The sequence below is a fragment of the Pseudomonas sp. FW507-12TSA genome, assembly GCF_058781435.1.
Map to the genome: position 1 here is coordinate 1 of NZ_JBYSWT010000027.1, position 110,130 is coordinate 110,130.

Sequence of the window (110,130 nt, forward strand, 5' to 3'; positions counted from 1 at the left end):
CTCCGGCCTACGATATCCAGCAGGCCTGTGGTACCGGGCTTGAGGCAGCGCTGCTGGTGGCCAACAAGATTGCCCTGGGGCAGATCGAGGTGGGCATCGCCGGGGGGGCCGATACTACCTCCGATGCGCCCATCGGCATCAACGAGGGCTTGCGTCGCACCCTGCTCGCGGCCAATCGCGCCAAGGGTACCGGCAACAAGCTGCGCAGCCTGCTCAAGGTGCGCCCGGGGATGTTCTTCAAGCCGTTGCTACCGCGTAATGGCGAGCCGCGCACCGGCCTGTCCATGGGCGAGCACTGCGAAGAAATGGCCAAGCGCTGGCAGATCAAGCGCCTGGCCCAGGACGAACTGACCCTGGCCAGCCACCAGCGGTTGAGTGCGGCCTACCAGCGGGGTTTTTTCGACGACCTGCTGACGCCGTATCGCGGGTTGGCGCGGGACAACAACCTGCGCGCCGATGCCAGCCTGGAGAAGCTCGCCGGCCTGGGCCCGGCCTACGATCGCAACAACGGCACCCTGACCGCGGGCAACTCGACGCCCCTGACCGATGGCGCCTCGGTGGTGCTGCTGGCCAGCGAAGAATGGGCCGCAGCCAATAATCTGCCGGTGCTGGCCTACCTGCGTACCGGGGAGACCGCGGCGGTGAACTTCGTCGATGGCACCGAGGGCCTGCTGATGGCTCCGGCGTACGCGGTGCCGCGCATGCTGGCCCGGGAGGGGCTGGGGCTTGGCGACTTCGACTTCTATGAGATCCACGAAGCCTTCGCTGCCCAGGTGCTGTGTACCCTCAAGGCCTGGGAAGATGCCGACTATTGTCGGGACAAGCTCGGGCTCGAAGGACCACTGGGCAGCATCGAGCGGGCCAAACTCAACGTCAACGGCGGTTCCCTGGGGTGCGGGCATCCTTTTGCCGCCACCGGCGGGCGTCTGCTGGCATCCCTGGCCAAGGCCATCCACGAGCGCGGTGGAGGCCGCGGACTGATTTCCGTCTGTGCGGCAGGCGGGTTGGGTGTCACCGCCATCGTCGAAAAATAAAATAACAAGGAGACTGCCAATGAGCGTCGTAAGCCTGCAGCCCGTGGAGCGTATCTGGCTCAACGCCTATATGCCGGGTGTACCCAGCGATATCGAAGCCGACATCGACCGCTACCAGTCGCTGCGCGAGGTGTTTCTCGAACACGTGGACAAGTATCGACAACGGGTGGCCTATGTCAGCATTGGCACCGAGATGGGCTATGACCTGTGGGAGAAGCGGGTGTTCGCCTTCGCCGCCTGGCTGCAGTCCAAGGGCGTGAAGAAGGGCGACCGGGTAGCGTTGATGATGCCCAACAGCCTGCAGTACCCGATCTGCCTGTTCGGCACCCTGCTGGTGGGAGCGGTGGTGGTCAACGTCAACCCGCTGTACACCGCCCACGAACTGCGCCACCTGCTCAAGGACAGCGGCGCCGAGACGGTGGTGATCTTCGAGAACTTCGCCCACACCCTGGAGCAGGCCATGCCCGGGAGCAAGCTGAAGAACATCGTGGTGGCCTCCATCGGCGACCTGGTAGGCACCTTCAAGGGCGCGGCACTGAACTTCGTCCTGCGCCACGTGCAGAAGCAGGTTCCCAAGTTCAACCTGCCAGGCTCGATTCGCTTCCCGGCGATGATGAAGCTGGCGGCGGTGCTGGAGCATCGGCCGGTGGACCTTGCGCAGGACGATATCGCCTTCTTGCAGTACACCGGCGGTACCACGGGCGATGCCAAGGGTGCCATGCTCACCCACCGCAACATCCTGGCCAACCTGATGCAGGCCAAGGCCTGGGTCGGCGACCAACTGGACGAAAACCAGCAGGAAACCAACGTCACCTTGCTGCCGCTGTACCACGTGCTGTCGCTGACGGTGAACTGCCTGATGTTCATGTGCCTGGGCGGGCGCAACATCCTGATCGCCAACCCGCGGGATGTGAAGCGGGTGCAGATGATCCTGCGCAAGGAGAAATTCAGCGGCATCGTCGGGGTCAACACCCTGTTCAATGGCCTGCTGGAGAACGAGGAGTTCCGTGGGCGCGACTTCTCCGACCTGAAGCTGACGATCGCCGGAGGCATGGCCACCCATACCGCCGTGGCCCAACGCTGGAAGGAAGTCACCGGGGTGCCGATCGTCGAAGGTTATGGCCTGACCGAATGCTCGCCGGTGGTGAGCATCAGTCCGATCGACATTTCCCGCATGCGTGAAAGCGACTTCAGCGGCACCATCGGGGTGCCGTTGCCCTCCACCTGGGTGCGCTTCATACGCGAGGACGGCCAGTTGGCGGACATCGGCGAAGAGGGCGAGCTGCAGGTACGTGGCCCGCAGGTGATGAAGGGCTACTGGCAGCGGCCCGAGGAAACCGCCAAGGTCCTGGATCGCCATGGCTGGCTCTCCACCGGTGATATCGGGGTGATGAACGAACGCGGCTTCATCCGCCTGGTGGACCGCAAGAAGGACATGATCCTGGTGTCCGGCTTCAACGTGTACCCCAACGAGATCGAGGATGTGGTGGCCTTGCATCCGGGGGTGGCGGAGGTGGCGGCCATTGGCGTCGAGGATGGAGTGACAGGGGAGAAGGTTAAGATCTTCGTGGTGCGCAAGGACCCGAACCTGACCCAGGAGCAATTGCTCGCCCACTGTCGCGAGTACCTCACTGGCTACAAGGTGCCGCGCTACGTCGAGTTCCGTACCGAAGAGCTACCCAAGACCACCGTCGGCAAGGTCCTGCGCCGGGCCCTGCGCTGAACCTGAGCAAACCGGGCGCTCCTGCCGGGGGCATAGGATCCCCTGCAGGAGCCAAGCTCGCTCGCGATGGTCGTTAGCGGTAGCGCGTATTGGCTGGATAAACGCAGCGCACTGAACGCCATTGCGGGCAAGCCTCGCGCCTGATTTCCTTGACCGATCGGCATTGCCCTGCGGGGCGTTTTTTTACCTTCGCTGTTTCCACAAGGCTGGCAAGCCATGTCATCCCTGGGTGTTCACTGGCCCTCGGGCAGGCGTACCTGGCCCGCTTGCAGGCCGAACACTTCCACGCCCTCGGCTGTGGATTGACCTGTGGTCACCGGTACTCGCCGTGCCGGCTGGTCGGCTGCGGGGCGGTACTCCACGCTCATGCCTTCGGCGCTGCGCTGGATCGCCGCGGGGGGCACCACGATCGCCTGGTCGTTGCTGTAGGTGATGATGGTCAGCCGGGCACTCATGCCCAGGCGCACCCGTTGCAGTTGCTCCGGGGCCAGCTGGGGAATCGACAGGGTCACCGGGAACTGGGCGCTGGACCCGGGCGAATCGTTGGGGATGGCCAGGCTGCTGACGATATCCACCACGCCTTCCAGGCGTTCACCATCGAAGCCATCGCCGAGGATCTCCACGCGCTGGCCCTGGTGCAGCTGGTTGATATCCAGTTCCGAAACCTTGCTGACGATCTTCAGCTGTTCGATGTTGGCCAGGCCGAACAATACCTGGCCCTGGCCCAGGTGCGCGCCAGCCTGTACCGGTCCTGTGCTGGTGGTTGCCGGATTGCTGCCTGAGCTGCCGCCGGGAGGTGGAACGACTATTCCGGCGAAGGGCGCGACCACTTCCTTGGCCTCCAGGAGCTTGCGCAGGCTTTCATACTTGACCGTGGCATTGGTCAACTCCATCTCGGCAATCTGCCGGTATTCACCCGATCCCTGGTTGAGCGCCTGCTGCAACTCACCCTGGGCGGCCGTCAGGTCCATGCGCTGGATCTGTGCCTGCTGTTCCTGGTCGTTCAGTTCATTGCGCGGGATGATGCCGCGCTTGAACAGGTCCTGGCTTTCACGCAGCTTGCGCTCGCTGTTGGCCAGGGACATCTGCGAATTACGCAGGGTTCGTCGTGCCCGGGCGACCGTGCTGCCGTTGTTCCAGTCCCGCAGTTCCTGGACCGTACGACGAGCCTTGAGCTGTACGGCAAGCGCGTCGCGCAGTTGGATTTCCACCAGCGCCGGGTCCATCTGCAACAGCACCTGCCCAGCCTCGACGCGCTGGCCCTGTTCTACCAGGTTGGCTTGGACATTCCCTTCGAAAGGCGCCGTCAGGACGATGGTCTTCTGCGGCTCGATCTTGCCCACCAGGCCGATCTGGTGGGTGAGCTGGGCACCTTGGATCGCGATCCAGCGGCCAGTGCCAGTTTGGTCGGCTGCCGGTGATCGGTAATCGATCAGGATCGCTGCGCCGATGGCGATGCCCACGGCCAGCGCGAGCGCCTGTAGGGCGTGGCGACGACGCTTGCCAGCCTGTGGCTTGTCAGAAGTCATTGAGCGCAATCTCCCAGCTTTCCAATGTCATGCCCAGGGTCAGGTCCAGTTGCGTTTGCGCGTTGAGGTAGGCGATCAGTGCGTTTAGCCGGGCATTCTCGGCATTGCGCAGGTCGCTCTCGAAGCTCAGTACCTGGAAGTTGCTGGAACGACCGGCGCTGAGCTTTTCCCGTTCGATTTCCAGCTTGCGTTTCGACAGCTCGCTGGCTCGCTGGGCAATCTCGTATTGGCGCCAGCGGGTGCCCAGGTCGCGCACCACGTTGTCGACGTCGCGCTCGAGTACCTGGCGCGCATCGGCCAGGAGGATCTCCTGGTTCTCCACATTGACCTGTGCCCGGACTTCGGCCTGGCGCGTACTCAGGTCGCCGATGGGAATACTGATCTCGACACCGGTGTAGCCATTCCAATTGCGTTCCGAGCCATTGCGAGTGTCGGTGTCGAACCGGTTGCGAGTCTGGTTGGCTCCCGCAACCAGGTTGACGTCCCAGCGTGCCTGGTCCTTGGCCATCACCAGACCCAATTCGGCCTGCTGGCTGCCCAACAGGGTGGCAAGGTATTCGGGTTGCTGGGCCTGGGCCAGGCGCAAGGCTTCACGTTGGTCGATGCTGATCTTCGATGCCTGCAAGGCTTCGCTGGCGCGAATCCGCGATGACAGGTCCAGAGCCAGCAGGCGCAGCAAGGACAGACGGTTGAGATCCACCTGGTTGCGTGCTTCCTCGACTCCCAGCTCCTGGCTGGCGATATCGGCTTCGGTCTGCACGATCTCGAATTCGGCCATGCGCCCGGCCGTGATCAATGCCCGGTTGACTTCCAGCAGGGTGGTTGCACGTTTCAGGGCATCCTGGGCAATAGCCAGTTGTTCCTGGGAACGCAGCAGCTCCCGGTAGGTGGTGATGATCGTGCTGATGGTCTGGGCGACCGTCGCCTTGAGGTTCAGGCGGTTGCCTTGCTCGGTGAGCCGTGCCAGTCGCAACGGGGCAGTGGTCACGTCCCACCCGGCGCCCCGCAGCAGCGGCTGGACTATCGACAGGTCCAGGCCGTCACTGCGATAGCGCCCCGCATTGTCGGCCCTGCTCAGGTCCTGGGTCCAGGCCATGCTCAGCCTGGTGCCATATTCGCTGAGCAGGCTGGTGGTGGGGGTCACCCTGGCCCTTTGTTCCGCGTCGCTGGAGCTTCTGGAACTACGGTAGGAACCGGTGATCAGCAGCTTGGGGTTGAAGGTGTCCTCGGCTACCCGCAAGTCGAACTTCTGTGCCACACGTTGCAGATAGGTGCTGCGGATGCTGCGGTTGTTACGCAATCCCAGGTAGACGGCATCTCCCAGGGTCAGGTCGGTCAGTTGCTGGCTGAGCAGTGCACTGCGTTCGTAACTGCTGCGCATGGTGGGCACCGAAGGTGGCGCGACCAGCTCCCTGGCTTGGCCCCAGGGACTCGTCAGGCACAGGCACAGGTAGGCCAGGGTCCAGAGACGCCAATCATTCATCGCGCAGCGCCTCCACCGGTTGCAGCTTGGAGGCCGAGACCGCCGGATACAAGCCGAAGAACAGGCCCACCAGAAGAGTGCTGCCAATACCCAGCGGTAGCGAGGCGGCAGCCAGGGAAAAATGCCAGCCGGACATCTTGGCGTAGATGAAGGCCGATGTGACCCCGAGCACCGCCCCGGACAGCGCACCGACTGCGGTCAGGGTCACGGCTTCCAACAGGAACAGGTTACGGATGTCTCGCTGGCGTGCGCCCAGTGCCATGCGGATACCGATCTCCCGGCGCCGCTCGGAGACATTCATCAGCATCACGTTCATCACCCCGACGCCGCCTCCCACCAGGGAAATGCCACCCAGGGCCATCAGCAGGTAACCGAAGGTCCGGCTTTGTCGGGTCATGCCATCGATGATCTGTTGCGGCACCTGCACCTCCACGTCTCTACCGCGCAATATGGTCTTCAACGCCTGGGTCATGGCCGCCGCCACTTGCTCCATGTCCTGGCCTGGTGCGGCGCGGGTCACCACGTTGCTGATCTGCGGCGAAGTGAAGATGCGTCGCATGCCGGACAGGGGAAGGAACACCGAGTCGTTGGCCTGGACCGGCACCAGTACCGCGTTGGGCTGGCTCTGGAGAATGCCGATGACCAGGAACAAGTAGTCGTTGATTCGTATCCGCTCACCCGGCCTCAGCGGCTGTCCCGGGGTGCCCAGGATCTGGGCGATCTGGTGGCCTACCACCGCATAGGTCTCGCCCTGATCGAAATCGGACAGGAAGCGCCCTTCGCGCAGGTGCAAGCGCATGGCTGCAGCCAGCCCGGTGGTGGCTCCGACCAGGCTTGCATTGGCGGTGCGGCCATTGAACACCACCGGTCCGCTGAGCAGGGCGATGGGGGCGACTTCGAGCAGGCTGGGAACTGCTTGCTTCAGCGCTTGGGCATCGAGAGCCTCCGGCATCGGCGTGCGTGTGTCGCCATTGCCGGGAAAGCGTGCCACCAGGGTGTCGGTGCCCATGTCCTGGAAAATCGCCGCGGCGTCCTCTGCCGCGTTATGGCCGATGTTGATCAGGGCCACCACCGAAGAGCTGCCGATGACGATGCCCAGCAAGGCCAGGACCGAGCGCTTGCCCAGGGTCCGCAGGCTGACGAAGGCTTCGTGCAGCAGTTGGCTGGCGCTTTGCTCGAGCATCAGGCTCATGCCGGGCAGACCTCTTGCACCACGCCGTTGTTGACCCGGATCTGCCGCTCCAGCCGCTGGGCGATGCCAGGGTCGTGGGTGACGATGATCAGGGTCACCTGGCGCTCGCGGTTCAGCGACAGCAGCAGGTCCATGATGTCCCGGGCCGTGTGGCTGTCGAGGTTGCCGGTGGGCTCGTCGGCCAGGATCACCGAGGGTTCGCCCACCAGCGCCCGGGCGATGGCCACCCGTTGCCGCTGGCCGCCGGACAGGTCCGCCGGGCGGTGATCGGCACGCTGGCCGAGCCCGACCTGGTCGAGTACGTGCATGGCCCGCTCCAGGGATTCGCGCCGGGCCACGCCCCGGTAGCTCAGGGGCAGGGCGACGTTGTCCAGGGCGCTGAGGCGCGGCAGCAGGTTGAAGCTCTGGAACACGAAGCCGATCTGGCGGTTGCGGATCGCCGCCAGCTGGTCGGGGCTGGCGCGAAAGATATCGTGGCCGGCGAAGCGGTAGTCACCGCTGTCGGGCAGATCCAGCAGGCCGAGGATATTCAGCAGGGTGCTCTTGCCGGAGCCCGAGGCGCCGAGGATGGCGCAGCTTTCGCCGGCATTGATGGACAGGGAAACATTCTTGAGGATATGCAGAGGTTGTTCTGCCAGCCGATAGCTCTTGCCTATGCCTTGCAGGGAGATCAAACCTTGTTCGATTATCGTCTCTGTCATTGCTTACTGCGCCGGCTGGCTCGGCGGCCTGTTCGAAAAAAACCACGCCTTGAAGGGCATGGAGGTTTTTTTCGAGACAGCGCCAAGCTCTGGTTTTATTTATTATTTTAAAAAACTTGTTTGAATAGTAACTGCGTTCATTCCCATGCGCCAGCCGTCTAGGGCGGGTAATCGAGAGCTTTTTTTGACAGGTTCGGGGTAGGAACCCACTGGTCACAAAACGGCCTATGGGCGCTTTGAGAGTCCCTAAGGCCCTTGCTTTTAGGGAATCTCGCGGGTATAAAAAATCAAATTTTTTTTTAAAACACTGTTCGAACGGTCAGTTTTTCATCCAGTAAAGGTTAGCCCTCCATGGTCGCCAAGAAACTCAGTGCCCCCAATGTCACCAAGACCCGACTGCTGGAAGCGACCGAGGCATTATTCATCAAGTACGGCTACGACGCCGTGCTGCTGCGCCAGATTACCGAACGGGCCAAGGTCAACCTGGCGGCGGTGAACTATCACTTCGGCGACAAGGACTCGCTGATGAAAGCCCTGCTCATGCAGCGCCTGGGCCCACTCAACGACCAACGCCTGGAACTCTTGGCCAAGTGCGAGGAGCAGGCCGATGGCCCCCTGGACTGCGAAACCCTGCTGGGGGTGTTGTTCGCCCCGGCCATGGGCATGGAGCGCAGTGATGAAAGCGGCGGGGTGGAAGGACGTTCGTTCATCCGCTTCCTTGGCCGGGTGTACAGCGATACCTCGCCCTTCATCCAGGAATACCTCAAGGAACACTACCAGCCGGTGTTCGAGCGCTTTTTCAAGGCGTTCGCCCTGGCTCTGCCGGATCTGCCGCGCAACGAGCTGGGGGTGCGCTTGCAGTTCGCCCTCAAGGCAATTTCCGGGGTAATGGCCGGTACCGAGCTGCGCTTGCTGATGCAGGCCATGAGCCTGGGGCGTCCGGCTACCGACGCCGAGGTCATGGCCAAGCTGATCAGCCTGGTGTCGGCGGCCATTCGGGCGCCGATGCAGGACCCGGATTCCGAGCAGGCGCTGGGCAAGGTCCTGGCTACCCAGCGCTCGATCCGCCAGCAAAGCCAGTCCATGGCCGGGCTGGCCACCAGCTGATTTTCCCCAGCCCAACGAGCCTGCTTTGCGACTCGTAGCTGCTAGCTGGCGAGGCTGCGACCGACTGCTCAGCAGTCGCAGTTCGCGGATCAACCTGAGCCGATGCCCGCTGCGCAGCCTGCGGCTGCGACTACACGAAACGCCAGCCCCCACTCATTCACCTCGCTGGGCAGGTGCGCTACCTGCATCATTCGGCCGGTGGATGATGCTCAGTACCTGGCGGGACATCTGCTAGGTTTTCCTGGCACTCGCCAGGAGCCCTCGCCATGACTTCATTCCAGCAGCACATTCTGGCCGTCAACGGCATCGAACTCAGCGTCCGCGTGGCCGGCCCGCAGCAGGGCCGACCGGTCTGGTTGCTGCATGGGTTTCCCGAATGCTGGCATTCCTGGCGCCACCAGGTGGCGGCATTGGTGGCGGCAGGGTTCCAGGTCTTCGTCCCGGAAATGCGTGGCTACGGCCGCAGCTCGGCTCCCCAGGCGCTAGAAGACTATGACCTGCTGACCCTGTGCGCCGACATCCAGCAGGCCATGGACGCCTTCGATCATGGCCGGGTGTGCATGGTCGGCCACGATTGGGGCGCTCCGGTGGCTTGGCACCTGGCGCTGCTGGAACCGCAGCGGGTGGCGGCGCTGGTGACGATGTCGGTGCCTTTTGCCGGAAGGCCCAAGCGTCCGGCTACGGACATCATGCGCCAGGTGCACGGCGCGCATTTCAACTACATCCTGTATTTCCAGGAACCGGGGCTGGCCGAAGCTGAGCTGGATGCCGACATCGATGCCAGCCTGCGCTTGTTCATGGGCAACATCGACGCGTTGCTGCAACCCAAGCCGGCCGAGGCCCGCTTGTTCGACGGCGTGACTATCCCCGAGGGCTTGCCCGCCTGGTGTTCCGAAGAGGATTTCCAGGCTTATCGGCAAACCTTCGCCGGCCGCGGTTTCCGTGGGGCGTTGAACTGGTACCGCAACTTCGAGCGCAACTGGCAGCGCAGCGAGTTCCTCGCTCAAGCCCGAATCGTCCAGCCTACCTTGTTCCTGCTGGGCGACAGCGACCCGGTCGGGGTCCTGGAAGCCCATACCCTCAAGCGCATGCCCGACCGGGTCGTCGACCTCGAGCAACATCTGCTGCAAGACTGCGGGCACTGGCTGCAAAGCGAATGTCCCGAACAGGTCAACCGCTTGTTGCTGGACTTCCTGCAGCGACGCTTTGCCTGAGGCGTCCGGATATCAGCCCAGCACCTCGCGCAGCCGATGCCAGAACATGCCCAGTGCCAGCAGCGGCGCGCGCAGGGCCCGGCCGCCAGGGAAGGTCATGTGCGGCACTGCGCTGAACACATCCAGGCCTTGGCTGTGTCCGGCATGGATCGCCTCGGCCAGCAGGCGCGCCGTCCAGTGGGTGACGTTCAGCCCATGGCCCGAGTAACCCTGCGCGTAGTACACATTCGGATACTGGCGCAGGCGCCCGACCTGGGGAAAGCGGTTGGCGGTGATACCGATCTTGCCGCCCCATTGGAAGTCGATACCGATGTCCCGCAGTTGCGGGAACACCTTGAGCATCTTCGGCCGCATGTAGCCGGCGATATCCACCGGGTCGCGGCCTGAGTAATGGCAAGCGCCGCCGAACAGCAGGCGGCGATCGGCAGTGAGGCGGTAGTAGTCCAGGCCTACTTTCTGGTCGCACAGCGCCAGGTTGTCCGGGATCAGTTGCCTGGCCAGGGCCTCGGGCAGCGGTTCGGTGGCGATGATGTAGCTGCCAGCGGGCAGGACCTTGCCGCTCAGGCGTGGCTCCAGGTCTTCCAGGTGAGCGTTGCAGGCCAGCACCAGGCGTCCGGCGCGCACCGTGCCCGCAGCGCAGCGCAGCGTCACGCTATCCCTGTGGCGCAGCTCCAGCACCGGGCTCTGCTCGAAGATCCGCACCCCCAGGCTGTTGGCCAATCGGGCTTCGCCGATTACCAGCTTGAGTGGGTGCAAGTGTCCGGAGCCCATGTCCACCAGCCCGCCGGCATAGACTCGGGACGCCACCACCTGTTGCATGTCTTGCGCGGCCACCAGGCGAGTCGGGTGACGGTAGCCCAGGCCCACCAAGTGCTCTTGTTCAGCCTGGAACGCGGCGTACTGGGCCTTGGTGTTGGCCAGCTCGCAGAAGCCCCAGCGCAGGTCGCAGTCGATGCCGTGTTCGGCGATGCGCCGGCCCACCAGTTCCACCGAGTCGATGCCGGCACGCTCCAGGTATTTGAGTCCTTCCTGGCCGACGTAACGGGCAAAGCCGCCGATTTCATGGCCGATGCCACGGATCAGTTGCCCGCCGTTGCGCCCGCTGGCGCCCCAGCCGATGCGCCGGGCCTCCAGCAGGATCACCGAGAGCCCGCGTTGGGCCAGCTCGATGGCGGTGTTGACGCCGGTGAAACCGCCGCCGATCACGCAGACATCGGCGTGCAGGTCGCCTTCCAGGGATGGGTAGCCGGGGAGGGCGCCGACCGAGGCGGCGTAGTAGGAGGGGGCGTGCCCGTTGGCGCCGCCCAGGGAGAATGGCTGGTTCATTTGTTGGACTTCACTTTGCTCCACGAACGAGTCATGACGCGCATGATCGCCGGGGAAGGGGTACTGGCGATGTACAGCTTGTCCAGTACCTCCTTGGGTGGATAGACCTCGGGATCGTTCACCAGCTGGGCGTCCATGTACTGCTGGGAGGCCGGCGTGGGGTTGGCGTAGCCGACCTGGGCACTGACCTTGGCGATCACCTGCGGGTCCAGCAGGTAGTTGATGAAGGCATGGGCCTGCTTGGTATTGGTGGCGTCCGCGGGGATGGCCATCAGGTCGAACCACAGGTTGCTGCCTTCCTTGGGAATGGCATAGGCGATGTTCACTCCATTCTTGGCTTCCCTGGCCCGGTTGGCGGCCTGGAAGGCATCGCCGGAGTAGGCGAACGCCACGCAGATATTGCCGTTGGCCAGGTCCGAGACGTACTTGGAGGAGTGGAAGTAGGTGATGTAGGGGCGCAGGCTCAACAGCTTGGCCTCGGCCTTCTGGTAGTCGGCCGCCGATTGGCTGTTGGGGTCCAGGCCCAGGTAGTTGAGCATCGCCGGCATGACCTCATCGGGCGAGTCCATCAGCGAGACCCCGCATTGCGCCAGCTTCTTCAGGTTCTGCGGTTCGAACAACACCGCCCAGGAGTCGATATGGTCGATGCCCAGTACCTGCTTGACCTTGTCGACGTTGTAGCCGATGCCATTGGTACCCCACAGGTAGGGTACCGAGTACTGGTTGCCGGGATCGTTCTGCTGCAACAGGGTCATCAGCTTCGGGTCCAGGTTCTTCCAGTTGGGCAGTTGCGCCCGGTCCAGCTTGAGGAAGGCCCCGGCCTTCACCTGGCGGGTGAGGAAGTGGTTGGAAGGCACCACCACGTCGTAGCCGGTACGTCCGGCCAGCAGCTTGCCCTCCAGGGTCTCGTTGGAGTCGAACACGTCGTAGATCACCTTGATCCCGGTCTGGGCCTGGAAGTCGGCCAGGGTCGTCTTGCCTATGTAGTCGCTCCAGTTGTACACGCTGACACTGGGCTCGGCCTGGGCGGCGGTGCTGCACAAGGTCGCCAGGGCGACCGGGATCACTGCTTTGAATAGACGCATGTTCGACACCTCTGTGGGATGTTTTTGTTGTGCGAAAGATCGCCGGGGTCAGACGCTGAGCAGCAGGAACTCGCGTTCCCAGGAGCTGATCACCCGCTTGAAGTTCTCGTTCTCGGCGCGCTTGACCGCGACATAGCCACGCACGAACTTGCGCCCCAGGTACTGCTCGATGACCGGGCACTCCTCCATGTGCGCCAGGGCGTCCTCGATGGTGATCGGCAGGCGCAGGTTGCGTCGCTCGTAGGCGCGGCCTTCTACCGCGGCGCTGGGGGCGATGCCCTCGACCATGCCCAGGTAGCCGCACAGCAGGCTCGCGGCGATCGCCAGGTAGGGGTTGGCATCGGCGCCGGGCAAGCGGTTCTCCACCCGCGTGGCATCCGGGCTGGAGGTCGGTATCCGCAGGCCGGCGGTGCGGTTTTCCACGCCCCATTCGACGTTCACCGGGGCCGAGGTATCCGGCAGGAAGCGGCGGAACGAGTTGGCGTTGGGGGCGAACATCGGCAGCACCTTGGGGATGTACTTCTGCAAACCGCCGATGTGCTGCAGGAACAGCTCGCTCATGCTGCCGTCGTCGTTGGTGAACACCGGCTTGCCGGTGGCGATGTCCACCACGCTCTGGTGCAGGTGCATGGCGCTGCCGGGCTCATCGGTGATCGGCTTGGCCATGAAGGTGGCGGTGACGTTGTGCTTGAGCGCGGCCTCGCGCATGGTGCGCTTGAACACGGTGATCTGGTCCGCCAGGTCCAGGGCGTCGCCATGGCGGAAGTTGATCTCCATCTGCGCGGGGCCGTCTTCGTGGATCAACGTATCCAGGTCCAGGCCCTGGGCTTCGCACCAGTCGTAGACATCCTCGAACAACGGGTCGAATTCGTTGGCGGCATCGATGGAGAACGACTGCCGGCCGCTCTCGGCACGCCCCGAACGCCCCAGGGGGGCTTGCAGCGGCAGGTCCGGGTCTTCGCAGCGCTGGGTCAGGTAGAACTCCATTTCCGGAGCCACGATCGGCTGCCAGCCCTTGTCGGTGTACAACTGCAGGACTTTCTTCAGCACGTTGCGTGGCGACAGCTCGATGGGGTTGCCGAACTTGTCGAAGGTGTCGTGGATGACGATGGCGGTGGGTTCCAGGGCCCAGGGCACCAGGAAGATCGACGAGGGATCGGGGCGGCAGAGCATGTCGATGTCCGCCGGATCCAGCAGCTCGTAGTACAGGTCGTCGTCGACGAAATCCCCGGTGACCGTTTGCAGCAGGACACTTTCCGGCAGGCGCATGCCTCGCTCATGCAGGAACTTGTTGGTGGGGGCGATCTTGCCGCGGGCGATCCCGGTCAGGTCGCTGACCACGCACTCTACTTCGGTGATCTTGTGCTCTTTCAGCCATGAGGAAAGCTGATCGAAAGGGGCGTTCATAAAGACCTCGATGATTGTTTTCATCTGCACCCAGGTGAGCGGGAGTATCCCGGCAAGGCTTCCCCTGCGGCGCATTGGCGACTATCTTGGGCAAGCCTCGTGGTTCCATCTATCCACTTTAAACAGAAGCAAAACGCACCAAAAGAGTGCGTAAGGTCTTCCCATGACGACGTCCAATCCGCTTCAGGTCCAGGCTTTCAAGAGCTTCGATGTGCTCGACCAGGTCCGGGCCACGCCAGGTTGGGTCCAGCAGTACCGGCAGATGTCCCCCGGGCATTTCAATGGCCTGGTGCGCTACCTGGACCTGCAGGGCGTGGAAATCTACGAAGAGCGCATGAATACCCGGGTCGAACAGAACTTCAACGCCCCCGAAGGGGCCCTGGCGTTCTGTTTCGATCGCAGCGACAACGCGCTGTACGTGCTCAATGGCGAAAGCCGCAACATCTGGATCACCCCCGAGAACTACCAGGAGGTGGCGGTGGTGTTCGGCCCCGAGTTCGTCCAGGGCCAGGCCTTGGGAGTCGAGCGCCTCGATGGTTTGTTCATGGCGCCCTTGACCTGCCAGCAGAACCCGTTGTTCTGTCGCTGGCTCAGCGCGACCCTGACCCGGCTGTCACAGACCCTCGATCCACCGAGTCGCGAGGCCCTGGCCCAGCAGTTGCTGGACGATTGCCTGTACATCCTCGACAACGCCTGCGTGCGTCTGGACCCCGGTGGTTTGCAACGGCGCACGGAGGAACGGGCGATCATGCAGCGGGTTGCGCAATGGGCCGCCGATGTCCCCGAGGAAACCCTCAACCTGCTGGAGCTGGCCCAGGTTGCCGGGGTGTCCCTGCGCCAGTTGCAGAGCGCCTTCAAGGGCTTTACCGGCATGGCTCCCAGCCAATGGCTGCGCTTGCGCCGGCTCAACAGCGCCCATCGCGAATTGCTCAGCCGCGGCCCGGCGGACACCACGGTGGCCGAGGTGGCGATGCACTGGTCGTTCTGGCACCTGGGGCGTTTTTCCAGCAGCTATCGGGCCTTGTTCGGGGAGTTGCCGAGCCAGACCCTGAGGCGCGCGCCCGGGGCCACCATCTTCAACCCACGGGATGGCGCAAGCGCGATTAGCGGAATGTTCCGCAGAGCGCATTACCCTGGTAGCCGTGCATCAGGGGGCCGAGGAACATGAAGGGGCCGCAGGCATGGAAGTCCGAACTGATCTTGCGGCTCGAGCGCAGCAGGGGTACCTCAGTGCCGTTGATGTCGTTGCCGTAGGCGATGGCATTGCTGTAGGACTCGCACACCGGCAGCTTGAGCGGGATCGGCAGGATCACCACCAAGAGTGTGGCGCCACACCATTGTCGTTCGGGCGAGCTCTTCTGCGTGCGCGTGATGACGGGCGTCATGGCATTTTCGATCAGTCGTCGGTGGGCAGCAGTCTTCGATACCTGTTCCTCAGGCATGTCCACCCAGGCGCCTACGCAGCCATGGAGTGCGAACGTCGTCAGGGCCAATAGCGCGCCCCTGATGAAAGGAGCAAACGAGCGGGGTGTGGGATGAAACCGGAGACTGGCTGGCAGTGGGGGCTGCAAATCGTCGTGAACTGCGCAATTGAGTGGAACGTGCATCCTGCACCTGTCGTTGGAATGGGGACTTGCGTGGGGCGACGCATTAGAAACGCCGGCTCGACAGTCGTCAACCGATTCCAGAGGCGCCCGACGCGGCAAGGCGTCGGGTAGATCGCGGGTGCATTCGCTGCTTGGCTACTTGACGCAGATCACCTGGTGCCTGGGCAGGATGGCGGTCAGTGGGCCGGTAATCCGGAACACGGCATTGGGGGTGCCGGCGGCGGCCCAGACTTCATCGAAGTTCAGCAGGTCTTCATCGACCAACAGCTTGAGTTCCTGCCGATGCCCGAGCGGTGGCACGCCCCCGATGGCGAAGCCGGTCACCTGCTTGACGAAATCGGCGTCGGCCTTGGTGATCTTGTCGCCGAGCAAACGGGAAATGGCTTGCTCATTGACTCGGTTGGGACCGCTGGCGAGGACCAGCACAGGCGTGTCGAGCGTGCCCCGAAACACCAGGGATTTGACGATCTGGGCTTTTTCGCAGCCCAGGGCGTTGGCCGCGTCGTCGGCGGTGCGGGTCGAGTCCGGGAGTTCTTGTACCGTCAGGTCGAGTCCACGCTGGTGGAGCAGGTCCTGGAACTGTTGGGCTCGTTTACTGATGCTCATGGGAATTTCTCCTGGGATGGGAAGGCGGAGAATAGCTGGCGCCAGCGCCACGGCCTGGGGTCGTATGAACCGCTGGGCTGGGCACTCAGCCCGGTGGCAGCAAGCGCAACGGGTCCACCGGCACGCCGTTGGCGCGGATCTCGAAGTACAGCTGGGCGCGATCGGTGTCCTGGGAGCCGGCCTCGGCGATCTTCTGGCCCTTGATCACCATCTGGCCTTCCTTGACCACCAGCTTGCTGTTGTAGGCATAGGTGCTGGTGTAGGACGGGCCGTGCTGGAGGATCATCAGGTTGCCGTAGCCACGCATGTAGCCGGCGAACGCGACCTTGCCGCCCAGGCTGGCGTGGATCGGCTGGCCCTGGGTGGTGGCGATGCGGATGCCCTGGTTGAGCTTGCCGGTGGGCGAGAAACGTCCGATCAGCACTCCACGCAGTGGCCAGGTCCAGCCCTTGAGGGTGACCTTGGGCATCGGCGGCGGGGGCGGCGGGGCCTTGCTCCGGCTGCTGGAGGTTCGTGTCTTGCTGCTGGCCACCCGGGTCGTCCTGGGCGTGCTGCCGCCAACCTTCAGCACCTGGCCGACTTCCACGGTATAGGGCGCCTTCAGGCCGTTGAGTCGCGCCACTTCCTTCCAGTTCGTGCCGTTGCGGCTGGCGATGGAATACAGGGTATCGCCGCGCTTGACCCGGTACTCCCCGGCCTTCAGAGGCCCGGAGCTGGGTGAGTTGGAGCTGCAGGCCGAGAGGGTCAGCAGCAGGGCAATGAATATGAATCTTGCGAACACACGCTATCCATTCTGTCTTGATGGGCCTGGGCCCGGAACGCACGGCCAGCGCTGAATCCAATCGCTGGGCGACGAAGCCGGCAACTATACCTGTTTGCCGAACGCTCGGCGCGTAGTAGACCACCGCAACAGGCATCGAACTCCCGCCGTCGGAAAAAAAGCCGCCATGGCCATAGTGGCCTGACTCCTGCTCCCGCCAGATAGCCCTGGTTCGCCGATTCCGTTGTGACGCCCCGGGTCAATCAAACTGAACCCCGGCTAAAGGTTCCTTCCTAAGCAAGTACAGACCGGGAGGAAATCCATGCACATCGAATACATCTGGATCGCGTTGGCCGTCATCGTCTTGCTGATCGAGTTCTGGGCCATCAAGAGCCTGCTGCGTAGCGGGGCCAGCTCCGAAAACAAGGGGGCATGGCTAGTGGTGATCATCTTCGTCCCGCTGCTGGGGTTCTTGCTCTGGTTATGCGTGGGCCCAAGGCAAGCGCATGGTTAGCATCCCGGGGCGGGCAGAGACTGAGGCGCGCTGGTCGGCACAGCCGGGGCGGCTTGCGGTGCCGGAAAAGGTAGAGCGCGACGGATATCGCCCATGGCAGCTGTGGCAGCTGTGGCATCTGGAGCTTTCTGGGGGTTGCCGATAGCGCTGTAGCCGGGGATGCCATCGGCAGATGTGGCCCCTGATCGGAGCCGCGAGCGCGACGGCATTGCGCCGCGCTCGCCCAGCTGTCAGTGCGGCGCGCGGGGGATGGTCTTGAGCAGGTCCTCGGGGCTGATATGGCCAACTACCGAGTCTGCGGCGCTGCCGGGCAGCGGCAAGTCGAGGATATGGCCCTTGATCTTGCCCACCACGTGCATTTCGCAAGGCTTGCAGTCGAACTTCAGGGTCAGCACCTCGTCACCGTGCACCAGCTGCATCGGTGCCACCTTGGTGCGCACCCCCGTCACGCCCTTGGCCTGCTTGGGGCACAGGTTGAAGGAGAAGCGCAGGCAATGCTTGGTGATCATCACCGGCACTTCGCCGTGTTCCTCGTGGGCCTCGAAGGCCGCGTCGATCAACTGCACCCCGTGGCGGTGGTAGAAGTCACGGGCCTTCTGGTTGTAGACGTTGGCCAGGAACGACAGGTGTGATTCGGGGTAGACCGGTGGCGGGTTGCTCTCGGCTTTGCGCGAGCCCCGGGGGTGGGCGGCGATACGCGCGGCGTCCAGGGCCTCGATGGCTTCCCGGCGCAAGGCCTTGAGCTGGGAGTTGGGGATGAAGTAGGCCTGGGGCGCATCCAGCTTGATGTCGGTGGCGTGGTAGCAGGTGGTGCCCAGCTGGCCCAGCAGGTCGCGCAATTGCTCCAGGGCCTGCTCCGGCTTGTTGGCTACGCCGAAGGGACCGTCCAGGGCGACGCTGATACCGATGCCTTCTTCACTGGTGGCACTCAGTTCCAGGCGCTCTTCGCGCAGGCGAGCCTGCCAGGCCAGGCCGATGCGACGTTCGGCGGAGGTGCGGGTCAGGGCCTGTTGCCAGTTGTGGTCCAGGTTGCGGCTCAGCGGATGGTTGGGACGCAGGCGGTGCAGGCCCTCGGGCATCTCGTTGGGCTCGACGCGATAGCGATAGCGTTTTTCACCGTCTTCCTCGAACTCGCCACGGGCTTCGGCGATGTTGGCGCGGAAACCCACCACTTCGCGCTTGACCAGCAGGTTGAGGCCGTCACCGTTGGACAGCGGCTCGAAGGTCACCACTTGCAGGTCACGCTTGCCGACCTTTTCCACCACGCCCACCGGCAGGCCGGTGAACGTCGGTGAGTCGAACGCACCGATGTCGATCTTGCGCTCGCTGACGAAATAGTCGGTACTGCCACGGTGGAAGGTCTTGTCCGGATCGGGAACGAAGAAGTGTGCGGTGCGGCCGCTGGAAGCGCGGGCCAGGTCCGGACGGTCCTCCAGCACATCGTCCAGGCGCTGGCGGTAGTAGGCGGTGATGTTCTTCACATAGCCCACATCCTTGTAGCGTCCCTCGATCTTGAACGAGCGTACCCCGGCCTCGACCAGGGCGCGGATGTTGGCGCTCTGGTTGTTGTCCTTCATCGACAGCAAGTGCTTCTCGTAGGCAATCACCCCGCCGTGCTCGTCCTTCAGGGTGTAGGGCAGGCGGCAGGCCTGGGAGCAGTCGCCACGGTTGGCGCTGCGGCCAGTCTGGGCGTGGGAGATGTTGCACTGGCCGGAGAAGGCCACGCACAGGGCGCCGTGGATGAAGAATTCGATGGCCGCGTCGGTCTCGGCGGCGATGGCGCTGATTTCCTTGAGGTTCAGCTCGCGGGCCAGTACCAGCTGGGAGAAACCGGCCTGGTCGAGGAATTTGGCCCGGGCCAGGGTGCGGATATCGGTCTGGGTGCTGGCATGCAGTTCGATGGGCGGGATGTCCAGCTCCATCACCCCCAGGTCCTGGACGATCAGCGCGTCGACACCAGCGTCGTACAACTGGTGGATCAGCTTGCGCGCCGGTTCCAGTTCGTTGTCATGGAGGATGGTGTTGAGGGTGGTGAACACCCGGGCGTGATAGCGGCGGGCGAACTCCACCAGCTGGGCGATCTCGCTCACCTCGTTGCTGGCGTTGTGGCGGGCGCCGAAACTCGGGCCACCGATGTAGACCGCGTCGGCGCCATGCAGGATGGCTTCGCGGGCGATACCGACATCGCGGGCAGGGCTGAGCAGTTCGAGGTGGTGTTTGGGCAAGGACATGTTTTTCTAATCAGGCTTATCAGGGGCAAGGCGCGCATTGTAGCGGCGAAACGCTTGCCCGGCACCCGTGTACTGCCCGGTGGCGGCTGCGCACTGGGCGCAGCCGCTTGGCGTCAGGCCTTGGCGGCCATCGCGGTGACTTCCACACGCATGCCGGGAACCGCCAGCGCAGCCACGCCGACGGCGGCACGTACCGGCCAGGGCTTGGCGAAGAAACGCTGGTAGACCTCGTTGAAGGCTGGGCGGTCAGCCATGTCGGTGAGGTAGATGGTCAGGTGCAGGACCCGGTCCATGGAGCTGCCGGCGCGTTCCAGGGCCACTTTCAGCGCTTGCAGGGTGCACTCGCTTTGCCGGGTGATGTCGCCCAGCTCCAGGCTGCCGTCGGCATGGGTCGGGATCTGGGTGGAGACCAGCAGGCCGCCGAAGCCGGCAACGTCGGAAGAAATGGAGTCGGCGTCCGGGTCGGGCAGGAAGGAGATATCGTGGTTGGCCATGGGCTTTTCTTGTCCTTGGGAAAACGGGCCTCGCATGATGCCATCAATGGCGGCATTTACCAGTCGAGGCGTACGCGGTGAGGGGCTCAGAAGAGCAGCTCGAGCATCCCCGCCAGCTGGCGCTGCTCGGGGCTGCGGGAGCGGCCGCAGGCCTTCAGGCTGTCCTGCAGGCACTGGACGAAGCACAGCGCGGCGGTGTCCAGCGGCTGGTCGCGCAGGTGGATCACGCTGACTTGCGCTTCTTCCAGCGGTTCGACCAGGTCCAGGGCCTGGGCCCGGCCCCGCAGGGGGGCGCACAGCAGCATGGGCTCCGGTGAATACCCAAGCATGCCGGCATCCACGATCAGGCTGCTGAGCATGGCACTGGACTGGGCGCCGACGATACGCCCGGCGGCGATGCTCCAGCCGTGGCGCTCGAACAACTGCTGGACCAGCGGGGCAGGGCCGGAGGGGCCGAAATTCATCACCCAGTCGTCCTCCAGCAGCTCGCCCAGGGAGCGCGCCGTGCCGCGCGGATGCCCACAGGAAGCCAGGACCTGCATGCGGTAGCGAACCAGGGGCTGGTGGACGAATTCCTGGGCCGGCAGGGTGCTGGCCGGGCCCAGGGCGAGGTGCATCAAGCCGCTGCGCAGCAATGGCAGGCTCACTGCCTGCAGGCCTTCATAGATCTCCAGCTGGACTGAGGGCAGCGCCAGGCGGAATGCCCGCAGCGTCGGCGCGAGCAGGGTCTGGCCCAGCCAGGGGGTGACGCCTACGCACAGCCGCGCCGGGGTTGCGCCGCGCAACTGCGCCAGTTCGTGCTGGGCCCGCTGCAACTGGCTGGCGATCTGGCTGGCGTGAGGGAGCAGCACCTTGCCTGCCGGCGTCAGCCTGGCGCCCCCGGTATGGCGCACCAGCAAGGCCAGGCCTTGTTCCTCCTCCAGTTCGCGCAAGGCTCGGGTCACCGCGGCCTGGGACAACCCCAGGATACGCGCGGCGGCGCGAATCCCACCGCCTTCGGCAACGGCCAGCAAGGCTTGCAGTTGATGTAGCTTCACGGCGCTTTCCCCTGAATACCAAAGGTTGTCACGACAACGTATTTGCGGCTTATGCCGGGCTTTTTCCGGCGCTAGGTTAGCCACTGGGCCAAGACCGGTCCAATCGCCGTTGCAGGCTTTCCTTGTCACTCAGGACATTCCCCATGCATGAAAGCTGGATAACCCCCGGCATCGCCGAAATCACCCCGGCCATGATCGAGCTGCGCCGGGCGATCCATGCCCAGCCGGAGTTGGGCCATGAAGAATCCCTCACCCGCGAGCGCGTGGCCCAGTGCCTGCAAGAGTGGGGCTACCAGATCCACCCGGCCATGGCCGGCACCGCGTTGGTGGCCACCCTGCGCAATGGCCAGGGCCCGCGCCTGGGGTTGCGTGCCGAACTCGATGCGCTGCCGATCCAGGAGCAGGGCGAGCGCCCCTGGCGCAGCCGCATCCCGGGCAAGATGCACGCCTGCGGCCATGACGGGCACATCGCGATGCTCCTGGCGGCGGCCTGGGAGCTGGCTCGCAAACCTGCCTGGCGCGGGACTCTGCAGTTGTTCTTCCAGCCCGCCGAGGAGGGCCATGGCGGCTCCGGGGCCAGGCACATGCTCGAAGAGCAGGTATTCGAGCGATTTCCCTGCGACGCCATCTTCGCCCTGCACAATTCGCCGGGCATGCCCCTGGGCAAGTTCGGGGTGCTGGCCGGGCCATGCATGGCCAGTACCGATAACATCGTGATCCTGATCCACGGCGCCGGCGGCCACGGCGCGATGCCCGACAAGACCCAGGACCCGGTGGTGGTCGGCGCCTCGCTGGTCATGGCCCTGCAGAGCCTGGTCTCGCGCAACGCGCCGCCCAGCGAGACCGCCATCGTCACCGTCGGGGCCTTCCTGGCTGGCGACGCGGCCAATGTCATACCGCAACGCGCGGAACTGCGCTTGAGCGTCCGGGCCCTGCAGCCTGAGGTCCGGCAGATGCTCAGGCAGCGGATCAAGAGCCTGGCCGAGCTGCATGCCAGCAGTTTCGGCGCCAGGGCCGAGGTGATCTTCGGCGAGGGCTACCCCGTGCTGGTCAACGATCCGGGCGCCAGTGCACTGGCCGCCCAGGTGATCCGCGACTGGCTGGGTGAGGAGGGGCTGGTGCCGGACATGCGGCCGATCTGCGCCAGCGACGATTTCGCCTTCTGGCTGGAGCGCGTGCCCGGCTGCTATCTGCTGATCGGCAACGGCGATGGCGCCGGCGGTTGCGAGGTACACCACCCCGGATACGACTTCAACGATCAGGCCTTGCCCTTGGGGGCCAGTTTCTGGGTGCGCCTGGCCCAGCGTTTCCTGACCTGAACCGAACACCCTGAGAGGAACCATCGATGACAACAACAAAAACAACCATCAACTCCATCACCGATACCTGCCATGCCCCACCCTTGGTGAAGAACCCTCGAGCGATTGCCGCCATCTGCCTGGGCAACGCCCTGGAGTTCTACGACTTCCTGGTCTACAGCATGCTGGCGACCCTGATGGCGCGGCTGTTCTTTCCCTTCGGTGATGATTCGCTGATTCCATTGATGCTGTCGCTGGCCGTGTTCGGCACCGGCTTCGTCATGCGCCCGCTGGGTGGCCTGGTCATCGGCCTGTATGCCGACCACGCCGGACGCAAGGCGGCATTGCGCCTGACGCTGTGGTTGATGGCCACGGGCTCGCTGTTGTTCACCGTGGCACCGACCTATGCCCAGGCTGGCCTGCTCGGACCGGCGCTGATCATCATCGCGCGGCTGATCCAGGGGTTCGCCGTGGGCGGGCAGATCGGCAGCTCCACCACCCTGCTGATGGAGTATGCGGACAAGCATTCACGGGGCTACTACTGCAGTTGGCAAACCTTCAGCCAGAGCCTGGGCATCGTCTTTGGCGGTGTACTGGTGATGACCCTGAGCAACCTGCTGAGCGCCGAGGCCATGGACAGCTGGGGCTGGAGGCTGGTGTTCGCCATCGGCATCCTGGCCATTCCGGTAAGCGAATACATCCGCCACCGGTTGCCGGAGCCCCCGGTACACCGGCACCAGGGGCGCCACGGCGATACCGCCGCCCATTCCCTCAGGCTGCTGTTGGGCCACCCCCGGCAACTGGCGGCGGGAGTGCTGCTGGTGATCGGCGCCACGGTGCCGATCTACACCATTCAGTTCTACCTGGCGAACCACGCCATCAGCGTGTTGCACATGCCCCTGGGGATCGCCACCTGGGCTGCCATCTTCGCTTGCCTGCCACCCTTGCTGTTGTCGGCCCATGCCGGGCGCTTGAGCGATCGCATTGGCCGGCGCAAGTCGATCTTCTGGCCTCTGCCGATCCTGCTGCTGGCGATCTACCCGGCGTTCCTGCTGATCAACCAGCACCCGCATATCGGTGTGCTGCTGGCGCTGGTGACGCTGCTCAGCATCCCGTTGACCTACACCATAGTGCCCAACATGGCGCTGCTGCCGGAGCTGTTCCCGGCGCGCATACGGGCCAGCGGCATGTCCATCTGCTATTGCCTCGGTGTGGCGGTATTCGGCGGCTTTACCCAGCTGTTCGCCACTGGCCTGGTGAGCCTTACGGGTAGCCCCAATGCTCCGGCCTGGTACATGTTCGCGGCGATCATGCTGTGCCTGGCGGGGCTGAAGCTGGCGCCTGAAACGGCAGGCAAGGAGCTGGACTGAGCGGCGAGGTGGTAGTCAGGGGCAGGGTCGCTGGATATTTTTATGATTCATGTGAGTCAATATTGACTCATTGGCGCCATGAAAGTATCTTCGCTCCAGTCCGGAACCGCTCCGGGCGTTTTATCGGCAATCCGTGTGCGCAGGGAAGGCGCTGACACCGTCCCTGGGGCTCCAGCAGCACGCAGTGCCATGGCCGCGTCGCTCTGCCAGGGGCCATGGTACGGATGGATTTGCCGGTCCAGCTCCTTTGGTTGGCCGCAACCAGCCAGTTTTGCCCCGTTGGCCCCAGGGCCGCGGGGCTTTTTTATGCTCCGGCAAGGCACCGGAGCAAGAGGCGAGGGCTCAGGCAGGCTTGGTGGCGATGGCGCCGTGGAGGAACATCTGCTCCACCACATTGGCCGAGTTGGCGCTGGCCGCGCGGCCACGGCGCTCGGCATCGACGATGCCGAAGATCAGGGTCAGGAACAGCTCGGTGAACACCTGGGCGGTGATGTCGATACGGAACACTCCCAACTGCTGGCCTCGCAGGAAGAACGCATCCAGGGCATCGGTGTAGAACTGCCAGCGCTCGTCCTCGCCATCGTTGAGCATGGTGTCGGGACGGTATTGGAACAACAGGAACACCAGCATCTCGCGGTGGGCCAGGTGTTCGCTGACCAACGTGCGCAGGGCGGCCACGGGTTCGTCATGTTGCAGGTCGGTACCGTCGATGATGCGTTTGAGCACGCCTTGCCCATGGTCTTCCATCATCTGCAACAGCTTGTCGCGCGTGCCGCAGAAGCGGTGCAGGGTGGCCTTGCTCACTCCGGCGAGTTCCGCCAGCTCCTTGAGGGTCGCCCGCGGACGGTCGACGATGGCCTGGGCCAGCGCCTTGATGAGTCGTTCGTCTTGAGAGGTCAAGAGCATCAGTGGGCCTCTAGTCAGTTTTCAATTGCACGCATTGTGCAGAAATAGTCGTTGGCTTCAACGTAAATGACCGCTTCGGCCAGGAAAATGATCGTTCCAGCGGGCTTTTGCCGCTGATCGCCTGGGGCTCAGCCCGGATTGCTGGCCCGGAACAGCTGTTGCAAGCCTTGCAGGGTGCTGTCGACGAAGCGCTCGTCGCTGGTGCCCTCGGGGAAGTCCAGCACTGCGTGGATCACCAGGGACGCCAGGCCGTGGGTGTAGGACCAGCCGGCGAGGGCGGCTCGGCGCACCTCGGCGCTCTGCACATCCTGCTCCAGCAGGCCGGCGATGATCCGCCGCAGTTCACCGAAGGCCTGCTCGCGGGCGCTGCCCAGTTCCGGTGGCATGTCGCCGCCGGCGAACTCCGGGCCGAACATCAGCTGGTACAACGCGGGATTGCCCCGGGCGAAGCTGAAATAGCTCAGGCAGGCGCTGCGCAATCGTTGCACGCCGCCGCTGTCGCGGTCCTTGAGTACCAGCACCGCCGCCAGCTCGCGAAACCCCTGGGCCGCCAGGCTGCCGATCAACTGCGTGCGGTTGGCGAAGTGGTGATAGGCGGCGGTGGAGCTGACGCCGACCCGCTCGGACACCGCCCGCAACGACAGCCGGGTCGGGCCTACTTCCTCGAGCAGCGTCCGGGCGGCGTCCAGCAACTGCGGCGCCAGGTTGCCCACGTGGTAGGAGTCGCGCGAGCGCGGGGAATTCTTGGTCATGCACGGCTCGAAAAGGTCGGACAGAAGGGCTGGAGCGCGGCGAATCTTAGCATGATGAAGAATCTTGACACTGTTAAGATTGCGCCGTAGCCTGCGTGCCACCACTGCCATCGGGTGCATGGATCATGATCGAGAGCCTGTCCAGGATCGTCCTGGGGCCGCTGCTGCTGGCCCAGGGGCTGTATGTGCGTCGGTTCACCCCCAGGCTGCCCGAGCCCCAGGGGCCGCGAGCCGGCAGCTGTGGCCAAGGCCCATCCCTGCGCCTGCTGGTCGTCGGTGATTCGGCCGCCGCCGGCGTCGGCGTGAGCCACCAGGACGATGCCCTGGCCGGCCAGCTGGCGACCTGCCTGGCCCGTGACTTCAGCCTGTCCTGGCAACTGCTGGCCGAGGCTGGCCTCGATACCCGGCAATTGTTGCGCAGGATCGAAGACAGCCCCGGGCAAGGCTTCGATGCGGTACTGGTGTGTGTAGGAGTCAACGACGTCACCAGCGCGATTACCGCCGAGGCTTGGCTGGCGTGCCTGGCGACGCTGGTACAGCGCCTGCGGCAACGATTCCGGGTACATCAGGTTTTGCTCTCACGCCTGCCACCGATGCATGCCTTCATCGCCTTGCCGCAGCCTTTGCGCTGGTACCTGGGAAGCAGGGCGCGGCACTTCAATCGCCTGCTGGAACAGTGGAGCCGGGATCAGCCCCAGCTGACGCTGCTGGGCGACTCTCTACCACTGGATGCCAGCCTGCTGGCCGCTGATGGTTTTCATCCCGGAGCACCGGCCTACCGGATCTGGGCCGAGCAGTCCGCGACCTTGCTGCGCCAACGTTTTGCCGCGCCGGTTGGCGCCTGAAACGCCCTCGCTCCCGGACCGACCGGGCCGAGGGTTCTTGAGACGTACCCTTGAAGCTGGATAGGAGAACCCGATGTCCGCATTGAAACTGCATCCCCAGGCCGACGCTTCCTTGAAACGCTGGCACGCGATGGTCGAGCGCGAGGATCTCGGCGACCTGCCCGAGTTGCTCGACGCCAATGTGCTGTTCCGTTCGCCCATGGCCCACACCGCCTATCCCGGGGCTCCCGTGGTGGCGAGCATCTTGCGCACGGTGCTGCAAGTCTTCGAGGATTTTGCCTACCACCGGCAACTGGCCACGGCCGACGGCTTGAGCGTGGTGCTGGAGTTCAGCGCACGGGTCGGCGACCGGCAGCTCAAGGGGATCGACATGATCCGCTTCGATGAGCACGGCAAGATCGTCGAGTTCGAGGTGATGGTTCGGCCCATGAGCGGGTTGCAGGCATTGGGCGAAGAGATGGGCCGGCGCCTGGGGGCCTACCTGGCCGCCAGCAAGTCCGGGGCCTAGGACTTTCGCATCCGGGGGCGGCGTGCCATCGGCCGCCGCCGAGTGCTGTCTGGCCGGGCAGGGGTTTCAGGCTGGTGGCTGGCTCAGCCAGGACGCCACCACTCGCCGGTCGAGTTCTTCCCAGTCAGCCATGCCCAGGACCCGGGTGGTGTTCAAGCCGCGCAGGTAGCCACGCAACTGGTAGGCAACGGCGCGTCGCTCTTGCGAGTCGGTCGCGCTATCGCCCAGGGCGGTTTCATAGTCGATGAGATAGTCGGCCACTCGCTCACGGAATTCCGGCAAGACGGCATCACGAATCAGGTCAAAAGTTCGCACGGGGATTTCCTTTTCTATTTGTATTCGGGCTGTCAGGCAGTCTGCACGTGGCGTAACTATCGGTTCAAGTAATAGTGACAATCAAGAAACACCTATTCTGCTGCGCCCGCCAATCAGGGAAAATCGCCACCGTCACAGACGCCGCCCCCTGGCGTCTGGAGTCCATTGATGAACGCAGCGGCGGCGCCGTGACGCCGAACCGCTGTGCACCGAACCAGACTTTTCCAGGATTTCACCGATGCGTGTTGCACCCGTTGTTGCCTTGACCCTAGGTTCCCTGCTGCTGAGCGCCTGCGCCACGGCCCCGAACGACCCGACCCTGGTCATGCAGACGAACAAGACTCCCGCCGAATACGCTGATTGCGTAGTGCCCAAATTACGTGAGCAGGCGCTGGCCCCCACGGTTTCCCAGACCCAGCGCAGCTACCGGATCGTAGTGCCCAGCAAAGTGGCGGCCAACAACGTGCTGGAGGCGTACAAGGCGCCCAATGGCGGCAAGGTGTTCCTGTACGAGCGCCATTTGCTGGCGTCGAGCTTTGCGCCCTCGAACTTTTCCCGGGCCGCCCAGGATTGCCTGTAACCGGCTGAAATGAGTCGCCCTGGTGTGCCCGGGGCGGATTCAACCCGCCGTTTCGAGCAGGTGTTCGATCCGGGCCAGTTCCCAAGTGCTGAGCAGGCTGACCGGATCGGTACCGAAGCGTTGCCGGGTGTCGAGTTGCCATTGCAACCCTCCGGGGGCCTGGCAGCTCTGGCAGTGCAGCAAACGGCCAGCGTCCAGTTCCAGCATCAGGCGCCAACCCTCGATATCCACCCTGAGGGGATCAGTCTTGCATGGTCGATCCAGCACCTGTAGCCGATGGGTGCCCAGGGCGGCTTCGCGCAGGCGTTGGCAAACCGTGCGGGCGTCGAGGGCAGGGGGCTGGTTCATGGTGTTTGCTTGTCATCCGTGGTTGGCGGTTGTTTTTCGTGGCGGCGCAACAACCGCCGGGCCCCGAGCTTGAGTTGTCCCCAGTATTCCTTGCCGAGGATGGCCATGACCACCAGGGTCAGCAGTTCGCCGAACAGCGCCAGGGAGGGAATGACCAGGGCCTTATGGGGTATCTCGAGGAACGGCAAGATAGGCAGCGCGATCCAGTAAAGCAACACCAGCGCCAGCAGCGACAAGCCAATTTTTTTCCGCAACCCCGTGGTTTTTTCTTTCATGTCCAACCTCTTGTTGCCAGGTTACGGCGAACCTGCGCCGCCCCTCGCACCGATTCGTCTTAGCGGGCAGCACGCCCGAGTGGAGAGAAGAAGCCAGCCGCTTCACCGGCGAATCTTCGTGCCAGGGCCTGGGCATGGGCGGCGCGTTGGTAGCTGTCGAGGATGTCCGCGAACCCGGCATCGTCGGCCAGTAGCAACAAGGCTTGTTGTTGCCCGCTGCGGCCATCGACGGCTTCGAACTCCACGGACAGTCCACCGTTCTTCACCGGGCCCAGCAGCAGGGTGGTCATGGCATTGATGACCGGCGAGGCTTCAGCGACGCGGGTGATGCGGGTCCTGACTATCAGGGTGTCGGCGCCAGGGTTGCGCGGTGTAAGCATGAAGCTGCGGCTCAACTCGGCTTCCAGGGATTGACGCAGGGTGCGTTCGACTTCCAGCGCTACCTCGGGAGCGACCTGCCGGGCGACTGCCGCCGTTACTTGCAGCGGTGCCACCAGGACCTGGGCATAGTGCCCGCCGCGAGCCGCCTGGGGAGTGATCCCCATGCCGTGCTCACCGATCTTGTGCAGCCCCTGGTAGCTCCTGGCCTGGCCCGAGCGCGTGACCTGGGGAGTAGTGCAAGCGCTGAGCAGGAGGACGGCGATCGCGATCAGTAGCCAATGACGGTTCTTGAGCTGGCTTGGTGAAAAATAAACGGAGTACTTCGTCTCGTTATTGGGCAAAAAAAAGCCCATCGGCGAGGGGCGTTTTTCGTTGATGCCCTGGCCGCCCCGGGCACGGGCGGTGGACAGGCGCGAGAGAGGGTTCTGCATAGTGTGGCGATCCTGGGTTTCATTGAGATTGAGGAGTAAGCAGGTAGGTCCGGACGAAATCGCCCAGGGCTGTTGCGGCCTGGTTGGCGTCGATGGCCAGGCCCAGGCTCAGCTCCAGCCACAGGCCGCTGAACAGGGAAAACACCAGGCCCGCCGCACCCAGGGGCGACAGTTCGGGGCGAATCCAGCCTTCACGCTGTCCGGTGGCCAGGAGCTCGCCCAGCTCGATGCGCATCCGCTGGTCCATTTCGATCATCCGGCCGTGCTGGTTGCCACGGGTCACTTCCAGCCAGCTGTCCAGGCTGAGATCCAGTTCTCCTGAATGCAGTTCGGCCAGCAGTTCCTCGGCGCTGATCCTGGCCAGCGCATGCAGGCCTTCCTTGCTGAGCAGTTGCCGGATCTGGTTGGTGTAGCGCTCGATCTCGATCTCGACGATCGCATCGATGATCTCGCGCTTGTCGCGGAAATAGCGGAACACCGCGCCGGCACTCATGCCCGCCCGTTGGCAGATGTCCTCGGTGCGGGCGCCATGGAAGCCCTTTTCCTTGAAGACACGGGCGGCCGCCAACAGGATCTGTTCGCGGCGCTGTTCATGCAGTTGTTCGTTGCGGGTACGGGCCATGGGAAGTTGCTTAATAATCGGACTGAATAGTCGCATTATGTTGGCAGCCCATTCGCTCCGTCAATGATCGGTGATCGGCCATGTCAGGCCCTGAGTTCGCGCTCCTCCCACCAATCCCAGGCCTTGAGCGCCCGGCGTGCGACCTTGCCGCCCCAGAACGCCAGGGTATCGCCGGGCATGGCGATCGACTTGCGGTTGACGATCCAGAAGTCCGTCAGCTCGGTCTTGTACCCATTGAGCAGGTCGGCAATGGTGCGGCCGTTGAGGTGGGTCAGGGCCACGCCATGGCCGAAGCAGCCACCGGAATAGATGATGCGCTCGTCACCGATGAAGCTGATCTGCGGCACCATGTCCAGGTTCACCGATACCGGTCCGCCCCAGCGGTAGTCGATCCTGGTGTTCGCCAACTGCGGGTAGATCCACTTCAGGTGCGCCTCGCAGTGCTGCCAGGTGCTGGGCGAGGGCGCGTCCTGCATGGCCGGGCTGCGCTGGGCGATCACGTCGCCACCGCCCATGACGATCCGGCCGTCGAGGGTGGGCCTGAAGTAATGCAGCATCTGCCGGTTATCGCCGAAGGCCTGGCGTTGCTGCCAGCCGATGCTGTCCCAGATGGCCGGGCTCAAGGGCTCGGTAACGACCTGGTAGGTCCAGAGGGGAAACTGGCGCTCCTTGAGTTGCTCGGGCCCGGGGACCTGGCGCGAATAGGCGTTGGTCGCCAGCACCACCTTGTCGGCGCGGATCCGCCCGCCGGGAGTCTGCAGGATCACCGCGCCTGCCGCAGGCTGGATCGCGCTGACCGGGGTCAGCTCATGGATCCTCACCCCGGCCGCCTCGGCCAGGGCCTTGAGTCCGCGGACCTGTTTGCACGGGTCCAGGTAGCCGGTATCGGATTCGTAGATGGCATCGTTGAAGCGCGGCGAATCGAAATCTTCCCGGACCTGGGCCGCTTCCCGCCATTGCATGTCGCTGTCCAGGCCCAGGTCCTGGAACAACTGGTAGGTCTTGCGCATGCGCTGCGACTGCTTCGGCGAGTAGCTGATGCGTACCAGCCCCGTGTGGCGATAGTCGCTACCCAGGGCATGGGTCTCGATCAGCTCGCGGGTGTGAGCCACCGCCAGCTTCAGGTAGTGGTGGGCATCGATCATCTTTTGCTTGCCCCAGCGCAGCAGCACCAGTTCCGGCTCCAGGCCGAACAGCTTGGTGCTGAAGCCGGCATTGCGACCGCTGGCCCCGAAGCCGATGACCGCCGCTTCGACCACCACCACCCGGGCGTTGGGGTTGTCCTGCTTGAACTGCCAGGCGCTGTTGAGCCCGGTGAAGCCGCCGCCGACCACCGCGACATCGACATTCAGGTCCTCGTCCAGCGCAGGGTTGGCCTGATAGTCGCCATAGGCGTGCTGCCAGAAGGATTGGGGGCTTCGCAGTGGGTCTTGGATCAAGGTCATATTGTTGTTCTCTTGGCCGGGGGATGCCGCCTGCCACGCACCAGGAGCAGGCAGGGGGCGAGCCTTGAGGGTAACCAGCCGGTGTTCCGGCGAATTGTCCGGCGGTGCCAGTCTGGCCGGCCGATCGCGTCAGCGTTGGCGCGCCGGTGGCAGGGGACTCACCCCTGGGGCAGGCAGGAAGCGCGGTACTGCTGCGGCGACAAGCCGGTCCAGCGGCGGAAGGCGCGGGTGAAGGAGCTGGATTCGGCATAACCCACCAGCAGCGAGATCTCGGTCACCGAATAGTCCGAGCCCCGCATGTAGGCCATGGCCATGTCTCGGCGCACGTCCTCGGTCAGCGAAGAAAACTCGATGTCCTGATCCTTCAGGCGGCGTTGCAGCGTGCGCCGGTTGAGCCCCAGTCGCTGGCTGACGTCATCCAGTGACAGGGCGCCGCTGCTCATGCCGGTCGCGATCAGGTGCGAGACCTGGAGCAGGATCTCGTCGCCGATACTGCGGTTCCGGCGTTCCTGCTCCAGGTAGGGCACCAGGGCCTGGTACAGGCGCTCGTTGCCGTGGGCCACCGGCAGGCGCATGGCATCGGCGGCGAAATGGATGCGGTTCGATGGCTGGCGAAAATGCACCGGGCACTGGAATACCCGCTTGTGCACCGAGATATCCGCCGGCTTGCCATGCTCGAAGTCCACCCGCAGTGGCTTGATCGCGCTGCCTGTGATCAGCTCGAACTGGCGCAGGATGGAGGCGATGGCGAACTCCGAGTCCTGTCGGCGATAGAGAATGGCCGGGGCATTGACCAGGTACTCGACACTGGCCGAGCGGGCATTGCACTGCACGTTGATGGTCGACTCCTGGGAGAACACCACGATGAAGCGCTGCAGCGTGCGCAATGCCATCTCGACGCTGGTGGCGCAATGCAGCGCATGGCCCAGGGCGCCGAAGTCATTGGCCTCGGTCCGGCCGCCCAGCTCCAGGCCGATATTGGGGTTGTCCTTGCTGGCCGCCTCCCACAGGGCGATGTATTGCTCTCCCGGAATCTCCACGTCGGCCTGTTGCAACAGCAGGTCATCGATGCCGAGCGCTTCCAGGTGCGGGGCGAACAGTGGACTGAAGCGCCGGAAGAAATCCTCGGACAGCACCGTGCGCACCGACCAGGCCTGGGTGGGGGGACGAAACATGGGTCGGTCGGGGGAAGTCTTTGCCTTGTGGATCGCCGTCATGCCGCACCTCTTGTCCTAGTGCGGCAACTGCACAGGGATCTGCCCTTCAAGTCAAGGCTTGCCCGTCTTTGTGCGGGCACCAGCCGGCCGTGGCAGGTGGCTGGCGCGGGATGACAAGCGAGCTGTCATCGCCGGGCAAGTCGTCTCTTGCTGGTCGTGGATAGACTTCGGCCAAAACAGATCGGCCTCCATAGGGCCGACGCCAAGGAACCCCCTCCTTATGCTGATGCGTTCATTTCGATACTGGCTCTGTGGCCTGTCGCTCACCATCGCCAGCGGCGCGGCCCTGGCCGGATTCGTCCCCGAGCAGGCGGGGGTCGAAGTCCTGGATGACCATCGTGGCCAACACTGGTTCTGGATCTGGGGCAGCAATGCACCGAGCATGGTCGATGGCCGCGCCTACCTGTTCGATGACAACGGCCGCAACCTGGGCCTGCTGAGCACCGGGACCTGGTCCAACGGCCTGGTGATGTCGCAACAGCGCGACGAGCTGTATGCCACCGAGATCTATTTCAGCCGCGGCGTGCGCGGCACTCGTTCGGATGTGGTCAGCGTCTACGACGCCCGGACCCTGAGCCCCAAGCACGAGATCCCGATCCCGGCCAAGCGCATGAGCGCCTTGATCTCCACCGGGCTCAGCGTGCTTTCCGACGATGAACGCTTCCTGCTGGTGCTCAACTTCACTCCGGCCCAGTCGATCTCCATCGTCGACCTGCAGCAGCGGCGTTTCGTCGAGGAAGTGCCGATCCCCGGCTGTGCCTCCATCTACCCGGCCGGCCCCCGTGATTTCTATGCGATTTGCGGCAATGGCGGTTTCTTCCACTTGCGTCTCGACGAGCAGGGCCATGTGGCCTCCCAGGAGCGCACTGCGCCGCTGTTCGATCCGCTACAGGACCTGCTGCTGACCACCGGCATGCGCCGGGGGGACGAGTGGTTCTTCGTCTCCCAGAAAAACCGCGCCTACAGCCTGCGCATGAATGCCCAGGGGGTTGCACTACAGCAGCAATGGTCGCTGGTCAGCGACGCCGAGCGTGCCGATGGCTGGGGAATCGCCGGCAACCATGGCACCGCCTTGCACGCCGATAGTGGCCGGCTGTTCGTGCTGATGCACAAGGACCAGCCGGAGAACTACCAGAAGCCCGGTACCGAGGTGTGGGTCTACGACATCCGCAGCCAGCAGCGCCTGGCTCGGATCGAACTCAAGGAGCAGAGCACCGCCATCGGCGTCAGCCAGGGCCAGCACCCGCGACTGTACAGCCTGGATTGGCTGGTGCCGATGCCGAAGCTGTTCACGCTCTGGGTCTATCTCACCGGGGGCGACGCGGGGCTGGCCCCGCTGTTGCGCCAGGGCATCAATCTCTACGACGCCGACACTGGCCAGCACTTGCGCAGCATCGGTGATATCCCGCTGGGCTTCATGAACGTGGTGATGCCATGGTGACCTTCAGCTGGCTGCACGACCCGTTGATCCACCTGTTCAGCGCCCTGGGCCTGGCCCTGTTGCTGGGCCTGGGCGGCCTGGGCAAATTGCGCGATCGACAAGGTTTCGCCCTGGTGCTGGAGGGTTATGGCCAGGCCTGGGGCCAGTGGCTGCCTGCGGTGCTGCGCGGGGTCCTGCTGCTGTTGCTACCGGCGCTGGAGCTGCTGGCGGCCGTGGGCCTGTTGTGCAGTCCCTGGCTGGGCTGGAGCGCCATCCCCGCGGCGCTCCTGCTGGGCGGCTATGCCCTGGTGCTCGCCGCCAGCCTGGGACGGGTCGAAGACTGCGGCTGCCACCTGGGCGCTCGCCGCCAGCCGCCGGCCGCGGCCCTGGTCTGGCGCAACCTGTTGCTGGTGCTGATGGCCTTCAACCTGCTGCTGCCCATGACCGATCGTCCGCTGCAGGGGTTCGACGCTCTGACCCTGGGCCTGGCGCTCATGGCCGGGGTGGCGATCTACCAACTGGCGCACGTACTGATTTCCAACCACGCCTTGCTCAAGGAGTTGTGATGAACATGATCCAGGCGCTGCTGATATCCACGGTGTTTTCCTGGCTGATGACCCTGGCCCTGATCGTTGCGGTCTGGGCCCTGGCCCGCCAGGTCGGAGTGCTGCACGAACGCATCAGGCCGGTGGGCGCGTTGTCCCTGGGCAAGGCGATCCAGGCCGGCGAGCAGGCACCAGGCTTCAATCTGCCCAGTCTCACCGGCGGTTCGGTGAGCCTGGGTGGCGCCAGCCTGATGGGACAATCGACCTTGTTGTTCTTCCTGTCGGAGAGCTGCCCGGTGTGCAAGACCTTGCTGCCGGTGCTCAAGTCCCTGGCCCAGCATGAGCGGGCACAGTTGCGCATCGTACTGGCCAGTGACGGCGAGCCGCAGGCTCACCGGTCGTTCATCGAGGCCCAGCAACTGTGGGCATTTCCCTACCTGTTGTCCCGGGAAGTGGGCCTGGCCTACCAGATCAGCAAGTTGCCCTATGGCGTGCTGATCGATGCCCAGGGCACCGTGGCCGCCCACGGCCTGATCAATTCCCGCGAACACCTGGAAAGCCTGCTGGAAGCCCAGGCGCTGGGGCATTCCTCGATCCAGTCCTTGCAGGCCACGCAGCAAGCGCCTGGCGACTCACTCTACAAGCAGGTGCACTGAGCATGGCGATCAGATGGTTCGACGAAGCTGCCGAGATGTTCTCCCGGCGGGTCGCCCGCGGCAGTTCGCGGCGGGGTTTTCTCGGCGGCCTGGGGACCCTGATGATAGGCGTCGGTGCCACCACCCTGTTGCCGGTACTGCGCACCGGTGCCTTCGCGAAGGACGGTACGGCCCTGGTGGAGAGCGGTGATCCGAACAGTTGCGACTACTGGCGCTATTGCGCCATCGACGGTTTCCTCTGCGGTTGCTGCGGGGGGACGGCCAACAGTTGCCCACCCGGTACCGTGCGTTCGGACATCACCTGGATCGGCACCTGCCGCAACCCCGCCGACGGCCGCGACTATGTGATTTCCTACAACGACTGCTGCGGCAAGAGCAATTGCGGGCGTTGCGTGTGCCAGCGTGACCAGGGCGATACGCCGCTGTATCGGCCGCAGAGTTCCAACGACCTGAACTGGTGCTCTGGCAGCCATGCGGACATGCCGTACCACTGTTCGCTGTCGGTGGTGATCGGGGTGAAGGAGTCGTGAGCGTGGCGCGCTTCGCGCTGCTGGTCCTTGTCGCGTGGGCGACCGATGCACCGGTGGCCAGCGCCACCGAGCCTGCCCAGGTGGACTACATGCTCAACTGCCAGGGCTGCCACCTGCCGGGCGGGGAAGGCAACCCCCAGCGCCAGGTGCCGGCGTTCCCGGGGCAGTTGGGCAAGTTCCTGGGCGTTGCCGGCGGTCGCGAATACCTGGTCCAGGTGCCCGGTTCGGCGCTTTCGGGACTCTCCGACCAGGCCCTGGCCGGCGTGCTCAACTGGATGCTGGTGCGCTTTGGCGCCGAGCAACTACCCAGCGATTTCAAACCTTATACCGAGGCCGAAGTGCATTCCTGGCGCCAGGGCGTGCCGGCCAACGTCGAGCAGGTCCGCAACCGGCTGCTGCAGCGGATCGCCCGGCAAGAACTACAACAGGGAACCTGAACCGATGAACAAACCGCTCTATGTCGGGCTGCTCCTGCTGGCCGCGACCGGTAGTGCCATGGCCGCTGCGCCGCCTCCCGAGGCCCAGGCCTGTGTCGCCTGCCATGGCGACCGGGGGCAGGGCAATCCGCTGCTGGGCGCACCGCGCCTGGCCGGCCAGCAAGCCGACTACCTGTTGAGCCAGTTGCAGGACTTCAAGGCCGGACGCCGCGGCTACGATGCGCGCGACAGCCATGGCCTGCAGATGCGGGCCATGGCGGCGAGCCTGGATGATGCCGTGTTGCCCAGCCTGGCTCGCTACTACTCCGTCCTGGAGGCTGGCTTGACCGAGACGTCCGGTACGGCAAACACCCCCCAGGGAAGGGATCTGTACCAGGGGACCTGCGCTGGTTGCCATGGTCCGCAAGGCCAGGGTTTCGCCCATCTCAAGACGCCCAGGCTCAACCTCCTCGATGGTGCCTACCTGCAGCGCCAGCTCGAGCATTACGCCCAGGGCATCCGGGGCAGTGAAGAACATGCCGGTACGCTGGGTATCTGGATGCGCGGAATTTCCCTGCAAATTCGCCAGGACAGCGAGCGCCAGGCCCTGGCTGACTACATCACCGGGCTGGGAGCCGCGCCCGCCAGGGCGCCCGGGCCTTGAGCGGCATGCGGTGCATGGCTTCCATGCACCTGTGGCCAAGCCGGACAGCATGGGGAGCCCTGCGTCCGCTCGCAGGATCGGGCACGGCTTTCGTGGCATCGATGTAACCCTCGCAAAGGTCCGAATGGCATCGTGCACATGCCGAAAGCCAACGCAGGCCAGCTCAAACCAGTGGTCAGGCTTTCCGATTGTGCAAGTTGCGTCGTGCGCAACTTATTTTTCATTCCCTCTTTCGATTTCGACCCTCGCCTGTCTCTCGCGGCAACGTTGCATCTACTGATGCCGGCGCAGGGCCAGGCGCGCTCCGAAATCACTCAAAGGAGACGGTTGTGCCTGACCTAAAGCGATATTGGACTTCATTCGGGCCAGGGACTTCCCTGGTTGTCATCGCCTCGATCGCAGCGGCGCTGACGGCGTGCAGTGACGACAGCGGCCAAGCGGGTGTCCCTGCGGCGGCCCAGGTCAGCGCGGCCCAGGTGGTGATCAAGCCGGTGCGCCAGTGGGACGAGTTCAGCGGGCGCATTGCCGCCACCGATGCGGTCGAGGTCCGGGCGCGGGTCAGCGGCTATATAGAGCGCATCGCATTCAAGGAAGGCGACGAGGTCAAGCCCGGCGACTTGCTGTATCGGATCGATCCACGGCCGTACAAGGCCTCCTATGACAGCGCCCAGGCGCAACTTGCCCGGGCGCGAGCGACGGCAGAGCTTGCCCGGGTGCAAGAGCAGCGGGCGCAAGTGCTGGTTGCGGTCAATGCGATTTCCCGCGAGCTGTTCGATACTCGCCGCGCCGCCGCGACCCAGGGCGCCGCCGATGTACGCGCGGCAGAAGCGGCACTGGCCAGTGCCCAGCTCAACCTGGAGTTCACCGAGGTCCGTTCGCCCATTGCCGGGCAAGTCGGCCGGGCCATGCTGACGGTCGGCAATCTGGTCCAGGCCGACCAGAGCGTGTTGACCAGCGTGATCTCCCAGGACCCGCTCTACCTCTACTTCCAGCCGGACGAGCAGAGCTTCCTGCGCTACATGGCACTGGCCCGCGCCGGCCAGCGGAGCAGCTCGGCCAATCCGGTGCGCATCGGCCTGGCCAGCGACAGCGGTTTTCCCCACGTCGGGGTGGTTGATTTCGTCAATAACCAGGTCGACCCCGCCACTGGCACCATCACGTTGCGCGCGGTGGTGGCCAATCCCCAGCGCTTGTTGATCCCAGGCTTGTATGCCCGGGTGCAGCTCCAGGGTAGCGGTGAGTTCAGCGCCATGCTGGTCGATGACAAGGCCATCCTCACCGACCAGGATCGCAAGTACGTCTACGTGGTTGGGGCGAAGAACGAGGCGCTGCGCAAGGACGTCAAGCTTGGCGGTTTCGCGGATGGCCTGCGCATCGTGCAGGCCGGCCTTGCGCCCGAGGACAGGGTCATAGTCGCCGGTTTGCAGAAGATCCTGTTCCCCGGCGCGCCGGTGGACGCCAGCACGGTGGCCATGGGTGCAGCCACTTCGATCACGGCGAAGTGAGGAGGGCTGCCAATGAACTTCTCGAGATTCTTCATCGAACGCCCGATCTTCGCCGCAGTGCTATCCGTGGTCATTTCCCTGGTGGGCCTGATCGCCATTCCGTTGTTGCCAATCAGTGAATACCCCGAGGTGGTACCGCCGACGGTGGTCGTCACCGCTACCTATCCCGGTGCCAACCCCAAGGTGATCGCCGAGACTGTCGCGGCCCCGCTGGAAGAGCAGATCAATGGCGTCGAGCACATGATGTACATGAAGTCGGTGGCCGGCTCCGATGGCGTCTTGATGATGACGATCACCTTCGAGCCTGGCACCGATCCCGACAAGGCCCAGGTGGACGTACAGAACCGCGTGGCCCAGGCCCAGTCGCGCCTGCCTGCGGCAGTGGTGGCGCTTGGGTTGACCACGCAGAAGCAGTCGCCGAGTTTCGCCTTGATGATCACCCCGGTCTCCCCGGACGGACGTTACGACGGCCTGTACCTGCGCAATTACGCCAATATCAAGATCAAGGACCAGCTTTCCCGTATCTCGGGGGTCGGCCAGGTGCGTTTCTTCGGTAGCGGAGACTACGCGATGCGTGTCTGGCTCGATCCGGGCAAGGTCGCCTCGCGCGGCCTGACCGCGGGCGATGTGGTGCGTGCGCTAGAGGACCAGAACCTGCAGGTTTCGGCCGGCCAGCTGGGTGCCGAGCCGATCAAGGGCGGCAGCGATTTCCTGATCGCGATCAACGCCCAGGGTCGCCTGCGCACGACCGCCGAGTTCGGCGATATCGTGCTCAAGACCGGTCCGAACGGGGAAGTGGTGCGCCTGGCCGATGTCGCGCGTATCGAGCTTGGGGCCAGCGACTACACGCTGCGCACCCGGCTCGATGGCCAGGAGGCCCCGATCATCGGCGTGTTCCAGGCGCCGGGCGCCAACTTGCTGGATGTGCGTCGGGACGTGATCGCCAAGATGGAGGAACTGAAGAAAAGTTTTCCGCCCGGCATGGACTACCGATCGGACTACGATGCGACGATTTTCGTGCGCGAAGCCATAGACGCGGTGGTCAAGACATTGGCCGAGGCGATCGTGCTGGTGGTGCTGGTGGTGATCCTGTTCCTGCAGACCTGGCGTGCCTCGATCATTCCGTTGATAGCCGTGCCGGTGTCGGTGATCGGCACGTTCGCGGTCTTGCATGTGCTGGGTTTTTCGATCAACACCCTGACTTTGTTCGGCCTGGTACTGGCGATCGGCATCGTGGTGGACGATGCCATCGTGGTGGTCGAGAACGTCGAACGCAACATCGGCGAGGGCCTCACGCCACTGGCCGCCGCGCACCAGGCGATGAAGGAGGTGTCCGGGCCGATAGTCGCGATCGCCCTGGTGCTGTGCGCGGTATTCGTGCCCATGGCTTTCCTCAGCGGAGTCACCGGTACCTTCTACAAGCAATTCGCGGTGACCATCGCCATTTCCACGGTGATCTCGGCGATCAACTCGCTGACGCTGTCGCCTGCGCTCGCGGCCATGCTCCTGCGTGGCCATGATGCGCCCAAGGATGGGCTTTCCCGAGGGATCGACCGTGCCTTGGCCTGGTTGTTCGTGCCGTTCAACCGGTTTTTCGACGCCAGCTCCAACCGCTACCAGGGCGCGGTGTCCCGCATCCTCAAGCGGCGTGGCGCAGCGTTCGTGATCTATGGAGCGCTGCTGGCGGCTACGGGGCTGTTGTTCGATAACGTGCCCCGGGGCTTCATCCCCACCCAGGACAAGCTGTTCCTGGTAGGAGTGGTGAAGCTCCCCGAGGGTAGCTCCATCAGCCGCTCGGATGCGGTTGTCAATGAACTGGGCAAGAGCACCCTGGCCATCGAGGGCGTCGCCCATGTGCTGACGTTCGCCGGCTTCAACCCGATCCAGCAGAACAACACCCCGAACTATGCGGTGGCTTATGTGATTCTCAAGCCGTTCAACGAGCGCCAACGCAGCGCCAAGCAGATCATGGCCGAGATCCAGGCCAGGATGAATGAAATACAGGAAGGCATGGCGTTCGTGATGAACCCGCCGCCGATCCTCGGCCTGGGTACCGGGGCCGGTTATTCGATGTTCGTCCAGGATCGCGCCGGTGCCGGTTATGGCGCCTTGCAGCAAGCCACCGGCGTGTTGCAGGCTGCGTTGATGAAGGAGACGGGCATGGGCTTTCCGTTCTCGGGCTACCAGTCCAACGTGCCGCAACTGGATGTCGAGGTCGATCGCATCAAGGCCAAGGCCCAGGGCGTGGCACTGGCGGATCTGTTCCAGACGTTGCAGGTGTATCTGGGCTCCGCCTATGTCAACGATTTCAACCTGCTTGGCCGTACCTGGCGGGTGTATGCCCAGGCCGAAGGCGATTTTCGCAAGCGTGTCGAGGACATCGGCAACCTGCAGACGCGCAACGAACGGGGGGAGATGGTACCGATCGCCTCGATGATCAGGATCAGCCAGACCTACGGTCCCGATCCGGTGCTGCGCTACAACGGCTATCCGGCGGCGGACTTCTCGGGTGAAGCCGATCCGGCACTGCTGTCCTCGGCGCAGGCGATGGACAAGATATCCGCAGTCGCCAGGGAGGCCTTACCCAACGGCTTCGAGTTCGAATGGAGCGACATGAGCTTCCAGGAGTCCACCCAGGGCAAGGCTGCGCTGGTGGTGTTCCCGGTGGCCATCCTCCTGGCGTTCCTGGTACTCGCGGCGTTGTATGAATCCTGGACCCTGCCGCTGGCGGTGATCCTGATCGTGCCGATGTGCGTGCTCTCGGCATTGTTCGGGGTGAAGCTGTTCGGCGGCGACAACAATACCTTCGTGCAGGTGGGGCTGGTGGTGCTGATGGGACTGGCCTGCAAGAACGCGATCCTGATCGTCGAGTTCGCCCGGGAGCTGGAGTTCCAGGGGCAGGGGATAGTCGAGGCCGCGCTGCAGGCGTGCCGCCTGCGCTTGCGGCCGATCGTGATGACTTCGATCGCCTTCATCGCCGGGACCATTCCGCTGGTGTTCTCCCATGGTGCCGGTGCGGAGGTGCGTTCAATCACCGGGGTGACGGTGCTTGCCGGGATGATCGGGGTGACACTGTTCGGCCTGTTCCTGACGCCGGTGTTCTATGTCGGCCTGCGCAAGCTGTCCGGGCGCAAACTGGTCCAGCATGGCCAGAGCAGCATGGGTCAAGCGCGGGAGGCCAGCGGTCACGGTCTGTAGCTTGCAGCGAGAGCCGGTTGCCGAGGCTTACGTGCAGCCGGCCCTGCAGCTACCTAACGCCCGGACCGTCACTCGACTACGCTGCTGTATCGCTCAAGTGCCAGTTACTCCTCGCAGTCGCGCAGGTGCTGCAACGGCGAGACACCGTAGAACCGGCTGTATTCGCGGGTGAATTGCGAGCGGCTCTGGTAGCCGACGGCGAACCCCGCATTGCCGATGTTATGGCGTTCGATCTGGATCAGCCGGCGTGCTTCGTGAAGGCGAAACTGCTTTTGGTACTGCATGGGAGTTAGGCCGGTGATGGCCTTGAAATGATGGTGCAGGGAGGATTCGCTCATCCCCACTTGGCCGGCCAGTTCCGGTATGCGCAAGGGTTGCATGTAGTGCTTGCGCAGCCAGTCGATCGCCCGGGTGATGCCATTGGTCGAGCTGTCCACCACCGCCAGTTGCAGCAGCCTACAGCCATAAGGGCTGGATAACAGGCGATAGATGATCTCTTGCTCGACCAAGGGTGCCAGGGACTGGATATCGCCAGGAGCGTCCAGAAGGCGCAGCAGGCGTAGCGTCGCGTCGAGCAACTCGGGGGTCAGCCGATCGACTACCACGCTGCATGCATCATGAGTGCTGGCCGGATGAGGTGGGATGTCCATCCGGGCGAGCACTTCATGCAGGCGTTCTGGGGTGATCGCCATGCCGAACCCGAGGCAGGGCTGGTCTGCGCTGGCCTCGACGATATGGAAGGCCACGGGAACGCTGAATGACACGAACAGGTAGTCGCCCTGGACGAAGTGCCGGACGGTGCCCCCCAACTGGATGCTCATGCGGCCTTGCACCACCATGCCGAAGAATGGGGATTGTGGGCAGCGGATTGCGGTCTGGCGGGTGCTATGGCGCGCCACTTCCAGGCTGGGGTTGGCCGTGGAGCTGGCTCCTTCGGCTAAGGCATGGCGAGCGACGAGCTGGGTAACTTCTTCAAGCGCGCTAGTGTTCATGGCAGATCACTGATCGGTTGAGATGACCTGTGGATCTTATCCGCAGATAGATCCGTTCCTGCGCTCGTTTACAGGATCAGGCACAACTCTCGGAGGATTGGGCGATCTGTTCCGGGATCGGCTCAAGGACAGGGCAGCCCTGCCTCAAGCCAGATCGTATCCCCGGCGCGCAGCGGGCTTTCGCCCAGGCCTGGCGTCATGCCAGGTCAGTGGCGGTATCGCTGGCCTTGCGTCGTCCGCCCAACCACACCAGCAGCAGCCCCGACGCCGCCAGCAGGCCGCCGGCCACCGGGACCGCGGCGTAGCCCAGGCCCTGGCTGATGACGGCGCCACCGAGCGCGGCGCCCACCGCGTTGCCCAGGTTGAAGGCGCCGACGTTGATCGACGAGGCCAGGCCGGGCGCTTCGGCCGCGGCGATCATCACCCGCATCTGCAGCGGTGGCACCACGGCGAAGGTGAACATGCCCCATACCAGCAGCGCCAGGGCGGCGGTGACGTGGTTGCCCAGTACCAGTGGCATAGACACCATGATCAAGGCCAGCACGCCGAGGAAGATCCGTGCCGAGCCATCCAGCGACCAATCGGCCAGGCGCCCGCCGAGGCTGTTGCCCAAGGTGAAGCCGACCCCGATCAACACCAGGCCCAGAGTGACGAAGCTATTCGAGGCGCCGGTCAGTTGCGCCAGCACCGGGGCCACGTAGGTGTAGAGGGTGAACATGGCGCCAGCGCCCAGCACCGTGGTAGCCATGGCCAGCAGCACGTTGGGCCGGGCGATCACCGCCAGTTCGCGGCGGACATGGGGCACGCTGCCACGCTCGCCCTTGGGCAGGGCGTACCAGAGTGCGGCGATGGCCAGCAGGCCAAGCACTGCGGTACCGGCGAAGGCCATGCGCCAGCCGACCTGCTGGCCAAGCCAGGTGGCCGCCGGCACGCCGCCGATGTTGGCGATGGTCAGGCCCATGAACATGGTGGCCACGGCACTGGCTTGCTTGTCCTTGGGCACTACGCTGGCCGCCACCACGGCACCGAGGCCGAAGAAGGCGCCATGGTTGAGGCTGGTGACCAGCCGCGAGGCCAGCAGGGTGTAGTAGTCCGGCGCCAGGGCCGAGAGCAGGTTGCCGAGGGTGAAGATGCCCATCAGCATCATCAACGCCGCGCGCTTGCCGAAGCGGCTGAACAACAGGGTCATGATCGGTGCGCCGATCATCACGCCGATGGCGTAGGCGGTGATCAGCATGCCGGCGCTGGGAATGCTCGCGCCGACGCCTTCGGCGATCACCGGCAATAGGCCCATGGGAGTGAATTCGGTAGTACCGATGCCGAAGGCCCCGATGGCCAGGGCGAAGAGAACGCGTCCGGGTTTCATTGTGGGCACTCCTGGTTGGCGAGGGCGGTCAAGGGGCCCTGCATGCGATAGAAGCTCAGGTCGCTGGCGGTGAAGAAGGCCTGGGAATGGCCACGGGCGAAGTCGTCGACATGCACCACGGTGGCGCCGTCGGCTTCTTGCCAGGAGATCACGTAGACGCCGTCGGCGATTTGTCGCCATTGGCACGCGGCTTCGCCGCTGGCACCGGCATAGGGCCCGGAGACGATGGCGTAGCGAATGCTCAGGCCATCGCTTGCGTAGATGTTATGGGCCACCAGGCCGTCGTAGGCGACCTGGAAGCTGCGGCCCGCGAAGGCCGGTACCTGGGGGGAACTGCTCATGAAATGGCCTCCGGTTGTGGGTGTGATGCAGTCGCAGCAGTGGCATGAAATTGTGGCAGTACGTACTCGGCGATCTCGCGCAGGGTTTCGTCCAGTGGTCGTATGTTGCGTCGCAGATGCAGGCCGACATGGTCGACACCGGCTGCGCGCAGGGCAATGAGCTCGGCGATCAGCGCGTTGCGGCCACCACGCAAGCCGAAGCGCCAGCGGCGCATGGGTTCGTCGGCACGCTCGGTAAGGTCCAGGTGGATGAAGCTGCTGTAGGGCTTGTTGCCCGCCACCGAGCGCCAGTCGGCAACGCGCCGCTGGTGGTCGTCGGGGGGGCCCGGGTAGGCCAGACAGCCATCCATGTGGTTGCCGATCCAGGCCGGGCTTTGCTGGGCCAGGCCTGCCACCAGCAAGGGCAGGGGCGAGGTACTGGCTGGCAGCACGGCCATGCCCTCGGGCAGGTGGCCGTTGGCGCCGTCCTTGAGCAGGGCGACCTGCTCGCGGAAGTTATGGCCGCGCCCCTCGAAATCCCGCCCGAACAGTGGGTACTCCACCGGCCGGTCACCGCTGGCCACGCCCAGCAGCAGGCGATTGCCGCTCAGGCGTTGCAGGCTGTTGGCTGACTTCAGGGTCAGCAACGGCTCGCGGATCGGCAAGACCACGGCAGCGGTACCCAGCAGGATATCGCGGGTGATCCCGGCCAGGTAGCCGAGGTAGGAGAACACCTCGAACACCTGGGCAGCATCGCCGAACGCCGGATCGTACAGCGGCACGTCGCGGATCCACAGGGCGCGAAAGCCCAGGCGGTCGGCCAGTTGCGCCAGGTAGGCATGCTGCTTGAGGTCAGGTTCGCCGGGCAGGCGGCCAGCTTGGCGCCGGGCCTGGTCGCCGGCCGGGGTCCAGTCATGGTCCAGCGGTGCTTCCAGGCCGATGCTGAAACCACCGGCGGTCAGGCGTTCGAGGGGCGTGGTCATGGCATCAGTCCCAGATTGGCGCCAGGCCGTCAGGGCTGACTTCGCGGCCGTTGCGTTCAAGGGTGGCGATACGCGCCATGTCTTGCTCGTCCAGGCGCAGGCTGCGGGCGAGCAGGTTGCTGGCCAGGTTCTCCGGCTTGGTGGACGACGGGATCACCGCATAGCCCAGTTGCATGGCCCAGGCCAGGGCAACTTGGGCCACGGTGGCCTTGTGCTTGGCGGCGATCTCGGCCAGCACCGGGTCCTTGAGCACCTTGCCGTAGGCCAGGGTCATGTACGAGGTGATGCTGATCCCTTGTTCCTTGAGGAATGCGGTGAGCTTGCTGCCTTGCAGGTAGGGGCTGAGCTCGATCTGGTTGGTGGCGATCTGTTCTTTGCCGACCACGGCGATGGCTTGCTTGGTCAGCTCGATGTTGAAGTTGGAGACACCGATCTGGCGGGTCATGCCCAGCTTCTTGGCTTCCAGCAAGGCTTCCATGTATTCGGCCAGCTCGACGCCGTTGCCCGGGGCCGGCCAATGGATCAGCAGCAGGTCGACATAGTCGGTGCGCAGCTTGGCCAGGCTGTCGCGCAGGCTGGCAACCAGCTTGTCGGCGGCGTAGTTGTCGACCCAGATCTTGGTGGTGATGAACAGTTCGTCGCGGGCCACGCCGCTTTCGGCGATCGCCTGGCCGACGTCGGCTTCGTTACCGTAGATCTGCGCGGTGTCGATCGCGCGATAGCCCAGGGCCAGCGCCGACTTGACCGAGTCGATGACAGCCTGGCCGGTCAGGCGGAAAGTACCGAGGCCAAAGGATGGAATACTCATGGATCTGCTCCTGGTGATTGTTGCGCATAGGCGCGGCCGTTGCCGGTCGGGCCTGGCGGCCCGGAGCGCAGGACCGCTTGGGAATGGACGTAGTATGTCCACCGGGCGCTGGCGGATTAAGCCATCGGTTGACCAAACACCTTTGACTTGAAGTCACGAATCGAACCCAGGGCTGCGCGCCTTGGGCATGGATTCCAGGGTAGAGGGGGGAGCGGGGAAGCTCATCGTCGCAGGCTTTACCGGAGCTGGCCGGGGGCGGCGGCTGTATGATCGGGACAAACAATAATCAGGGGTCCAGGCCGATGATCGGATTCACCTTTCGCCAGCTCGAGTATTTTGTCGCCGCCGCGGAGCAGGGCAGTGTCAGCGCCGCGGCCCGGGCCATGCATATTTCCCAGCCATCGGTATCCCTGGCCATCGCCCAGCTGGAAACGGTGCTCGGCCAGAAGCTGTTCCACCGCCAGGTCAGCCGTGGCCTGGAATTGACCCCGGCGGGCCGCAAGCTCCTGGAACAGGCACGGGACATCCTGGGCCGGGCAGGGGCCATGGTCGGCGTCGAGGATCACCAGGCCGGGCTACGCGGCAACCTGAGCCTGGTGTGCTTCCAGGACCTGGGGCCGTACTTCGCTCCGCGCCTCTTGGCCGGTTTTCGCCAGCTGCACCCGCAGGTCTCGATCACCCTGTTCGAGAGCGACCTGGCGGGGGTCAACCGGCGCTTGCTGGAGGGCCAGGCCGAGCTGGCCCTGACCTACGGCGTGGGCCTGAGTCCGAACATCGAGGCACAGGTACTGGAGCGGCTGACGCCCTATGCGCTGTTGCCGGTGGATCACCCCCTGGCGGCCCGGGAGCAGGTCTCGCTGGTGGACCTGGCCGCCGAGTGCCTGATCCTCGAGGACATCGCCCGTACCCGCGAGTACTTCCTGTCGTTGTTCTGGGCCCAGGACCTGCAACCGGCCTCGCTGCAACTGACCCAGACCTTCGAGATGCAGCGCGGCCTGGTGGCCCATGGGTATGGCGTGGCGCTGTCCTGCACACGGCCGGTGGGCGATCGCAGCTATGACGGCCAGCCGCTGGCCTGTCGGCCGTTGCTGGAGGCCGTCAGTCCGCAGCCGGTGGTGCTGGCTCAGTCCAGCGCCATGCGTCCGTCGCCGGTGGCCCAGGCCTTCCAGGAGTGGGCCAGCCAGCAGTTTGCCTGCTAGGGCACGGGGGCGGCCGGGACCGGCTTGCTCACGGCGCCCGGCTGCTTGCCTGCCCGGGCGATGCACAGCCAGTAGCCGATGGACAGCAGCGCCAGCCAGCCCAGCCCGACGAACAGCGAGGTGCGGGTATCGGGAAACCAGGCCAGGACGCCGAAGATGAACAGCATGAAGGCGATGCCCAGGGCCGGCCCGACCGGCCAGAGCGGCACCGGGAAGGCCAGGGTGGCGACCTGCTCGGGCGTCATGCGCCGGCGCATCATGACCTGGGACAGCAGGATCATCAGCCACACCCAGACGATGGAGAAGGTCACCACCGCCACCAGGATCAGGAACAGGTTCTGCGGTGCCAGGTAATTGAGCAGCACACCGGCCAGCAGCGCCAGCGACATCACCGCCACCGTCATCCAGGGCACGCCGAAGCGCGACAGGCTGGCGAAGCTCGCCGGCGCCTGGCCATTCTCGGCCATGCCGTACATCATGCGCCCGGCGGCGAAGATATCGCTGTTGATGGCCGAGATCGCCGCCGAGATCACCACGATGTTCAGCAAGGCCGCCGCCGACTCGATGCCCAGGGCGCTGAAGATCTGCACGAACGGGCTGCCTTCGCTACCCACCTTGGACCATGGGTAGATCGCCATGAGCACGAACAGGGTCAGCACGTAGAACAGCAGGATCCGCAGTGGCACCGAGTTGATCGCCTTGGGTATCGCCCGTTGCGGTTCCCTGGCCTCGCCGGCGGTGACGCCGATCATCTCGACGCCGCCAAAGGCGAACATCACCACGGTGAACGAAGCGACCAGCCCGCCGATGCCATTGGCGAAGAACCCGCCATGGTTCCACAGGTTGCTGATGCCGGACTGGACCTGGGCCGCCCCGCCGGGCTGGATGCCCAGCAGCAGGATCGCCAGCCCGCCGAAGATCATCGCGACGATCGCCGTGACCTTGAGCAGCGACAGCCAGAACTCCATTTCCCCGAAGACCTTGACGCTGCACAGGTTCAGCGCGCCGATGACGCACACGATGCCCAGGACCCAGATCCAACGGGGCGTGTCGGGAAACCAGAAGCCCATGTAGATACCGAAGGCCGTGACATCGGCCAGGCACACCACGAGCATTGAAAAGGCATAGCTCCAACCGGTGAGAAAACCGGGGAAGCGTCCCAGGTATTGGCTGGTGTAGTGGCCGAATGACCCCGACACCGGATTGTGCACGGCCATTTCGCCCAGGGCGCGCATCATGATGTAGATGGCCGCGCCACCGATCAGGTAGGCCAACAGGACCGAAGGGCCGGCCAATTGGATCGCTGCGGCGGAGCCGTAGAACAACCCGGTGCCGATGGCCGAACCCAGGGCCATGAAGCGAATATGACGGGTATTCAGGCCCCGCCGCATGGAAGGCTGTTTATCGTTCATCTCAAGTAACTCCTGATTGTTCTTATTATTCGGGCGTCAACTGCCGATGATGAAACGCAAGGGGCCGGTGTTCCTGTTCCGGCAATGGATGAGGGGGAGGCAGGCTGGGGTATTAACTGGGCAAACGCCGGGCCTGGCAACCGGTTGGTTATATAAAGTTCCTATATTGATGAATAAGTAATCTGTCGTTTACGGAAAAAGTTCAGGGCCTCGATACTGGATCAAAACAACAAGAGGCTGACTTGATGAATCCGCAGATCGAAGAGTTTCAACGCAATGGCGCCATTGTGCTGCGTGGGGTCTTTGGCGACTGGATCGAGCGCTTGCGCGAAGGTTTCGAGCAGAACCTGGCCGAACCCAGTGCCTTCGCTATCGAGAACGTCGGCAACGGCGAAGGCGGGCGCTTCTTCGAGGACTACTGCAACTGGCAGCGTATCCCCGCCTTCCAGGACTTCGTGCTGAACTCGCCGGCGGCGGCCATCGCCGGGCAGTTGATGGAGTCGCAACAAGTGCAGGTCTTCCATGACCACATACTGGTCAAGGAGCCCGGTACCTCCAAGCCCACGCCCTGGCACCAGGACCTGCCTTACTACTGCGTCGATGGTTTGCAGACCGCCAGCTACTGGATTCCCCTGGACCCGGTGACCCGCAGCAACACCCTGAGCGTGGTCCTGGGCTCCCATCGCTGGCCCAAGCCGGTACGGCCCAAGAGCTGGGCCAGCAACCAGGACTTCTACGGCGCCACCGACGACCACACCGGCGAGAGCCTGTTCATGGACATGCCGGACGTGGACAACGGCCAGTACCAGATACTCTCCCCGGAGCTGCAACCAGGGGACGCCATCGTCTTCGACTTCCGCACCGTGCATGGCGCCGCCGGCAATAACGGGAGCGGCCGTCGACGGGCGTTCTCCACCCGGTTCATGGGCGATGACGTGCGTTACATCCAGCGCCCGGGACGCACCTCGCCGCCATTTCCCGGCATCGACCTGAACGATGGCGATCCCATGCGTGAAGACTGGTTCCCGGTGGTCTGGCGGCGGGCTTGAGCAGCGACTGGCGGAACGTCCGACAGGGCGTTTCGCCACTATTGTGAGCCGCCCCTCGAATCATAATCACAATGTTGGCTAACTACTTTGAATGTGTTGGGAATATCTTTTCTAGATGATTTTAGTTATTTGTCTGGTTAACTTTTGGTAAGGGTAAATATAAGTTAAGTTTTCAGCGGAGAGTGACGATAATTCATCTATTCATTTCTTTACATGACTTTGTCCGTGGTCTAGAACCTATTGGCCCGTTCGCATCAACCGGAAAACCAATTTTCAGGAGAATGGAATGGCTAGTGCCTATGGTTCTGCGCGAAAAAATATCGAGGAGCAACTTACTAGTGTTGATCAGGCATTGTGCTTCGATCACGATTGTCAACAGCTACAGCACTATTATGAGAAGTGGTCCGCTGATTACGATAAAGATGTTCTTCAACAAAGTTACTGTGGACCGACGACCATCGTCAGGTTGTTCGAGTTGCTGATAGCTGCCTCGGAGCACCTGGCATGCCAGGACTACTCATCGTTGCATGTCATGGACGCCTGTTGCGGCACCGGCCTGGTCGGTGCCGAGCTGGCGCGCCAGGGCTTCGGTCATGTGGATGGCTGCGACCTGTCGCCGGCCATGGTCAGGGAGGCGCAAAAGACCGCTGCTTATGAAGCACTGCACGCCGGGATCGACTTGACCATCGCCAATGCGAGCTTGTTTCCCGATCACCTATATGACGCGACCTTGTGTTGCGGAGCCTTCATCGAAGGTCATCTGCCGGCCCGGGCCCTGGATGAGCTGATTCGTATCACCGCCCCCCATGGCCTGGTGATCTTCAGTACCCGGCGTACCTTCTACGAGAAGGAAGGGTTCGCCGACTTGCTGGACCAGTGGGTCGCCAATGGCGAGTTGCGGCCTGCGGGGGCGATCATGGATGCATCCTATCTCGACGGTGTCGCCGCTCACTACCTGGCGTATTCGGTATGTCCGCACTAGCCGCGCGGCGGCTGGACAACATCGTCTCCCTGGCCCGCTTGCAAGATCCCCGTGGCGCCTCCGAGGAAGTCGCTCGGTTGCGTGCCAGTTGCGTGGAGCACGGTTTCTTCTACTTGCAGGACCATGGGGTGCCGGCGAGCCTGGTGCACGATGCGATGGGGGCCGCGCAAGGCTTCTTCGCCTTGCCCCAGGCCGTCAAATGCCGCTTCGGCCAGGATCACCAGCAGGTTCACCCCAAGACCAGCAGGGGCTATGTCGGGGCCTACGGCGAAACCCTGCATGCCCCGAGCGGGCCGGATTGCAAGCAGCACTTTGACCTGGGCATCGAGGCTGCGCCTGGCGACTTGCCGTTCACCGGGCCCAACGTGTTGCCGTCGGAGGCCCAGGCCCCCGGATTCGCCCGTCATATGTTGGCTCTGCAGGAATGGGTCATGGGCAGGATCTTCCCTGGCGTACTGCAGGCCATGGCCCAGGCGCTGGGCCAGGCACCGGGATTCTTCACCCCGCATTTCGCCAGGCCGACCCTGATCCAGCGGGCGCTGTATTACCCGGCAGGTGCCGGTGGCGCCGGCATGCATACCGACAACGGCATCTTCACTGTGCTGTTCCAGGACCCCCGGGACCAGGGATCGCTGCGGGCCTGGTCCCGGGGGCGCTGGCTGGACGTGCCCTACCGCGAGGGGGCGTTGGTGATGAATCTGGGCGACATGCTGATGAAGTGGAGCAATGGCCACTTCGTCAGTACACCCCATCAGGTAGTGCATCGAGCCGCCCACCCCAGGCTGTCGATCGCCTTCTTCATCTATCCGGATATCGAAGCCAGGTTCGTCCCCTTGCACGGCACGGGAACGATCGCCTGTCGCGACGTCATGCTCGAAAACTTCGCATCCATCTGGCAACGGGGCGAGGGTGCCGGTCGCGCCCGCGACCTGCACTGAGCCTCGTCGCCAAGGTATTGGAGAATACCCATGCATGAGCACACAGGTCCCAGGACCATAGGTTTCATCGGCACCGGCAACATGGGCGGGCCATTGATCGAGCGATTGCTGGATGCTGGCCATCAGGTCCAGGTCCATGATGTGGATCCGCAGCGGGCGCAAGCGTCGGTGGCCCGGGGCGCCACTTGGCGCGGGACCCCGGCCAGCTGCGCCGCCGGCTGCGAGATAGTGGTGACCTGCTTGCCATTGCCACACCACGTCCTGGAGAACTTGACTGGGCCCGATGGTGCGCTGCAAGGCATGTCGCCGGGCAGCGTGTGGATCGACACCTCCACCACCGACTACCACAACACCCTGCAGCTTGCCGGCCTGGCTCGGGCCAAGGGGGTCTACAGCCTGGAAGCCCCAGTCAGCAACCTGTCGCACATGGGCGTGGATTTCGCCAATGTGTGCTTCTACATCGGTGGCGATAAGCCCGGCTATCGCATCAGCCGCGATGTGCTGGAGACCATGGGGCGCAAGTCGTTCTATGTCGGCCGGATCGGCAACGGCCAGTCAGTCAAGCTGCTGACCAACCTGTTGTTCTACGCCGCTACGGTGGCCTGGACCGAATTGCTGGCTATCGCCCGCCATGCGCAACTGCCATTGCACTGGCTGTGGGACTTCGTCAAGACGTCCCGCGGTAACTGTTTCGTCAGCAACCAGCTGACGCCCTTCATCCTCGATTCCAGCTACGACCGTTCCTGCACCTTGGAGATCACCGTCAAGGACATGGGGTTAACGGTGGCCCTGGCCGACGAGCTTGGGGTGACGATGCCGCTGGGGCGGATCGTGGCGCAACGCTATCAGCAGGCCGGCGAGCGTTATCCGTCCCATGACAATCATGTCAAGGTGGCGGCCCTGTGCGAGGAGGAAAACCATCTGTCCCTGGGCATAGAGAACTTCCAGGCACCGTCGCCCTATGGCGCCAACCCGGATTATCGACATCCGCGCGGGTTGGTCAGTGATCATCTGGGGCGGGTCGTGCCGTCGCTTCCGGATGCCTTCCGCTGCGCCATCGCCGAGGTCGGCGCCGACCAGCAGGCCCTGGCCAATGCCCTGGTGGAGTACCTGGCTTGCGTCAATCGGGTGATCCTCGATGAAGCCATCGAGCTGGGCACGGCCATGGGGCTGGAGGCTTCGCTGTTGGCCCAGGTGGTGAACTGGAGTTGCGGGCCCAGCTGGGTCGCCGAGCACCTGTCGAGCTACCGACCTTGTCGGGACAGTGTCGCGCTGGTCGAGCAGCAGCGGACGGCCTTGCGGCTGTTCGTGCTGGAGCAGATCGCCCGCCAGGGCATTTTCGCCAGCCAGTGGGCTGGCACGCCGGCTACGCCGCAGCGAGTCTGGGGAGGAGCGCAGGGATGAAGATTTCCGCCATCGAGGTCCATGGTTTTGCTGTTCCGCTCCGTGAGCCTTACAGCCTGAATGGAGGCCAGCTGCGTTACTCGGAGCTGGACAGTACGGTGGTGCTGGTGCGTACCGATGGGGGACTGGTGGGGGTTGGTGAGAGTTGCCCGTGGGGCGCGACCTACCTGCCGGGTTTCGGCAAGGGGGTGAGAGCCGGGCTGGCTGAACTGGCTCCTCAGTTGATCGGCTGCAATCCATTGCACCTGGATGTGCTGAACCATTCGATGGACCTGTTGTTGCCCGGCCACCCCTACGTCAAGGCGGCCCTGGACATCGCTTGCTGGGACATACTCGGCAAGTTCGCCGGGTTGCCGGTGCATGCCTTGCTCGGCGGGCGCTTCCAGGATGCCATCGGCTTGCAGAGCAGCATTCCCATCGCCACTCCTCAAGAGATGCAGGTCCAGCTGGAGCGAGCCCGGCACGAGGGCTACCGGACTCACTCATGCAAGGTCGGCAGCGGCGTGGAAGAGGACATCGCGCGGATCGACTGCCTATTGCAGCAGCGCCAGGTCGGGGAGGTCATCACCTTCGACGTGAACCGGGCCTGGACGGTGGCCGAGGCTGCGGCGGTGATGAATTCGCTTGCCGATCCGACGGTCTGCTTCGAACAACCCTGCCAGACCACTCGCCAATGCCAGCATCTGCGCACCTTGACTCGCAACCCGATCATCCTCGACGAAAGCATCGTGACCCTGGACGACCTGGTATTCGCCCAGCAGAACCATGTATGCCAGGTCATTGGCTTGAAGATCGGTCGGGTCGGTGGGCTGACCAAAGCCCGGCGCATGCGTGACTTCTGCGTGGAGCAGGGCATCCGGATGAACATCGAGGACACCGGCGGAACACAGGTGTCCGACAGCGCCATGCTGCACCTGGCGACCGCCACGCCGCGGCGCCTACACCGGGCTAGCTGGAATTGCTGTCGCCATCATGATCTGCAGTTGGCCCGTGGTGGCTTCAGCATCCATGAAGGCCGGGCCCGAGTCGATGATCGTCCGGGCCTGGGTCTGCAATTGAACGACGAACTCTTCACCACGCCCGTAGCCGTCTATGGCTAGTGGTGCGTGTTCACAGCACCGATCCGTAGGAGGTCCCATGTTCGACACCAACAGTGCGATGAAGGCGATTTCCGGTTTCCACAGGGACCCGTTTGCCTCGTACACCTTGCCCAGCCGTTTCTATACCGAGCAGCAATGCTTCGACCAGGAGTTGCAGAAGATCTTCGGCAAAACCTGGCAGTACGTTTGCCACGTCTCGCGCCTGGCCAACCCGGGCGACTTCATGGTGCGTGATATCGGCCGGCAAAGTGCGCTAGTGCTCCGGGACCAGGAAGGCCGGCTGCAGGGATTCCACAATGTCTGTCAGCACCGGGCGCACCGGCTTTGCGAAGGGCGAGGAAAGCTCCCCGGGGTCATCACTTGCCCCTATCACGCCTGGGTCTACGACACCGGAGGGCAGTTGCTCAGCGCCCGCAAGAGCGAGCATGTGAAAGACTTCGCCGTGCAGGATGTGCACCTGGCTCCGGTACGCACCGAAATCTTCTGCGGCTTCGTATTCGTCAACTTCGACCCCGACGCCGTGCCCATGGGCGATTTGCTGCAGGGGATGGAGGCATCTGTGCGGGCATTTGCCAACGAGCCGGAGAAGCTGGTCCAGGCTTACTCCCGGGAATACCCGCTGGCGGCGAACTGGAAGGTCTCGGTGGAAAACTATTCCGAGTGCTACCACTGTCCTTCCTGCCATCGCTCGCTATCGACCCAGACCCTGGACCTCAAGAGCTACCGTTTGGATATCCACGAGCACTACCACAGCCATGTCAGCCAGGACAGCGGTGCGCAGCAGGGCTACACCATGAACGAAGACGCCCCCAATACCCATCAGTTCGGCGCCTGGTACCTGTGGCCAAACTTCTGCCTGGAGGTCTACCCCGGCGGCTACATGAACGTGCTGCATCACCTGCCGGTCGCCGTGGACAGGACCGTGCAGGTGGTCGAATGGTTCTGCAACCAAGCACGCCCCAGCGCGCAGGAGCAGGAGATCATCGATTTCGTGGCGGTGATCAGGGAGGAAGACGTACCGCTGTGTGCCAGTGTCCAGCAGGGGTTGAACAGCGATGGCTACCAGCAGGGCCGACTGGTGATCGACCCTGGTTTCGGTGCCAACAGCGAGCATGCCGTGCATGACATCCAGAAACGCACCCTGCAAGCCTTGGGCCTGCTCTAGGGCTGGTGCAAGATGTCAGGGTTCTTGCGCCACGGCCCGACGCAGCGGGCGTTCCTCATCCTGGAAAGAGTGGCGCAACCACTCCAGCAGGCAACGGGTGTGTGGGCGCAGCGGGCTCTTTTGCCACTTGTAGACCGCCAGCGCCTCCTCGATCTTGATCGACTGTTGGAACGGGCGGATCAGCTCGCCGTTGTCGATCATTTTCTCTGTGGTGCGGCGCCAGCCCAGGGCGAAGCCGAAGCCTTCGACACAGGCCTGCATCATCACCGGGTAGCTGTCGAAGAACTTGCCCCGGGTCTCGTCCAGAAGCGCGAGTCGGTAGCGGGCCAGCCACTGGGCCCAGGTCATCCAGTCCTGGGGAACCACCCAATGATGCAACAGTGGCAGTTCGGCCAAGTGCTCCAGGGTCCGGGACGCGGCAGGCAACTGCTGCCAGTAGCTCGGGCTGCAGACCGGAAAGATCTCGTCGCTGATGGTGAACAGCCGGGAATGGCCGCCCGAGGGGCGCCCGGTGGACTGGATGGCGATATCGAACTTCTCGGTGACCTCAGTGATGGGGGCGGTGGAGGCATTCAGACGAGTGTCGATCTCGGGGAATCGCTGGTGGAACAGTGGCAGCTTGGGTGTCAGCCAGTAGAAGGCCTCGCAAAGCTGGACCGTCAGCGCGACTTCACGGGCGTCCCGTTTCTTGCGCAGTTCCTCGGTCTTGGTGGCCAGCCCCAGCAGGGAGGATCTGACTACATCGCGAAATTCCCTGCCTGTCGCGGTCAGGAATACCGCGCGATTTCTGCGGGTGAACAGGGTGACGTCCAGGTATTCCTCCAGGGCACGGATCTGCTTGCTGATGGCTGCCTGCGTTAGGTTCAGCTCTTGCGAGGCCTTGGAGAAGCTCTGCAGGCGCGCGGCCGCCTCGAAGGGCACAAGGCTGGAGAGGGGCGGGAGCGAGCGTTTGAAATTGTCCATAACTTTGGTTCCTCCTGCTTAACCACAAGTCGCTTTAACCGCGCTCGATGCGTGAGCAGAATCTGTCGGCACATCCAGAAGGGAGACAGCATGAGCGCAAGCATGAACGTTTCGTCCGTGGAGAACCGTCAAAGCATCATCATAGTGGTCGGTTCGGTTTTCTTGTTGTCCGTTTCGGATGCAATCATCAAGGCCGCAAGCGCGCAGATTTCGTTATGGCAGCTCAATGTCATCCGCTCCTTGCTGGCGGTGGTGATGCTGGCCGCGCTGGTACTGCTACGCAACGGCAAGGACAGTCTATGGCCGCAGTCCCCAGGCTGGGCGACACTCAGGGGGCTGCTGCTGGCCCTGATGTGGATCGCTTTTTATGCCGCCTTGCCGTTCATTACCCTGACCATGGCGGCGCTGGCCATCTATACGACACCGCTGTTCATCACATTGTTCTCCTCCATCTATCTGAAAGAGCGGATTACTCCGCGCAAGTGGTTCTCCATCGTCCTGGGGTTCGCCGGGGTGCTGGTCACTCTCAATCCTACGGCGGACGACTTCAGCCCCTACGCCTTGCTGCCGATCCTCGCGGCCATTCTCTACGCCTTGGCAGCGGTGGTGACCAGGGGCAAGTGCGCGGACGAAGACGCCATGGTGCTGGCCATGGTGATGAACCTGGTGCTGTTGGCCAGCGGCTTGCTCGGCAGCCTTTTGATCGTCATGGCCGGGCCCCTGGAGCCGCAGCAGGGTCAATTGCGTTTCCTCTTGGGCGACTGGTCGTACATGCAGTTGGCCGACTGGACGTTGATGGTCTTGCTCGCGGTGCTGATGGTGCTGGTCAGCACCGGTATCGCCAGGGCCTACCAGATCGGCGAGCCCAGCATCATCGGCGCGTTCGACTACACCTACCTGGTCTTCGCCATTCTCTGGGGAGTCCTGGTGTTCGAAGAGTCCTTGAATGCCCGGACCGTCACCGGGCTTGTCATGATCCTGATGTCCGGATTCATCCTGCTGAAAAAAACCGCCTAGCTCGCGGCAGTCGCATCCGGTCCTCCGCCTGGAGTCATCCATGCACAAAACCGATCGAGACACACGTAACGTGCTGCTCTGGGCCATTTCCCGGAGCAGGTCCACCGCCTTCGAGCGTTCGGTGATGCAGCACCCGGATATCGAGGTGTTCCATGAACTGCTTTCCGAACCCTTCTTGCGTGGGCATTTTCCGGACAAGTATCGCCTGATCGAACAGGCCCGCGAGCAAGACCGACGCCCGCCCGGAATCAGCGATTACCAGCAGGCGCTGGATGTGCTGGCCGGGGCCCCGGGAGTGGGTCGCAAGGTCCGTTTCTCCAAGGAAATCGCCTATTTCTTCGACTTCCAGCGGATCGATGCCGATTGGCTCGGCGCGTTCCGCCATGTGTTCCTGGTCCGTGAGCCGGAGCAGGTCATGCGCTCGCTGTATCGGGTCAGCAGCGCTGGCGGCACCACTTACTTCGATGCCGATGAGTCGGGTTTTGACGAGCTGGCGGCGATCCATGCGCTGGTAGTGCAATGCTGTGCCAAGGAGCACTTGCTGTACCTGGACAGCGAAGTCGACCTGATGGGCGACCCACAGGGCACCATGGAGCGATTCTGTGCCTTTGCCGGGGTGCAGTTCCTGCCAGCCATGCTTGAATGGCAGCCCGAGCAGGTCGCCCAATGGCAGTTCTTCAAGGGGTGGCACAACGACGCGGAGCGTTCCTGCGGTTTCAACCGGGTGGAGCACCCGGACAGCAGCTTTCCGCCGATTGTGGAACACACCGCCTGGGCCAAGTCCGGTATCTATCGATTCTTCCAGTTGGCGGCCAATTGCCAGCGCGATTCCTGGGGGCAATGGCTCAAGTGCCTGGACGAGCCTGGACAGGCCGAGCTGCGGCTGGTCCTGGTGGGCGCCGGCCAGGCTGCGCGCACCAAGGCGCTGGAGCTCGTGGCGGGCCTGGCGCCCGGGGTCGGCCTATGGTGGGCAGAGCTGGATGGGATCGATCCCGACAGCGTCGTGCCAGGGCGGGAACTGGCCAGCGTGCTGGATCTGCCCACGGTGTTGGTGTGCCCCGACAATGAATCTCTGGAACGCCTGCGGCGCATGCCCGGGTTACCCCGGGAGAGCCTCTTGTGCCTGGTGGTTCCCCGCGCATGTGGCGGGCTGGAAGGCGTGCCGTCGATCTCCTGGCCTGAACCGGACGCCGCCGATCCAGGCCGGCCAGGCCGGGACCTGCTGCGGCAGATCAGACAGGTCGCCGATACTGCACAAGCCCAGAGCCAGCGACTGCAACTGGCGTTGAACCTCAAGCGCGGCACCGGAGCCCCCAGTCATTGCTGGTCCGAACATATGTCGCAGCTATTGCAGCGGACCCCGGACCGTGTCGTGGCCCGCTGCGGCGAGCGAGCGCTGAGTGCCCGCCAGTTGCACGCCCAGGGTGTGCAACTGGCCATGGCGGTGCAGCGTGCCGCCCATGGCGAGGCGGGATGGGTGGCCATCCACCTGGACAAGGACCTGCGTACCCTGGTGGCGATGACTGCCTGCAGTCTGCTGGGCTGGCCGTACCTCGACGTGCCGGGCTGGTATTCCCCGGCGGCCCTGGAGCAAGTGGCGAATACCGTCCGGCCACGCATCGCGATAGTCGACCACCCGGGCATAGGCAAGCTGCTCGCGCCCGAGGGCGAGGCGGTGCTGTACGCGACGCTGGCCGAGCAGGCGCCGCTGCGCCAGGTAATCCTGCCCGACCCCGTTGCCACGGATATCGCCTACGGCCTGTTGACGTCCGGAACCACCGGCACTGCCAAGGTAGTCCTCATCGAGGAGCGCGGGCGGCTGGCCTCGTTGGGACTGTGGCAAAGACACCTGGGGCCGGCGGACCGGGTCGGCCTGAATGCCTGGCTCACCGGATATGTGTTCCTGCCGGTCTTCGCCGGTGCCCAGGTTTGCATCATTCCCGACGCGGTGGTCTTGGACCCGGTCGCACTGCGGCGCTATGTCAGCGAGCAAGAGCTGACTCAACTGATGATCACCCCCAGCCTGATTGCCGGGTTGCTGGAGGACCGGCCGGCCTTCACCGCTGCCTTCGCCGGCGTCACGGTGCTCTGGTCCAGTGGCGAAGCGCTGTCGCCGGTGCTTCGTCGGCGCTTGCTGGAGTGTCTCCCGGATTGTCTTGTGCTGGACCTGTACGGCTCCAACGAGGCCGGCGACGTGGCCCTGTGCGACGACGCGGGCCAACTGCACCTGGTCGAGGGCAGCCAGGCAATGGTCCTCGATGGTTGCCAACGCTGCACGCCGCTTGGTGGCCAGGGTGAGTTGTACGTCGCGACCCGGGGCCTGTGCCCTGGCTACCTGGGCGATGATCGGACAACCCGGGAGGCACTGGTGGAAAACCCGCTGGCCGGGCATTCGCCGTTGTTGGCGCGCCGATTGCTGCGCACCGGCGATATCGTCAGGTTGGGCCGGGCAGGGGAGCTGTACTTGCAAGGACGCTCTGCCTCCTTCATCAAGGTCCGTGGTTTCAAGGTGCCCGCCCAGCACGTCGAGCAGGTATTGCGCGAACATCCGCGAGTAGTCAATGCATGGGTAACCACCCGTGGCGCAGCCGAGCACACGCAGTTGATCGCCCTGGTGGTCACGCAGGGGCCGGAAGCCTTGCCCACGGCCGCCGAGTTACGTGGCTGGGCGAGCGCACGCCTGGCTGCCTTCGCCGTACCCGTGGCGTTCTTCGCCGTGCCTTCGTTGCCAGCGTCCGCCAGCCAGAAGCGCCTGGGTAGCCTGACTGCGGCGACCATTGCCGGGCTGTTGGCGTTGGACGGTGAGGGCCCGTCCCTGGACCCCTTGCAGCAACAGGTGGCGACGATCTGGAGGCAATGCCTGGACCTGGATGGGGTCCAGCTGTCGCCCGCCAGTGATTTCATGGACCTGGGTGGCAGCCTGCGGCTGCTTGAGCTGGCCAGTAGGCTGGGCAGCGAACTGAAGGTACGGATCGGGATTGCCGATATCGTCGCCGACGCGACCTTGCAAGGCATCAGCCAAGCCCTGGCCGCTCGACTCCAGGGACGAGCGCCGCGTCCTGCGGAGTTCGACCTCCAGGCAAAGGTCCGGCATTACCAGCGGCAATGGGACGCTACCGGCCTGGAGCAGTATCCACGCCAGGCGATGGCTCCTGCGCGCCGGATATTGCTCACCGGCGCCACTGGTTATCTCGGTGGGCAGGTACTGCAAGCGTTGCGTGCAAGTCCCGGGGTGCAGGAGATCCTCTGCCTGGTACGGCCAAGCGCCGGCCACCTGGTCCGGCAGGTGTTCGCGCCCGGAGTGCCTGGGCCGGCGCTGCGCATGGTGGTCGGCGACCTGCGGGTCGATGGGTTGGGGCTGGCCGAAGCCGATCGCCAGGCCCTTGGACCGCTGGACTGCATCATGCATTGCGCGGCGCAGGTCAATTGGCTCAAGAGCTACGAAAGCCTGGCTCCGACCAATGTCGAGGGCACCTTGCGCCTGTTGCAGTTGGGAGCCAGCCGTGGTGCCAGGATGGTCCTGGCCTCGACCCTGGCCGAGCCAGTGGCGACGACTGGTTATAACCGCTCCAAGCGGGTTGCCGAGGAATTGGCCCTGGCCTTTTGCGAGAGCCGCGGCCTGCCCCTGGACATCCTGCGTTGCGGCGATATATCGGCCCCCGTCGAGGCTACCCGCGGCCAGCCGATCAATGATGACGATTACGTAGGCTTGCTACTGCGCAGTTGCCTGTTGCTCCAGGCCTGGCCCGAGGTCGAGCAGTGGACGTTGAACCTGACGCCCGTGGACTACGTGGCGCGGGTGTTCAGCGCCATTGCCCTGGCCCCAGGCATGACCGGTAGTGGCTTGCGCCATCTCTACCACCCGGCGGGCAACCTTCCCTGGAACACCCTGTGCCGCTGGGCCGGTGCCGCGTTGGACGAGGAGTTTCGGCCCGTGGACCTGGCGACCTGGAATGAGCGCCTGCAAAGCCGCGCCATGGGCAATGCCGTGTTGCAGCGCACCGCGGCGATCCTGCCGATGATCATCAGCGACTTCTCCAGCTTCGACCAGCCGCCGGCGCTGGTGCTCGACGAGGTTGCCTGTCCGCCGCTCGACGCCGGCTGGGTCCAGCGCTATATCGGCGCACTGTACGACTCGTTACGGGAGTGAAACCATGAAACGTACTGTCAGCACCTGGGCCGCCTACCGCCCGGGCGACTCCTTGAAGTCCTTCGATTACCAGGCCGACGAGCCGGGTCCGTTGCAGGTGGAGATCCGCATCACCCACTGCGGTGTGTGCACCAGCGACCTGCACCTGATCGAGGGCAACTGGGGAGAGGCTTCACAGTATCCCCAGGTCTGTGGCCACGAGGTGGTGGGGCAGGTGGCGCGCCTGGGCTGCGGGGTTAGCGGACTCGCCCTCGGCCAGCGGGTGGGAGTGGGATGGTACAAAGGCGCCTGTTTGGCCTGCGAGTGGTGTCGCAAGGGTGAGGAGCAGCATTGCCCTTCGGTGGTGGCCACTTGTGCCAATGGTCAGCATGGCGGATTCGCCGACTACCTGACGTGCGACAGTCGCTTCGTCTTTCCCATCCCGCAGCAGCTTCCTTCTGAAGTGGCGGCACCCTTGCTTTGCGCCGGTCAGACCGTCTATACCGCCTTGCTGCGCGGAGTGCACCCGGGGATGCGTGTCGGGGTGCTGGGCATCGGCGGCCTGGGGCACCTGGCGATTCAATTCGCCAGCCAGTTCGGCTGTTCGGTCACAGCGCTTTCCAGCTCCGCCCACAAGCGTGCCGATGCCCTGGCCATGGGCGCCACGCGCTTCGTCGGCAGTGATCGCCAGAGCTTGCTGGCGAACGCCAACAGCCTGGACTTTCTCCTGGTCACTGCCTCCAACGACCAGGACTGGGCCAGCGCCCTGGAGATGTTGCGACCCAGGGGCACCTTGTGTTTTGCCGGCATGCCCAACCCGGTGACACTCGACATCAGCAGCATGACCTACAAGACATTGGCGGTGACCACCGCCAATGTCGGTGGCCGCCAGGAAATGCTCGACATGCTGGCATTCGCCGAACAGCACCGGATCTGGCCCCAGGTCCGCCTGTTCCCGGCCCAGCGGATCAACGACGCCCTGGAGGCCATGCGCAGCAACGACGTGCGCTATCGCGCGGTGATCGAGTTCGCCAGGGACCACTAGGGCCGGGCATCGGCAAGACCTTCCGGAACGGGGTATTGCCCCTGCGGTCGAATCTTTCAGATGCGCAGGGCAGGTTGTCCTGCGGATGTTCCCGTCACTGCCTTGCAGGAGGTCGTCATGGCCCGAGCGATCTGGAAGGGCGCCATCAGCTTCGGGCTGGTGCATATCCCGGTATCCCTCAATAGCTTCGTCGCCAGCCGTGGGCTGGATTTCGACTGGCTCGACAAACGCAGCCTGGAGCCGGTGGGCTATCGGCGGATCAACAAGATCAGCGGCGAGGAGCTGGAGCCGCAGCAGATCGTCAAGGGTATCGAGTACGAGAAGGGCCGCTACGTGGTGCTCGGCGAGGACGAGATCCGCCAGGCCCGGCCCGAGGCGACCCAGACCATCGATATCTTTTCCTTCATCGCCGCCGCGGAGATTCCCCTGCAGCAATTCGACACGCCCTATTACCTGAGTCCCGACCGGCGCGGCGGCAAGGTCTATGCCTTGCTGCGCGAAACCCTGAAGGCCACGGACAAGGTCGCCCTGGCCCGTGTGGTTCTGCATACCCGGCAACACCTGGCCCTGGTGCGGGCGCTGGAGGATGCACTGGTGTTGATCACCCTGCGTTGGCCCGATGAAGTACGCAGTCTTGCGGGGCTGGAGCTGGACAGCAGCGTGATCCGGCCCAAGCTCGACAAGCGCGAGCTGCAGATGGCCAAGCGGCTGGTGGAGGACTTGAGCGGCCATTGGGAGCCTGGGCTGTATCACGATGATTTCCAGGACAGCATCATGGCGCTGGTGGAAGAGAAAGCCAGCAAGGGCCGGATCGCCACGGTGCCCACGGGGCAGGCGGCGCAAGACCGGAGCGCCGATATCCTCGACCTTACCGAACTGCTCAAGCGCAGCCTTGGTGGTGGCAAGGCCAAGCCGGACAGGCCGGCCAAGCGCACCCGACGGCGGGCCTCCTAGTCTAGGCAGCCCTGGTCATGCGGCAGACAACCGTCGGTAGGCCAGGCTGGCAAGCGCCTTGAACTTCTCCCAAGGCTCCGTCTCCACCGTTACAGGGCCCAGGCCTTGTCGGCCGCCGGGCACGCCACACGTGGAGCAGCGCCATGGCTAGACCGCTAACGGAATACCGCAACAAACGTGACTTCCAGTCCACCCCCGAACCTGCGGGCCGGCGGTCGCGTGCCAGGCCGGCGCAGGCCCTGCAGTTCTGCGTGCAGAAACACGACGCGAGCCACCTGCACTACGACTTTCGCCTGGAACTGGATGGCACCCTGAAAAGCTGGGCCATTCCCAAGGGACCTTCGCTGGACCCCGGGGTGCGCCGCCTGGCCGTGCATGTCGAGGACCATCCCCTGGACTACGCCAGCTTCGAAGGGCATATCCCCGAAGGCCACTATGGCGCGGGCGACGTGATTGTCTGGGACCGCGGCAGCTGGTTTCCCGAGGGCGACCCCCACGAGGGTTATGCCCGGGGCAAGCTGCGCTTTCGCTTGCAGGGCGAGAAGCTCGGAGGCTGGTGGAATCTGTTTCGTACCCGCCTGGCAGGCAAGAAGGAACAATGGTTGTTGGTCAAGTCCGCCGATGACCAGGCCCGCACCGAAGCGGAGTACGACATTCTCCAGGCGCAGCCGCACAGCGTGCTCAGCGAGCGCACCCTGGCGCCGCGCCAGGCATCGGCGTCCACTTCCCGGCCCAGGTCTGGGAGCAGGGCACGCTCCACTGCGAACCAGGAATTGCCGGACTCGCTCAAGCCGCAATTGGCCACTTTGGTGGACACGCCGCCAGCGGGCGACTGGCTCTATGAAATCAAGTTCGACGGCTACCGCATGCTGGCTCGCATCGAAGGAGCGCAAGTACAACTGCTGACCCGCAGCGGCCTGGATTGGACGGCCAGGATGCCCAACCAGGCCCGGGCCCTGGCCGAGCTGGGATTGGAGTCGGCCTGGCTGGACGGCGAGATGGTGGTATTGGACGCCGACGGTGTGGCCGACTTCCAGGCCTTGCAGAACGCCTTCGATGCCGGGGCCGACCAATCCATCCGCTACTATTTGTTCGATGCGCCCTTTCTCAATGGCGTGGACCTGCGCCAGCGACCGCTGCACGAGCGCCGCGCTGCGCTCAAGGCCGTGCTGGCCAACAACCGCGCGGCGGCGCTGCGCTATTCCGAGACTTTCGACCAGCCTGTGCAGCAGCTGTTGGCTGGCGCCTGCCAGATGCACCTGGAGGGCCTGATCGGCAAGCGCCCCGACAGCCCTTATGTCAGTCGGCGCAGCGGCGACTGGATCAAGCTCAAGTGCCAGCAACGCCAGGAATTCGTGATCCTCGGCTACACCGATCCCAAGGGCAGCCGCAGCGCCCTGGGCGCGCTGTTGCTGGGGCTGCACGACCCGGACCGGGGCGGCTTGCGTTACGCCGGCAAGGTCGGCACCGGCTTCAGCAGCGCTTCCCTCCAGCACTTGCTCCAGCGGTTGCGACCGTTGGAGACATCCCGGCCCGTGCTGGATGAACCGCCTGCGGGGGTGCCTGCGGCCACGGTGCACTGGGTGCAGCCGCGCTTGCTGGCGCAAGTCTCCTACAGCCAGATGACCCGTGACGGGGTGGTACGCCACGGGGTCTTCCATGGCCTGCGCGATGACAAGCCGGCCACTGGCGTGGTCCTGGAGCGAGCGGCACCGGCCAAAACGACCGAGCCAGCGGTAGATGGCCTGCGTATCACTCATGGCGACCGCCTGGTCGATGCCGCAAGCGGTGCCACCAAACTGCAGGTGGCTGACTACTATGCCCGGGTGGCGCAGTGGATCCTGCCCCACCTGCAGCAGCGCCCGGTGGCGCTGGTGCGTGCTCCCCAAGGCCTGGCGGGAGAGCTGTTCTTCCAGAAGCACGCCGCGCAACTGGCGATTCCCGGCTTGCGGACCTTTACCAAGGCCCAGGCGGGCCAGGCGGCCATGGTCATCGAGGACCTGCCGGCGCTGCTGGGCGCGGTGCAGATGAACATGCTGGAACTGCATACCTGGAACGCCACCAGCAAGGACTTCGACCGCCCCGACCGCCTGGTGCTCGACCTCGATCCAGACCCGACGTTGCCCTGGAAGACCATGGTCGAGGCCTGCCAGCTGACCCTGACGCTGCTTGACGAACTGGGCTTGCGAGCCTTTATCAAGACCAGCGGTGGCAAGGGCCTGCACCTGGTGGTGCCGTTGGTGCGGCGGGCCGGTTGGGACGAGGTCAAGGCCTTCAGCCAGGCAATGGTCCAGCACTTGGCGGGGTTGTTTCCGGAGCGCTTGTCGGCGGTGTCCGGGCCGCGCAACCGGGTGGGCAGGATTTTCATCGATTACCTGCGCAATGGCCGGGGAGCGACCACGGTCTGTGCCTATTCCCTGCGGGCCCGGGAAGACCTGCCGGTCTCGGTGCCGGTGCACCGCGAAGAATTGCAGCAGCTGCGCGGAGCGGGGCAGTGGACCCTGGCCGACCTGGCGCGACGCCTGGACGAAGCCGAAGATCCCTGGGCCGGCTATACCGCCACCCGCCAGTCGATCACCGCGGCGATGCGTCGCAAGCTGGGGATAGGCGAGCCTGCGACGTGATTTCGCCTGTCCTGGAACCGGGTGCAACGACGGCGGTCATTGCTTCTATGCTTCTATTTCCGCCGGCGCCACCTGAAGTGGAGTCGCCAGCGAGAATCCAATGACGTCGGCACCCGTGGTCATCGAGGACACCGTTGGGGCAGTTGCAGCGGACCGCCGTGGCTTGGGGATGCCGCAAGGAGCCTCCATGCGACTCGCCAATTTCATTCTCACTCACATGGAATCGATCCTGCTGGAATGGGAGAGGTTCGCCAGATCCATCGAAACCCCTTATCCGACCCAGGACGCCAAGGGCCTGCGCAACCAGGCCGAGCACATTCTCAGGTGCATCGCCCAGGATATGCTCACTCCGCAGAGCGATGCGCAGCAGTTCGAGAAGTCCCAGGGCCGTGGCCCGGTCGCCGATGCCGACATTGCGGCGCAGAACCATGCCCAGGCGCGCTGGTCGGCGGGTTTCACCTTGAACCAGATGGTTGCCGAGTATCGGGCCTTGCGGGCCAGCGTGTTGCGCTTGTGGTTGTCCGACGAGCAGGAGGTGAAAGCCTCCCGCACCGACGACATGCTGCGCTTCAACGAGGCCATCGACCAAGCGCTCACTGAGTCCATCGCCTCCTTCGAGGCGGCTCTGGAGCAGACTCGCAAGCTGTTCCTGGGCATCCTCGGCCATGACTTGCGAACCCCATTGGGAGCGGTGTTGATGGGCGCCGACCTGCTGGTGCGTTCGGTACCAGCGGGCCGCCAGCAGGATCTGGCGCTGCAGGTCGGTGCCAGCGTGCGGCGAGCCAACCGGATCGTCGACGACCTGCTGGACCTGGCGCGGGCCAACCTGGGGGAAGGTATCCAGATCCGCAAGGAACCTGTGGAATTGACTGCACTCTGCACCCAGATAGTCGACGAGGTGCGTGCCTGCTACCCCGGGGTGCGGGTCTTGTTCGCGGAGGGGGAAGCGCTCAATGGTCTGTTCGATCCCGGGCGCATGGGCCAGGTCTTCGCCAACCTGCTGGGCAATGCCGTGCAACACGGCGATGTTCGGCAGCCTATCGAGGTGCGCCTGGTGCGTGATCCGATCCAGATCTGCTTTGAAGTGCACAACCATGGAGAACCCATCGCCACCGAGGCGATGCCGCTGTTGTTCAGTGCTGGCGGCAGCGGTGATGAGCGGGGGGCTTCTTCAGGCCTGGGGCTGGGCTTGTTCATCGCCGCACAGATCGTCGCGGGGCACTGCGGGGAAATTCAGGTGCAATCGTCAAAGGAGGCGGGGACCACGTTCCGGGTGACGCTCCCGGCGGCGTAAGGATGAAAGGCGCAAGGGCCGGAGCCCTTGCGCAATCACCTCAGGTATCAGCTGCGGCCATGCCCGCCGCCACTGTGCTGACCACCCTTCTTGCCAGCCTCAGAGGCCTTTTCACGGTCATTGGCAAAGTTGCCGCCGGAAGCGTGACCGCCTTTTTTCCCGGCTTCGGATGCTTTTTCGCGATCGTTGGCGAAGTTGCCCGGGTTGTTATTGCCTTTAGTAGTCATGATGATTTCCTCTTGGTGATGAAATATCAGTGCTCACTACATAGTGAGCATTAACTGGGAGTACAGGAAAATTCCCAAGGTCGAAAAATATCTTCGCCGTGGCGATGAATGGCAGTGGCTGGCAATGAGCTAGTTCGTTTACGGACGATTTTTTATAAGCAAGCGGCGCTCGCTAAACCTGAGCCTATAAATAAGCACTCATATGGATGTATTTGGTATTCATATGGGTGACTCGATAGTCGGTCATTACTGGGACGTTGAATCTTGAACTTGTGCCAGTCAGGTTTTTCTACTGAATGACTACCTACCTTATTGTTGAGGTGTGCCATGAACAAGGTTGTGAAGAGTTCCCGAATAACCCTGTTGCTCGCTGTTCTCCTGGCCTTGCAGGGGTGTTTTGAAAACAGCGGCGACAAGGACAAGGACCGCTCCAAGGCCTCGGTACAGATGAGCCAGCCCGAATCCCGGGACAAGTGAAACCGCGCTGCCGGCGCCAAGCCATGGCAGTGCTCGAACGGGAGCCAGGACGATGCCAGAACCTTCCATCATTCGCAGGGTCGTGGCCCACTGCCATGTTGGCGCTGCACTGCATGAGCGCCAGACCAACCTCAACCTGGCCCGCTGGCTGGCCGAGATCCTCGGCTGGCCGTTCGATGGCGACTGGCAGGAGCCCATGCCTCGTATCGGCATGTACCTGGTGCCTACGCGCACTCTGATCGGCGAACAGCGCCTTGAGCTGGGCGTCAGCGGCGCCCAGGACTTGTTGGGAGGTCATGTGCAGCAGGCCTTCATGGCCAGCAAGGCGATTTCCCATCCGCTGCCTAGGAGCGCCGCTTATCGGCCTGTCGGCTGGAATCCACAGTTCTGCCGCCAGGTGCGCCAGGTGGTGCTGCCGGGGCTGACGGTATTCGACATCGCCGATGCCCGGCGTATCGCCCGCCAGTACCTGGGGTCGGCCGAATTGCGCGTCAAGCAGGTCCAGGCCAGCGGCGGCGTGGGCCAGGCGGTGCTGCGCACTGCCCAGGACCTGGAACATTGGCTCGGGCAACTGGACAGCGATACCTGTCGCCAGGGCCTGGTGCTGGAGGAGAACTTGCACCACGCCCGCACCTACAGCGTGGGCCAGGTCCTGATCGACGGCTTGCTGATGAGCTACCAAGGTCGTCAGTACCAGCGGCCCAACCCGCGCGGCGAGCCGGTATACGCCGGTTCCGAGCTGTGGCTGGCGCGAGGGGACTATACCCAGTTGCTGCAACGTGATCTGGATCCCCAAGTGCGCCAGGCCGTGGAGCATGCCCGGATCTACGACGCGGCGGCCACGGCCTGCTTGCCAGGCTTCTTCGCTTCGCGGCGCAACTACGACGTGGTATGCGGGCTGGGCCACGATGGCCGGTCCAGGCTCGGGGTGCTGGAGCAGTCGTGGCGCGTGGGCGGGGCCACGGGAGCGGAACTGGCGGCCCTGCAGGTGTTTCGCCAGCAGCCGCAGGTGGATTGGCTGCGGGCCCGGACCTGCGAGACTGACCAGGAGCAACTATTGCCGCCGGACGCGGTGCTGCTATATCGCGGGCCTGACGAGGCGGGCGGCTTTCTTCTCAAGTATGCACAGGTGCAGGCCCATGGCGGTTAACAGCGAACAGATCCTGATCGATGTCCAAGCGCAACGATTGGTGGGCAACCTGCTCAGCCCCAAGGCAAGGGTCCCTGGCGTGTTGTTCGTCCACGGCTGGGGCGGGAGCCAGGAGCGCGACCTCAACCGGGCCCGGGGCATCGCTGGCCTGGGCTGCCTGTGCCTGACCTTCGACCTGCGCGGCCACGGTGCGGCCAATCGGCGCCAGGCCCAGGTAACGCGCGAGGACAGCTTGCAGGACGTGCTTGCCGCCTATGACCACCTGGTGGCCCATCCAGCCGTCGATCCGGCGGCCGTGGCGGTGGTGGGCACCAGCTACGGTGGCTATCTGGCGACCATCCTCAGCCAGTTGCGCCGGGTGCGCTGGCTGGCGCTCCGGGTTCCGGCGATTTATCGCGATCAGGACTGGCTGGTGCCCAAGCGCGCCCTGGATCGCGAGGATCTCAAGCGCTATCGGGCCAGCCCCATCGACGCGCGGAGCAATCGGGCGCTGCAGGCTTGCGCAGGGTTTCGTGGCGACGTGTTGCTGGTGGAGTCCGAGCACGACGAGCATGTGCCCCACGCCACCATCATGAGTTATCGGGCGGCTTTCCAGCGCAGCCATTCGCTGACCCATCGCATCATCGACGACGCCGACCACGCGCTCTCCAGCGAAACCTCCCAGGAGGCCTACACCACGATCCTGGTGGATTGGGTCACGGAAATGGTGGTCGGCGAGCGCTTGAGCATCAGCCCCAGGAACTGAGGGCGGATCAGCCGCGCTGCATGGCCCGCCGGATGCTCAACCACTGGGCGAAGGCTTCACGGCGTTTGCCGTCCGCCCGGTTCTTGGCCTGGGAATAGCGCGCCCAGACCTGTTGGTCACAGGCGCCATTGCCGATGATCTGGTAGGCCAAGTCATCCAGCCGGTCGGCTTCGTAGAACATCCGGGTGTTTTCGGCTATCTCCGCGTCCCAGTCCCTGGCGGCTGGTTTCCTGGTCGATTGGGGTTTCATTGCTGGCCCTCCGTTGTCCAACAGAGCGGGGCCGACTGGAACCACTTGACGTCGGTTATCCCGTACTTTTCCGCCAGTGGCCGGGAAACTCTCCTGACCGGGTCACGATCGGACTTGGGAATGATCCCTACCCCCGCGTCGCAACTGGCCCAATGCCAAGCCTTGGCGTTATCCATGGTCTTGGCCCTGATAATGAAGAATCTTGGTTGGCCATGCAGCAGATATTGGATCTTGTAGATGGTTTCCTGACTCATGAATATCTCCTTGTACACAACTAGTCGATATCCATGCAGGGTGAAGAATTCAAAGTAAAATCGATTGTTCGACAATTCAAATTAGTACAAGCTGCCAGAGCCGTATGTTTGATCAAAAAACTATTTTCAATTTTTAGCGACTATGGCGTTTTAATGGCGCTGGGTAACTAGTTGCTCACTACGAGCAGGCGTTGCATGGCCATGCAAGTTACAACTTTTCCTGGTCGTGGCTTTATTGGCGCGGTCCGCTTGTTAGTTGTTCATATCTGTGCCTGGACAACTCAGGCGCGCTGGCGTTGCTGACGCAGGGCCTTGGCCCGTCGTTCCAGCACCAGGTAGACCATGCTTGCCAGGGCCAGTGGCAGCAGCAGGTAGATTGCCCGGTAGCCCAGCAGGGCCGCCAGGACCGCTCCCTTGCCCTGTTGATGCTGGAGCAGGGTGATGAATACCGCTTCCAGTACACCCAGGCCGGCCGGGATGTGGGTGATGATTCCGGCGATGCTGGCGATCAGCATGATCCCCAGCACTTGGGGATAGCTGGCGCCGACGGGCAACAGCAGGAACACCACCAGCGCCGGCAGCATCCAATTGAGCGATGACAACGCGGCCTGGATGAGCGACATGGTCGTGCCGGGCAGTTCCAGGCACTGGTTGCGCCAGCGCCAGGTTCGGCGCTTGGCGAAGCGGCACGCCAGCAGGTAGGCGGCGGCCACCGCCAGCAGCGCGCCACCCACCATGCGCAGGCCGCTGCTGCCCAGGGTCCAGTGGTCCGGCAAGCGCACCAGCCCCAGGGCGAACAGCATGCCGGCCAGCAGCAGGTAGCCCAGCCAGTTGGTGGCCAGGCTGAAGCTCAGGATCCGCGTGATCGTGCCCACCTCCAGGCCCAGGCGCGAATACAGGCGGTAGCGCAGGGCGATAGCACCGACCCAGGCGCTCAGGTTGAGATTGAAGGCATAGACCACGAATCCCAGCGCCAGTACCTGGCGCGTCGGCAAGGAGTGGCGTACGTAGTGTCCGGCGAGCAGGTCGTAGCTGCTGTACAAGGCAAAGCTCAGGACTGTGGCCCCCAGCGCCAGCAGCAGGGTAGTGGCGCTATAGGCGCCAACGGCCTGGCTGACCTCGTGCCATTGCAGGTTCCTGGCCAGTCGCCAGAGCAGTACCGGCACCAGCACCAGGAACAGCAGGTTGAGCAGGCGCCGGGCGCATACCAGCCAGCCATGGCGCCCGCCGCTCATGAACTGTGCTCCCGTTCCAGGGGCTGCTGGCACTGGCGTCCAGGCGGGCCCGGTATCGATTCGAGTCGCGGCCGGTGGGCCGGCAGCCAGCCGGCGATGGCCGGGAAATGCCGCAGCAAGTGGAAGTACAGGAAAATCACCGGCCCGCGCCACCAGTGGCCGCGCAGCAAGCGCTGCTGGGTGACCTGGCGACAGTGGCAGGTCATCAGCCGCTCCAGGTGGCGATGCAGGCGTTGGTTGAAATCGACGTCGCGGATGATCAGGTTGGCTTCCAGGTTCAGCGACAGGCTCAAGGGATCGAGGTTGCTGGAGCCCACCGTGGCCCAGTCGTGGTCGGCCAGGGCCACCTTGCCGTGCAGTGGTCGGCGGACGTATTCATGGATGACCACGCCATCGCGCATCAAATAGTTGTACAGCAACCGTGAGAACCCCCGAGCCCAGGGCAGGTCTGGCTGGCCCTGGAGGATCAGGCTGACCTCCACGCCACGGCGTGCGGCATTGCGCAGCTCGCGGATCACGCGGTAGCCAGGAAAGAAATAGGCATTGGCCAGGACCAGGCGCTGGCGGGCAGCGCGGATCGCCTGCAGGTACTGGGTCTCGATATCGTCGCGGTGTCGCTGGTTGTCGCGGATCGCCAGGCGGATGCTTGTCGGGCCGCAAGGCGGCATCGCAGGCAGCGAGGGGCCGGCGGGAGTGACCTGGGCCAGGGTGGCCAGGGCCGCGGCGCGGATATCGGCGACCACCGGCCCGCGTACGTCCACGGCATAGTCCTGCTTGGCCATCGGACCGAAGTCACGCAGATGATCGGCAGAAAAGTTCAAGCCGCCGATGAACGCCCGTTGGCCATCGATCACCAGCACCTTGCGATGCAGGCGGCGGAACAGGTGGGTACGCAAGCCGAACAAGCGGGGATGCGGATCGAACAGGTGGACCCGCACCCCGGCGTCGGCCATCTGTGCGACGAAGTCCGCGCCCAGGTCGGCGCTGCCATAACCGTCGACGGTGATCTCCACCCGGGAAATGCGCCGGGCCGCTTCGATCAGGGCTTGCTGCAGCGCGCAGCCGACCTTGTCCTCGAACAGGATGAAGGTCTCCAGCAGCACCTCTTGGCGGGCATCGGCGATGGCCGCCAGTACCTGGGGGTAGAATTGCTCGCCGTTGATCAGCAACTCGATGCGGTTGCCATCGCGCCAGCCGGGGCTCATAGCCAGACCTGCACTGCCAGCGGCGCGTGATCCGACAGATGCGACCAGGGTCGGGTGGAGAGCACCCGGGGGTCGCAGGTGCGGCCGTTGCGTACATAGATGCGGTCCAGGCGCAGCAGGGGCCAGCGTGCGGGAAAACTGCGGGCCGCACGCCCGCGATGGCGAACGAAGGCTTCGTGCAATCCCTGTTCGGCCAAGAGTGCATCGGCTCGCAGGCGCCAGTCGTTGAAGTCGCCGGCGACTATCACCGTGGCCTGTGGCGGCAGGCTCGCTACCAGTTCGCACAGCAGGCCCAGTTGCAACTGCCGATGAGCTTCGCGCAGGCCCAGGTGTACGCAGATCGCGTGCACCTCGCGCCCCGGCACGGCCAGCACCGAATGCAACAGCCCGCGCTGTTCGTCGCCCTGTTGCGAAACGTCCAGGTTGCGGTGGCCCAGGATCGGGTACTTCGACAACAGGGCGTTGCCATGCTCGCCCTCGGGGTACACCGCGTTGCGCCCGTAGGCGAATTCGTGCCACATGCTGTCGGCAAGGAATTCGTAGTGGGGTTGCTGGGGCCAGTTGTCGAAGCGCTTGGCGTGGTGGCTGTGATCGCCCAGCACCTCCTGCAGGAACACCAGGTCAGTGCCGGTACTGCGCACCGCGTCGCGCAGTTCGGGCAGGATGAAGCGCCGGTTGAGGAAGGTGAAGCCCTTGTGGATATTCACCGTCAGCACCTTGAGCGAAGCCACAGCCGGTGCCTGCTCCGGCCTGGACAGGGACATGCCGTTCATTGCCAGTCGCCTTCGGGCAGATGTCCGGGCTCTACGGCCAGGGTATCGGCCAGGCCGAGGCGTTCCAGCAGATGACGAGCGTCGTAGGGCGCGCGCACCTTGATATCGTTGTCGAAGTAGCAATAGACGTCCCGCGCGCCGCTTCGGTCGCGCCCCATGTCCTGGAATCCGGGAATGCGCCGGGCGTCGGCCGGTTGCCGGCCCTGGCGCCATAGCTCGATGCGCCGGCCCCAGCGTTCCAGGGCCTGGTCGCTATAGCCGCTGCTGTAGATTTGCTGGTCGCCGTGCAGGCGCACATAGACGAAGTCGGCGCACAATTCCTCGATCCAGGGCCACTTGCCGGCGGTGTCGGCCACCACCAATGCGACGTTATATCGGCGCAGCAGCGCCACGAAGGCCGGCTCCAGGAAACTGGCGTTGCGGATCTCCACGCAATGGCGCAGCGCTGCGTCGGCGGGAATGTCCAGGTAGCCCTCGCGCCGCAGGCGTTCGTTGCAGTCCCGGGCCAGTTGCCGGGCCATACGGCCCTGGTGCGGCAGTTGGGCGAGGAATTGCTCGAACAGGGCCGGATCGAACTTGAAGCTCGGCGGGAACTGCCAGAGGATCGGCCCCAGCTTGCGGCCCAGCTGGAACAGCCCCGAGGCGAAGAAGTTCGCCAGTGGTTCGTGGATGTCCCGCAGGCGCCGGACATGGGTGATGAAGCGCGGCGCCTTGACACTGAAGACGAACTCCGCGGGCACCTGTGCGGCCCAGCCGGCATAGCGCTCGGGCGTCTGCAGGGCGTAGAACGAGCCGTTGATCTCGATGCTGCCCACCGCTCGCGAGGCGAAGGCCAGTTCATCTTTCTGGGCCAGTCCCCTGGGGTAGAAATCACCGCGCCAAGGGGCATAGCGCCAGCCGGAAATGCCGATATGGACCTTGCTGCTCATGCTGGGTGCTCCTGCCGCTCAAAGCTCGGGCTGCGGGCGCAGTTGCACTTTGATCCAGCCATGCTCGCGCCGGTCGAAGGCCTCGAAGGCCGCGATGGCGTCGTCCATCGGCCGAGTCTGGGTCAGGATACTGGCCGGATCGATGCGCTGGTTCAGCACCATGTCGATCAGCGTCGGAATGTACTTGCGGTGGTGGCAGTTGCCCATGTTGATGGTCAGGTTCTTGTTCATCGAGAGGCCGATGGGAAAGCTGCGTGCCTGCTGCGGATAGACGCCGATGATCGACAGCGTGCCAGCCTTGGCCAGGCCTTCGACGGCCCATTGCAGGGCCTGGTCCGGAGCGTTGCCAGGTTGCCATTGTCCGCTGCGCGCTGGCTGGCCGTCATCGCCATGGCACGCATGCTCGGCGTCCACCCCCACCGCATCGATGGCCCGGTCCACACCGATGCCGGCGGTCAGCCGCTTGAGGGTGGCCACCGGATCTTCCTGGTCGAAGTCGATGGTCTCGGCGCCTTGCCGGCGAGCCATTTGCAAGCGGTCCGGATGGTGGTCGATGGCGAACACCCGGGCGGCGCCCAGCAGCCTGGCGCTGGCGATGGCGAACTGGCCCACCGGGCCACAGCCGAACACCGCCACGGTGTCGCCGTCGCTGACCTCGGCCAGCCGTGCGCCGAAGTAACCGGTGGGGAAGATATCCGAGAGCAGGATCGCCTGGTCGTCACTGATCTGGTCCGGCAGCTTCACCAGGCCGATATGGGCGAAGGGAATCCGCGCCTTTTCCGCCTGCAGGCCATGGAACGGCCCGGTGATCTCGGGGCCGCCGTAGAACGCAGTGCCGGCTTCCTTGCCATGGGGATTGACGTCGTCGCATTGGGCGTAATAACCGGCCCGGCAATAGGAGCAATTGCCACAGGCGATGGTGGAGGGCACCACTACCCGGTCGCCCACTTGCAGATTGCGCACGTCAGTGCCCAGCTGTTCGACGATGCCCACTGCTTCGTGGCCAAGGATGGTGCCGGGCTTCATCGGTGCCACCGTGCCACGGACAAAATGCAGGTCGGTACCGCAGATCGCCGAGGCGGTCACGCGGATGATGGCGTCGGTGGGAGCCAGCAAGGTGGGTTCGGCGACGTCGTCGAGGCGGATATCGCCCACGCTATGGAATACAACGGCTTTCATGGCAGGTCCTCCTGGGGAACAGGGCAACGCCATGCAATAGGTGCGGCAGGCGGTGCCGGGACTCTTCACTGTTCCGACTGGAGGGGTTCAGGCGCCGTTCAAATTATTGCCGCAGGCCTGGGACGACTGGTCCGCCAGCGGTGCGGTGCTCGTCTGTTGCTCCAGCGCCAGCTGGCGCAGGTAATCGGCGAACCCGCCGCTGGCGCGGCCCAGCAGGCGGGCGCTGGTGGTCACCCGGGGCAGTTGGCTCCAGCAGATGCGCGCACCCAGGCGCTCGAAGGTGCGTACCAGTTGCACATCTTCATGGGCCGACACCGGCAGGAAACCGCCGGAACGCAAATAGGTCGTGCTGCAGAAACCCAGGTTGGCGCCGTGGATATGCCGATGGCCATCGGCCTGGGTATAGGCCTGGGCATAGCGCTGGCGGACGCCCTCGTGCAGCTCGCCCCAATCGCGGACCTGCACCGTACCGCAGACCATCTGCGCTCCCAGGGACAACTGGGCCACCAGCCAATCCGGGGCGACTTCGCTGTCGGCGTCGGTGCAGGCGATCCAGCGTGCACCCTGGGCGATCAGGTAGTCGCTGCCCACCGCCCGGGCATAACCGACATTGCGTGCGTCGACCTTCAGTCCCTGGATGCCAGCCGCCGCCACGAGCGCTTCGCTGTCGTCGTCGCAGGCATCGAGCACCACCAGGATCCGCACCTGTTCCCCGTCCAGATGCGGATGCCGGGCAGCCTGCTCGACGGCCTGGATGCACTGGGCGAGCAAGGCTTGCTCGTTGTGGGCGGGGATCACTACCCCGATCATGCCAGGCCCTCGCGCTGGGCCACCGAGGTGGCACGAGTGCCCCATACCTCAAGGACGAAGTCGGCCTCCACATGGCGCAGCAAGCTGGGCAATTGCAGTTGCGCGGCCAGTTGCCGGTGCACCCGGTCGCCGTCCAGCGGGCATTCGGTGATGGGATGACGCCAGTGGCAGGCCAGTAGCGTGCCGTCCGTGGCCAGTGAGTCATGGGCCTGGGCAATCAGACGTTGCAGGTCTTGCAGGTCGAGGTAGTAGCCCAGTTCGCTGATGACGATCAGGTCGAAGCTCCCGTCCGGCCATTGCCGGGGCAGGCGTGCCTGGCGTACCTCGGCCTGGTCCAGGTGCTGCAAGCGTTGGCGCGCCTCGTGTACCGCCAGCGCCGAGGTATCGCAGCACAACAGGCGGTCGCAGCGCTCGGCCAGGCGCAGGGCCAGCTCGCCGTTGGCGCAACCGGCTTCCAGGCCCCGGCGATAGTGGGGCCGGGGCAGGGCGGCAAGGGTCAGGTCGCGCTTGCGCTGTTCATACCAGCGAGAGCGCATGGCCCAAGGGTCGGGGTTGCCATCGAACAAGTGGTCGAAATAGTCGTCGGTGACGCTCATAGGAATATCACCTCGAAATCCCGCAGCAGGCGCTCCAGGGTCAATGGGCCCAGGACCGGGGCGTTCCCGTTCAGCGGGTCGAGGCTGATCTGGCTGGTGAAGGCATGTACCGCGTGACGCTTGCGGGCCAGGGTCGGGGCATCCAGCAACAGCTTGCGCGCCCTGTGCCAGGGCAAGCGCGGATCTTCCGGTAGGGCCCAGTGCCAGGCCCAGACCGGTATTTCATGGACCCGGACATCCACCTCTCGGGCCGCTGCCAGGCAGGCACGACCGCAGGCTTCGTGATCGCTGTGGCCGTCCTGGTGCCAGGTAGTGAAGACCACATCGCCAGGTTGCAGGCAGCGTTGCAGAAAAGCCTGCAAGCTTCGCTCGTGGCGGGCCACGGCGGTGTCCGGCAAACCAGCGCGCAACCAGGTCATGTGCTCCGGCGCCAGGCCCAGGCGCGCCAGGGCCACAGCGCTTTCCCGGGGACGCACCTGCGCCAGGCGGCGCGGCGTCCAGTAGCGCGAGCCGGGATGGCTGGCACAGCCGTCGGTGACCGAGACCAGCACGAGTTGGCGCTGCATCCGGGCCAGCTGTTGGAGCAAGCCGGCACAGGCGAGGATTTCGTCGTCGGGGTGGGGCGAGACGATCACCGCGCGCGCTCCGTCCGGCACCAACTGTTGCGGTGTCACCGTCCCGAGTGCGGCGAGCCGGCTCGAAGCGTTCCAGGCCCCGGGCGACGTGCCGTTGCCGATGATCGGATTGGCGTTCATGGCAACCAGTCTCCTTCCGGGTGCGCGGCCACCAGGCCACCGAGGACGGCGAGATCGCGCTCGGCATGGCTTTGGCGCAAATACACCGGCAGGTCGGCGAACAGCCGGGCCAGGTGTGCATCGCGGCAGTAGGGCGTGGCTCCCAGGGCCCGGCCGACGTGTTCCAGTACTTGCGTGGCACTGGCCTCGCAGGCGGCGCGCAGACGGCGTGCCGGTACCTCGGCCGCGGCCGTTGGATGCTGGTCGATCCAGCGTGCAGTGCTGCGCACCAGGTTGGCGCTGGCTTGCAATGCGCAGTCCACGGCGCCCAGGTGAGCCAGGGCATGGGGCTCGGGACGTTCGGTGCAATGCCTGCGCAGGGCCTGGCCGATGGCTTGCGCCGCGCCGTGCCAGCAGGCGGCGATACCCGCGCCGCCCTGCCAAAACCCGGGCCGTTGCAGGTAACCGTGCGCCGGGCCGACCAATTGCCCATGGGCGCCGTCCAGCACCACCTCGACGCTTTGACTGGCGGCCATGCCGACGGCCTGCCAACCATTGCCCGTGACTTGCACGCCGCTCTGGTCCAGTGCGACGGCCACCAGGTACTGGCGGTCTTCGGCATCCCAGGCGGTCAACAGCCCGTGGCTCAGCAGCGAGGCGCCGGAGCACCAGGCCTTGAGCCCCCGCAGGCGCACAGCGCCGGCATGCCGGGTAGCGTGCAGGGTGACCCTGGCCTGGGGTGGTTCGGCGGCCCACATGCCCCAGGTACTGTCTGCGGGAGGCAGTGGCGCCGACCAGTACCGCATGATCGCCAGGGCATCGGTATGGCCTTCATAGAGCTTGCACAAGCTCAGGTCGCAGGCCGCCACCCGGGCCAGGGCCTGCCAGCGCAGCAGGGTCTGGCCCTGGCCGGGCAACGGCAGCCGGTCGAGACCCTGGCCAACCAGTCGCTCCATGAGCCGTGCCAGGGCACGGGGCTCGAGTGGGGAGCCCAATGGCCATTCACGCAGGCAGGTATCCAGCCTGGTCAATGAAAAATTCCCGTGCATATCAGCTCCTCGATCTTGCGTTCAGTCTTTGGCCTGGCCCAACTGGGTGGGTTCGCACGGCAGCGGCCGGCCCACAGCACGGGGCGGCCCGCCTGTGCTTGCCCCCGGGTGAGGTGGTCGCCCGCCCTTGGGTTTCCCGGATCCGGTACGCGAATTTGCGGATATATCGTTCGATGTCCATGGCGACGGGTCCTCCAGGGGATTCGGGCGCAGCGCAGCGGCGACGTCAGCATATTGAGGAGAGCGGCGATGGCGCGGTTCAGTTTTTATCGTCGTTCGGCCTGCTGGCGACAGCGTTGGTAGTGCAGCAGCAATGGCTGGGTGCTGAGGCCATGGACCAGGATGCTCAACGCCACCACCGACAGGGTGAGCTGGATGCTGAGTGTCGCCTGCGCCGGTTCGAGTTGGTGGTTCAGGGCATAGAACAAGTAGTACAGACTGCCGATGCCGCGAATCCCGAACCAGCCCAGCAGCAGGCGCTGGTGGCGGTCGAGCAGGGCGCCCCAGGGCATCGCCAGCACGCTTAAGGGCCGTACCACCAGGAACAGCAGTGCCCCCAGCAACAACGCCCGCCAATCCCAATGGGCCGGCAGTACCACTCCCAGCAAGGTGACGATGAACACTTCCATGGCCCGCTCCACCAGGCTGCCGAACGACAGCATGTCACCGAGCATGATGCCGGCCGCCACTTGGCGTTCTTCCAGGGCCTGGACATCGCCGTGCACGGATTGGCCTGGGTCGCCGTGCAGGTGGCCGACCACCGGCTGCACCAGATGCTCCGCCGGTGGGTGGCCGGCGCTGCTGGCATGGACTTCGGCCTGGCGCAACCCCAGGCCGGCGGCGAACACCGAGAGGAAGCCGTAGCCGTGCACCAGTTCCGCCGCGACATAGGCCAGGGCGATCAGGGCGAAGCTCAGGTAGTCGTTGGGCGAGACGCTGCTGTCGGCGTGGCGGATACGCAGGCGCAAGGTCAGGCGCCCCAGGCCATGGCCCAGGCCATAGCCACAGAGCAGGCCGGCCGGTATCGCCCAGAGCAGGCTGTAGAGCATCCAGTCCGCCAGCCAGTGCTGCGGGGCGCTGTCCTGCTTGAGCAGCAGTACCCCGAGGATCACGAAGGCGAAGGCCACGCCATCGTTGAGCCCGGCCTCACCGGACAAGCCGAAGCGCACCCGGTCGTGATCCTGGGCATCGTTGACCTGGACCATGGAGGCCAGCACCGGGTCGGTGGGCGCCAGGATCGCCCCGAGCAGCAGGGCGAAGCTCCAGTCCAGATCCAGCAAGACGTGCAGCACCAGCGCGACACCGAGGATGCCCAGGCCCAGCACCGGTCCAGCCAGGCCGAAGGCCACCCACCAGCTGCGGTCGGCCAGCGGCAGCCGCAGCTTGAGGCCACTGACGAACAGCGAGAACAGCAGCGCCACCTCGGTCAGGTTCTCCATCCAGTCCGCCGCCTGGCGGATATCCAGTTGCAGCAAGCCGCCTCCACCCGGGCCAATGAGCACGCCCAGGGCCAGGCACACCACCGAGGTGGTGATCGGCAGCCAGCGCAGGTAGGAGGAGGTCAGGGCGAGGATCAGCAGCACCGCACCGAGCACCGCGACCCAGATCGTAAAACTCATGGCCTGTGCTTCAACCCAGTGTATGGCTGACTTGCAGCGCGCTGATGATGCACACCGAGCCGTCGCTGGCGGGGGTGCTGTCGCTGTAGTCGACCTGGTTGTAGACCCCGCCGTGGAAGTCGAAACGGCGGTCGTTCCAACTACTGTCCAATTGCCCTGGAGTACTGGCGCTGGTGACGCCGTTGCAGGTCACCACCACCAGGACCAGGCCAGCGGTCGTGGCGCTCAGGGTGATTTCGAAGGGAACCTGCAACGGCACGTTGGTGGCGATGATGCGGGTGGCCGGTTCGCCCTGGTCGAAGCTGGCGCGAAAGCCCCAGGTGATCCTGCCCTTGTTCCAGAACACCTTGACCGCCGGACTGTCGTCGTCCTTGACGTGCATTTGCGAAATCACCACTTTTTGCGCCGAATTGACCTGCTCCAGGCGCATGACCTGGCGGTTGACATGCAGGTTGGCGCTGGCCAGGGACCAGTACAGCGGCTCCTTCCATTCGCAACGGGTGCGGTGGGTGCTCTTGCTGGAGGCGCCACGGGTCGGCGCGCTCATGCGGATCGAGCCGTCGGGCAATTGGCTGATGATCTGGGGCACCCGGGCCAGGGCCTGGGCGCCCATCAGCTCCAGGGCCACGGGGTTGCCCGGCGAACTGGCAACCGGGGTGGTAATCATGAAGGGAAGGATATCGACTGCCATGGGGAACTCCTCGTCGCTGCAAGCGGCTTGTGGTTCAGGGTCATTCAACGGGATGACGCCATAGGCCAGCGGCCGTTCCCGTAGTCTGCCGGGTGGTCGCGCCTAGGCACCGCTGACCTTCCAGTGCTTGAGGTCGTCGGCGAACACGGGCTGGCGCACCTCGTGGGCGATACCGTAGGCCAGCGACTCATGGGCGGCGATGACCTTTTCCTCGGCCGACAGGCATTTGAAGATGTCCAGCTGGGTTTCGGCGGCAGCGGTCTCGATCTCGTAGATCTTCACGTAGCGCGCCAGGTCGTTGTCCAGGCTCGACAGGTACTCGCGCAGGCGCTGGTGATCCACCGAGTTCTGGCTGAAATACCAGTTCATCGGATGGATCAGGAAGCGTGAATGAGGCGTGGTGATGCGCCGGTTGGCCGCCAGGAACAGGATGATCCCCATGGATTCGATGTTGCCCGCATTGATCGCGCACAAGGGCACCGGCAAGGACTTGAGGAAGGTATAGAGGGTGAAGCCGAAGTTGGTGCTGCCGCCGGTGGTCGACAGGTTCAGCAGCAGCGAGCTGGCGCCTTCTTCGATGGCTTGCAGGCACGAGTCGCGAAAACGTTCGCTGGTGCTCTGGTCGATTTGGCAATGGAAGTGAACGATGTGTTCGGTCATAGGACTTTCTCCCCATGGCGTTCAGGTAGGCGTTCTACCTGTTGGTTGAGCCTGGCTCGCCGACGAAGGTTCAAACGTTCTGCTCTGCCGCAGACAGGCCCGGGAAGGTCCCCGGGGCAACCCCGAATCGACCGGCCTGGCAAACCGGATTGAACATCGCCTGGGGCTGCGGACCTAATGCATGTGCGTGCGGCCCAGGCATCCGGCCGCTGGCCCTACATGGGCCGCCATCATCGACGCAACCCCTGGAGATTGCCGTGCCCCGTATCCTGACGTCCCAGACGGATGACACCGAACTGAGCGAACACAATGCCTTGATGTTCGGTTCGCCCAAGGAGCGCCTGGACTTTTATCGGCGGGAAATCCAGTACGAGACCAGCATTCTGGCCAACCGCACCGATGCCTATCTGGCGGCGCAATCGTTCCTGGTGATCGCCTTCGCCTCGTGCATGTCAAACCTGAACCCCGAGTGGGGCAAGCTGTTCACCTTGCTGGTGCCGCCCTTGCTGGCCCTGCTGGGTATCCTCACGACGCTCAATGCCTGGCCGGGCATCCGTGCCGCCTATGACATCATCGACCACTGGTATTTCAAGCAGGCGCAATTGCTGCGCAGCGAGCCGCTGATGGGCCTGGCCTATGACGAGTCGCCACTGTTCTGCGAAAGCGAGTCGACCCACCGGGGCTATCGCAAGTCGCTGCTGTTTTCCCTGCGCACACCCTGGATCTTCGCGATCTTCTGGTTGCTGCTGGGAGGCTGGTCGAGCTATATCCAACTGACCAACCCGGGGAGTTGAAAGGGGGGGGCAGCGGCTGCCCGTACAGGGCGCACCGCTGGCGCAGGAACTGCGTGGGCCCGGGCTTAGCGACCGGTGTGCTGCAGGATCGGTCTTGGCTGTTGACGCTGGCGAGACTGGGCGTGAGTAAAGGGCAGAGGGGCTGGAGCCTGACTTTGGTTGTCGGCGAATTCCTGGTTGATCAGCCGCAGGTGTTCGCTGGCCTCGTGGAATTTTTCCTCGGCCTTGTTGCGCAACAGGTGATAGCGCTCGAAGGTTTCTAGATCCGGCTGGGCCTGCTCCAGCAGTTGATAGGCTTGCTGGTTCAGGTCATGGGCCTGCTTGAACAGGCGCTGGTTCTGTTCGAGGGCAAATTTGCGGCAGGCGCGGAGCTGGAAGCGCTGGTCGGTGCTGTACATGACGTCGTCCCTTTTATCTTGAGTGGATGGAGTGTGTCGCCACCGCCAAAGAGGGTTGCGGGGCGCTTCGGACTCGGGTTCGGCAATGCGCGTTGTCGTGCACTGGTAATAATCTGACCGGGCGGCCAAGGGACGTACTGCAAAAATAAACATCTGAAAAATCGTTGGATTTACATGCTGGCTCCGGTTGAAAAATCGACTTATCCAATAAATCAGTTCTGAGTAAAAGCAGGCTTGCCAAGGGCTTGGCCATAGCTCGGGCCGCAGGGACTCAAAGCGCTTCGTCCTGCGTCGGGTCGATGCAGTGCAAGCGTCCCGATTCGCCGCCGGCGATGCGTTGGGCCTGGTCCACCCCGCGACGCAAGGCGTGCTCCAGGCACCATTCGCTGCCGGGCAGACGGCTCGAGCGTTCGGCTATGCACCGGCCTTGGGCGGTATATACGCAGACCATCAATTCGACGTCGCCGCCAGGCAGTTCGCGGGCTCGGACATCCATCTGGCAGCCGTTGTCCAGCATGCGCTCATGGCACGCCTCCGGCAGGGACTGGGTTTTCCAGGCCGCGTAGACTTTTCCCCGGTTCATGGGTGTTCCTCCTGATTTCGGATAATCAAGTTGGCCAGTATAGGGCGGACTTGGTGGAGTGTTTTATTGGTTTATAGAAGTCTCGACGGAAGGTTTAACAAGTTGCTGTCATTGGGCTACCAGTACCACTCGTCCGGGTTGTAGCAAAATATTTAAACCATCGGCCAGAACTCTCCTTCAAATGTTGACCAAGCGTTCCCGAGAGGGTTGGAACAACTTCGATAAATCAACAGGAGAATCCCCATGAATGATGAGACCAAGCGCTGCGCCTGTCCTGGATGCCACATTCCGATCGATCCCCAACAGCCTTTCGAGCGCGACGGCAAGGCCTATTGTTGCCAGGCCTGCGCTGATCATCACCCCCGTGGGGAGCCCTGTACCAACCTCGATTGCCACTGCGACGAGGAGGCCGCCAATGGTGGTGAAGCAGGGGTTGGCCCCATTGCCTGATTATCGCCGAAGTTCCTGGATATGAATCCATGCTGATTATGGAAAGTATAACTAGCTAGGCTAAAAGTCATTCGACAGCTAACTGGCTGGCTGATTAATCCAAACTTGCGATGGCCAGTTCGTGCGGCTACAGAAAATAAAAATCATGGGGCGGCGTAATGTTTCGCGCCGCTTGAGACTATCAACTGTGGGGTAACTTCACAGTGCAAACTATCAATAGATTTCTGTTGGCGGCTGCTTGCAGTCTTTTATCCGGTTGCAACTTGATCGTGTTCAATCCCAAGGGCCAGATCGCCACCGACGAGCGCAACCTGATCATCCTGGCCACAGCGCTGATGTTACTGGTGGTGATTCCCGCCATCGTGCTGATGTTCGTGTTCGCCTGGCGTTATCGCTCGACCAACAAGCGGGCGCGCTATTCGCCGGGCTGGGCCAGTTCCCATCGGATCGAGGCGGTGGTCTGGGGCGTGCCGCTGTTGATCATCGTGATACTGGGCATCGTCACCTGGCGCACCACTCACTCCCTGGATCCGTACAAACCCATCGCTTCCGATAATCCGCCGCTGAACGTGCAGGTGGTGGCCACCGACTGGAAATGGCTGTTCATCTATCCGGACCTGGGGATCGCCTCGGTCAATGAACTGGCGTTGCCGGTGCATACCCCGGTGAGTTTTACCATCACCTCGGACGCCGCGATGACCTCGTTCTTCATTCCGGCGCTGGGTGGACAGATCTACGCCATGGCCGGCATGCAGACCCGCTTGCACCTGATCGCCAATGAAACCGGGCAATTCCGCGGGATCGCCGCCAACTACAACGGCCCGGGCTTCTCCGACATGCATTTCACCACCCAGTCCCAGACGCCGGCGCAATTCGAGGCCTGGGTCCAGAGGGTGCGCCAGGGGCCGCTGCGCCTCGATCAGCAAAGCTACGCCGTGCTGGCCCGACCCACCCTCGGCCACCCCATCCAGCACTACGCCAGCGTCGAGCCGGGCCTGTTCCAGGTCATCGTCGACAAGTACGAAGGCATGAACAAGGCCCGTGGCAGCGCCCGCCAGGCGGCCCGCGCCGACAACCCCCTGGGCGAAACAAGGAGTTCGGACGATGTTCGGTAAATTGACCTGGGATGCGGTGCCCACCGGCGAACCCATCATCATGTACACCCTGCTGGTGGTCGGCCTCATCGGCCTCGGGGTGCTTGGCGCCGTCACCTACCAGCGCAAGTGGGGCTACCTGTGGCGCGAATGGCTGACCACGGTGGACCACAAGAAGATCGGCGTCATGTATATCCTGGTGGCGCTGGTGATGCTGCTGCGCGGTTTTTCCGACGCCATCATGATGCGCACCCAGCAGGCGATGGCGGCCTCCGGCGGGCCGGGCTACTTGCCGCCGGAACACTATGACCAGATCTTCACCGCCCATGGCGTGATCATGATCTTCTTCATGGCCATGCCGTTCGTGGCCGGTCTGATGAACCTCGTGGTGCCGCTGCAGATCGGCGCTCGCGATGTGGCCTATCCCTTTCTCAATGCCCTGAGCTTCTGGCTGTTCGTCGCCGGCGCGGCACTGGTCAATATTTCCCTGGGCGTGGGGGAGTTCGCCCGGACCGGGTGGGTGGCCTATCCACCGTTGTCGGAGCTGGGCTACAGCCCCGGAGTCGGGGTGGACTACTACATATGGGCCTTGCAGATCTCCGGGATCGGCACCTTGCTCACCGGGGTGAATTTCTTCGTCACCATCCTGAAGATGCGCACCACCGGCATGACCCTGTTCAAGATGCCGGTGTTTACCTGGAACTCGCTGTGTACCGCGGTGCTGATCCTGGCGGCGTTCCCGATCCTCACCGCGACCTTGCTGATGCTGTCCCTGGACCGCTACCTGGGCATGCACTTCTTCACCAACGAGGCCGGCGGCAACCCGATGATGTACGTCAACCTGATCTGGGCCTGGGGCCACCCGGAGGTGTACATCCTGATCCTGCCGGCGTTCGGCGTCTTCTCGGAGATCGCCGCGACCTTCAGCAGCAAGCGCCTGTTCGGCTACGTGTCGCTGGTCTGGGCCACCATCGCCATCACCATCTTGTCGTTCATCGTCTGGCTGCATCATTTCTTCACCATGGGCGCCGGCGGCAACGTCAACGCCTTCTTCGGCATCATGACGATGATCATCGCCGTGCCCACCGGGGTGAAGATCTTCACCTGGCTGTTCACCATGTACCGCGGCCGCGTACGTTTCGCCACGCCGATGCTGTGGACCATGGGCTTCATCGTCACTTTCAGCATCGGCGGCATGACCGGGGTCCTGCTGGCGGTGCCGGGGGCCGACTTCATGCTGCACAACAGCCTGTTCCTGATCGCCCACTTCCATAACGTGATCATTGGCGGTGCAGTGTTCGGCTACATGGCGGGGCTGACCTACTGGTTTCCCAAGGCCTTCGGCTTCACCCTCGATGACCGCCTGGGACGCCTGTCGTTCTGGTGCTGGCTGGTGGGCTTCTACTTCGCCTTCATGCCGTCCTACGTGCTGGGGTTCATGGGCATGACTCGGCGCCTCAACCACTTCGACAACCCCGAGTGGCGTCCCTGGCTGATGCTCGAGCTGATCGGCGTGGGCATCATCCTCTGTGGCGTCACCTGCCAGCTCCTGCAACTGTGGGTCAGCGTGCGCGACCGTCGGGCCAACCGCGACCGCAGCGGCGACCCCTGGGATGGCCGGACCCTGGAATGGGCGACCACCTCGCCACCGCCGCTGTACAACTTCGCCGAACAACCGGTGGTCGACGACCTCGACGCCTACTGGGGCATGAAGGAGCGCGGCACCAGCACCCTCAACCGTACCGACTACCGGGCCATACACATGCCGCGCAACACCTCGGCCGGGCTGGTCATGAGTGCCTTCGCCCTGGTCTGCAGTTTCGCGCTGGTCTGGCACATCTGGTGGCTGGCGCTGGCCAGCCTGGCGGCCACGATGGTCGCCCTGGTGGTGCGCAGCAACGATGAGGATACCGACTACTTCATTCCCGCCGACGAAGTGGCGCGGATCGAGAAGGCCCGGCTCGCAGACCTGGCGGAGGCTTGAACATGGTCAATATCGTGCTGGAAAAAGACATCGCCCATTCCCATGAACAGGGGCATGAAGATGCAGGCTCCCTGCGCCTCTTCGGGTTCTGGGTCTACCTGATGACCGACTGCATCTTGTTCGCCACGCTGTTCGCCAGCTACGCGGTGCTGCGTGACAGCGTGGCTGGCGGTCCGTCGACCATGGACGTCTTCGAGCTGCCCTATGTGCTGGCCGAGACTTTGTTGCTGCTCTTGAGCAGCATCACCTACGGCTTCGCCATGCTGGCCATGAACCGCGACCAGCGGACCCAGGTGTTGCGCTGGCTGGGCCTGACCGCGCTGCTGGGCCTGGGTTTCGTCGCCATGGAGATCAATGAGTTCCACCAACTGATCAGCGAAGGTCACGGGCCGGATCGCAGTGCCTTCCTCAGCGCTTTCTTCACCCTGGTGGGCACCCACGGCCTGCACGTGGCCTGCGGCCTGGTATGGATGGCGGTGTTGATGTGGCAAGTGCATTCCCGTGGCCTGGGCGCCATCCAGGCCACGCGCCTGAGTTGCCTGAGCCTTTTCTGGCACTTCCTGGACGTGATCTGGATCTGTGTCTTCACCGTTGTCTACCTGCTTGGAGTGGCCTGATATGTATACCCAGAGTTCCGTACGCAGCAGCGCTGGCTCCAGCCATGGCAGCCGGCGTTCCTACCTGGTCGGTTTCGCCCTGTCGCTGGTACTGACCCTGATTCCCTTCGCGCTGGTGATGTACCCCAGCTTGCCGCGCAATGTCACGCTATGGGCGGTGGTGGGGCTGGGGGTGATCCAGATCCTGGTCCACCTGCGCTATTTCCTGCACCTGGATACCGCCACCGAGCAGCGCTGGAACCTCACTGCGCTGATTTTTTCCGCGGTGGTGATCTTCCTGCTGGTAGGGCTTTCGCTGTGGATCATGAACAGCATCCATCACAACATGCTCGCCCATTGAACGGCGCCGCGCTGATGACCATGGCCTGGCAACTGGTCAAGCCGGGGATCGTGGCCGGCAACCTGATCGCGGTACTGGGGGGGTACTTCCTTGCGTCCCGGGGCCAGTGGTACGAGCCGCGAGTCCTGCTGGCCACGGTCCTGGGCACCACGCTGGTGGTGGCCGGCGGATGTGTGCTGAACAATTGCATCGACCGCGATATCGACCGCCGCATGGTCCGCACCTGTCACCGTGTCATGGCGCTGGGGGCTTGTCCCCTAGGGCTGGCCAGTGTCTACGGCGTACTCCTGGCCAGCCTGGGGCTGGTGGTGCTGCAGCGCTGCTGCAACGACCTGGCCGCCGCCCTGGCAGGGCTTGGGCTGTTGTTCTATGTGGGTTTCTACAGCCTATGGTTCAAGCGGCGCTCGCTGTACGGCACGCCAGTGGGCAGCCTGGCCGGGGCGATGCCGCCAGTGATCGGCTATTGCGCGGTCAGTGCACATTTCGACGCCCCGGCCTTTTGGCTGCTGGTGATGTTCTGTTGCTGGCAGATTCCCCATGCCCATGCCATTGCCCAGTATCGCAGAGAGGACCTGCGTGCCGCCGGTTTGCCGATCCTGACGATGGCGCGTGGTCAGCGCCAGATCGTGATCGGCATCCTGGCCTTCGTCCTCAGCGCCGTGGTGCTGGGCTTGAGCAGCGCCATGAGCATGGCATGGTTCCTGGTGATCGGCGGCCTGGGAAGCTGCTGGCTGGCAGTGGCCTTGGCGCGACCTGGCCATGGCGAGGGACGGCGTTGGGCACGGCGGATATTCGGCTGGTCGATCATCCTGGTCCTGGCCAGCAGCCTGATGATGTCCACGGCTCATCCGGGACTGTCGCTCGATGCCGGGGGGACACCCGCCCTGGGCGGCTGACTCCGGGTACAGCGTCTCAGCCACCGGCACCACCGGCACCACCGGCACCACCGGCACTACCGGAACCACCGGAGCCACCGGAGCCCGTACTGCCATTGCCGCCCGAGCTACCCCCGCTTGTTCCTCCTGCATTGCCGCTGCCAGTACCGCCGCTCTCGCTGCCGCCGTGGTCGGAGCCCGGGGCGGTGCTGCTGCCATTGGCATCGCCACCGTTGCCTCCCTGGGGACCTCCGGGAAGGGCCGCAGGGGGCATGGCAGGCCCCGAATCGTTGGCGCCGGAAGATGAAGACGAGCCTCCGGTGCTGGGGCTGGCGCCCGTACCGGCCGCCCAAATCGGTCCGCTGCAGGCGCAAGCCAGGCCAACCGCCATCAGGAGTTTTGCAATGGGAGTTTTCATTCGCAGGTTCCTCGTGCTGTATCCAGGGCCGGGTAGCGACCCCTTATAGAGTGGGAGGAGGCGTTGGTGGGCAAAGTTTGAATAAGTTGCCTGGGGCTCGACGAATGGCAATTGCACTCAGCGATCGACCGGCAAGTCGGGATAATGCGCCGTGACCGAGGCGATCAGCCGGCGGATGCGCGGCTTGACTGACGATTGGCGATCGACTCGCCGCCACCGGCAATCGGCGATCTCGTTGGCGGGCACGGGGTTCTCCCGCTCCTCCAGGCGCGCCTGGAACACGTGGTGCAGGCAGTCGCCATCGTGATAGCGCATCAGATAGCGCAAGTCCCGGGCGGTAATCCCGGTTTCTTCTTGCAGCTCACGCCAGCCAGCCTCGGCGGGAGTCTCGCCAGGCTCGATACGCCCACCCGGCAGGGTCCAGTCGGCCTTGGACTTGCGTACATACAACCATTGCCGGTCCTGGCAGCAGATCACGGTGGCGCGTTGTTTCATGCTTGTCTTCGCGAGTAGCCGTCATGGGACCAGTACGGGGCAGCACGCAGCCGCACGGCATGGCTGCGTGATGTCCGGAGCAACCACAGCGTCATTTGGCGTGCTGGGTCTGCAAGCGCTTGGCCATGTCCAGGTGCATGCGCAGTTGGGGCAGGGTGCTCTGGGCGAAAGCCTTGAGCTGGGCGTCGTCCTTGGACTGCGACTCTTTTTCGAACAGCGCCACGGTTTTCTCGTGGGCCTCGACCTGGCTATCGATATAGGCCTGGTCGAAGGACTCGTCGCGCATTTCCAGGATCATCTTCTTCGCCCGGGCGGTCAGCGAGGCTTCGTCCGGCACCTTGATATCGAGCTTGTGGGCCAGGTTCATCAGTTCCTGGTTGACTTTGGTGTGGTCGTCGACCATCTGCTGGGCGAAGGCCTTGACGTCGGTGGCGGTGCTTTTCTCCAGCGCCAGCTTGGCACTCTCCACCTCGTTGATGCCACCCTGGGCCGCTTCATCGACGAAGTCGCTGCTGCCGGCCGCCAGCGCCAGGCCACAACCGCTGACGGTTAGCAATAACGACAGTCCCAGTTGGCGCATGAGTTTGTGGTTCATAAGATTCTCCTTAGGGAGGGCGCGACAAAGGCGTCGCCCTACTGTTGAACACGGAGCATGGCCAATGGTTTAGTTTTTTCGCCCCATGTTCAAAGCGCCGCCAGTGGGCGCAGGTATTGGGGGGCCAGCACGTTGAACCAGAACAGGATCATGCTCACCAGGATGGTCACCAGCACCAGCAGGCCCACGCCCCAGACCGAGGCGGCATACAAGCGCCCGCGCTCCTGGTTCAGGTACATGAACTTCGGCAGGCCCACCAGCAGCAAGTAACTGGCATAGGCACTGGCCGCCAGCAGAGCCGCCACCGCCAGCCAGCGGCTGGGATACAGGCCGCTGATGCCGGCGATGAAGTAGGGCGTGGCAGTGTAGGCGGCGAAGCCAACGCACTGGTTGAGTGTCGGCCGGGCCTCGAACGAGCGCGACATCCAGCGGATGAATCCGCCCATCAGCAGGGTGCCCAGCAGGGCGGTCAGGTAGAGCAGCAAGGCCAGCTGCATGGCACTGTCCAGGCTCAGGCGCACCCGTTCGGCATCGACCAGGCTCCAGCCGACCTGGGTCACGCCAATGAACAGGCAAAGGGCGGGAACCAGGGCCCAGAGCAGCAGGTGGGGCAGGTATTGTCGCGGCTTGCGTTGTTCTTCGGAACGGATCTGGACCCAGGCCGATTCCGGCTGGGTCAGTAGCTTGACGAAGTGGGTTTTCATGGGACCTCCGATACGCGAATGCCGTGTCACGGCTTCTTGGCATATGGAGGCGGGCGCGCATCCGGCGGTTCAAGTTTTATCCCTCAAGGCACCGGTCATCCGTGCTTGGCGCAACGCGATGGAATCTTTTGCCGCTGTGGCCGCTCTGCCTTTGAAAGGCGTACACCCTGTCGCCCCCGAATGATGCTGGTGTTGATCCAAGGAGCCTGCCATGAGCCTGCTGGAAGTTTTCCACGGTAGCCCGACGGCGTTACCTCACGATGCCCCCTTGCGTAGCCTGTACCACCAGTTGCTGGAGCCTGGCGATGCCCAGGCACCCAGCCTGGGCCAGGAGTTTCTGGAGCGGCAATTGCAAAGCCTGGATCCGGCGGTCCAAGTGCTGCCCGGCGATCCCGGGCAACTGATGGCCATGGTCGAGGACAACTGCCAGGCGGTCAGCCGGCAATATGCCGACTACCTGGACCAGCGCCGGCAGGGGGCCGGGCGGCGGTTCTTCGGCAACAAGGCCCATGCCTTGTACTTCCTGCAGGGCGTGGCGCCTACCAAGCTGGTGGATGGCGCCTGGTTGCACGGGGTGTTGGCGCATTGGCGGGACTACCGCTACGACGGCCTGGTCAGCACCTACCTGGAGGAGCTGGGCGAGGGTGAGGCGGCGCAGAATCATGTGGCCTTGTACCGTAGGATGCTGGCCGAGCAGGGCTGCGACAGCGACCCGGGCCTGAGCGACGAGCACTATCGCCAAGGGGCGATCCAGCTGGCCCTCGGCCATTGCGCCGAGTCGTTCATGCCGGAGGTGCTGGGCTACAACCTGGGGTATGAACAGTTGCCCTTGCACCTGTTGATCAGCGCCTACGAGTTGAACGAGTTGGGCATCGATCCCTACTACTTCACCTTGCACGTGACCATCGACAATGCCAGCAGCGGGCATGCGCGCAAGGCCGTGCAAGCGCTGTGGGACTTGCAGCCGGTGGGCATGGAGGGTGGGGAGTTCTGGCGTCGGGTATCCCGTGGCTACCAGCTCAACGACCTGGGCCTGGGATCCGCAGCGGTGATCAAGGCATTCGACCTGGAGCGCGAGCTGGTGGCGATGCTCGAGCGCAAGCGCCTGGCGGGACGGCACATGCATGGCGATTACTGCCGTTTCGATGGCAAGAGCGTGAACCAGTGGCTGGACCAGCCGGGGCAGATCCGTGGCTTCCTGCAAGCCCTGCAGGACAAGGGCTGGATCAAGCGCAACCAGGATCCGCAGGACAGCCGCTTCTGGCAGTTGGTCCACGGGCATGGCGCGGCCATGTTCGGTGTGTTCAGCGGCTATGAAAAACAGCTGCTGCATGACTGGATCGCCGGCGACTGGGATGTCGGTCGCTACCCTTCGCCCAAGCGCCGGATCCAGTCCCAAGGCCTGCCGGAGCGCAACGATCAGGATCCGGAGACCCGGGCATTGCGCCAGGCGCTGCACGAGCAAGACGCCGAACGGCAACTGCAATTGCTGCTGCCCTGGCTGGCGGCGCCCCGGCATTGCCGGCCGGCGGCATTGTTCGCCACGCGCACCTTCATCGATCTACGCCACCGCCTGCGCTGACCTCGGGAGCCTGCCATGAACCAACGCCCTTCATCCTTCCATCCGCCGCGCCAGGCGAGCCGGCCCCAGGCCGACCAGGCCTTGCTGCAACTGGGGCGACGCCTGCAAGCGGCGGGCTATCGCTTCGTCACGCCCACCCCGGCCACGCACCAGCGGGTCAACCGGCGCCCGGACGCCGCGTGCAGCGCCGACCTGCGTGATGTGTTCGGCTGGTCGCGGCCGTTCGCCGCCAGCCTGTTCGAGGCCACGGAACTGGATCTCTTGTACCAGGCCGGGATCATCCAGGCCGAGGCGGGGCGGCTGCACAGCACGGTGCGTTGGTCGAGCCTGGACGAGCTGCTGCTCGTGCACTCGGCCTATCCGACCGACGATGCCGAGGCGGTGTTCTTCGGCCCGGATACCTATCGTTTCGCACGCCTGATCGAGGCCTGCCTGCAACAGCGCTTCACCGTCGTGCGGCGGGTGGCCGACATCGGCTGCGGCACCGGAGCGGGGGCCTTGCTGGTGGCGCGTGCCCGGCCCGAGGCCCAGGTGTTGGCCCTGGATATCAATCCGCGAGCCTTGCGCTACTGCGCAATCAATGCCGAATTGGCCGGGGTCGGCAATGTCGGCGTCTATCACAGCGATGTGCTGGACGGTGTCGAGGGGAATTTCGACCTGATCCTGGCCAACCCGCCCTACATGCGGGACCCTCGCCAGCGCGCCTATCGCCATGGCGGCGGGGCCCTGGGCGAGCACCTGTCGCTACGCATCCTGGCCCAGGCGCTGCCGCGCCTGGAGCCACAGGGAACCTTGCTGCTGTACACCGGGGTGGCGATGGTTCGCGGTCGCGATCCGTTCCTGGATGCCGCCCGTGCGTTGCTGCAAGGCGAGCGCTACGGCTGGACCTACCAGGAACTGGACCCCGATGTATTCGGCGAGGAGCTGGAACAGCAAGGCTATGAACAAGTCGAGCGCATTGCCGTGGTGGCCCTGACCGTCACTCGCCTGGCCTGAGGCGAGCACGGCATGAGCGCTTTCGACCCTGGCCAACCGCAATGCCTGGGCATCGAGGAGGAGTACCTGCTCACCGATCTTGGGAGTCGACGCATGGTTGCCGAGCCACCGCCCGAGGTACTGCGCGACTGCCGCGAAGCCCTTGGCCAGAACTTCGCCTACGAGATGTTCCAGGGGCAGATCGAGGTCGCCTCGCCAGTGTTCGACCACAGCGCCCAGGCCGGCGCCTACCTGCGCCAGGTACGCTCGGCCCTGGACCAGGCCCTGGCCAGCCACGGCCTGGGGTTTATCTGTGCCGGCAGTCATCCGCTGGCTGACTGGCACGAGCAGCGGGCGACGCCGCAGGCGCATTTTCGCCAGCTGTTCGACGAATTCGCCCTGGCGGCCCGGCGCAGCGTGCTCAGTGGCTTGCATGTGCATGCCCAAGTGCCGGCGGCGGTGGACCGGATCGCGGTGATGAACGAAGTCTTGCCCTGGACACCGTTGTTGCTGGCGTTGAGCCTGTCCTCGCCATTCTGGCAAGGCCATGACAGTGGCTATCTCAGCTACCGCCAGGTCGCTTGCGATGAATGGCCGCGTATGGGCATCCCCGAGTACCTGCACGATCACCAGGCCTATGACGACTACCTGCGATTGTTGCGCGGCATTGGCGCGCTGGGTGCCGAGGACAATGCCTGGTGGGGCATTCGCCCGGCGTTGCGCTACCCGACCCTGGAACTGCGCATGACCGATGCCTGCCCGCGGGTCGCGGATGCCCAGACCCTCGCCGGACTGTTCGCGGTGATGGTCCGACATGCCTGCCTGTTGCCCGCGGCGGGTAGCCAGTACACCCAGGCCCGGCGCTGGCTGCTCAAGGAGAACCGTGTCCAGGCCCGGCGCCGGGGAGCCCAGGGCCGCTACCTGATGAGCCCGGACCAGGCACCGATGGGCCTTGGGCGATGGCTGGACCTGGCTGAACAGGTATTTGGCGCCACTGCGCAAGCCCTGGGCGAAGAGTCGCTGTTCGAACGCGCGCGCCAGCTGCTGCGGGGTGGTTGCAGCGCTGAACGGCAACTGCGTTGCCATGCCGCCCAACCCGCAGAAGCGGACCGCGAAACCCGCTGTCGGGCGGTGGTCGACCTGCTGCTGCAGGAAAGCCGCGATCCAGGACCGGAAACGACCCATGCCTCCATGAACGAAGGAAAGCCAATATGAATGTCGCACCCGCCGCATCGCCCACCGAGGGGCCCCAAGCCTGCCCGGAACTGCTCCAGCGCCTGCTGCTGGCTCGCGGCCCGGGTGGCCAGGAAGACGAAGTCCGGGCTATCTGCGTCGAGCACCTGCGGCGCTATTGCGACGAGACCCGGATCGATCCCGCAGGCAACGTCATCGGCCGGTTCGCCGGCCACGGCGCGCCACGTGCCGGATCGGGAATCTGCGTGATGGCGCACATGGACGAGATCGCCATGGTGGTCAAGCGGGTCATGCCTGACGGCACCCTGCAGGTGGTGGCCCTGGGAGGGGCCAATCCGGTGAACTTCGGCATGTGCCCGCTGGACATCCTCGGTGACCAGGCGATCTTGCCGGGGGTATTGTCCTTCGGCTCGATGCATGCCACGCCGGGCTCGCCCCAGGGGCGCGACGTGGTTTCGGGCAACGTGCACTGGAAGGATGTGCACGTCATCACCCGCTGTTGCCCGCAGCAGCTGCGCGCCCAGGGCGTGCGCCCGGGCACGCGGGTGGTCCTGAGCCAGCACTGGCGCAGCCTCTGGCGCGTGGGGGATGCCATCGCCGCGCATTTCATGGACGATCGGGCGCCGCTGGCGGCAGTGCTGGAATGTGCGCGGTTGCTCGCCGACCGGCGCGGGCGCCTGGAACACGAGGTGTACCTGGTGCTGACCACCTGCGAGGAAGAGTCCAACGCGGGGGCCATGTATGCCGCTGCGCACCTGGCCTGCGATACCAGCATCGCGGTGGAGGTCGGCCCGGTGCTTGAAGAGTATGCGACGCGATTGAGCCTGGATCCGATCATCAACACCGGTGACGGGAAGGGCTACTACAGCCGCTCGGTGGTCACGGGCTTGGCCGATGCCGCGCAGCGTTGCGGGTTGACGCCGCAGTATGCCCTGCTGGTGGACTTCGCCTCCGATGCCAGCGCGGTGCTCAGTAGCGGCCTGTGCGGGCAAGCGGGGTGCCTGGGGATCGCCACCGAGAACACCCATGGCTACGAGCTGGTGCTGGATGGCGCCATCGATGCCTGCGCCCGTACCCTGGCCGAATACCTGGGGCATCGTCCCTAACCGCGCCCCTTGCCGATCCGCCTGGCCCGGTACCTGGCGTCATGCCGTTCAGTTGAGGAAAGGGTAGGAGCGAGGCTTGCCCGCGATGGACTTCAGGGCCCTGCGTTTATCCAGTAAGCACGCGCTACCGTTAATCACCATCGCGAGCAATCGAGCGTCGAGTGGCTGCTCCTGCAGTGGATGCCTTCGCTCGGCTGACTGGTACTAGGGTACTGGCGAGCCTTGTCCAGGCCGCTTGGCGGTCTCGCGTTGCCGGGCATTCTTGCCCAGCCCGCGCAGGTTCATCAGCCCCAGGCAGCACTGCAGGATCACCAGGGCATAGGCGTGGGCATACAGGCCCCAGGCGATCCACAGCAGGTTGCTGAGCATGAAGCAGATGAAACCGGTCATTCGGCGCCCGGGGCGTAGCGAGCCGATCAGCCAGGCCGCGAGCACCGTCACCAGCATGGCTGGCCATTGCAGTGCATCCAGGTAGTCCATTCGTCGCTCTCCGCTCAGCGCTAGATGGGGTGATAGAGGTTGCCGCTTGCAGTCGCGGTACTGCAGTCGACCATTGCCCGGCATGGAAGATTCGCTATTTCGCAGCCAGGTCCGCCGGGGTGCATGAATGAAAGATTCAGTGAACCCTGGCCATGCGCCTCGAGCCTAAAGAAGCATCAACCCGGAGGTGCATCATGCTCGCAAGTTATCTATGGATCGGCCTCTGCGCGATCCTCGTGTTGCTCGATCTATGGGCCATCAACAGCATATGGCGCAGCGACAATTCCTCAGGCAGCAAAGCCTTGTGGACGGCCTTGGTGGTCCTGCTGCCTGTGCTTGGGCTGGGGCTGTGGGGCGTGCTCGGGCCGCGGGGCGTGACCAAGGGGCCGTCCTCACCCGAGCACAGCAAGGGTTAGGCCGACCATTCATCCGCTGCCTACCGCAGGCGAAGGAACCCCAGAGCGTTTAGTTCCCCCCTAACGCCAAGAGCCCCGGCATCCAGGCCGGGGCCAGGAGGAAACCCGATGCGTGCCATGACCTACCAGGGCGCTCACAAGGTGACGGTGCAAACCTTGCCTGATCCCTGTATCGAACAGCCCGACGACATCATCCTGCGAGTCACTGCGACAGCCATTTGTGGCTCCGACCTGCATCTGTACCGAGGCAAGATCCCCACGGTGGAACATGGCGACGTGTTCGGCCACGAGTTCATGGGCATAGTCGAGGAGGTGGGACCGGAGGTGACCCGGGTGCGGCGTGGCGATCGGGTGGTGATCCCTTTCGTGATCGCCTGCGGCGACTGTTTCTTCTGCCAGCACCAGTTGTATGCGGCGTGCGAGACCACCAACGATGGTCGCGGTGCGATCCTCAACAAGAAAGCCATCCCGCCGGGAGCCGCGTTGTTTGGCTACAGCCGCTTGTACGGCGGCATTCCGGGCGGGCAGGCGGAGCTGGTGCGGGTGCCCAAGGCCAATACCGGGCCATTCCGGGTGCCTGGCACCCTGGCGGACGACCAGGTGCTGTTTCTTTCGGACATCCTGCCAACGGCCTGGCAGGCGGTGTGCAACGCTGCCATCGGTGAAGGCAGCAGCCTGGCGATCTACGGAGCAGGGCCGGTAGGCCTGTTGTGCGCGGCCTGTGCCAGGATGCTGGGTGCGGAGCGGATCTTCATGGTCGACCAGCATGCCTATCGCCTGGAGTATGCCCGGCGTACCTACGGGATCATCCCCATCAATTTCGGGGAGGACGACGATCCGGCCGATACCATCGTTCGCCAGACCGTCGGCATGCGCGGGGTCGATGGCGTCATCGACGCCGTGGGCTTCGAGGCCAAGGGCAGCACCACCGAAACCCTGTTGTCCACGCTCAAGCTCGAAGGCAGCAGCGGCAAGGCCCTGCGCCAGTGCATCGCCGCCGTGCGCCGTGGCGGAGTGGTCAGCGTGGCCGGGGTCTATGCCGGTTTCATCCATGGCTTCATGTTCGGTGATGCCTTCGACAAGGGACTGGTGTTCAAGATGGGCCAGACCCATGTGCAACGTTACCTGCCCGAGCTGCTCGAACATATCGAAAGCGGCCGCCTGCGGCCCGAGGTGATCATCACGCATCGGCTCTCCCTGGAGCAGGCGGCGCGGGGCTACGAACTGTTCGACAAGGGCCAGGACGAGTGCCGCAAGGTGGTGCTGGTGCCGGGGCTGGAGCAGGCCCCCGTGCCCGAGCCGGTGCCGGGGGCTGCGGGACTGGTGGTCTGAGGGCCGCCGCTGGCGGTCGCGGAGGAGCCTGTGGAGCAGGATGAGTTGCATAGCCGGCAGCGGCCGGTTCGCGAATACATGGGCCTGCAGCGCAAGGTCTGGCGCCTGGAGCGCCTGGGCTGGTACTTGCTGGTGGTGCTGGTGCTGCTGACCCTGGGCGGACTGTTCTCCAAGGGGCCGCTGAGTTCGCGTCAGTTGCACAGCGCCGATGGCCGGTTGCAGGTGCATTACCAGGCGCTGCTGCGCAGCGGTTCCACCGACAGCCTGGTGGTGCACATGCGTGGCAGCGCCGGCCAGCCCCTGGAACTGGAGTTGGGGGGCGAGTTGCTGCAGGGTTTCAGCGTCGAGAGCTTGCTGCCCCAGCCGCTCAAGGCCAGCGCGGTGGGCCAGGGTCTCAGGCTGTGGCTGCTGGCGGATGCCGACGGCCGCGCGTCGTTGCACTTGAGGCTGCGCAGCGAAGGCGCAGGGCGGTATTCGACCCGGATCGCGTTGGCAGCGGGGCCGGTCCTGGATTTCGACCAATTCATTTATCCCTAGGTGACCTCATGGACTCGGTATGGCGGGCGGCAGCGATCTACCTGGCATTGATGGTGTTGTTCAAGATCGCCGGCAGGCGTTCGCTGGCCGAGCTGACCACCTTCGACCTGGTGCTGCTGATGGTGATTGGCGAGGCGACCCAGCAAGCGCTGCTCGGAGAGGACTTTTCCCTGACCAACGCGGTGCTGGTGATAGTCACGCTGATTGCCATCGATGTCGGCTTGTCGCTGGCCAAGCAGCGCTGGCGCTGGTTTTCCCGGGTGATCGACGGTGGGCCCACGGTTCTGGTGGAAAACGGCAGGCTTTTGCGCCAGCGCATGCACCATGCGCGGTTAGTGGAAGAGGACATCCTCGAAGCGGCCCGCTCCAGCCAGGGCGTGCTGGAGATCGGGCACATCCGCTATGCGATCCTGGAGCGCAACGGCAAGATCTCGATCATTCCCTATCCTTGAGGCCGTCGCGACTTCCTGGTTCTTGCGCGGGCTAGAGGATCGGCTTGCCGCCGGTGACGCCCACCCGCGAGCCGGAGATGTAGCTGGCTTCGTCGCTCGCCAGCAAGACATAGATGGGCGCCACCTCCACTGGCTGGCCCGGACGACCCAGGGGCGTCTGCTCGCCGAAATGGGTGACAGCTTCTGGCGGCATGGTGGAGACGATCAGCGGCGTCCAGATCGGCCCCGGGGCGACGCTGTTGACCCGGATGCCGCTGGCACCGAGCAGTTGTGCCAGACCGGCGGTGAAATTGGCGATGGCGCCCTTGGTGGTGGCATAGGGCAGCAGGGTCGGCTTGGGGGCATCGGAGTTGATCGAGCTGGTGTTGATGATCGAGCTGCCGGCGGCCATGTGCGGCACCGCGGCCTGGCAGATGCGAAACATCGCCGTGATATTGATATCGAAGGTCCGTACCCATTCGTCATCGGTGATATCGGCCAACTCATGGTGGGTCATCTGGTAGGCGGCATTGTTGACCAGGATATCGATGCGCCCGAACTGCTCCACGGTCTTGGCGACTATGTCGCGACATTGCTGTTTGCCCGCCAGGTCGCCCGGCAGCAGCAGGTATTCGCGTCCGGCTTGTTCCACCCAGCGCGCGGTCTCGCGGGCGTCGTCGTGTTCGTTCAGGTAGGCCAGCGCCACATCGGCGCCTTCCCGGGCGAAGGCGATGGCCACCGCCCGGCCGATACCGCTGTCGGCCCCGGTGACCAGGGCGATCTTGCCGGCCAGGCGGCCTGAGCCCTGGTAGCTCTGCTCGCCGCAATCGGGGTAAGGCTCCATGGCGCCTTGGGCTCCTGGGACTGCTTGCTGCTGGGCGGGGAAGGGGGGCGTGGATAGGACTTCATGGATACCTCCAGAGGTGGCGGATCAGGTCCCGGCTGCCCCGCAGTCATGCCAGGGGCGAGCGGGCGCGGGACGAGGGTTCAATTATTGGTACGGATTCAGTGTGTGCAGGTAACGCCCTGCAACAGGGTGCTGTTGGCCCCGTGGTCGTGGGCCCGAGTGATGTTGGCCAGGGATACGACACCCACCAGGCGTTTGTCGCGGTTGACCACTGGCAGGCGCCGTAACTGGATGTCGGCCATGTTGCGGGCCACATCGTCCACGTCCTGGTCGTCATAGCAGTAGCGGATATCGCTGCTCATGATCAGGCTGACCGGGGTGTCGCAGGCCATGCCCCGGGCCACCGCGCGCACGGCGATGTCGCGGTCGGTGACCATGCCCACCAGGCGATCCTGGCTGCTGACCAGGATTGCCCCGCAATCGATATCGGCCATCAGGCTGGCGACTTCGCGCAAGCTGTGGTCGGGGCTGGTGGTCTGTACGTCGCGGGTCATGATTTCGTTGATTTTCATCGGTGTCTCCCGAGGTGGAGCGGGTCGCGGAACCCGCGCAAGTAGAAGAAAGCGGGGCTCGCTACGACCCCGCTCGTCCGGCGATCAACCACGACCGCCCGCGCCGCCGCGGCTGCTCTGCTTGCCGGCGCCGGATGTCTTGTGCCGGTCGCCGGTGCTGTGGCCGCCAGAGGCCTGTCCGCCTTTCCTGCCTGCTTGGGCGGCTTTTTCCCGATCATTGGCAAAGTTTCCAGGATTGGGGTGTCCGGTATTGGCCATGGTTGAATACCTCTTGTTAATGGAAAGATATGCCCATAATTGCACCGGGCATTTATTGGGAGGACGCTGAGTTTTAAAAAGTCGAACTGATTGAATGAGCGGCGACGAATGGTTCGAAACCTGGAAATGGCAACTTTGCGCAAGGGGTTGATCCGGTATGCCGTATATATGCAAGCGGCGCGTAAATAAATTATCCGTCTAACGCGCGATTAGGGCCTGGATGTTTTGAACATCAGCAAGGGTAAGTTTTCAAACTTACGAAGAGCTTTCATCGAGTAGCGCACCGCAGGAGGACGCAAATGCGAGATCGAGCCGTATCATCCCCGTCATCGCCATCGAATACCCCGGCCCAAGGCCTGGTGGAGCAGGACCCGGGCCCGGGCTTGACCGACGACCAGCGGGTCCGTCGCGAGGATCAGGCCCGGGCGCGACCGGGACCACGAGTGGAGCCCGGGCCGGCGGATCAGGAGCGCCTCAGGCCCTGATCGGACCTGGCTGGAGTTCCAGTACCAGCAGCAATTGAGCATTAGCCAGCCGCCGGCCATGGCGCACCACGCCGTGGCAGGGGTGGCCATCGCGGTCGAATGTCAGTCCATGGGCGTGTTGCAGTTGCTCGGGCCAGGGCGCGTCGACCAGGAGCTGTAGGCTACCGGCACCGAGTTCGCCGGGTTCGGTCACCTGGACCAGGCATTCGCAGGCTAGTGCGTTGACCCCGAACAGGGTGTCCTGCTGGTAGTTGATAGTGGTGAGGCGTGGCGGCGTCGTCATGGGCATGGTGCAAGCGCTCCTGGCAGGTTCATGACATGCGCGAAGACCGCCGGGAAACCACCATCTCTTCGAGGATTTCGCGCACCAGTCGATTGATGCCCGATTCCCCGTGGTAGTGGCTGCGGTCGATGCTGGCAATGGTGAACTGGTTCGATCCTGGCGCCAGGATGTCCAGCGAGAGGCTGCCGTCGGCATTGATCACGCAGTTCACGCGACAGTTTGGCAAGCGCTGGGCAAGGGCCGTCTCGATTTCGAACTTGCTTAGGGTGTCCATGGGCTTTTCGGCTTGAGGTCATGAGCAAATCAAGACTAGCTCAGTAGCCCAGGCTGTAAATGCTGTCAGGCTGATAGCAAAGTCGTCGGTATTGAACTGCGCAGCTCATCAGGAGCAACTTTGAACTTGCCTGCAAGTTGCCGCTTGTTGGTCGCATGGCAACGAGAATTACCCATGGCGGCTCGCAGGAAGTTGCTCCGTTTTGCCTCTACTGCGCTACCAGCGGGCATCTAGCGCCGGAGGACCGGGATGGGAGGGGAAATGTGGCAGCACCTCCTCGGCCAGTTCCTGGATGACTTCGGCCACCGGGCGCTGGGAGAACTGGATGCCCAGCGCGGCGTGGTTGACGCCGGCCTCTTGCCATTGCTGCAGCAACTGCAAGAGGCCCTTGCGTCCGGTGCGCAAGACGAAGCCGCCGTTGAGTGGTGTACGCGGATGGTCGGGATCGTCCACCAGGTCCAGCCATTCGTTGGTCATGTGGGGGCGCAAGCCGCCGTCGGGAATCAGCTGGCGCCAGGCACGGATCTTCTCGGCCAGTTGTCGTGGCCCGCTGGCGGTGTGGGTGGCGAAGGGGTAGGTCAGCCAGCCATCGGCGTGCCGGGCGATCCACTCCGGCGATTGTCCCGAGGAGCTGGTGACGATCAGCGGAATCGCGCCAGTGCTGGGCTTGGGCAGCAGTTCGGCGCCGGCGAAACGGCCCAGGGGCGAATCGATGGCCTGCGGGCCGTCGGCCATGACTTGGCGAAAGTACTCCACCGCCTGGGCGAAGCGCTGGCCTCGCTCGGCATGTTCCAGGCCGTAGGCCGGGAACTCTACGGGCCGATCTCCCGAGGCGATGCCCAGCACCAGCCGACCACCGGACAAGCGATCGAGGCTGGCGGCCGACTTGGCCAAATCCAATGGGTGGCGCAGGGTGAAGATCGCGCTGCCGGTGGCCAGGGCAATTCGCTGGGTCCGGGCGGCGAGGAACGAGAGGTAGGCGAAGGGCTCGAACAGTTGCCCGGCATCGCCGAAGGTCGGATCGAACAGCGGTACGTCGCGTACCCAGACGGCGGCAAAACCCTGACGGTCGATGGTCTCGACCCAGTCGGCTTGCCCGGCCAAGACCTGCATGTCGCCCTGGTAGAAGCGCAGCGGCAGGAACAGGCCGAGGGTCAAGCGCTCGGGAGCGAACATGCGCCGGTAGCCGGGGTGCCCATGAAAATTCGCCGTCGCTGGGGCGCCGTTGTTCAGGGTGCTCTGCATTGTTTGTCTCCTGTTGCTCATGCGCCGCTGGCGGGCGCGGGAATGGTTACGCCCAGGCGTACGGCGGGACGTTGCGCCACTCGGTCGTGCCAGGCGCTTAGGTGGCGGTGCTGGCTGAAGTCGAAATCGATGATCCGGGCGATATGGGTCCAGCCGAAATGGGCGATGTCGGCGATCGAATACTGGTCCGCGGCCAGGTAGGGGTGTTCAGCCAGGCGAGCGTCGAGCACCGCGAACAGCTCCTCGCTCAGTCGTCGGTAGCGGGCGATGGCCGCGGGCAGTCGCTGCTGGGCGAACAGCTCGAAGTGCACTCGTTGGCCGAGGATCGGCCCGACGCTGGAGGCATGGAATTGCAGCCACTTGATGGTTTCCCAGCGCCCGACCGGGTCCTGGGGCAGAAGACTGCCGCCGCGTTCGGCAAGGTAGAGCAGGATGGCCGCCGATTCGAACAGGGTGATGCCGGTCTCGTGGTCATGGATCACCGGGATCCGGCCATGGGGGGTGAGGGCGAGGAACTGCGGACGGTGTTGCTCACCGGTGTCCAGGTTCACCGGGTGCAGGCGGTAGGGCAACTGCAGCTCGTGCAGGGCAATGGTCACCTTGAAACCATTGGGTGAGCTGTCGGTGTACAGATCGAGCATCGCCTGGCTATCTCCATCGGGTTAAGTAGAGCTAAAGTTATGTGTGCCGCTTCCCGAGGATCTTCCTTTTGCATCAGGTGAATAGGAAACGATTTAAACTACCTGCCTTGTTTAGAAGAGCTAAACCATGAATCCAGTCCTGCCATTGCTGGCATTGCGCGCCTTTGTCGAAGTCGGTCGCCACGCCAGCATCAAGCATGCCGCCCAGGCCCTGGGGGTGACCTCGGGTGCGGTCAGCCAGCAGATCCGCCAACTGGAGGAGCGGGTCGGCATGCCGCTGTTCATTCGCCGGCACCAGCGCATGGTGCTGACCGAAGCGGGCAGCAGGGTCCACCCACAATTGCTGGCGGCTTTCGAGCAGATCCAGGCAGCCTTGTGGACCCTGGAAGCGGACCGCATCCGGAGCACCGTGACCATCAGCACCGTGCCGTCCTTTGCTGCATCCTGGCTGGTACCACGACTGGGGCGCTTCACTTCCCAGCATCCAGAGATCGAGGTGCGGGTCGAGGCGTCGGCGGCATTGGTGGATCTACAGCGTGACCGGGTCGATATCGCCATTCGCCATGGCCTGGGCCACTACCCGGGGCTGGTAACGGAACCCCTGCTGGCGCCGGTGTTGCTGCCGGTCGCGGCGCCCGCGCTGCTGGCTGCTGGCGAACCCATTCGCGAGCCAGCCGATTGCCTGGCCTGGCCGCTGCTGCAAGATACCGATCGAGCGGATTGGGCCCTATGGCTGGCGGCCCATGGGGTCGCCGCGGACCTGCGCGCCGAGCGCGGCACGGCGTTCGAGGATGACTACCTGCTGATCCGCGCGGCGGCGGCCGGCCAGGGGCTGGCGTTGGTGCCCCAGGAATATGCTCGCGAGGAGATTGCCGCCGGGCGCCTGGTGCAGGCCCTGGACAGGCCCTGGCCAGCGCGTTTTGCCTATTACCTGGTGACCCAGGCGCAAGCTTGGCGACGGCCCGAAGTGGAGGCGTTCATGGCCTGGATCAGGCAAGAGGCGAAGGCCTCGGCTTGAAGCGCTAGCCGCAGGGGCGAAGAAAGTCCGGGGCTTGCCCGTCGTGTTCCGGGTCGCAGGCTATGCTCAAGCGACTGTGGCTGCCGGTAATTTCAGCAGGGGTTCAGGAGCGCTCGGGTATGTTCCGAGCAACCTGTACGGCCGGCATGAGATGTCAACTCCATGGCGCGCAAGGCTAAGCTTTTTGTTATCGGGCGAAGGCAGACTGCAAGGACCTGACAACAAAAAAGCTGCGTCCGGTTTCCCTCCGGACGGCGGAGGTTTCCATGCGTCGACTCATGCTTTCGCTAATGGCTGCGCTGGTACTGGGAGCCGGTATCCACACCCTTGGATCCAGGCCGAACGAAGGGACTGATAATGCCCATGTGCCGCGCGCCAGCCATACGCATCCACCGGCCACCGGGATCGGGGAAGTGCTCAAGCATCTCTGATGACACCCTGGGGAAAGGCTCAGTCGGGTGTGCCCCGTTCGTCCTCGTCCAGCGCCTCCCAGACCTGGTGCGGCGACATGCTCATCTCCAGCCAGACCTGGGTCAGCAACAGGGCGACGAAACAGGCCAGGCCGACGCCGAGGCTAAGGTCGGCGATGTCGATCAGCTTGACGATGGAGACCAGGATCCCGATCAGGTAGACCTCGAGCATGCCCCATTCGCGCAGGTGGTGATAACCGCGGTAGAGCAGCATGGCGCTGCGGCGTGCCACCTTGAACCTCAGGCTCAGCAATACCAGCAACTGGCAGAGCAGCTTGAGCAACGGAATGGCCATGCTGTTGAGCAGCACCAGCACGGCAACCCCGGGCATACCGCTTTCGAACAGCCCGAGCACACCGCTCCAGACGGTATCGCTACGGGTCTGGCCCAGGAGGGTCAGGTGCATGATCGGCAGGAAGTTGGCCGGGATGTAGAGCAGCAGGGCGGTCAGGACCAGGGCGAAGCAACGGCGCTGCCATTGATGGCGGTGCACGGCCAGCTCGAAGCCGCAACGCGGGCAGCAGCTCTTTTCACCGGGTTCCAGTGGTTCACGGCGCATCAGCAGGTCGCATTCATGGCAAGCGACCAGGGTTTGGAGTAGCAGGTTCGGCAAGTCGCGGGGGTTGGTCTGGGGCATCGGGCAAGTCCTGGAGGCGCGTGGCCTAGGTATCTGTTCTGGCCTGGGGGCAGGCGCCGTGGAGGAACATCTGCTCCAGGGTCTGGGCGGTATTCGAGCTCGCCGCGCGTCCGCGGCGTTCGGCATCCACCATGCCGTAGACCAGGGTGATGAACAGTTCGGTGAACACCGACGCGCTGATGTCGATGCGGAATGCTCCCTGGTGCTGGCCGCCCAGGAAAAAGGCGTCCAGCGCGTTGATGTAGGACTGCCACCGGGCGCCATCGGCGTGTGGGTCGAGGAAATCCGGGCGGTATTGAAATACCAGGAAGGTCAGCAGCTCTCGATGGGCGAGATGCTCCCTGATCAAATTGTGCAGTGCTTCCAATGGATCTGCATCCAGCAGGCGGGAGGCTTCGATGATCTGGTGCAACACCTCCTTGCCATGCCATTCGAGCATCTCCAGCAGATGGTCACGCGTGCCACAAAAACGGTGCAGCGTGGCCCGGCTCGTGCCGGCGGCTTCAGCCAGTTCCTTCAGTGTCCCGCGTGGGTGGTCGACGATGGCCACGGCCAGCGCCTTGATGAATCGTTCGTCATGGGGCGTCAGGGTCATTCGCAAGTCCTGGTTGAGTCCTCGAATGCGCGCATGGTGCAAAAAAGCTCGCAGCGCTCCGCAATAGATGAGACAAAAAAGTTCATATGAGTCTTTGTTGACTCATTTTGGGTTTGAAAGTAGCATTCTGGACATTCTCAATCAATAGTCAGGTGTGCCATGGTCGATTTGCGTGCAATAGGAAGGGTCAGTGCATTGGCGGTTGTCATCGCACTGGCAGGGTGTGGTCCCTCGGGCGAGCAGCAGAGCGCCGCGGAGATGGTGCTTCCTGTGGATGTGTTCGCGGTGAAGCCGGAAACCCTGGCACTGACGTCGGAGCTGCCAGGCCGGATCGAACCGGTACGCGTGGCCGAGGTGCGGGCACGGGTGGCGGGGATCGTGCTGAAGAAGCGCTTCGAGGAAGGTGCCGACGTCAAGGCCGGCGATCTGTTGTTCCAGATCGATCCCGCGCCGCTCAAGGCAGCGGTGTCCCGTGCCGAGGGCGACCTGGCCCGGGCCCAGGCCGGGATGAAGGAAGCCCAGGCGCGGGTCAAGCGCTATGAGCCGCTGGTGAAGATCGAAGCGGTCAGCCAGCAGGACTACGACAAGGCCAGTGCCGACTTGCACAGCGCCCAGGCAGCGACCCGTTCGGCCCAGGCAGACCTGGAAACCGCGCGCCTGAACCTGGGTTATGCCTCGGTCGCCGCGCCGATCTCCGGCCGGGTAGGGCGTGCGCTGGTAACCGAAGGCGCCCTGGTTGGCCAGGGCGAAGCGACCCTGATGGCGCGCATCCAGCAGCTGGATCCGATCTACGCCGACTTCACCCAGACCGCCGCCGATGCCCTGCGCCTGCGCGAGGCGTTGAAGACTGGCAGCCTGGCCGCAGGCGACAGCAAGGCCCTGACCCTGCGGGTCGAGGGTACGCCCTATGAGCGCCAGGGCTCGCTGCAATTCACCGACGTGGCGGTCGATCCGGGCACCGGCCAGATCACCCTGCGCGGCAAGTTCCCCAACCCCGATGGCGTGTTGCTGCCGGGCATGTACGTGCGGGTCAAGACCCCGCAAGGCACTGACAACCAAGCCATCCTCGTCCCGCAGCGTGCGGTCAAGCGTGGCAACGACGGCAGCTCCCACGTGATGGTGGTCGGCGCCGACGAGCGTGCCGAGGCCCGGGCGGTCACCACCGGCACCATGCAGGGTTCGCGCTGGCAGATCATCGAAGGCCTCAAGGCCGGTGACCAGGTCATCGTCGGTGGCCTGGCCGCCGTGCAGCCGGGCGTCAAGGTCACTCCCAAGCAGGCTCAGGAAACCGAGCAGAAACAATAAGCCCGGTTACGACACGAGGATTTTTTGATGTCCGATTTTTTCATCAAGCGCCCGAACTTCGCCTGGGTGGTGGCTCTGTTCATCTCCCTGGCCGGCCTGCTGATCATCTCCAAGTTGCCGGTGGCGCAGTACCCCAGCGTTGCGCCACCGCAAATCACCGTGACCGCGACCTACCCAGGCGCTTCGGCCAAGGTATTGGTGGACTCGGTCACCAGCGTGCTCGAAGAGTCGCTCAACGGCGCGAAGAACCTGCTGTACTTCGAGTCGACCAACAACTCCAACGGTACTGCCGAGATCGTCGTGACCTTCCAGCCGGGCACCGATCCGGACCTGGCCCAGGTCGACGTGCAGAACCGCTTGAAGAAGGCCGAGGCGCGCATGCCCCAGGCCGTGCTCACCCAGGGCTTGCAGGTCGAGCAGACCAGCGCTGGCTTCCTGTTGATCTACGCCCTTAACTACAAGGAAGGGGTCGAGCGCAACGACACCACCGCCTTGGGCGACTACGCCGCGCGCAACATCAACAACGAACTGCGTCGCTTGCCCGGCGTCGGCAAGTTGCAGTTCTTCTCTTCCGAAGCGGCGATGCGGGTCTGGATCGATCCGCAGAAGCTGGTGGGTTACGGCCTGTCCATCGAAGACGTGAGCAGCGCCATCCGTGGACAGAACGTGCAGGTTCCGGCCGGCGCCTTCGGCAGCGCGCCCGGTACCAGTGAGCAGGAGTTGACTGCGACCCTGGCGGTCAAGGGCACCCTGGACAATCCCCAGGAGTTCGGCCAGATCGTCCTGCGCTCCAACCCCGATGGTTCCACCGTCAAGCTGGCCGATGTCGCCCGCCTGGAAGTGGGCCAGGAAAGCTACAACATCTCCTCGCGCCTGAACGGCACGCCCGGCGTGGGTGGCGCGATCCAGTTGTCTCCGGGCGCCAACGCCATCGAGACCGCGACGCTGGTCAAGGCGCGCCTGGCCGAACTGTCGCAGTTCTTCCCCAGCGACATGCAGTACTCCGTACCCTACGACACCTCGCGTTTCGTCGACGTGGCCATCGAGAAGGTGATCCATACCCTGCTCGAAGCCATGGTCCTGGTGTTCCTGGTGATGTTCCTGTTCCTGCAGAACGTGCGCTACACCCTGATTCCATCCATCGTGGTGCCCGTATGCCTGCTCGGTACCCTGGCGGTGATGTACCTGCTGGGCTTCTCGGTGAACATGATGACCATGTTCGGCATGGTGCTGGCCATCGGCATCCTGGTGGATGATGCCATCGTGGTGGTTGAGAACGTCGAGCGGATCATGGCCGAGGAGGGCCTGTCCCCGACCGAAGCGACGATCAAGGCGATGAAGCAGGTGTCCGGTGCCATCGTCGGTATCACCCTGGTGCTGTCCGCGGTATTCATGCCGCTGGCATTCATGAGCGGTTCGGTAGGCGTCATCTACCAGCAGTTCTCGGTATCCCTGGCGATCTCGATCCTGTTCTCCGGCTTCCTGGCCCTGACCTTCACCCCGGCCCTGTGCGCCACACTGCTCAAGCCGATCCCTGAAGGCCATCACGAGAAGCGCGGTTTCTTCGGTGCCTTCAACCGTGGCTTCGCCCGCGTCACCGAGCGCTATTCGGTGCTCAGTTCCGGGCTGGTCAAGCGTGCCGGACGCTTCATGCTGGTGTACGCCGGTATCGTCGCTCTGCTGGGATACACCTACTTGCGCCTGCCGGAAGCCTTCGTGCCGAGCGAAGACCTGGGCTACATGATCGTCGACGTGCAACTGCCACCCGGCGCCAGCCGCATGCGTACCGATACCACCGGCAAGGAGCTGGAGCAGTACCTGATGTCGCGCAAGGCGGTGGATGCGGTATTTCTCGTCTCCGGCTTCAGCTTCTCCGGCCAGGGCGACAACGCAGCGCTCGCATTCCCGGTTTTCAAGGATTGGTCGGTACGCGATAAGGAAGAGTCTGCTGCTGCCGAAGTGGCGGCGCTGAACGAGCATTTCGCACTGCCGAGTGACGGCACCATCATGGCGGTCTCGCCGCCACCCATCGATGGCCTGGGCAACTCCGGCGGCTTCGCTTTGCGATTGATGGATCGTGGCGGCCTGGGCCGCGAGGCCCTGCTGCAAGCCCGGGACACGCTGCTGAGCCAAGTCAACGGTAATCCGAAGTTCCTCTACGGCATGATGGAAGGCCTGGCCGAGGCGCCGCAGTTGCGCCTGGTGATCGACCGTGAAAAAGCCCGAGCCCAAGGCGTCAACTTCGAGACCATCAGTTCCACCCTGTCCTCGGCTTTCGGTTCCGACGTGGTCAACGACTTCACCAACGCCGGTCGCCAGCAACGGGTGGTGATCCAGGCCGAGCAGGGCGCGCGGATGACTCCGGAAAGCGTGCTCCAGCTGTACGTGCCCAACAACAAGGGCGACCAGGTGCCGCTCAGCGCCTTCGTCAGCAGCAAGTGGGAAGAGGGGCCGGTGCAACTGGTGCGCTACAACGGCTATCCGTCGATCCGCATC

At 64.2% G+C, this 110,130-nt stretch carries 112 protein-coding genes and 2 pseudogenes (1 of these 114 only partly in view); 54 read left to right on the plus strand and 60 right to left on the minus strand.

The features are described 5' to 3' along the window. The coding region (locus AC3WK8_RS23030; RefSeq protein ID WP_103325976.1) for an acetyl-CoA C-acetyltransferase at positions 1-1,034 on the plus strand (1,034 nt) is incomplete at its 5' end. Between the two features lie 19 nt (positions 1,035-1,053). After that, positions 1,054-2,757, plus strand: coding sequence for an AMP-binding protein (locus AC3WK8_RS23035; RefSeq protein ID WP_103325975.1), 1,704 nt, complete (start codon positions 1,054-1,056; stop codon positions 2,755-2,757). A 233-nt stretch (positions 2,758-2,990) separates the two neighbouring features. Here the strand turns inward: AC3WK8_RS23035 and AC3WK8_RS23040 are convergent, their stop codons facing one another. The 4 genes from AC3WK8_RS23040 to AC3WK8_RS23055 are packed head-to-tail and all read right to left on the minus strand — an operon-like array spanning position 2,991 to position 7,635. Next, positions 2,991-4,286 carry an efflux RND transporter periplasmic adaptor subunit gene (locus tag AC3WK8_RS23040; RefSeq protein ID WP_085597766.1) on the minus strand — a complete coding sequence of 432 codons (1,296 nt, stop codon included), beginning with the start codon at positions 4,284-4,286 and terminating at the stop codon, positions 2,991-2,993. Then, positions 4,276-5,769 carry a TolC family protein gene (locus AC3WK8_RS23045; protein WP_085597765.1) on the minus strand — a complete coding sequence of 498 codons (1,494 nt, stop codon included), beginning with the start codon at positions 5,767-5,769 and terminating at the stop codon, positions 4,276-4,278. The genes AC3WK8_RS23040 and AC3WK8_RS23045 overlap by 11 nt, the downstream gene beginning before the upstream one ends. Continuing rightward, positions 5,762-6,961, minus strand: a complete 1,200-nt coding sequence (locus tag AC3WK8_RS23050) for an ABC transporter permease (RefSeq protein ID WP_103325974.1) — start codon at positions 6,959-6,961, stop codon at positions 5,762-5,764. Before AC3WK8_RS23050 ends, AC3WK8_RS23045 begins: the two co-directional genes overlap by 8 nt. Further along, on the minus strand, positions 6,958-7,635 hold the full coding sequence (locus tag AC3WK8_RS23055) for an ABC transporter ATP-binding protein (protein WP_177409158.1): 678 nt from the start codon (positions 7,633-7,635) through the stop codon (positions 6,958-6,960). Before AC3WK8_RS23055 ends, AC3WK8_RS23050 begins: the two co-directional genes overlap by 4 nt. Before the next feature lie 378 nt (positions 7,636-8,013). On the opposite strand from AC3WK8_RS23055, the gene AC3WK8_RS23060 reads away from it, so the two are divergent. Together AC3WK8_RS23060 and AC3WK8_RS23065 are read left to right on the plus strand one after the other, a co-directional pair. After that, positions 8,014-8,769 carry a TetR/AcrR family transcriptional regulator gene (locus tag AC3WK8_RS23060; protein ID WP_022644339.1) on the plus strand — a complete coding sequence of 252 codons (756 nt, stop codon included), beginning with the start codon at positions 8,014-8,016 and terminating at the stop codon, positions 8,767-8,769. Between the two features lie 266 nt (positions 8,770-9,035). Next, complete coding sequence (locus AC3WK8_RS23065; protein ID WP_085597762.1) at positions 9,036-9,983, plus strand: alpha/beta fold hydrolase; 948 nt, start codon at positions 9,036-9,038, stop codon at positions 9,981-9,983. Positions 9,984-9,995: 12 nt separating this feature from the next. Here AC3WK8_RS23065 and AC3WK8_RS23070 read toward each other — a convergent pair whose 3' ends face one another. From AC3WK8_RS23070 to AC3WK8_RS23080, 3 genes are read right to left on the minus strand one after another with little or no spacing between them, the layout of a single operon-like run. Further along, positions 9,996-11,309 (minus strand): NAD(P)/FAD-dependent oxidoreductase, encoded by a 1,314-nt coding sequence (locus AC3WK8_RS23070; protein WP_103325973.1) that lies wholly within the window; start codon positions 11,307-11,309, stop codon positions 9,996-9,998. After that, on the minus strand, positions 11,306-12,394 hold the full coding sequence (locus AC3WK8_RS23075) for a polyamine ABC transporter substrate-binding protein (RefSeq protein WP_103325972.1): 1,089 nt from the start codon (positions 12,392-12,394) through the stop codon (positions 11,306-11,308). Before AC3WK8_RS23075 ends, AC3WK8_RS23070 begins: the two co-directional genes overlap by 4 nt. 48 nt (positions 12,395-12,442) lie before the next feature. Next, positions 12,443-13,801, minus strand: coding sequence for a glutamine synthetase family protein (locus AC3WK8_RS23080; protein ID WP_103325971.1), 1,359 nt, complete (start codon positions 13,799-13,801; stop codon positions 12,443-12,445). Between the two features lie 163 nt (positions 13,802-13,964). Here AC3WK8_RS23080 and AC3WK8_RS23085 point away from each other — a divergent pair. After that, a pseudogene (locus AC3WK8_RS23085) lies at positions 13,965-14,858 on the plus strand (helix-turn-helix domain-containing protein); the annotation flags it as partial. A gap of 46 nt (positions 14,859-14,904) precedes the next feature. Here AC3WK8_RS23085 and AC3WK8_RS23090 read toward each other — a convergent pair. From AC3WK8_RS23090 to AC3WK8_RS23100, 3 genes are all read right to left on the minus strand, one after another. Then, positions 14,905-15,186 carry a hypothetical protein gene (locus AC3WK8_RS23090; protein WP_256592349.1) on the minus strand — a complete coding sequence of 94 codons (282 nt, stop codon included), beginning with the start codon at positions 15,184-15,186 and terminating at the stop codon, positions 14,905-14,907. Between the two features lie 357 nt (positions 15,187-15,543). Beyond that, a complete protein-coding gene (locus AC3WK8_RS23095; protein ID WP_085597757.1) occupies positions 15,544-16,014 on the minus strand; it encodes a YbaK/EbsC family protein in 471 nt (156 codons plus the stop codon). An 85-nt stretch (positions 16,015-16,099) separates the two neighbouring features. Next, on the minus strand, positions 16,100-16,795 hold the full coding sequence (locus AC3WK8_RS23100; RefSeq protein ID WP_022644351.1) for a peptidoglycan DD-metalloendopeptidase family protein: 696 nt from the start codon (positions 16,793-16,795) through the stop codon (positions 16,100-16,102). 301 nt (positions 16,796-17,096) lie between these two features. Between AC3WK8_RS23100 and AC3WK8_RS23105 the strand changes: the two genes are divergently transcribed. Further along, positions 17,097-17,288 (plus strand): PLD nuclease N-terminal domain-containing protein, encoded by a 192-nt coding sequence (locus tag AC3WK8_RS23105; RefSeq protein ID WP_022644352.1) that lies wholly within the window; start codon positions 17,097-17,099, stop codon positions 17,286-17,288. Positions 17,289-17,518: 230 nt separating this feature from the next. Here AC3WK8_RS23105 and AC3WK8_RS23110 read toward each other — a convergent pair whose 3' ends face one another. The 3 genes from AC3WK8_RS23110 to AC3WK8_RS23120 form a co-directional block, all read right to left on the minus strand. Further along, positions 17,519-19,519 (minus strand): peptidase U32 family protein, encoded by a 2,001-nt coding sequence (locus tag AC3WK8_RS23110; RefSeq protein ID WP_103325970.1) that lies wholly within the window; start codon positions 19,517-19,519, stop codon positions 17,519-17,521. Between the two features lie 113 nt (positions 19,520-19,632). Next, the gene (locus AC3WK8_RS23115; RefSeq protein WP_085597755.1) at positions 19,633-20,013 is read right to left on the minus strand and encodes a RidA family protein; all 381 of its coding nucleotides are present in this window, start codon (positions 20,011-20,013) and stop codon (positions 19,633-19,635) included. Positions 20,014-20,099: 86 nt separating this feature from the next. Further along, complete coding sequence (locus tag AC3WK8_RS23120; RefSeq protein WP_085597754.1) at positions 20,100-21,050, minus strand: LysR family transcriptional regulator; 951 nt, start codon at positions 21,048-21,050, stop codon at positions 20,100-20,102. A gap of 143 nt (positions 21,051-21,193) precedes the next feature. Here AC3WK8_RS23120 and AC3WK8_RS23125 point away from each other — a divergent pair, with 143 nt between their 5' ends. Then, complete coding sequence (locus AC3WK8_RS23125; RefSeq protein WP_103325969.1) at positions 21,194-22,369, plus strand: M20 aminoacylase family protein; 1,176 nt, start codon at positions 21,194-21,196, stop codon at positions 22,367-22,369. Between the two features lie 26 nt (positions 22,370-22,395). Continuing rightward, positions 22,396-23,718 carry an MFS transporter gene (locus AC3WK8_RS23130; RefSeq protein ID WP_085597752.1) on the plus strand — a complete coding sequence of 441 codons (1,323 nt, stop codon included), beginning with the start codon at positions 22,396-22,398 and terminating at the stop codon, positions 23,716-23,718. A 342-nt stretch (positions 23,719-24,060) separates the two neighbouring features. On the opposite strand, the gene AC3WK8_RS23135 is transcribed toward AC3WK8_RS23130, so the two are convergent. Then, complete coding sequence (locus AC3WK8_RS23135) at positions 24,061-24,624, minus strand: transcriptional regulator (protein ID WP_085597751.1); 564 nt, start codon at positions 24,622-24,624, stop codon at positions 24,061-24,063. Positions 24,625-24,752: 128 nt separating this feature from the next. Beyond that, entirely contained in the window at positions 24,753-25,376 is a 624-nt protein-coding gene (locus AC3WK8_RS23140; protein WP_085597750.1) for a TetR/AcrR family transcriptional regulator, read from the minus strand. 125 nt (positions 25,377-25,501) lie between these two features. Here AC3WK8_RS23140 and AC3WK8_RS23145 point away from each other — a divergent pair, with 125 nt between their 5' ends. Together AC3WK8_RS23145 and AC3WK8_RS23150 are read left to right on the plus strand one after the other, a co-directional pair. Further along, complete coding sequence (locus AC3WK8_RS23145; protein ID WP_103325968.1) at positions 25,502-26,221, plus strand: SGNH/GDSL hydrolase family protein; 720 nt, start codon at positions 25,502-25,504, stop codon at positions 26,219-26,221. Between the two features lie 73 nt (positions 26,222-26,294). Further along, entirely contained in the window at positions 26,295-26,729 is a 435-nt protein-coding gene (locus AC3WK8_RS23150; RefSeq protein ID WP_085597748.1) for a nuclear transport factor 2 family protein, read from the plus strand. A gap of 66 nt (positions 26,730-26,795) precedes the next feature. Here AC3WK8_RS23150 and AC3WK8_RS23155 read toward each other — a convergent pair whose 3' ends face one another. Then, on the minus strand, positions 26,796-27,044 hold the full coding sequence (locus tag AC3WK8_RS23155) for a hypothetical protein (RefSeq protein WP_022644362.1): 249 nt from the start codon (positions 27,042-27,044) through the stop codon (positions 26,796-26,798). Between the two features lie 238 nt (positions 27,045-27,282). Between AC3WK8_RS23155 and AC3WK8_RS23160 the strand changes: the two genes are divergently transcribed. Continuing rightward, the gene (locus tag AC3WK8_RS23160; RefSeq protein ID WP_085597747.1) at positions 27,283-27,624 is read left to right on the plus strand and encodes a hypothetical protein; all 342 of its coding nucleotides are present in this window, start codon (positions 27,283-27,285) and stop codon (positions 27,622-27,624) included. A gap of 39 nt (positions 27,625-27,663) precedes the next feature. On the opposite strand, the gene AC3WK8_RS23165 is transcribed toward AC3WK8_RS23160, so the two are convergent. The 6 genes from AC3WK8_RS23165 to AC3WK8_RS23190 all read right to left on the minus strand — a co-directional run bounded on the left by AC3WK8_RS23165 (position 27,664) and on the right by AC3WK8_RS23190 (position 32,301). Beyond that, a complete protein-coding gene (locus tag AC3WK8_RS23165; RefSeq protein WP_085597746.1) occupies positions 27,664-27,972 on the minus strand; it encodes a DUF7693 family protein in 309 nt (102 codons plus the stop codon). Next, entirely contained in the window at positions 27,969-28,247 is a 279-nt protein-coding gene (locus AC3WK8_RS23170) for a transporter suffix domain-containing protein (protein ID WP_022644365.1), read from the minus strand. Before AC3WK8_RS23170 ends, AC3WK8_RS23165 begins: the two co-directional genes overlap by 4 nt. Positions 28,248-28,306: 59 nt before the next feature. Beyond that, positions 28,307-29,059, minus strand: coding sequence for a DUF3313 family protein (locus AC3WK8_RS23175; protein ID WP_103325967.1), 753 nt, complete (start codon positions 29,057-29,059; stop codon positions 28,307-28,309). A 19-nt stretch (positions 29,060-29,078) separates the two neighbouring features. Beyond that, a complete protein-coding gene (locus AC3WK8_RS23180) occupies positions 29,079-29,681 on the minus strand; it encodes a TetR/AcrR family transcriptional regulator (protein WP_103325966.1) in 603 nt (200 codons plus the stop codon). Positions 29,682-29,764: 83 nt separating this feature from the next. Next, entirely contained in the window at positions 29,765-31,126 is a 1,362-nt protein-coding gene (locus tag AC3WK8_RS23185) for an NAD(P)/FAD-dependent oxidoreductase (protein WP_103325965.1), read from the minus strand. A 158-nt stretch (positions 31,127-31,284) separates the two neighbouring features. Beyond that, positions 31,285-32,301: an AraC family transcriptional regulator gene (locus tag AC3WK8_RS23190; RefSeq protein ID WP_103325981.1), complete on the minus strand. Its 1,017-nt coding sequence runs from the start codon at positions 32,299-32,301 to the stop codon at positions 31,285-31,287. 262 nt (positions 32,302-32,563) lie between these two features. Between AC3WK8_RS23190 and AC3WK8_RS23195 the strand changes: the two genes are divergently transcribed. From AC3WK8_RS23195 to AC3WK8_RS23230, 8 genes are all read left to right on the plus strand, one after another. Continuing rightward, the gene (locus AC3WK8_RS23195) at positions 32,564-33,784 is read left to right on the plus strand and encodes an amine dehydrogenase large subunit (RefSeq protein ID WP_103325964.1); all 1,221 of its coding nucleotides are present in this window, start codon (positions 32,564-32,566) and stop codon (positions 33,782-33,784) included. Then, positions 33,778-34,329, plus strand: a complete 552-nt coding sequence (locus AC3WK8_RS23200; RefSeq protein WP_103325963.1) for a MauE/DoxX family redox-associated membrane protein — start codon at positions 33,778-33,780, stop codon at positions 34,327-34,329. Before AC3WK8_RS23195 ends, AC3WK8_RS23200 begins: the two co-directional genes overlap by 7 nt. Next, entirely contained in the window at positions 34,329-34,964 is a 636-nt protein-coding gene (gene mauD / locus AC3WK8_RS23205; RefSeq protein ID WP_256592348.1) for a methylamine dehydrogenase accessory protein MauD, read from the plus strand. The genes AC3WK8_RS23200 and mauD overlap by 1 nt, the downstream gene beginning before the upstream one ends. An 8-nt stretch (positions 34,965-34,972) precedes the next feature. Then, the gene (locus AC3WK8_RS23210; protein ID WP_404942588.1) at positions 34,973-35,494 is read left to right on the plus strand and encodes a methylamine dehydrogenase light chain; all 522 of its coding nucleotides are present in this window, start codon (positions 34,973-34,975) and stop codon (positions 35,492-35,494) included. Positions 35,495-35,496: 2 nt separating this feature from the next. Beyond that, a complete protein-coding gene (locus AC3WK8_RS23215) occupies positions 35,497-35,931 on the plus strand; it encodes a c-type cytochrome (protein WP_256223829.1) in 435 nt (144 codons plus the stop codon). 4 nt (positions 35,932-35,935) lie between these two features. Further along, positions 35,936-36,574 (plus strand): c-type cytochrome, encoded by a 639-nt coding sequence (locus tag AC3WK8_RS23220; protein WP_103325961.1) that lies wholly within the window; start codon positions 35,936-35,938, stop codon positions 36,572-36,574. A 329-nt stretch (positions 36,575-36,903) separates the two neighbouring features. Next, entirely contained in the window at positions 36,904-38,079 is a 1,176-nt protein-coding gene (locus AC3WK8_RS23225) for an efflux RND transporter periplasmic adaptor subunit (protein ID WP_085597738.1), read from the plus strand. A 12-nt stretch (positions 38,080-38,091) separates the two neighbouring features. After that, positions 38,092-41,277 carry an efflux RND transporter permease subunit gene (locus AC3WK8_RS23230; protein ID WP_103325960.1) on the plus strand — a complete coding sequence of 1,062 codons (3,186 nt, stop codon included), beginning with the start codon at positions 38,092-38,094 and terminating at the stop codon, positions 41,275-41,277. Positions 41,278-41,381: 104 nt separating this feature from the next. Here the strand turns inward: AC3WK8_RS23230 and AC3WK8_RS23235 are convergent, their stop codons facing one another. From AC3WK8_RS23235 to dkgB, 5 genes are all read right to left on the minus strand, one after another. Further along, a complete protein-coding gene (locus tag AC3WK8_RS23235) occupies positions 41,382-42,269 on the minus strand; it encodes an AraC family transcriptional regulator (RefSeq protein ID WP_085597736.1) in 888 nt (295 codons plus the stop codon). A 196-nt stretch (positions 42,270-42,465) separates the two neighbouring features. After that, positions 42,466-43,635, minus strand: a complete 1,170-nt coding sequence (locus tag AC3WK8_RS23240; protein ID WP_103325959.1) for an MFS transporter — start codon at positions 43,633-43,635, stop codon at positions 42,466-42,468. After that, on the minus strand, positions 43,632-43,976 hold the full coding sequence (locus AC3WK8_RS23245; RefSeq protein WP_085597734.1) for a MoaF-related domain-containing protein: 345 nt from the start codon (positions 43,974-43,976) through the stop codon (positions 43,632-43,634). Before AC3WK8_RS23245 ends, AC3WK8_RS23240 begins: the two co-directional genes overlap by 4 nt. Further along, positions 43,973-44,938 (minus strand): TIGR03571 family LLM class oxidoreductase, encoded by a 966-nt coding sequence (locus AC3WK8_RS23250; protein WP_085597733.1) that lies wholly within the window; start codon positions 44,936-44,938, stop codon positions 43,973-43,975. Before AC3WK8_RS23250 ends, AC3WK8_RS23245 begins: the two co-directional genes overlap by 4 nt. A gap of 4 nt (positions 44,939-44,942) precedes the next feature. Continuing rightward, entirely contained in the window at positions 44,943-45,746 is an 804-nt protein-coding gene (gene dkgB / locus AC3WK8_RS23255; protein ID WP_085597732.1) for a 2,5-didehydrogluconate reductase DkgB, read from the minus strand. Between the two features lie 302 nt (positions 45,747-46,048). On the opposite strand from dkgB, the gene AC3WK8_RS23260 reads away from it, so the two are divergent. After that, complete coding sequence (locus tag AC3WK8_RS23260) at positions 46,049-46,945, plus strand: LysR substrate-binding domain-containing protein (protein ID WP_053129604.1); 897 nt, start codon at positions 46,049-46,051, stop codon at positions 46,943-46,945. Here the strand turns inward: AC3WK8_RS23260 and AC3WK8_RS23265 are convergent. Next, positions 46,942-48,357 (minus strand): amino acid permease, encoded by a 1,416-nt coding sequence (locus AC3WK8_RS23265; protein ID WP_103325958.1) that lies wholly within the window; start codon positions 48,355-48,357, stop codon positions 46,942-46,944. The two genes, AC3WK8_RS23260 and AC3WK8_RS23265, sit on opposite strands and share 4 nt — an antisense overlap. A 245-nt stretch (positions 48,358-48,602) precedes the next feature. Here AC3WK8_RS23265 and AC3WK8_RS23270 point away from each other — a divergent pair, with 245 nt between their 5' ends. From AC3WK8_RS23270 to AC3WK8_RS23295, 6 genes are all read left to right on the plus strand, one after another. Then, positions 48,603-49,406: a phytanoyl-CoA dioxygenase family protein gene (locus AC3WK8_RS23270; protein WP_103325957.1), complete on the plus strand. Its 804-nt coding sequence runs from the start codon at positions 48,603-48,605 to the stop codon at positions 49,404-49,406. A gap of 475 nt (positions 49,407-49,881) precedes the next feature. After that, on the plus strand, positions 49,882-50,388 hold the full coding sequence (locus AC3WK8_RS23275; RefSeq protein WP_157836835.1) for a class I SAM-dependent DNA methyltransferase: 507 nt from the start codon (positions 49,882-49,884) through the stop codon (positions 50,386-50,388). Continuing rightward, positions 50,376-51,326: an isopenicillin N synthase family dioxygenase gene (locus AC3WK8_RS23280; protein WP_022644389.1), complete on the plus strand. Its 951-nt coding sequence runs from the start codon at positions 50,376-50,378 to the stop codon at positions 51,324-51,326. Before AC3WK8_RS23275 ends, AC3WK8_RS23280 begins: the two co-directional genes overlap by 13 nt. Before the next feature lie 30 nt (positions 51,327-51,356). Then, positions 51,357-52,730 carry an NAD(P)-dependent oxidoreductase gene (locus tag AC3WK8_RS23285; protein WP_207244984.1) on the plus strand — a complete coding sequence of 458 codons (1,374 nt, stop codon included), beginning with the start codon at positions 51,357-51,359 and terminating at the stop codon, positions 52,728-52,730. Continuing rightward, positions 52,727-53,830: a mandelate racemase/muconate lactonizing enzyme family protein gene (locus AC3WK8_RS23290; protein ID WP_022644392.1), complete on the plus strand. Its 1,104-nt coding sequence runs from the start codon at positions 52,727-52,729 to the stop codon at positions 53,828-53,830. The genes AC3WK8_RS23285 and AC3WK8_RS23290 overlap by 4 nt, the downstream gene beginning before the upstream one ends. Positions 53,831-53,867: 37 nt before the next feature. Further along, positions 53,868-54,995, plus strand: coding sequence for an aromatic ring-hydroxylating oxygenase subunit alpha (locus tag AC3WK8_RS23295; RefSeq protein ID WP_103325955.1), 1,128 nt, complete (start codon positions 53,868-53,870; stop codon positions 54,993-54,995). A gap of 15 nt (positions 54,996-55,010) precedes the next feature. Here the strand turns inward: AC3WK8_RS23295 and AC3WK8_RS23300 are convergent, their stop codons facing one another. After that, a complete protein-coding gene (locus AC3WK8_RS23300) occupies positions 55,011-55,958 on the minus strand; it encodes a LysR substrate-binding domain-containing protein (RefSeq protein ID WP_103325954.1) in 948 nt (315 codons plus the stop codon). 102 nt (positions 55,959-56,060) lie between these two features. Here AC3WK8_RS23300 and AC3WK8_RS23305 point away from each other — a divergent pair, with 102 nt between their 5' ends. From AC3WK8_RS23305 to AC3WK8_RS23330, 6 genes are all read left to right on the plus strand, one after another. Beyond that, complete coding sequence (locus AC3WK8_RS23305) at positions 56,061-56,975, plus strand: DMT family transporter (RefSeq protein ID WP_256592346.1); 915 nt, start codon at positions 56,061-56,063, stop codon at positions 56,973-56,975. Between the two features lie 40 nt (positions 56,976-57,015). Continuing rightward, positions 57,016-61,125, plus strand: coding sequence for an AMP-binding protein (locus AC3WK8_RS23310; RefSeq protein ID WP_103325952.1), 4,110 nt, complete (start codon positions 57,016-57,018; stop codon positions 61,123-61,125). 4 nt (positions 61,126-61,129) lie between these two features. Beyond that, positions 61,130-62,149 (plus strand): NAD(P)-dependent alcohol dehydrogenase, encoded by a 1,020-nt coding sequence (locus AC3WK8_RS23315; RefSeq protein WP_103325951.1) that lies wholly within the window; start codon positions 61,130-61,132, stop codon positions 62,147-62,149. A gap of 117 nt (positions 62,150-62,266) precedes the next feature. Continuing rightward, positions 62,267-63,103 carry a non-homologous end joining protein Ku gene (ku, locus tag AC3WK8_RS23320; RefSeq protein ID WP_085597729.1) on the plus strand — a complete coding sequence of 279 codons (837 nt, stop codon included), beginning with the start codon at positions 62,267-62,269 and terminating at the stop codon, positions 63,101-63,103. 143 nt (positions 63,104-63,246) lie between these two features. Then, entirely contained in the window at positions 63,247-65,727 is a 2,481-nt protein-coding gene (gene ligD / locus AC3WK8_RS23325; protein ID WP_103325950.1) for a DNA ligase D, read from the plus strand. Positions 65,728-65,914: 187 nt separating this feature from the next. Next, positions 65,915-67,021: a sensor histidine kinase gene (locus AC3WK8_RS23330; RefSeq protein ID WP_103325949.1), complete on the plus strand. Its 1,107-nt coding sequence runs from the start codon at positions 65,915-65,917 to the stop codon at positions 67,019-67,021. Between the two features lie 47 nt (positions 67,022-67,068). On the opposite strand, the pseudogene AC3WK8_RS23335 reads toward AC3WK8_RS23330, so the two are convergent. Then, positions 67,069-67,236, minus strand: a pseudogene (locus tag AC3WK8_RS23335) (con-10 family general stress protein); the annotation flags it as partial. Positions 67,237-67,575: 339 nt separating this feature from the next. Between AC3WK8_RS23335 and AC3WK8_RS23340 the strand changes: the two are divergent. Genes AC3WK8_RS23340 through AC3WK8_RS23350 form a run of 3 tightly spaced genes read left to right on the plus strand, consistent with a single transcriptional unit; the run spans position 67,576 to position 69,620 of the window. Continuing rightward, complete coding sequence (locus AC3WK8_RS23340; protein ID WP_178088049.1) at positions 67,576-67,725, plus strand: hypothetical protein; 150 nt, start codon at positions 67,576-67,578, stop codon at positions 67,723-67,725. Between the two features lie 52 nt (positions 67,726-67,777). Then, the gene (locus tag AC3WK8_RS23345; protein WP_103325948.1) at positions 67,778-68,875 is read left to right on the plus strand and encodes a DUF3182 family protein; all 1,098 of its coding nucleotides are present in this window, start codon (positions 67,778-67,780) and stop codon (positions 68,873-68,875) included. After that, positions 68,865-69,620, plus strand: a complete 756-nt coding sequence (locus tag AC3WK8_RS23350) for an alpha/beta hydrolase family protein (protein WP_103325947.1) — start codon at positions 68,865-68,867, stop codon at positions 69,618-69,620. The genes AC3WK8_RS23345 and AC3WK8_RS23350 overlap by 11 nt, the downstream gene beginning before the upstream one ends. A 7-nt stretch (positions 69,621-69,627) precedes the next feature. Here the strand turns inward: AC3WK8_RS23350 and AC3WK8_RS23355 are convergent, their stop codons facing one another. The 14 genes from AC3WK8_RS23355 to AC3WK8_RS23420 all read right to left on the minus strand — a co-directional run bounded on the left by AC3WK8_RS23355 (position 69,628) and on the right by AC3WK8_RS23420 (position 81,604). After that, entirely contained in the window at positions 69,628-69,870 is a 243-nt protein-coding gene (locus AC3WK8_RS23355) for a hypothetical protein (protein ID WP_256578649.1), read from the minus strand. Beyond that, the gene (locus AC3WK8_RS23360; RefSeq protein ID WP_085597723.1) at positions 69,867-70,124 is read right to left on the minus strand and encodes a DUF6555 family protein; all 258 of its coding nucleotides are present in this window, start codon (positions 70,122-70,124) and stop codon (positions 69,867-69,869) included. The genes AC3WK8_RS23355 and AC3WK8_RS23360 overlap by 4 nt, the downstream gene beginning before the upstream one ends. A gap of 281 nt (positions 70,125-70,405) precedes the next feature. Next, positions 70,406-71,359: a lysylphosphatidylglycerol synthase domain-containing protein gene (locus AC3WK8_RS23365; RefSeq protein ID WP_103325946.1), complete on the minus strand. Its 954-nt coding sequence runs from the start codon at positions 71,357-71,359 to the stop codon at positions 70,406-70,408. Beyond that, complete coding sequence (gene clsB / locus AC3WK8_RS23370) at positions 71,356-72,564, minus strand: cardiolipin synthase ClsB (protein WP_103325945.1); 1,209 nt, start codon at positions 72,562-72,564, stop codon at positions 71,356-71,358. The genes AC3WK8_RS23365 and clsB overlap by 4 nt, the downstream gene beginning before the upstream one ends. Continuing rightward, positions 72,561-73,337 carry an endonuclease/exonuclease/phosphatase family protein gene (locus tag AC3WK8_RS23375; RefSeq protein WP_103325944.1) on the minus strand — a complete coding sequence of 259 codons (777 nt, stop codon included), beginning with the start codon at positions 73,335-73,337 and terminating at the stop codon, positions 72,561-72,563. The genes clsB and AC3WK8_RS23375 overlap by 4 nt, the downstream gene beginning before the upstream one ends. Continuing rightward, positions 73,334-74,266 (minus strand): DUF72 domain-containing protein, encoded by a 933-nt coding sequence (locus AC3WK8_RS23380; RefSeq protein WP_103325943.1) that lies wholly within the window; start codon positions 74,264-74,266, stop codon positions 73,334-73,336. Before AC3WK8_RS23380 ends, AC3WK8_RS23375 begins: the two co-directional genes overlap by 4 nt. An 18-nt stretch (positions 74,267-74,284) precedes the next feature. Next, the gene (locus AC3WK8_RS23385) at positions 74,285-75,445 is read right to left on the minus strand and encodes a zinc-dependent alcohol dehydrogenase (protein WP_103325942.1); all 1,161 of its coding nucleotides are present in this window, start codon (positions 75,443-75,445) and stop codon (positions 74,285-74,287) included. Between the two features lie 87 nt (positions 75,446-75,532). Next, positions 75,533-76,255 (minus strand): glycosyltransferase family 2 protein, encoded by a 723-nt coding sequence (locus AC3WK8_RS23390; protein WP_103325941.1) that lies wholly within the window; start codon positions 76,253-76,255, stop codon positions 75,533-75,535. Beyond that, positions 76,252-76,851, minus strand: a complete 600-nt coding sequence (locus AC3WK8_RS23395) for a class I SAM-dependent DNA methyltransferase (protein WP_085597716.1) — start codon at positions 76,849-76,851, stop codon at positions 76,252-76,254. Before AC3WK8_RS23395 ends, AC3WK8_RS23390 begins: the two co-directional genes overlap by 4 nt. Then, the gene (locus tag AC3WK8_RS23400; RefSeq protein ID WP_103325940.1) at positions 76,848-77,606 is read right to left on the minus strand and encodes a PIG-L deacetylase family protein; all 759 of its coding nucleotides are present in this window, start codon (positions 77,604-77,606) and stop codon (positions 76,848-76,850) included. The genes AC3WK8_RS23395 and AC3WK8_RS23400 overlap by 4 nt, the downstream gene beginning before the upstream one ends. Then, positions 77,603-78,634: an acyl-CoA dehydrogenase family protein gene (locus AC3WK8_RS23405; protein WP_256592344.1), complete on the minus strand. Its 1,032-nt coding sequence runs from the start codon at positions 78,632-78,634 to the stop codon at positions 77,603-77,605. The genes AC3WK8_RS23400 and AC3WK8_RS23405 overlap by 4 nt, the downstream gene beginning before the upstream one ends. 266 nt (positions 78,635-78,900) lie before the next feature. Next, positions 78,901-80,253 carry a cation:proton antiporter gene (locus tag AC3WK8_RS23410; protein ID WP_103325939.1) on the minus strand — a complete coding sequence of 451 codons (1,353 nt, stop codon included), beginning with the start codon at positions 80,251-80,253 and terminating at the stop codon, positions 78,901-78,903. A 10-nt stretch (positions 80,254-80,263) separates the two neighbouring features. After that, positions 80,264-80,944: a polysaccharide lyase family 7 protein gene (locus AC3WK8_RS23415; RefSeq protein WP_103325938.1), complete on the minus strand. Its 681-nt coding sequence runs from the start codon at positions 80,942-80,944 to the stop codon at positions 80,264-80,266. Positions 80,945-81,046: 102 nt separating this feature from the next. Beyond that, positions 81,047-81,604: an ATP-dependent Clp protease proteolytic subunit gene (locus AC3WK8_RS23420; RefSeq protein WP_085597712.1), complete on the minus strand. Its 558-nt coding sequence runs from the start codon at positions 81,602-81,604 to the stop codon at positions 81,047-81,049. 257 nt (positions 81,605-81,861) lie between these two features. On the opposite strand from AC3WK8_RS23420, the gene AC3WK8_RS23425 reads away from it, so the two are divergent. Beyond that, positions 81,862-82,398: a hypothetical protein gene (locus AC3WK8_RS23425; RefSeq protein ID WP_085597711.1), complete on the plus strand. Its 537-nt coding sequence runs from the start codon at positions 81,862-81,864 to the stop codon at positions 82,396-82,398. A gap of 65 nt (positions 82,399-82,463) precedes the next feature. Here the strand turns inward: AC3WK8_RS23425 and AC3WK8_RS23430 are convergent, their stop codons facing one another. Together AC3WK8_RS23430 and AC3WK8_RS23435 are read right to left on the minus strand one after the other, a co-directional pair. Then, the gene (locus tag AC3WK8_RS23430; protein WP_085597710.1) at positions 82,464-82,796 is read right to left on the minus strand and encodes a hypothetical protein; all 333 of its coding nucleotides are present in this window, start codon (positions 82,794-82,796) and stop codon (positions 82,464-82,466) included. A 271-nt stretch (positions 82,797-83,067) separates the two neighbouring features. After that, entirely contained in the window at positions 83,068-83,379 is a 312-nt protein-coding gene (locus tag AC3WK8_RS23435; RefSeq protein WP_085597709.1) for a hypothetical protein, read from the minus strand. A gap of 243 nt (positions 83,380-83,622) precedes the next feature. Between AC3WK8_RS23435 and AC3WK8_RS23440 the strand changes: the two genes are divergently transcribed. The 6 genes from AC3WK8_RS23440 to cyoE all read left to right on the plus strand — a co-directional run bounded on the left by AC3WK8_RS23440 (position 83,623) and on the right by cyoE (position 88,760). Next, the gene (locus AC3WK8_RS23440) at positions 83,623-83,829 is read left to right on the plus strand and encodes a metallothionein (protein ID WP_085597708.1); all 207 of its coding nucleotides are present in this window, start codon (positions 83,623-83,625) and stop codon (positions 83,827-83,829) included. 203 nt (positions 83,830-84,032) lie between these two features. Beyond that, entirely contained in the window at positions 84,033-84,944 is a 912-nt protein-coding gene (gene cyoA, locus AC3WK8_RS23445) for a ubiquinol oxidase subunit II (protein ID WP_085597707.1), read from the plus strand. Further along, positions 84,934-86,907, plus strand: coding sequence for a cytochrome o ubiquinol oxidase subunit I (gene cyoB / locus AC3WK8_RS23450; protein ID WP_085597706.1), 1,974 nt, complete (start codon positions 84,934-84,936; stop codon positions 86,905-86,907). Before cyoA ends, cyoB begins: the two co-directional genes overlap by 11 nt. Before the next feature lie 2 nt (positions 86,908-86,909). After that, complete coding sequence (gene cyoC / locus AC3WK8_RS23455) at positions 86,910-87,524, plus strand: cytochrome o ubiquinol oxidase subunit III (protein ID WP_085597705.1); 615 nt, start codon at positions 86,910-86,912, stop codon at positions 87,522-87,524. A gap of 1 nt (position 87,525) precedes the next feature. After that, a complete protein-coding gene (gene cyoD, locus AC3WK8_RS23460) occupies positions 87,526-87,864 on the plus strand; it encodes a cytochrome o ubiquinol oxidase subunit IV (RefSeq protein WP_065365316.1) in 339 nt (112 codons plus the stop codon). Between the two features lie 14 nt (positions 87,865-87,878). Beyond that, on the plus strand, positions 87,879-88,760 hold the full coding sequence (gene cyoE, locus AC3WK8_RS23465; RefSeq protein WP_085597854.1) for a heme o synthase: 882 nt from the start codon (positions 87,879-87,881) through the stop codon (positions 88,758-88,760). Positions 88,761-88,776: 16 nt separating this feature from the next. On the opposite strand, the gene AC3WK8_RS23470 is transcribed toward cyoE, so the two are convergent. The 4 genes from AC3WK8_RS23470 to AC3WK8_RS23485 form a co-directional block, all read right to left on the minus strand. Continuing rightward, complete coding sequence (locus AC3WK8_RS23470; RefSeq protein ID WP_146043279.1) at positions 88,777-89,157, minus strand: hypothetical protein; 381 nt, start codon at positions 89,155-89,157, stop codon at positions 88,777-88,779. Positions 89,158-89,274: 117 nt separating this feature from the next. Beyond that, positions 89,275-89,652 carry an NUDIX hydrolase gene (locus tag AC3WK8_RS23475; RefSeq protein WP_103325936.1) on the minus strand — a complete coding sequence of 126 codons (378 nt, stop codon included), beginning with the start codon at positions 89,650-89,652 and terminating at the stop codon, positions 89,275-89,277. A gap of 91 nt (positions 89,653-89,743) precedes the next feature. Further along, entirely contained in the window at positions 89,744-90,247 is a 504-nt protein-coding gene (locus AC3WK8_RS23480) for a DUF4142 domain-containing protein (RefSeq protein ID WP_053129707.1), read from the minus strand. 89 nt (positions 90,248-90,336) lie between these two features. Continuing rightward, complete coding sequence (locus tag AC3WK8_RS23485) at positions 90,337-90,951, minus strand: Yip1 family protein (RefSeq protein ID WP_085597702.1); 615 nt, start codon at positions 90,949-90,951, stop codon at positions 90,337-90,339. A 211-nt stretch (positions 90,952-91,162) separates the two neighbouring features. On the opposite strand from AC3WK8_RS23485, the gene AC3WK8_RS23490 reads away from it, so the two are divergent. Genes AC3WK8_RS23490 through AC3WK8_RS23505 form a run of 4 tightly spaced genes read left to right on the plus strand, consistent with a single transcriptional unit; the run spans position 91,163 to position 95,808 of the window. After that, the gene (locus AC3WK8_RS23490; protein ID WP_103325935.1) at positions 91,163-92,533 is read left to right on the plus strand and encodes an iron-containing redox enzyme family protein; all 1,371 of its coding nucleotides are present in this window, start codon (positions 91,163-91,165) and stop codon (positions 92,531-92,533) included. A gap of 15 nt (positions 92,534-92,548) precedes the next feature. After that, a complete protein-coding gene (locus AC3WK8_RS23495; RefSeq protein ID WP_178088047.1) occupies positions 92,549-93,529 on the plus strand; it encodes a methyltransferase in 981 nt (326 codons plus the stop codon). Positions 93,530-93,541: 12 nt separating this feature from the next. Next, the gene (locus AC3WK8_RS23500; RefSeq protein ID WP_103325934.1) at positions 93,542-94,723 is read left to right on the plus strand and encodes a carboxylate-amine ligase; all 1,182 of its coding nucleotides are present in this window, start codon (positions 93,542-93,544) and stop codon (positions 94,721-94,723) included. Beyond that, complete coding sequence (locus AC3WK8_RS23505) at positions 94,720-95,808, plus strand: M28 family peptidase (protein ID WP_103325933.1); 1,089 nt, start codon at positions 94,720-94,722, stop codon at positions 95,806-95,808. Before AC3WK8_RS23500 ends, AC3WK8_RS23505 begins: the two co-directional genes overlap by 4 nt. A 204-nt stretch (positions 95,809-96,012) precedes the next feature. On the opposite strand, the gene AC3WK8_RS23510 is transcribed toward AC3WK8_RS23505, so the two are convergent. Next, a complete protein-coding gene (locus AC3WK8_RS23510; protein ID WP_085597697.1) occupies positions 96,013-96,288 on the minus strand; it encodes a hypothetical protein in 276 nt (91 codons plus the stop codon). A 194-nt stretch (positions 96,289-96,482) separates the two neighbouring features. Between AC3WK8_RS23510 and AC3WK8_RS23515 the strand changes: the two genes are divergently transcribed. From AC3WK8_RS23515 to AC3WK8_RS23530, 4 genes are all read left to right on the plus strand, one after another. Further along, positions 96,483-96,704 carry a PLDc N-terminal domain-containing protein gene (locus AC3WK8_RS23515; protein ID WP_085597696.1) on the plus strand — a complete coding sequence of 74 codons (222 nt, stop codon included), beginning with the start codon at positions 96,483-96,485 and terminating at the stop codon, positions 96,702-96,704. Between the two features lie 108 nt (positions 96,705-96,812). Next, entirely contained in the window at positions 96,813-98,036 is a 1,224-nt protein-coding gene (locus AC3WK8_RS23520; RefSeq protein ID WP_103325932.1) for a zinc-dependent alcohol dehydrogenase, read from the plus strand. Between the two features lie 78 nt (positions 98,037-98,114). After that, a complete protein-coding gene (locus AC3WK8_RS23525) occupies positions 98,115-98,573 on the plus strand; it encodes a hypothetical protein (protein WP_085597853.1) in 459 nt (152 codons plus the stop codon). An 8-nt stretch (positions 98,574-98,581) separates the two neighbouring features. Continuing rightward, positions 98,582-99,025 carry a DUF421 domain-containing protein gene (locus AC3WK8_RS23530; protein ID WP_085597694.1) on the plus strand — a complete coding sequence of 148 codons (444 nt, stop codon included), beginning with the start codon at positions 98,582-98,584 and terminating at the stop codon, positions 99,023-99,025. Between the two features lie 31 nt (positions 99,026-99,056). Here AC3WK8_RS23530 and AC3WK8_RS23535 read toward each other — a convergent pair whose 3' ends face one another. The 3 genes from AC3WK8_RS23535 to AC3WK8_RS23545 form a co-directional block, all read right to left on the minus strand. Beyond that, positions 99,057-99,848: a glucose 1-dehydrogenase gene (locus AC3WK8_RS23535; protein ID WP_103325931.1), complete on the minus strand. Its 792-nt coding sequence runs from the start codon at positions 99,846-99,848 to the stop codon at positions 99,057-99,059. A 161-nt stretch (positions 99,849-100,009) separates the two neighbouring features. After that, positions 100,010-100,423, minus strand: a complete 414-nt coding sequence (locus tag AC3WK8_RS23540; RefSeq protein ID WP_085597692.1) for a CBS domain-containing protein — start codon at positions 100,421-100,423, stop codon at positions 100,010-100,012. Positions 100,424-100,507: 84 nt separating this feature from the next. Then, the gene (locus AC3WK8_RS23545; protein ID WP_103325930.1) at positions 100,508-100,681 is read right to left on the minus strand and encodes a con-10 family general stress protein; all 174 of its coding nucleotides are present in this window, start codon (positions 100,679-100,681) and stop codon (positions 100,508-100,510) included. Between the two features lie 299 nt (positions 100,682-100,980). Here AC3WK8_RS23545 and AC3WK8_RS23550 point away from each other — a divergent pair, with 299 nt between their 5' ends. Further along, positions 100,981-101,166, plus strand: a complete 186-nt coding sequence (locus tag AC3WK8_RS23550) for a hypothetical protein (protein ID WP_146043278.1) — start codon at positions 100,981-100,983, stop codon at positions 101,164-101,166. On the opposite strand, the gene AC3WK8_RS23555 is transcribed toward AC3WK8_RS23550, so the two are convergent. From AC3WK8_RS23555 to AC3WK8_RS23570, 4 genes are all read right to left on the minus strand, one after another. Beyond that, entirely contained in the window at positions 101,156-101,455 is a 300-nt protein-coding gene (locus AC3WK8_RS23555) for a hypothetical protein (protein WP_085597690.1), read from the minus strand. The genes AC3WK8_RS23550 and AC3WK8_RS23555 overlap by 11 nt on opposite strands. Before the next feature lie 22 nt (positions 101,456-101,477). Then, positions 101,478-101,723, minus strand: a complete 246-nt coding sequence (locus AC3WK8_RS23560; RefSeq protein WP_085597689.1) for a DUF1652 domain-containing protein — start codon at positions 101,721-101,723, stop codon at positions 101,478-101,480. Positions 101,724-101,939: 216 nt separating this feature from the next. Further along, positions 101,940-102,968, minus strand: a complete 1,029-nt coding sequence (locus AC3WK8_RS23565) for an LLM class oxidoreductase (RefSeq protein ID WP_256592343.1) — start codon at positions 102,966-102,968, stop codon at positions 101,940-101,942. 17 nt (positions 102,969-102,985) lie between these two features. Next, a complete protein-coding gene (locus tag AC3WK8_RS23570; protein WP_103325929.1) occupies positions 102,986-103,609 on the minus strand; it encodes a glutathione S-transferase family protein in 624 nt (207 codons plus the stop codon). A 127-nt stretch (positions 103,610-103,736) separates the two neighbouring features. On the opposite strand from AC3WK8_RS23570, the gene gcvA reads away from it, so the two are divergent. Beyond that, entirely contained in the window at positions 103,737-104,627 is an 891-nt protein-coding gene (gene gcvA, locus AC3WK8_RS23575) for a transcriptional regulator GcvA (protein ID WP_103325928.1), read from the plus strand. A 450-nt stretch (positions 104,628-105,077) separates the two neighbouring features. On the opposite strand, the gene AC3WK8_RS23580 is transcribed toward gcvA, so the two are convergent. Both AC3WK8_RS23580 and AC3WK8_RS23585 read right to left on the minus strand, forming a co-directional pair. After that, positions 105,078-105,734: a paraquat-inducible protein A gene (locus AC3WK8_RS23580; protein WP_103325927.1), complete on the minus strand. Its 657-nt coding sequence runs from the start codon at positions 105,732-105,734 to the stop codon at positions 105,078-105,080. A 25-nt stretch (positions 105,735-105,759) separates the two neighbouring features. Further along, complete coding sequence (locus AC3WK8_RS23585; RefSeq protein ID WP_085597685.1) at positions 105,760-106,329, minus strand: TetR/AcrR family transcriptional regulator; 570 nt, start codon at positions 106,327-106,329, stop codon at positions 105,760-105,762. Between the two features lie 159 nt (positions 106,330-106,488). On the opposite strand from AC3WK8_RS23585, the gene AC3WK8_RS23590 reads away from it, so the two are divergent. Both AC3WK8_RS23590 and AC3WK8_RS23595 read left to right on the plus strand, forming a co-directional pair. Beyond that, positions 106,489-107,634 (plus strand): MexC family multidrug efflux RND transporter periplasmic adaptor subunit, encoded by a 1,146-nt coding sequence (locus tag AC3WK8_RS23590; protein WP_103325926.1) that lies wholly within the window; start codon positions 106,489-106,491, stop codon positions 107,632-107,634. A 27-nt stretch (positions 107,635-107,661) separates the two neighbouring features. After that, positions 107,662-110,130, plus strand: part of the annotated coding region (locus AC3WK8_RS23595; RefSeq protein WP_492574083.1) for a multidrug efflux RND transporter permease subunit (this coding region is incomplete at its 3' end). 575 nt of the annotated region lie beyond the right edge of the window; 2,469 of its 3,044 annotated nt are in view.

Bases quoted from the DNA above. Each gene is read 5' to 3' on its own strand.
- AC3WK8_RS23045 (WP_085597765.1), bottom strand. From the start codon at position 5,769: ATGAATGATTGGCGTCTCTGGACCCTGGCCTACCTGTGCCTGTGCCTG.
- AC3WK8_RS23175 (WP_103325967.1), bottom strand. From the start codon at position 29,059: ATGCAGAACCCTCTCTCGCGCCTGTCCACCGCCCGTGCCCGGGGCGGC.
- AC3WK8_RS23515 (WP_085597696.1), top strand. From the start codon at position 96,483: ATGCTCGCAAGTTATCTATGGATCGGCCTCTGCGCGATCCTCGTGTTG.
- AC3WK8_RS23505 (WP_103325933.1), top strand. From the start codon at position 94,720: ATGAATGTCGCACCCGCCGCATCGCCCACCGAGGGGCCCCAAGCCTGC.
- AC3WK8_RS23280 (WP_022644389.1), top strand. From the start codon at position 50,376: ATGTCCGCACTAGCCGCGCGGCGGCTGGACAACATCGTCTCCCTGGCC.
- AC3WK8_RS23555 (WP_085597690.1), bottom strand. From the start codon at position 101,455: ATGCCCATGACGACGCCGCCACGCCTCACCACTATCAACTACCAGCAG.
- AC3WK8_RS23365 (WP_103325946.1), bottom strand. From the start codon at position 71,359: ATGAGCGGCGGGCGCCATGGCTGGCTGGTATGCGCCCGGCGCCTGCTC.
- AC3WK8_RS23060 (WP_022644339.1), top strand. From the start codon at position 8,014: ATGGTCGCCAAGAAACTCAGTGCCCCCAATGTCACCAAGACCCGACTG.
- AC3WK8_RS23090 (WP_256592349.1), bottom strand. From the start codon at position 15,186: ATGACGCCCGTCATCACGCGCACGCAGAAGAGCTCGCCCGAACGACAA.
- mauD (WP_256592348.1), top strand. From the start codon at position 34,329: ATGAACATGATCCAGGCGCTGCTGATATCCACGGTGTTTTCCTGGCTG.
- AC3WK8_RS23520 (WP_103325932.1), top strand. From the start codon at position 96,813: ATGCGTGCCATGACCTACCAGGGCGCTCACAAGGTGACGGTGCAAACC.
- AC3WK8_RS23305 (WP_256592346.1), top strand. From the start codon at position 56,061: ATGAACGTTTCGTCCGTGGAGAACCGTCAAAGCATCATCATAGTGGTC.
- AC3WK8_RS23410 (WP_103325939.1), bottom strand. From the start codon at position 80,253: ATGAGTTTTACGATCTGGGTCGCGGTGCTCGGTGCGGTGCTGCTGATC.
- AC3WK8_RS23160 (WP_085597747.1), top strand. From the start codon at position 27,283: ATGCGTGTTGCACCCGTTGTTGCCTTGACCCTAGGTTCCCTGCTGCTG.
- cyoB (WP_085597706.1), top strand. From the start codon at position 84,934: ATGTTCGGTAAATTGACCTGGGATGCGGTGCCCACCGGCGAACCCATC.
- AC3WK8_RS23340 (WP_178088049.1), top strand. From the start codon at position 67,576: ATGAACAAGGTTGTGAAGAGTTCCCGAATAACCCTGTTGCTCGCTGTT.
- AC3WK8_RS23200 (WP_103325963.1), top strand. From the start codon at position 33,778: ATGGTGACCTTCAGCTGGCTGCACGACCCGTTGATCCACCTGTTCAGC.
- AC3WK8_RS23050 (WP_103325974.1), bottom strand. From the start codon at position 6,961: ATGAGCCTGATGCTCGAGCAAAGCGCCAGCCAACTGCTGCACGAAGCC.
- AC3WK8_RS23475 (WP_103325936.1), bottom strand. From the start codon at position 89,652: ATGAAACAACGCGCCACCGTGATCTGCTGCCAGGACCGGCAATGGTTG.
- AC3WK8_RS23485 (WP_085597702.1), bottom strand. From the start codon at position 90,951: ATGAAAACCCACTTCGTCAAGCTACTGACCCAGCCGGAATCGGCCTGG.
- AC3WK8_RS23310 (WP_103325952.1), top strand. From the start codon at position 57,016: ATGCACAAAACCGATCGAGACACACGTAACGTGCTGCTCTGGGCCATT.
- AC3WK8_RS23550 (WP_146043278.1), top strand. From the start codon at position 100,981: ATGCGAGATCGAGCCGTATCATCCCCGTCATCGCCATCGAATACCCCG.
- AC3WK8_RS23360 (WP_085597723.1), bottom strand. From the start codon at position 70,124: ATGAGTCAGGAAACCATCTACAAGATCCAATATCTGCTGCATGGCCAA.
- AC3WK8_RS23470 (WP_146043279.1), bottom strand. From the start codon at position 89,157: ATGAAAACTCCCATTGCAAAACTCCTGATGGCGGTTGGCCTGGCTTGC.
- AC3WK8_RS23330 (WP_103325949.1), top strand. From the start codon at position 65,915: ATGCGACTCGCCAATTTCATTCTCACTCACATGGAATCGATCCTGCTG.
- AC3WK8_RS23380 (WP_103325943.1), bottom strand. From the start codon at position 74,266: ATGAGCAGCAAGGTCCATATCGGCATTTCCGGCTGGCGCTATGCCCCT.
- AC3WK8_RS23435 (WP_085597709.1), bottom strand. From the start codon at position 83,379: ATGAACCGGGGAAAAGTCTACGCGGCCTGGAAAACCCAGTCCCTGCCG.
- AC3WK8_RS23035 (WP_103325975.1), top strand. From the start codon at position 1,054: ATGAGCGTCGTAAGCCTGCAGCCCGTGGAGCGTATCTGGCTCAACGCC.
- AC3WK8_RS23430 (WP_085597710.1), bottom strand. From the start codon at position 82,796: ATGTACAGCACCGACCAGCGCTTCCAGCTCCGCGCCTGCCGCAAATTT.
- AC3WK8_RS23355 (WP_256578649.1), bottom strand. From the start codon at position 69,870: ATGAAACCCCAATCGACCAGGAAACCAGCCGCCAGGGACTGGGACGCG.
- AC3WK8_RS23285 (WP_207244984.1), top strand. From the start codon at position 51,357: ATGCATGAGCACACAGGTCCCAGGACCATAGGTTTCATCGGCACCGGC.
- ligD (WP_103325950.1), top strand. From the start codon at position 63,247: ATGGCTAGACCGCTAACGGAATACCGCAACAAACGTGACTTCCAGTCC.
- AC3WK8_RS23350 (WP_103325947.1), top strand. From the start codon at position 68,865: ATGGCGGTTAACAGCGAACAGATCCTGATCGATGTCCAAGCGCAACGA.
- dkgB (WP_085597732.1), bottom strand. From the start codon at position 45,746: ATGAGTATTCCATCCTTTGGCCTCGGTACTTTCCGCCTGACCGGCCAG.
- AC3WK8_RS23590 (WP_103325926.1), top strand. From the start codon at position 106,489: ATGGTCGATTTGCGTGCAATAGGAAGGGTCAGTGCATTGGCGGTTGTC.
- AC3WK8_RS23230 (WP_103325960.1), top strand. From the start codon at position 38,092: ATGAACTTCTCGAGATTCTTCATCGAACGCCCGATCTTCGCCGCAGTG.
- AC3WK8_RS23195 (WP_103325964.1), top strand. From the start codon at position 32,564: ATGCTGATGCGTTCATTTCGATACTGGCTCTGTGGCCTGTCGCTCACC.
- AC3WK8_RS23500 (WP_103325934.1), top strand. From the start codon at position 93,542: ATGAGCGCTTTCGACCCTGGCCAACCGCAATGCCTGGGCATCGAGGAG.
- AC3WK8_RS23545 (WP_103325930.1), bottom strand. From the start codon at position 100,681: ATGGCCAATACCGGACACCCCAATCCTGGAAACTTTGCCAATGATCGG.
- AC3WK8_RS23510 (WP_085597697.1), bottom strand. From the start codon at position 96,288: ATGGACTACCTGGATGCACTGCAATGGCCAGCCATGCTGGTGACGGTG.
- AC3WK8_RS23300 (WP_103325954.1), bottom strand. From the start codon at position 55,958: ATGGACAATTTCAAACGCTCGCTCCCGCCCCTCTCCAGCCTTGTGCCC.
- AC3WK8_RS23395 (WP_085597716.1), bottom strand. From the start codon at position 76,851: ATGAGCGTCACCGACGACTATTTCGACCACTTGTTCGATGGCAACCCC.
- AC3WK8_RS23420 (WP_085597712.1), bottom strand. From the start codon at position 81,604: ATGACCGAACACATCGTTCACTTCCATTGCCAAATCGACCAGAGCACC.
- gcvA (WP_103325928.1), top strand. From the start codon at position 103,737: ATGAATCCAGTCCTGCCATTGCTGGCATTGCGCGCCTTTGTCGAAGTC.
- AC3WK8_RS23345 (WP_103325948.1), top strand. From the start codon at position 67,778: ATGCCAGAACCTTCCATCATTCGCAGGGTCGTGGCCCACTGCCATGTT.
- AC3WK8_RS23585 (WP_085597685.1), bottom strand. From the start codon at position 106,329: ATGACCCTGACGCCCCATGACGAACGATTCATCAAGGCGCTGGCCGTG.
- AC3WK8_RS23385 (WP_103325942.1), bottom strand. From the start codon at position 75,445: ATGAAAGCCGTTGTATTCCATAGCGTGGGCGATATCCGCCTCGACGAC.
- AC3WK8_RS23390 (WP_103325941.1), bottom strand. From the start codon at position 76,255: ATGATCGGGGTAGTGATCCCCGCCCACAACGAGCAAGCCTTGCTCGCC.
- AC3WK8_RS23560 (WP_085597689.1), bottom strand. From the start codon at position 101,723: ATGGACACCCTAAGCAAGTTCGAAATCGAGACGGCCCTTGCCCAGCGC.
- AC3WK8_RS23170 (WP_022644365.1), bottom strand. From the start codon at position 28,247: ATGAAAGAAAAAACCACGGGGTTGCGGAAAAAAATTGGCTTGTCGCTG.
- AC3WK8_RS23150 (WP_085597748.1), top strand. From the start codon at position 26,295: ATGTCCGCATTGAAACTGCATCCCCAGGCCGACGCTTCCTTGAAACGC.
- AC3WK8_RS23375 (WP_103325944.1), bottom strand. From the start codon at position 73,337: ATGAACGGCATGTCCCTGTCCAGGCCGGAGCAGGCACCGGCTGTGGCT.
- AC3WK8_RS23080 (WP_103325971.1), bottom strand. From the start codon at position 13,801: ATGAACGCCCCTTTCGATCAGCTTTCCTCATGGCTGAAAGAGCACAAG.
- AC3WK8_RS23270 (WP_103325957.1), top strand. From the start codon at position 48,603: ATGAATCCGCAGATCGAAGAGTTTCAACGCAATGGCGCCATTGTGCTG.
- AC3WK8_RS23245 (WP_085597734.1), bottom strand. From the start codon at position 43,976: ATGAGCAGTTCCCCCCAGGTACCGGCCTTCGCGGGCCGCAGCTTCCAG.
- AC3WK8_RS23530 (WP_085597694.1), top strand. From the start codon at position 98,582: ATGGACTCGGTATGGCGGGCGGCAGCGATCTACCTGGCATTGATGGTG.
- AC3WK8_RS23185 (WP_103325965.1), bottom strand. From the start codon at position 31,126: ATGACCTTGATCCAAGACCCACTGCGAAGCCCCCAATCCTTCTGGCAG.
- AC3WK8_RS23295 (WP_103325955.1), top strand. From the start codon at position 53,868: ATGTTCGACACCAACAGTGCGATGAAGGCGATTTCCGGTTTCCACAGG.
- AC3WK8_RS23065 (WP_085597762.1), top strand. From the start codon at position 9,036: ATGACTTCATTCCAGCAGCACATTCTGGCCGTCAACGGCATCGAACTC.
- AC3WK8_RS23070 (WP_103325973.1), bottom strand. From the start codon at position 11,309: ATGAACCAGCCATTCTCCCTGGGCGGCGCCAACGGGCACGCCCCCTCC.
- AC3WK8_RS23495 (WP_178088047.1), top strand. From the start codon at position 92,549: ATGAACCAACGCCCTTCATCCTTCCATCCGCCGCGCCAGGCGAGCCGG.
- clsB (WP_103325945.1), bottom strand. From the start codon at position 72,564: ATGAGCCCCGGCTGGCGCGATGGCAACCGCATCGAGTTGCTGATCAAC.
- AC3WK8_RS23290 (WP_022644392.1), top strand. From the start codon at position 52,727: ATGAAGATTTCCGCCATCGAGGTCCATGGTTTTGCTGTTCCGCTCCGT.
- AC3WK8_RS23415 (WP_103325938.1), bottom strand. From the start codon at position 80,944: ATGGCAGTCGATATCCTTCCCTTCATGATTACCACCCCGGTTGCCAGT.
- AC3WK8_RS23565 (WP_256592343.1), bottom strand. From the start codon at position 102,968: ATGCAGAGCACCCTGAACAACGGCGCCCCAGCGACGGCGAATTTTCAT.
- AC3WK8_RS23105 (WP_022644352.1), top strand. From the start codon at position 17,097: ATGCACATCGAATACATCTGGATCGCGTTGGCCGTCATCGTCTTGCTG.
- AC3WK8_RS23180 (WP_103325966.1), bottom strand. From the start codon at position 29,681: ATGGCCCGTACCCGCAACGAACAACTGCATGAACAGCGCCGCGAACAG.
- AC3WK8_RS23440 (WP_085597708.1), top strand. From the start codon at position 83,623: ATGAATGATGAGACCAAGCGCTGCGCCTGTCCTGGATGCCACATTCCG.
- AC3WK8_RS23095 (WP_085597757.1), bottom strand. From the start codon at position 16,014: ATGAGCATCAGTAAACGAGCCCAACAGTTCCAGGACCTGCTCCACCAG.
- cyoE (WP_085597854.1), top strand. From the start codon at position 87,879: ATGACCATGGCCTGGCAACTGGTCAAGCCGGGGATCGTGGCCGGCAAC.
- AC3WK8_RS23220 (WP_103325961.1), top strand. From the start codon at position 35,936: ATGAACAAACCGCTCTATGTCGGGCTGCTCCTGCTGGCCGCGACCGGT.
- cyoD (WP_065365316.1), top strand. From the start codon at position 87,526: ATGTATACCCAGAGTTCCGTACGCAGCAGCGCTGGCTCCAGCCATGGC.
- AC3WK8_RS23075 (WP_103325972.1), bottom strand. From the start codon at position 12,394: ATGCGTCTATTCAAAGCAGTGATCCCGGTCGCCCTGGCGACCTTGTGC.
- AC3WK8_RS23115 (WP_085597755.1), bottom strand. From the start codon at position 20,013: ATGGCCAACCACGATATCTCCTTCCTGCCCGACCCGGACGCCGACTCC.
- AC3WK8_RS23265 (WP_103325958.1), bottom strand. From the start codon at position 48,357: ATGAACGATAAACAGCCTTCCATGCGGCGGGGCCTGAATACCCGTCAT.
- AC3WK8_RS23260 (WP_053129604.1), top strand. From the start codon at position 46,049: ATGATCGGATTCACCTTTCGCCAGCTCGAGTATTTTGTCGCCGCCGCG.
- AC3WK8_RS23140 (WP_085597750.1), bottom strand. From the start codon at position 25,376: ATGACCAAGAATTCCCCGCGCTCGCGCGACTCCTACCACGTGGGCAAC.
- ku (WP_085597729.1), top strand. From the start codon at position 62,267: ATGGCCCGAGCGATCTGGAAGGGCGCCATCAGCTTCGGGCTGGTGCAT.
- AC3WK8_RS23405 (WP_256592344.1), bottom strand. From the start codon at position 78,634: ATGCACGGGAATTTTTCATTGACCAGGCTGGATACCTGCCTGCGTGAA.
- AC3WK8_RS23235 (WP_085597736.1), bottom strand. From the start codon at position 42,269: ATGAACACTAGCGCGCTTGAAGAAGTTACCCAGCTCGTCGCTCGCCAT.
- AC3WK8_RS23580 (WP_103325927.1), bottom strand. From the start codon at position 105,734: ATGCCCCAGACCAACCCCCGCGACTTGCCGAACCTGCTACTCCAAACC.
- AC3WK8_RS23480 (WP_053129707.1), bottom strand. From the start codon at position 90,247: ATGAACCACAAACTCATGCGCCAACTGGGACTGTCGTTATTGCTAACC.
- AC3WK8_RS23125 (WP_103325969.1), top strand. From the start codon at position 21,194: ATGCATGAAAGCTGGATAACCCCCGGCATCGCCGAAATCACCCCGGCC.
- AC3WK8_RS23400 (WP_103325940.1), bottom strand. From the start codon at position 77,606: ATGAACGCCAATCCGATCATCGGCAACGGCACGTCGCCCGGGGCCTGG.
- AC3WK8_RS23190 (WP_103325981.1), bottom strand. From the start codon at position 32,301: ATGTTTCGTCCCCCCACCCAGGCCTGGTCGGTGCGCACGGTGCTGTCC.
- AC3WK8_RS23250 (WP_085597733.1), bottom strand. From the start codon at position 44,938: ATGACCACGCCCCTCGAACGCCTGACCGCCGGTGGTTTCAGCATCGGC.
- AC3WK8_RS23240 (WP_103325959.1), bottom strand. From the start codon at position 43,635: ATGAAACCCGGACGCGTTCTCTTCGCCCTGGCCATCGGGGCCTTCGGC.
- AC3WK8_RS23165 (WP_085597746.1), bottom strand. From the start codon at position 27,972: ATGAACCAGCCCCCTGCCCTCGACGCCCGCACGGTTTGCCAACGCCTG.
- AC3WK8_RS23490 (WP_103325935.1), top strand. From the start codon at position 91,163: ATGAGCCTGCTGGAAGTTTTCCACGGTAGCCCGACGGCGTTACCTCAC.
- AC3WK8_RS23525 (WP_085597853.1), top strand. From the start codon at position 98,115: ATGGGCCTGCAGCGCAAGGTCTGGCGCCTGGAGCGCCTGGGCTGGTAC.
- AC3WK8_RS23040 (WP_085597766.1), bottom strand. From the start codon at position 4,286: ATGACTTCTGACAAGCCACAGGCTGGCAAGCGTCGTCGCCACGCCCTA.
- AC3WK8_RS23135 (WP_085597751.1), bottom strand. From the start codon at position 24,624: ATGCTCTTGACCTCTCAAGACGAACGACTCATCAAGGCGCTGGCCCAG.
- AC3WK8_RS23110 (WP_103325970.1), bottom strand. From the start codon at position 19,519: ATGTCCTTGCCCAAACACCACCTCGAACTGCTCAGCCCTGCCCGCGAT.
- AC3WK8_RS23570 (WP_103325929.1), bottom strand. From the start codon at position 103,609: ATGCTCGATCTGTACACCGACAGCTCACCCAATGGTTTCAAGGTGACC.
- AC3WK8_RS23315 (WP_103325951.1), top strand. From the start codon at position 61,130: ATGAAACGTACTGTCAGCACCTGGGCCGCCTACCGCCCGGGCGACTCC.
- cyoC (WP_085597705.1), top strand. From the start codon at position 86,910: ATGGTCAATATCGTGCTGGAAAAAGACATCGCCCATTCCCATGAACAG.
- AC3WK8_RS23540 (WP_085597692.1), bottom strand. From the start codon at position 100,423: ATGAAAATCAACGAAATCATGACCCGCGACGTACAGACCACCAGCCCC.
- AC3WK8_RS23145 (WP_103325968.1), top strand. From the start codon at position 25,502: ATGATCGAGAGCCTGTCCAGGATCGTCCTGGGGCCGCTGCTGCTGGCC.
- AC3WK8_RS23130 (WP_085597752.1), top strand. From the start codon at position 22,396: ATGACAACAACAAAAACAACCATCAACTCCATCACCGATACCTGCCAT.
- AC3WK8_RS23535 (WP_103325931.1), bottom strand. From the start codon at position 99,848: ATGGAGCCTTACCCCGATTGCGGCGAGCAGAGCTACCAGGGCTCAGGC.